Origin of the sequence: Sporosarcina sp. SAFN-015, assembly GCF_051966875.1 — a bacterium.
Taxonomy (GTDB): Bacteria; Bacillota; Bacilli; order Bacillales_A; family Planococcaceae; genus Sporosarcina.
The window spans coordinates 1-113,728 of the sequence record NZ_JBQCKP010000008.1 but is presented as its reverse complement, the minus strand read 5'-3'; the positions used below and the strand labels follow the sequence as shown (position 1 = coordinate 113,728).

Below are 113,728 nucleotides of genomic sequence, written 5' to 3'. Positions count from 1 at the left end.
TACTTTTTCTTTACACTAATCATTTATTAGCCCCTTTTCCCTTTTTATACTACACCCCACAAATATTTTAAACTATTTTGACTACTAAAACAAATTGTCCCCAAAAGAAAAAGCATTCTCCACTATGAAGAAATGCTTTTCAAGGTTTGTATTAAATAAACGATGCAATGAAGATAACGATGATCGCTAAAGGGGCGATAAAGCGGACGAGAAACTTCCAAGCATGATTCAATCTACTATTCATTCGCAGCTCATCATCTGTTTCAGCAGTAGATAACACATGTCCGGCGAAAATGGAAATAAGCAGCGCCCCTATTGGAAGTCCGAACCGGCTCGTGAGGATATCTGCAAAATCAAAAAAAGTTCCTCCGGGCAGCTTCACATCTGATAATACACCAAATGATAAAGCACTTGGAATTCCGACGATGAAAATCAATACCCCAAATACCCATGCCGCCTTTCTTCTACGTTCCAGCTTCTTTTGAATTCCCGTCGAGACGACAATTTCCAACATCGAGATAGAAGATGTCAACGTCGCGAACAACATTAAAATAAAGAATAAAATCAAGAAGAATCCGCCAAATGGAATTTCATTGAAAATGGCAGGCAAGACGACAAAAATTAATCCTGGTCCTTCAGCTGGCGATTGCCCTAATGCAAATACCGCCGGAAAAATGACGATTCCCGCGAGTAGCGAGATGAAAATATTTAAGATCGATACATTGAAAGCGGATTGTCCAAGACGCTCCTCTTTCGGCAAATAAGATGCGTACGTCATCATCGCAGTGACCCCGACGCTTAACGAAAAGAATGCCTGTCCAAGTGCTAGCAATAATGTCTTTCCTGTCAAATACGACCAATCCGGCACAAATAGGAACCGGACTCCTTCCATTGCCCCGTCGAGCGTCAACGAACGTATCGCCAAGACGATGAAGAAAATGAATAGTAAAGGCATCATCCAGCGGCTCGCAAGCTCAATTCCGCCTCGGATCCCACTTTGCACGATCCAGATCGTCAAAATCATGAACACTGCTTGAGCAATGAGCACTTCTCCTGGATTCGCGATAATAGTATTAAATAGTCCTGCATAATCAGATACTTCAAGTCGGAAAAATAACGCCCTTGCTAGATAGGATAGAATCCATCCTCCAACGACGCTATAAAATGATAAAAGAATGAAGGAACTGAGCAATCCCATCCATCCAATCAAAAACCATGGTTTTCCGGGAGCCAATTTTTTCAAAGATGTGACGGCATCATGCTGTCCCCTTCTTCCGATTACAAATTCAGCTAACAGAATAGGCAATCCGATTGCCAATGTGCAAATGATGAATAGCAAGAAGAAAACACTACCGCCGTTTGTGCCAGCCATATATGGAAATTTCCAAATGGCACCAAGTCCGATTGCACTTCCGGCAGCAGCCAATACAAATCCAATTTTAGATGTCCATTGCTCACGTTGTTTCATATAATCACTCACTTTTCAAAATTTCTCCGATGAACATTGTATTAGTATAACGTAGAATGGATGGAATCCATACTATCTTATTATTGCGCATTCTTTACGCTTGTTTATTGTTTTAAGATGTCGTCAAAGGGAATTATGTACTCAACAAGGAGGTTTTACAATGGAACTCTTAAAAATAAACGGTAAGATCGACAAGAAGCGGCTAGCTGTCGGCATTCTAATACCGATAATCGGCGGATCTGTAACGGGATGGTTGGCGAATCGAAATGCCCAAGAAAAATACAACAAGCTCAAAAAACCCCCTTTCTCCCCACCCCCTTCAACATTTCCGATTGCCTGGACAACCCTTTATAGCTTAATGGGACTCGCAAAGTATCGTGTGGAGAAAAAAAGAGAGTATGGGTATGGAAATTCAAGCGCAATTCCCATTTATGAATTGCAACTCGGTCTCAATTATTTATGGTCTTTCTTATACTTCCGATGGGGACTGAGAGGAACAGCTCTTGTTGAAATGACCATTTTACTTGCAGCTATCGCTCTGACGACCTATGAGTTTTACCAAGTTGACCGGACGGCAGGATCGTTAATGATTCCCTATATCGGTTGGGTCGCTTTCGCTTTGTCCCTTAATTTTTCGACGTGGAAATTGAATAAGTAATGATAAAGAAAACCCTTGCCTGAAAATGGCAAGGGCTCTTCATTCATAATTGAATATCTTGGGGTTCTTCTCCCTTTTTATTCATTAAACGCATGGAATCTGGGGTGATTTTCAGGATGACGAAGTTAGGATCATCAGGTCCTTTAAAATAGGGTTTCATATGTTCATTCCAAACTTTCTCCTTCAAACCTTCTTCATCCGAAATCGTGACAGTTCCCATAATTTCAAGATACGCATCCCCAAAACCTTCTCCATCATACCCAATCAAAATATGCGTATTCGGATTCTCCTCTAGTTCCTCAACTTTGTCGGTCTCTTTAGAAGTTGCGGTGTAAAGCGTGAGATTCTCAGAGAAAAATGTCATATACCTGCTGAAGGGCTTGCCCTGTTGGACAGTCGCCATCGTTCCGACATAGCTTTCATCCAGGATTTTGCGAGCTGTTTCTTTTGCATCCATTTCAATCACTCCTTATTCAATATCTCCCCTTACTGTTCCTTTATTAAATGGAGACTAAACATTGAACAGTCGTCTGAAGAGAAGAAATGAATGAACTTCCTGCAAAGTCTTATATGATTTCATTTAAGAATAAAACCATAAAATCCTCGTCGAAATAATCTTTGCCGATTTTCAATGCTCTTTTCTCTGTTCCGTACGCTTCAAACCCTAAAGAGGAATACAATCTGATGGCAGACGAATTCGAGCTCACGACTGTCAGATGAATCTGCTCTATTCCTTTAAAAGTTCTCGCCTTATTGATTGCTTCATTCATAAGCTTCTTTGCAATGCCATTCCCACGCATACTAGGTGTCACGTACATCGCTACGATAGTTGCACGGTGTCTAAGTTTCAACGTTTTCTCCGTCAATAATGTAATGACACCGATCAGTTTCGATTCTTCGAAAGCACCAAATGTAAAGGATTTATCTCCTTGAAACCTATCCTTATATTTGTCGGCAGTTTGCTTTTTCTCCTCTTCATAGCTTGAAGAAAACGCCTCGGGATTCGTTTGCAAAGCTTCTAATCGTATTTGAAAATAAGCTTCAGCATCTTGTGGTGATAATTTTTTTATCTCCATTTATATCCTCCTTACTACATTGAATAACTATATTCATTTTACCTTTCAATTCAATTTTCCTGCAATCAACAACTAGTAACGTATAATAGATATACATAAGAATGTTTTCTAAAGGATGTGTCTATATGTCGAAGGAGCTTTTCATCACAACTGATTTGCAAAGGGAATGGATGGATAAATTAAGCAAGCTTGCACAAAAAATTCGAAGCTCGGCAGAACAGACAGACCGCCTTGCTCAATTCCCAAAAGAAAATATCCAATCGCTTGTTGAATTGGGTTATACAACACTTGCACTTCCGAAAGAATATGGAGGTGACGGAATCACTGTTACGGATATGATATTGATGCAGGAGACGATTGCGTCCTACGATGGGGCAACTGGATTATCCATCGGCTGGCATCAAGGCGTCGTAGGCGATCTTTATGCAAATGAACTGTGGGAAAAGAACAATTTGGACCGGTTTGCAAAGGAAGTTTTGAACGGTGCTCTAGTGAATCGCGCGGCGAGTGAAGCTCAAACAGGCAGCCCAACACGCGGCGGCCGGCCGCAAACAACTGCGGTCAAAAAAGAGGGGCATTGGGTCATTAACGGACAGAAAAACTTCACATCGATGTCGCCGGTCCTAACGCATTCTCTCGTGTCTGCATGGGTGGAAGAACAGGAAGGCATCGGATTCTTTCTCGTTAATCAAACAAGTGAAGGCGTATCAATCAAGGAGACTTGGAATACGGTCGGCATGCGTGGGACGGAAAGCCATGATTTAGTTTTAAATAATGTCATTGTAAGTGAGGAAGATTTCGTAGAGTTTAGTAAAGGTCGCCGCGGGGATAAATTGAACGGCTGGCTCCTTCATATTCCGGCATGTTATCTAGGAATTGCACAAGCTGCAAGAGATTATGCAGTGAAGTTTGCTGTCGAGTATAGTCCGAACAGTATCCAAGGGACGATTTCGGATTTGCCGAATGTGCAAAGTCATATTGGTCATATCGATTTGGAATTAATGAAAGCACGCCATTTTTTATATAGCGTCGCAGCCGCTTACGATAATAAGGAACGGCGAACGGCGATGAATCAAGAATTAGGCGCTGCCAAGCATGTCGTGACTAATGCAGCCATTCATGTTGTCGATCAAGCAATGCGCATCGTTGGCGCGAAAAGCTTGCAGGTGTCCAATCCGCTGCAACGATACTACCGGGATGTCCGAGCAGGGTTGCACAATCCGCCTATGGATGATATGGTCATTTCAAAAATAGCTCTATCCGCAATCGAGGCTATGAAAAAATGATCAAACGACTTGTCATAACAGGCTATAAAGCACATGAATTAGGCATCTTCAACGATAAGCATCCGGGCATCGGCATTATCAAAAAGGCGTTGGAAGACCGATTGACTCCCCTACTCGATATCGGTCTCGAATGGGTGATCATCAGCGGGCAGCCGGGAGTAGAAACATGGTCCGCGGAAACCGTCATTGATCTGCAAGACATGTATCCCGATTTAAAATTCGCCGTCATTACCCCTTTTCAAGAACAAGAGAAAAACTGGAACGAGGCGAAGAAAGAGGCATACGACTTCATATTAGCGCATGCAGATTATACGGTCAGTTTAACGAAACGTCCGTATGAAGCCCCTTGGCAATTCATCGAGCGTGATAAGTTTTTATTGCGAAATTCGGATGGGATTTTGATCGTGTATGATGAGGAAAATGAAGGCTCTCCGAAATTCATGAAGAAAATGGCGTTGAAATTTGCGGAGACAAGCGATTATGAAGTACTGACGATTTCAGCGGACGATTTGCAGCTCGTTGCTGAAGATTTGCAGAGGCAGGATTGGGATTGACAGGAATATGATCACTTATCAGGTTTTATGATCACTTACGCTAATTTATGAGCGCATATTGGCTCTCTCCATTTTAAAAGCTGTCCGCCAGCCTAACAACTGCTGGTGGACAGCTTTTCCAAATTACTTCTGATGCTTCTCCAAAAACTCCAACATCAAACTGTATACCTTAATTTCATTTTCCTTCTTCGAGAATCCATGCCCTTCATCATTCAACACAAGATATTCGACATCGCGACCGAGCTCATTCAACTTTGCGACAATCTGGTCGGATTCCTCTTTCACGACGCGTGGATCCTTTGCACCTTGGATGACAAGCATCGGTTTCACCATTCCGTCGAGATACGTGACTGGCGAATCTTTAATGAAGCGTTCTTTATCCCGCTCAGGGTCGCCTAACCATCTATCCATTATCGGCTTCCAATGTGGTGGAACGGAATTGACGAATGTAAATAAGTCGGATACTCCAAAGATGTCGACGACTGCTTTAAAATACTCTGAATGTCGGCCGTGTAGCAGTAAAGCCATATAGCCGCCATAGCTTCCTCCTACGAGAAATAGTCGATCCCTGTCGGAGATACCATTTTCAAACAACCAATCGATGCCCGCCAAGCAGTCGAGGCGAGGACCTTCTCCCCAATCCTGTTCAACCATTTTCGTAAATTCCGAGCCATAGCCTGTGCTTCCACGGAAGTTTGGTGCAAAAATATTATAACCTCTGTTCAAGAAGCATTGAAACATTGAACGAAACATTTTCCGTTCGGATGACTGGGGACCGCCATGCGGCCAGAAGATTGTGTAGCCATTTGCATTCTCTTCTTTCGCTTTGAATAAAAGAGCTTCAATTTCCAAACCGTCAAACGAAGTATAGGAAATGACACCCGGTTCGACCATGTCTTCCTCGCTGACACCGAGCACTCTATTTTCAGTAAGTCTTGTCCACTTGTTTTCATCTACAGATTTATAAATATTAGGAGGAACTGTTGCGCTTCTCCCTAAAATATACACATTTCCAGATTTTGCGACACGGAATTGATCAATTACATCGACCGGCAAGGAGCACTCTTCCAATCCTTCACCGTTTACATTCATACGATAATACTTATCCGCCACTCCTTTGATTGTAAGGAAATGGATGACGCCTGTTTCCTTATTCCATTTGATTGTAGTGACACTTTCTCCTTCCACTTCCAATACTTTTGAAAAGGATTTTGTCTTCAAATCGAATTTCGCTATATATGCATGATCACTCTCATAATCCGTTATAAAATGAATCGTGTTGTCATCGGTGAACACAGGTTCATAGGCGACATGCACTTTATTCGGATCCGGCGTTAAGTGGAATGTTTCTTCCCCGATATTCACGAAACTGACGACGTAGGTATTTGCAAAAGCCTGTGAGTAGACGAAAGCGGTTTCATCATCCGAAACTGCTGCGAGCTCCGTCGTTGATGTCTCGCCAATATGCAACAGCGTATCGACACCTGTTTCCAAGTTATGCATATGCGAATTTAGAAACATCGGATTATCGACAGATGTCACATAATAGATCCGTTTGCCATCATCGCTTAAATGACTGAAATAATACTTCTGATCCGCTTCGCCTGTAATTAATGATTGCGGCAATCCTCCTTCAAACGGAATAGCATAGATTTGATAATTTTCATCGCCATCATTATCATATCCCGCCAATACATACCGATTATCAGAATCGAACTTGATGAAATTGCACGATTCATCTTGATGCGCAAATAAGTAAGGTGATGTGCCAGGTAAATCCATCGCCCATAAATTCATCTTACCGTTAAGATTCGAGTTGAAAATAAGCTTCGTTTCATCGTTGTTCACTGCAAAATTAGTGATTGTGTATGTTCGGAAAAATTGCTCCACAGTCGGTTTTGCGAAAGGTATCATACTTATCCTCCTAGGCTACTTTTCTATTCAAAGTACAGTATATCATTTCTATACTTATGAAAGAATCAAACTTTACTAGTTTCTGAGAATATTTACACAGATGTTGTTTTCATTCAAATTCGCTTCTACTCTAGCATACGCTGTCATAGTGGGGGTGATATGGATGGAAAATGAAACGCAACAAACAAATGGGATGGCAATCAGCTCACTTGTTTTAGGGATCTTAGGAGTCGTATTAAATCTGATTCCTCTTCTACCTTATCTTTTGGGGATCTTAGCTATCGTCTTCGGTGTTACAGGGAAGAAAATTCAAAGTGGAAAAGGAATGGCGATAGCTGGCATTATTTTAGGTGTCATCACATTGGCAATGAAACTTCTCTTTTGGATATTCATTATCCTTCTGGGAGGTTCGGGCTATTAAGTGAATACAAATATGCCGCCCCGGCGAAATATTCGGAGCGGCTATATTTCATGACTTTTCCAATTGATTTTCCACCATGTCACCAATAAATGGGAGCTTATAGTAATTGTTATGATAAGCTTGATACATCATGAAAATCATCAGAGCAAAAGCAAGTGGGCTTAAAAGCAGGCTTGCAATTGCACCGATTATTGGAATGAAGCCCAATATGATACTAATCAAAAGTAAAGCGATCGCCAAGAATACAGATTGAAACGCGTGGAAACGGATAAAACGGTTATCTTTTTCCATGAATAGAAAAATAAGACCGATGATGAAGATATAACATAGCATCCCTCCAACATTCTCTGTTAATCCGATTGACGTTTTGTGTCCTTCAGCTTTAGGATCATTAGCCTTTGCTAGCTCTCCTTCATTCGTTACTTGCTTTTCTTTTTCATTTTCTTGCAATTAACAGCAACCCCCTTTCTTCCCTAGTATATTGAATTGTTGTAAGAATGATGCCTCCTTAAGTCTATTAGGACGTAAAGGGGTGAAAGAAACAAAAAAAGTCCGTCTGCAAAATGCAAACAGACAGGTCGTCAATTTAGTTCGGGTCGGATTGGTTGGACTTACCTCTCACATTACTTATATACGTCGTAGTGAGCTGGTAGCTTTTGTCGATTTTATCTGCAATGAAATGTGATCGTTCGAATAGAACCGATTTCAAGAAATCCAACTGTCTCATCATTTTATCTAGCAGTCCTTCCTGCTGTTCAATTCTTTCCACAATCCCGGTTTGAGTTTTCTTCTGTTCTTCCAGTGAAATGGAGAATTGATCCTGCTTCATGATTTGTTCATCCATTTTGTTAAGGAGTTTCTCTTGGTCGGCATCAAATTTATTTAATCGTTCCGCTATTTCATTGTTTGATTGGTTTAGCATGTTGATTTGTTCAACAAGTTCTTCATTCATCCTTCTCTTATTGTAGAGGATTTTTTGCAGCTCAATATGTTTTCGATCTAAACGTTCCAATGTTTCAATCGCTTCTTGTTCAAACTGTCGATGTTGTGATTGATAATCCAGTATTTTTTCAAAACGCATACCCGTTGTTTTCCATCGGTCAGACTGGACTCTTCTCTGTCTTTGAAGTTCCTTTTCCATATCGCTATATTTTTCATTCATCATATCGAATGCATTCTTTTGCTCTTTCATAGCTTCTGACAATGAATCGGTTCGATAGACGGCTTGGTTTCTTTCAGAAATAATATTGCCACTAAAGAGATTTGTATGGTTCTTCTTATTAAAAAACAATCCCATAAGTCAACCTCCCATCAATCGTTTTCTCTATGATATGACGGGGAGTATATATCTGTACAAAATGTGAAAACCGTCCCTTGGATAGAGACGGTTTTGATAATAAATTTATTTCTCAAAAACTTGATGAAGTACTTTTTTCGATTCAACATTATTCAAGTTTTTATAAATACAGTTATTCGGTTTCGTCCGAAGAGTTTTGGCAAATGAATTTGCAAGCTCCGCTTCACCGACTACGTATAATTCCTTCCAGTTTCGTTCTTTCCTCATTTTCTCAACAGTTACTCCTAATTCTTTATAAAAACGTTCTAGATTTTCGCGTAAACGATCATCAAGTCCGTCACTTTGGCCACCACCTGAGCCACGTTGCAACGAGGAACGGACGCTTTGTTGTTCTTTCCATACTTCCAGGCCTGAATCAAATGCATAATTCATCTCGTCATTGACAAAACCCATCGCAGTGTCCAAAATTCGAACATCTCCGAAACTTGTCAATACGATGCCCGCTTCTGGATACGCTTTCAACATATACTCCATTTCCTCGATTACCGGATGGTCCTCCCAATGGAAACTCGTCTTCACTTGTACTTGCACATAGTGGACGGACCACAATTCAGGATCTTCAGACGCAAAAATAACGACCCCTTTATTCAAGTCGTTTTGATGATCTTCGATTTCCTTTGTTACTTTTTCTTTCAGTTTCTTATACGCTTTAATTTCTTTTTCATCTTGGGAAGCTACCAAATACTCGTCGAGGCGCTTCAAACCGTTTTTTAAGTGGATTTTCCAAGCGCCATTCTGCTGTTCTGGATCTGCAGGGTTCGTATTCAAATAAACACTCAACACACAACGGGAATTACATTCGAATTCCTTTAGTTTTTTCAGTTCTTCACTAAGTGACATATATCCCGAACCTCCTCATAGTATGCTTCTTTTAAGCATACCCTATCCATTTCAATCTAAAACGGAAGATTCGGCAATAAGTCAATTTGGTTTAATCCAGTTTCACCCTCATAACCTGACCGGTTACCGCATCCACTTTCACTTCATATTTGACACCTTGAGATGTACGGATTTCGACTTCGTATAATAAAGTTCCGTCATCAAATTCCAATTCAGCCTTAACAACCTCTCCAGGAACACGTTGCAAGGCAATATCAATTGCTTGTTCCATTGAAATTTTCCGGTACCTTGGATTTTGCCAATGGCCATCCCAGTAATTATTATTCATGTTATTCAATCTCATTTAGCCCCCAAATCAAATTAGACATTCATACTCATCTTATTCAAGGAATAGTGAAATGTGCCCCACTCGGCATAAAACAACGCCAGAAAGCCATAGTAAGTACGATAGCAATTTGAAAGGAGCGATCATTTTGGGAAGAGATAACCACAATAATAAAACAGGCGGAAACAACACAAATTCTTTGCCGCAAACACCAAAAAACCAGAAGATCAAACCCGGCAATATGCAGGAGGAAATCGCAAAAGAATTTGCAGAGCTGCGAAAGGCAAAAAAGAAGAAAAAATTATGATGCTCATTACAGTATGCCCCTGCACTTGACTGTTGTAGGGGTGTTTTTAAGTTTTGCTCAAATTTGAGGTTGTTATGGCACAATCCAGTGGAATTATGCTCGATAAATGACGATAACTTTGTGAAATTGATCGATAACACCGGTGAACTGACCGATAACTTTGCTCTATCGACCGATAATTCCTATGTATCGGTCGATAACGATGTGAAAATGACCGATATGTTTCTTAGTATTTCCTCAGACTTTGCAATCCCTTGACTATTTCAAGAAATTACGTATAATCTAATGGAATAAAATAAGTAAAAATGTTTTCTAGGGTTCCGCAACAAGTTGTTGGCCTGGTCCGAGAGAAAACTCGCAGCTTAGCTGTGTCACGGAAGGATAAAAGCCTGGGAGAAACTGTCTATCAGTTGTCTCTCAGGCTTTTTTTATTTTAGGCAAAATAATTCCGGAGGTGTATTGAAGATGAATAAAGAATGGATCAAAGTAGTTGTCGCATCTTTCTTTGAAGTTTTGTGGGTGATCGGCTTAAAGCACGCGAATGACTTTTGGACTTGGGCAGGTACGGCTGTCGCAATTTTTATTAGCTTCTATTTAATGATCATGGCGGGACGGAAGCTCCCCGTTGGAACGGTATATGCCGTTTTTGTTGGTCTCGGGACAGCAGGGACTGTCTTATCCGAAATTCTAATTTTCGGGGAGCCATTTAAAGTGGAAAAAGTACTGTTAATCTTATTTCTATTAGCGGGAGTTGTTGGATTAAAACTAGTTACTTCAGACAATGTTCAGGAAGGAGATGAATCATAATGGCATGGATTGCTTTAATCGTGGCTGGCTTATGTGAAATGCTTGGTGTTGTCTTGATCAATAAATTGCATAAGGATCGTAATTGGCAGTCATTAGTTTTATTAATAGCTAGTTTTGGAGCAAGCTTTATCTTTCTGGCCTATTCGATGAGAACACTTCCTATGGGTACTGCATACGCAATATGGACAGGAATTGGTGCCTCTGGCGGAGCAATTTTAGGAATGGTACTATTTAAAGAATCAAAAGACTGGAAGCGTCTTGTTTTTATTGGCATGGTTTTAGGAGCAGCCATTGGTCTGAAACTTGTATCTTAGAGCTTATAAACAATCAAAGCCTAATTCCTTAGTCTATTGAAGAAATTGGGCTTTGATTATATAGCTTATTCATTTTGAACAACATCACTTGGAATGCTTCCTTGTTGCGAAATATCAACCGTCCAACCAATCATTGTCGTACTGTCTCTTACTTTGCACTCTTCAATTTTATTCAGAAGTAAAGAGAAGGCGGCTTCAACTTGGTTAACGTCCAAAATTTCCACTATGTCTACCGGATTAGAAAAGGGTTCTCCTGGACATTCAAGCAAACCATCTGTCGCCATGAAGATATGATTGATCCCTTTCCTTAATTCCCGGATTCCAGACGTGAAGCATGGAACAGCTTTCTCAAATGTATTCACTTGCCCAATCCATTCATAGAACTGCCTTTGATTTAACTGAAATTGACCTAGGGCAGTAAAATCGGGGTGGAAAACGTAAGCTACGCAATCTCCGATGGATAACCACCAAAGATAGTTATCCTTACGAATACAGATGAGACAAGCAGTCTCTCCTCTGACCTTCTTGCATTGACCAAGAAATTTGTCACTTTGAAAGATGGCAAGAAGCTTTTCTTGCACGTTGTGAAATCCCGGCATGGATAGTAGTTCCCTAAGTTCATACTCGTACTCTTTGAGCGTTTGTATGATCAGTTCAGCACTCTCAGCACTATAGTGAGCATCTAAAATCGCAGCGAATTCCCACACCTCACCTATCCAAACTATACAGCCATCTTCGTTTTTATATTGTCCCGCGGAAGAATTTCCTCCGAATAATCCAATCGCTACACGACCAATCGAGTGAACATATTTCTTGTCTATATAATCCTTTTCACTTCCAACCCATGAAAACTTATTGCTCATTGTTTGTCTCCATAAACGAACGCACCCGCTCACACAATTCGATTATTTCTCTATTCCCCCCTATTGGTGCTTCTGACCAATCACGAACAGACATCGGTCCACAATATTTTTCGGGAGTGCCCGGATAGCGCGGGACAATATGCATATGCAAATGTGGAACGGCATTTCCAGAAACAAGAGAGTAAATATGCTCCGCCCCTTCAGTAACCATTAAGGCCTTGCTCACTCTTGCCATTATTCGTCCAAAAGCAGCCGCTTCTTCTCCATTCATATCTCCAAGTGTTGGCACATGCCTTTTCAAATCAATCATCAAATGCCCCAAATAACTGGGTTGTCCATTATTATCTATATGTCCTACGTAAACAACATTATCTTCATAAATTGTGATACCAGCCGTCTGTATTTCTCCAAGGTGTTTCTTGCAAATAAAACAATCCATTTTCCCATCCCATCTCACCAACAAGGTATTTTACTGCTAGTCGATCTCACTACAAGGTTTCAACAAGATCCAATTCCTCTTCAATGCTATTCATTACACTGAATGCACCGACGGATTTATTAGAACAGACGACGAGACTGACATCTGTTTTTGGATAATAAGCTGAATGGAAACTGACGCCTGGGTCATATCCCATGACGTGATACTTAATGGCAATGTCGTTATTCTTCTCAATCCATACGCCATATCCATAATAATCGCCATCCTCTTCTTTGGCATGAGAAGTAAGCAATTGTTCAGTTAGTTCTTTCGAAAACAATTGATAGTTTAGTAAAGCGTTCCATAATTTCGCCATATCCTTTGCAGTTACAAACGCCCCACCATCAGAACCGCCTTGGACGGGTATTGAATACGCATTCGTCTTCCATGTACCATCTTCGTTGTCAATATAGCCAATTGCTGTTTTTCCGGGTAGTGAATCAAGTGCAAAATAACCGGAATCAGCCATATATGCCTTTTCAAAAACCCTTTGTTGAACATATTCTTTAAATGGAAGCCCGCTAGCTTTTTCAACAATTAAACCAAGAAGAATAAAACCTGCATTATTATAATGGAAACGTTCGCCAGGACTAAATTTCATATGTCCATTTTGAAATAGCGGCAAGAAATCTTCTAGAGAGCGTAAATGATACATAGGATTCTCAATCCATAAATCTTCGAAGTCATCCATTTCTTCCTCGTCAAAATAATCAGGTACACCTGAAGTGTGAGTGAGAAGATGATGAATCGTAATATTTTTATCGAAATTTGGGAAGTCAAATGAAAGAAACTCTGTCATCTTCGTATCAAAAGATATCTTCCCTTCCTCCACAAGCTGACAAATCGCGATTGCCGTAAATAGCTTGCAGCCTGAAGCAATTCCATATCGCGTTCCCACTTCGTTTTTTATATGATCCGCACGATTTGCATAACCGAAACTAGCGTCCACATAGGTTTTCTCTTTATCCCTAACAAAAACGGTGCCCCAAAATTGTATATCATTTTGTATCTGTTCGATTCGTTTCATTACACTATTTTTCATTTTATAATCTCCAAGCTTGTTGATTTCCAATAGATTTTGTTAGCTCCTGTTATAGCTATATACATGAGCTGATGTCCAACCCTTCAGATTCTATTACAATTGCTTTCATTCCTCTAAATGTTGTCGTTTCATGTCCTTCCCCTTTTTCCCATAAGACGACATTTCCTGCTGTAATCCTTGCCTTTGCATCCTCACCTGCTCGGACCCAGCCTTCTCCTTCTATTACGATCAGCATTTGCGGAACTGCCGCTACGTGATAACCTACTATTCCATTTTCCCCCAATTCCATCAGTCCTACATGAGAGGGCTGATTGGTCATTAATAGTTTTCTCATAATAAAGCTTGAATCGTATTGCGTAATGTTCTTTCCTATAACATTATTCAGATGTATAATTCTCAACTTGCGCCCCCCTTTGGACACGGAGAAATTCCGTAACAATCGGCAAATCTGGAGAGCTAATGTTGCTAGGCAGATCGTTGAATGAAAAGAATTGTAAAGACAACACTTCATTTTTCTCCGCAATTAATTCACCCTCAAAATTTTCACAAATAAATGTGGCTACTACGTTATACACTTCATCACCATGTGGATAACGATAATAAAGTTCCTTTCCAGAATAGACGTTGAATAAAGACAGTTCGTTTGCAGTTAAATTCGTTTCCTCATAGAGTTCCCGCTTTGCAACATCTTCCAAGGTTTCACCAAGTTCCATAGATCCACCAGGCAGTCCCCAGCAATTATTGTCTGTTCTTAGCTGAAGGAGAAGTTGATTTTCTTCATTTGTCACTATTACATTCGCTCCAACCATAATGATTGGCCGCGTACCAATCAGTTTTCTTAATTCACTAATATACCCCATGAAACACCCCTTATTTTTATCATTCTCTTTTAAATGTAGGACTCAATTCACTCCACACATCAAATCGATTTCCGTCGACATCTGAAAACACAAAATTGATTCCTGCATGCCCTCGGTTCTCAATCTCTCCCACCTGCACTTCACGTTCCTTTAAACTTTCACGAAGCAACTTTAAAGCCTCTTTCCCATCGACTTCAAAAGTTAGTGAAAAGCGCTCATTCCCATAAGCGTCTATAAAGTTGGTAGTCTCTTTTTCTTTCGATTTAACGAGAAAGAAACTTTGATCGGCCAAATCCAAAATTGCCTTGTCTTCGTCCTTATAATTCAATTGTGCATCCAATTTTTCAACATACCATTTAGCAGCTAGGTCAACATTAGATACAGGAATATACGTAGTACCAACCCTTAGTAATCTATTATTCATATGCTCCACCTTCCTTTTCACATCAACTAATTCAAATCGTTCGCAGACAAGCAGTAAATCTTCACTGAACTCCAACCCAACTTTGCCAAGCTCCCGCTTGAAATAACGTTCATGGATCTCTTTCCAATTCCGATAAGATCCATCACCTTCTGCCAAAGCAAACTCTTCCGTCACTTCATTCATCGGTATAATGGATACATCCACCGTTTTAATGATTGCAACCGGCTCTTCCAAACTATTTAGAATGATACTGTACTCCTCAACTACCGGGACTGGTTGATTTTCCAATTCATATAATACAAGCGCCGAACAAGTCGCCGTCTTCCGTCCGTCGATGACCGCCTGAGCCAGCTCATCTACAGCTTCGCCAAACATCCATGCACTGACAATTGTAGGACGTTCTTTATCTCCCCAAAATTGATTCCAATATTCCTTTGCAGCCTGATTCATTAGTTCTCCTCCCCATTTTCAGCAACTTTTTTCACTCGCTTTACAAAATCGACAACGACTTTGTCAGTGGCAAATAGTAAAAATAAATTTACGAACCATTTCAGCGGTTTATTTGTAGTCGTATAAATAAATCTAGTTCTTCCTTCATCAATCTTATCAAGTTCATAACCAGCTGTTATCTCGAACATACCACTGAGTGTAAACCCGACTTTCATCTTTTTTTCATTCGGAGAATTCAAATAGTCGAGTGTTTCAACCTCATACTCCATGACTCGCTTGCCTTCTCTATATTTCTGTAAATATATACTTCCCACCATTCCTTCTTTAATGGTAATGGGCTCATTTGAGACGACTTGCGGCATGATCTTTTGCATGTTCTCTAAAGTTCCATCTAAATACTTCCAAACTTGTTCAATTGGTGCATCAATCTCAATTTCCTTTGTCCACTGCTTCACTAATAATTCCCCTATTCTCGGATACTATTTAACCGTACTTAAAGTCCTATAATGTACTATGTTCGTAGCGGTGAAATCAATTGCACGTATGAGTTGTCATTTTTCGGACAAATGACGGCTGGCTTCATCATTCCACCAAAACTGATTGTCACTTGTTCTTCCTGTATCCCTTTTAATGCTTCTAATAAAAAACGCCCATCAAAAGTCATATCCATAGCAGGATTACCATTCACCTTACTTATTCTTTGGTGTTCTTCGATCGTTCCAATTCCTACAGAGTTTGTTGTAATTTTTAAAATGCTATTGTCAATCACTGCCAAGTGAACATTGTTATGCTTCCATTCTTCGGAGAAAACGCAAGCCCGGTCAATCCCCGATATTAATTCTTTCGTATCCATCGTAATTTCCGTCACAAAACCCTCCGGAATTAATGATCCTGTGTTTGGATAATTCCCTTCAATTAATACGGAATACAGGTTTGTATTCTCTGTGGAAAATACGATCATATTAGGCCCAATCGATATTTGTACTGTAGCAAAGCTGGATTCTTTCAATAGTAGAAGTTCGGTTAAGCTTTTATTTGGAACAACGATAGAATGGGATGCTTCAGTAAAATTGATTTCTATCTCTTTTCGCGATAAACGGTGGGAGTCAGTTGCAATACAAGTAAGTTTATTGTTGCCAAACTCCATCTTCACACCTGTCAACACTGGCTTAGCGTCACTTTTAGAAACTGCAAATATCGTTTGCTTGATCACTTCTTTTAATGAATTGAAATTGAGCTTAACGGAATGAAGAATTTCGATCTTCGGCAATTGCGGATAATCCGCTGCATGTAAACCATTCATTCTCGTTACAATATCACCAGATTTGATAAGGACAGACTGCAAATTGTCAGATGAAATCTCAATGTCATCAGGCAATTTTTTTAGGAGATTCATAAAATGCTTTGACAATACAACAACACTGCCGGTTTCATGAACCTCAACGACTGTTTCCTCATTTATTTGTATAGGGATTGTCTTTTCAATGAATAACTCTGAATTACCGCCAGTTAGAACGATTCCTTCACGGTTTGCTTCAATTTTAATCCCAGAAAGGATTGGTAGCAGACTTTTAGTTGAGCATATTTTATATAATTCCGAAACGATTGCTGTAAATAATGTGTTCTTTATAATAAATTTCATGGATATATTCCCCTTAGTACTATTTCAGTTATCAATCTCAACTTTATGCCATACCGACTTCCAATTCTTCTTGCTAATGCGTTGATAATAATATTTCATTCGCTCTTCTGTTTCCCTGAAGTAAGGCGTAGGTCTTATGTGGAAGCTGACGGCGTCTTCTATTCCATGCGGAGCAGTCAACACTACCTTTCCGTCTTCCAGTTTCACGCCTAATGCAGTAGCTGTTTCAGGAAATTTGGCTATTGCTTCAGTGGATGACGAATAGGGAAGATCATTGTTCACAGTATGCATTCTAGCTTGATTTTTTACAGACCAAGGAATTGCAGGCAAATGTCGCTTTAATATATTTTCATAATTTTTTTCAATTTCTTCATCTATGTTGGATGGATCAAAATAAATCACATCGATATCCGGTAAAGGTGTTCTTTCATTAAACTCATGTAGCACATCCCAAATTTTTGATCGTACGAAACCCGCGCATACCCACCAATCAGGCAAATTCAAAGACTGTGCACTCCGTAAAATATCCATCATCCACTTATCTTCAGAAACCAAGCGGATGACATCCTCCTCATCATAAATCATAATACGACTGCCTTTTTTTCGATCCTTACATGAATCAATTCATGCTTTACTTTAAATCCAGCAGCTAGATAAAGTCTTATAGCTTTCTCATTTCCATTATCAACACATAAAGAAATTTCTTTAATATCCTCATAAGCGAACAATTTGTCCAACGCAAAAGTTAACAGCTTTTTGCCAATCCCTTGTCTGCGAAATCGATCCGAAACAGCAATGTATTCGATCGAGCCTTCACCATGTTGAGGATCAGCTTCGATATAGACATAACCAGTCAATTGTTCATCACTTGCAGTGATAAACAATTGATTTTCTTCACTTAGTCGTCCGAAAATTGTTTGTGCACTGAAATAAGTTGATGGAAAAGCTTGTTCATGCAATTCTACAAAGTCATCTTTATAAGCAGAATTGTATTCTTTTACTCCTCCCTCAACGATTTTCTCCCATTCACTCTTCTTGGCAGCTAGAACTGTATGACGCCCTTGTGATTTCCCCCCATGTGAAATGGAGAATTGTTTTGCATATTCGTTTTCACAGTTGAGGAAAAAGTTATACCGATCCACTCGCGAGGCTGATAATGCAGTTACTTTCTCCCAAAGTTCATTAACAAGATCTGTATGAATAAGTTCATCATTCACAAAGGGTCCCCATACTTCTGCGCTTCTTTCTTCTAAAACGATGTCTAGTCCGATGGCACCTATAATTTCTTCTTTCTCATAAGCGACCATGAAGGAATTCGCCAAATCTAAGTCTGAAAAATCGCTTGTAAGCGTGTCGAATATCTCTTCTATTGCTTCTCCGCAATAGCCGATATGTTGGCTCGTCTCTGTATTCATTTTCGCAAGATAAGTGGCCAAATCTTTTGTCCTTCTTGGTGATTCTATTACGAAAGTCATCCTTTATTTCCTCATTTCATATAAGCATATAATGTTTCTGCAACTTCGTACTCAGCAAAATTATAGATTTGAAGCGAAAATGGACAAGTAGAATCCACTTCTTTTTCAATGAATGAGATGTTGTGTATTTTAGCATCTTCTAATTGTTTATATATCAATTTATCCAAATCACTGATTTGTGAAAGGTCATCAACACCTAGCCAACCCAATTCCCAACTTTTCTTATCAGTTTCATACATTAAACTAAAAGCATTAATTTCTATCCCGTCGACTAAGACATAGCTATGTTCTTCCAACAATCCATCCATTGCAGCATGCCTCCAGCTCTCAATCGGCAAATTCGCAACAGGGTTGTCGGTATGTGTTTCTGTATACGTTTTTTTACATAACTGAATAAAACTATTCATTATTGCTTCATTTGTTCGTATCTCGCTGATTGATAAAATTCGTTCATCCTGCACAGATTCACCTTTGGGCAATATAGGCCCGATATGTATTATCTCCGTTTTTCTAATCATCCTGAATTGATTTCGGGTTAATATATCTTTTACTTGATAAAATCTGTCGTCCAGCAAGAAAAATAAAGGCTGCTCATATTTATTTTCCAGCTCAGTAATCAATGATTGAAGTACCTGTTCATCGACTCCATCCAGGTTATAAGCAAGTTGGACATAAATACAATTTGGATGCCAAGAAGATTTATGTGTTGAAGCAGCGGCAAGTTTTTGAGCTGCAATTTGGACAGTAAATATATCTTTGTGCAATTTGGCGGAAATGCTACTGTGGAATCGTTCCTTCAAATCACGATTCTCCCAGAATACTTTGTCGATGAAATTGCTTAGTTTGCTTAATTCATCCTTATCACTTTTATCAAACTTCCTTATTATCAATCCAATACTCCTTCCCATCATCACTGCGATACATAAAACCATAGTCGATGAAAAAACGTCGAATGGTCGCAAAATCAGGATGAATTTCTTTGAGAATAGCGTTTATCTCTTTTTCCAAATACACTTTTCCAACTTCAAATCGCTTAATTATTTCTTGGGCAATGATATACTTCCTTTTGTCTTTGCTTGGAAACGTATCTAGCGGACCATCTAACCCTTTTCTAAAGTAACTTTTTAGCACTTTCTCTCTTTCTATTTCTGTAACTTGAAATTTTTCTACCATCTCTATCATTCCTTTGTATTTTTCATAGTGATCACTTAATATGTTCCTACACTCCTACCATGTCATGTCCAGCTTGTCCGCATAGAAAGTAATGGCTCTCCCATAAGATTTGATATCCGGATCGTTTGAAGTTTGCACTAGGCAAGTGAGGAGAATCTCCATCGCCTTTACGTGTTCTCCGACGTTATAGAGTGTCATAGCATAGAACGTTTTCAGAACATTGTTTTCTGGAAAGCGCGAAAGGCCGTTTTCAAAGACAGCCTGCGACTTTTGATAGCTTCCCAAAGTTCGGTATGTACTGCCGAGTCCAATAATTGCACCTAACGTATCTTCTTCGTTCAATCCTAATTGAAGAGCTTTTTCATAGTAGGGAACGGCTTGCACTTCCTTTCCCAAAACGTCAAAACTCCATGCACATTGGTAATTAATTTCGGCATTTTCCGGATCATTTTTTGCCAATTCCTTTAGAATTTCATTCGATTCAGTAAGTTTTCCTTCACTTCTCAATAAAATGGCTTTGTTAAGATTCACCTTCATTCATTCCCTTTCTTACCCTTCAAGCATTGCTAAATAAGGAATTTCCTCACCATCCACAACTGCAATAAGGACCGGAGTATTTGTTTCATATATAACAGTCCCGACAGGAAGCTTATTTGCATTTCCATCTCGGTATCCAAAAGCTTTCTTTTTCTGTTTTTTTATCTCTACTATTTGCTCACCTATTGTATAATCCAATTCAAGTACCCATTTAACTCCTTCAACATTTGAATAAACAATTCCTTCGCACATAAAAATATCGGCCTTGTCATTAGATAGAAAATCCTTCGGTGTTGGATTCCCCTTGTAGGCCTCTTGGATGCTGGAGCAACCAGCTAGACTAAGAAATACAAAAGTGGCTATGAGCAAAAGTCGTTTCAATGCTTAGCCCTCCAATGCTTTGCTTTTAGAAATATCATCGAAATGAACTTTTGATATTTCAAGAAGCGCGAAGCTGTTTTTGGCTATCATTGTTTTAATGCGATCAAACTCTGTCCACGCAAGTGCAAACTCATCGTCTGATATGATTCGACTGTTGTGCGCAGCTTCTAATTCGTCAATATCTTTCTCTATTATTTCCCCACTAGGCAGCACGATCAGATCTAAAAACAAATCATCCATCCATGGTCCATTTATTGAACAATAGCTATTCTCTCTGCAAATATCGATATACCATTGGACAATTTGACCGGTTGAATTAAACACCGTTGTCACAGAAAAATGCTTTCCATCGGGGAAATGCTGCAGCCAGCTATATCCCTTATCTGCGATGCAAACTGCCCTTCCCATATATGTTTTGTAAAGAGGCGCAGCTACATCATTCATTTCAAGCAGGGTTACATATCCTTTGAATTGTGGTGTGGAAATATATGTTTCTGCATACCCCCTATCCACTATCCGCTTCCAATCATATCGACTTCCGTATTTGCGTTTTAGCATCTCTGCTTCACTCTCCGTTCTGCATCGGCCTTGCGTTATAATTCTGAATCTCTTCTATTTCGAATAAATTCTATTGCTAAATGATAAGCAGTGACCGTAAACAACTGAGTGATTTCCTTGTTTCGAATCATTTCCTCCATGCTAGCAAAAGGTAAATGTTTTACTTCCAGAACTTCCGTCTCATCCAACTCTTGTTCATGTATACGTTTTGCACCAGTCATTAAAAAAGTGATTACTTTATTCGTTTGGGTGGCTGGATTGACCATGAACTCCCCTAAATGAATCAGCTTTTGCTCCGAAACATAGCCAGTTTCTTCACGTACTTCACGTCGAATCGCCTCTTCATACGATTCGCCTTTCTCTACTTTCCCTGCCGGAATTTCAAGATAATAATCGTTTCCTGGATGGCGATACTGCTCTACAAGAATGATTTCACCATCTTCCGTCAATACGATTGCGTTCACCCAGTCCGCATACTCATTTACGTAGTAATCTTCAATAACTGTTCCATCGGACATTTGACAAGTATCTCTCCTCAAATTGCCAAATGGTGATTTATACTTGTATTCACTGTTCAACAATTTCCATGTACCCAACTGCTTTCCCTCCATTACAGCCTATGTACTTTTTGATGTAAGACCCAATCTTCCAACACTTGATTGAATAAATCCGATTTAGCAACTGGAAAACCGTGTCCGATACTAGGGACGAATAAAAATTCAAAATGTTCGTTCGTCTCGACAATCTTCCGAACGGATTTTTTCACAAGCCCTTTCTCTTTTTCACCAGCAGTCACTAAAACACGGGCAGTGCTTTTCGAACAGTTTTCCGGAAGTGAGTACGCCATATTTTCTTTGAGAACATTAATTAGTGCGTCGGCATTCATTTTCAAGCTTTCTTCATAATATTTATTGAAATACGCGCCATCCATATATAGTTGTTTCGCTTGAGCTTTGGCGAATGTCTTATTTTTAATAAGTGGAAATGTCATCTTTATTGTCAGGGGAATGAAGGGGATCATGTACTTCATCGGAATGACTACCGCACTGTTGATGACTGCAGTTTTTATTAAATTTGGTGCCAGACTCACGATTTCCAAACAGATTTGAGCGCCAATTGAAAAACCGATAATATGTACGTCTTTCTCCTCTTTCTTCTGCTCAATCAACTCCATAATTTCTAGCGCATTTTCATGGATAGAGAAGGAGGTTTCATTATTCCTGTTCCCATGCCCTTGCAGTGTAGGAACTAAGCAATGATACTCACTGAAATACGTAATTTGCTTATCCCACATCCATCCGCCAACGCCGCCCCCGTGAATGAACACGAGGAGCGGTCCTTCTTTATTGCCAAATTCCATATAATCTTTATGCAACTTGATTCCCCCCTTAACTGAACCGTAAAATATGTGTCGTTTCAGAAGCAGAATCATCAAATGAAAAGCCGCCTGCGCGATAAAAAGCATCCGCCTTCGCTGAATCTGTTCGGACAGTAATTTCTTTGAAGTGCTGCTTAGCGTGTTCAATGATCGTTTGCAACAATAATGTCCCGACCCCTTCTCGTCTGACAGCTTCAAGTACATAAAACCTTCGCAAACGTCCTACATCAGCTTCTTGTGAAAACGGTGATTGATTGATGCCGCCGATCGCCACTACGGAATCTTCTTCATTTTTGACACAAAACAATACTTCGCCTGGCTTATTGAACGTATTGGTGCCATCCTCAAATTCATTCACAAGCCGTGTGACGAAGCGATAACCCTCCTGTTCACTTTCTTGTACGAGTTCTTCGATATCCAATTCCCGTAAATCGTTTACCTTCTCGACGATGTATTTCATTTGCTCTCCCCCTCAATTTAATGTCTATAATATACATTCAACAATGCATTTCAAAAAACCTGCCATTTCCTAATTTTCGAGAGAATTAAAAAAGCCAGTTCGTTGCGGAACGTGGCTACTGCTTAATATTCATATTGCACCCTCATTGTCGAGCGGACGCTAATTTGCCCGCCTTCGATCGGTGTTGATACACTTTCTGACATAGCTGCTTTGAAAAATGGAGTAGACTGACTACCATTTTCGACTTCAGTGACTCTTACAGGTTGTGGTGCAATTTGGAGTTGTAAAGTGTCGGCAATAGTTTGGGCTTTCATCTGAGCATTTTGTAAAGCCTTGACTATAGATTCCTGCTTATACCGATCAACATTTTCAACTGAGAATTGTATATTGGAAACCCGATTCGCTCCATGCTCTACCGCCGTATCGATTACTTCCCCTACTTGCTGAATATTAGTAAGTTTAACCGAGATGGAATTCGAAACTTCATATCCTTTAAATATTTGTTCCCCATTCACATAATCGTATCTCGGAAATATTGAGTAATTTACGGTTTGAATATTTTCTAGTTGAATGCCCAATTGATCTAATGCTTGAATGATGTTAGTCATGATTGCTGCGTTTTCCCGTTGAGCTTCGCTAAGTTGTTCACTCGTCGTGTTTACTTCCAATTGATTTACAGCTGTGTCTGGCAAGGCTAAAACCTCCCCTTGACCGACGACGGTAATCGATCGGGCACTTTGTCGGACTTGTTGTCGGATATATGGGTAATACACATTATCCCTCCTTGCTTTTTTATCATCATATGCCAGACCAGTTGTAATAATTATTATAGGAACTTCGCTTTGAGCACTTAAGATCAAATTAAAAGGGCGTCACAGAAAGTTGTTTAGACTTTCTGGACACCCCCTCTGTGACTTATAAAATCTTACTAAAAAAAGCCTTTGTTCTCTCGTTCTTCGGATTTGAAAAGATTTCATCAGGCGTCCCTTCCTCTACTAATAACCCTTGGTCCAGGAACAATACCCGATCTCCCATTTCCTTCGCAAACCCCATTTCATGAGTAACAACGACCATCGTCATGCCTTCCATGGCCAACTGTTTCATGACATCCAATACTTCCTTCACCATTTCCGGATCCAATGCAGACGTCGGTTCATCAAATAACATGACTTTCGGCTTCATTGCAAGCGCTCTTGCGATAGCAACCCTTTGCATTTGTCCACCGGATAGTTGTTCAGGGTAAGCATTCGCCTTATCGGACAGACCTACTTTCTCAAGAAGCTGCATTGCCAATGCTTTTGCGTCTTGTTCATTCATTTTCCGAATTTTAATAGGTGAAATTGTAATATTATCAATGACTCGCATATGAGGAAACAGGTTGAATTGCTGGAAGACCATTCCAACTTCCCGCCGAATATCATTAATATTCGTTTTGGAATCATTAATTTTCACGCCATCTATAAACACTTCGCCCGCAGTAATTTCTTCAAGGAGGTTGAGGCATCTTAAAAATGTACTTTTCCCCGATCCACTCGGACCAATTACACAGATGACCTCCTTCTCCTTTATGTCGTAATCAATACCCTTTAGCACATCTAATTTTCCGAACGATTTGTGCAAATTTCTTACTTTTATCATCGCAATCCCCCTCCCGGTTCCGAACGTCGCATTGAAAAAACAGACCTTCTTGAGGACGGGACATAACTATTGCTGAACCTTTTTTCGATATAATTAATAAGCTTCCCACAGATAAATGTCAAAATGAGATAAAGGACGGCGACCGTTAAATATGGCTCCCAAAATCTTGAATATGCACCCGCGACCACTTTCCCAGCATACAGTAGATCGCTCGCAGCAATGACTGTGACGAGCGAAGAATCCTTCAACAATGCAATCAATTCATTGCCGAGCGGTGGAATCATCCGTCTGAATGCTTGCGGAAGGATGATCAATTTCATGGCAGTTTTATGCGGCATCCCGAGAGAACGCGCAGCTTCCATCTGTCCTTTATCGAGCGATTGAATTCCAGCACGGATAATTTCTGCGTTATAGGCGGCACTGTTGAGCATAAGTGCTAGCGATCCCGATACAAAAAATCCTAATGAATGCCCAAACATACTAGGGATCAATGCGGTATGAATCAATAATATTTGCACGAGTAATGGAGTTCCTCGAAAAAAATCTACATACATTTTCGCAGGAATATGGATCCACTTCCGCTTCGATAGTTTGCCCATTCCAACGATCAGCCCTAATATGAATCCTCCTATATATCCTACCGCTGTCAATCCGAGGGTTACCCAAATCCCACGAATAAACAGTTCCCGATAGCTCCATATATTTTCAAACATTTCAATTCGTAAACCTAAAAACTCCATGAACATCACCTCCAAGATGTGTATAGATGTTGCTTATAAAGATCACTCCACATCAAAGCCGGTGATTTCTTTCAACTTTCCATTTTCCTTAATCTTTTCTATTCCTTCATTTAACATATCTAGTACTTCCTGATTCCCTTTCTTCACCATCAACCCATAATATTCTTTTTCAAAACTGTCATCTTCAATTGTCTTCACTTTCACATTAGGGTTATTTGCTTTGTAATCAATGATTACTGCGTTATCACCAACAGAAGCATCCGCATTACCGTTGATCATTTCAGTAATAGCAAGAGGCATTGTCTCTGCGGCTACAATTTTCGAGTTTGTCTTCCCTAATAAATCAGCTACAACAATATGTCCTGTCGTATTGATTTGGACAGAAACACGCTTATCAGCCAAATCTTCGAATGACTCGACATCCGAATCTTCAGGTACAAGAATCAATTGATTCGCTATAAAATAAGGATCGGAGAAATCATATGATTGCTCCCTCTCCGGAGTAATTGTAATTGAAGAAACTGCGAAATCAACTTCCCCATTATCGACCGCCGGGAATAACGGCTCCCAACCATAATTTTTATATTCCACTTCGAAACCTGCAGCTTCCGCGATTGCATTTACGATATCAATATCAATACCAATAATATTCCCCTTTTCATCCATATACTCCATTGGCGCATATGTCGCGTCCGTGCCGACAATCAATTTTCGTTTTCCGCTTGTCTCATCGCCGCCAGATCCGCTCGTTTTTGTAGAACCTGTTCCGCATCCGATTAGAACAATGGATGTGCACACCAATGCGATGCCAACCAAGAAACGTTTTACTGATTTCTCCATTTGGACTCCCCCTTATTTTCTACTAATTTACAGAATTGATTGATACTTTAATTGATTATATACGAAAACGCTTTCATTCACAACTGAATATTTTCAATTAACAGTCAAGGGCGAAACTTCAATTATTCAAAACAAAAAACTGCTCCGTCGACAACGGAGCAGTTTTTATTAAAAGATCGGCAACGTAACAGCTACCATCAGTAAAAATAAAATAGCTATATAATTGACAGAGTAGATGAACATAACATATGCCCATCTGTCATCGTTTTTCGTAAAGAATCCACGAATGGAGACAATCAAGAATCCAATATTCAATATCGTAGCAAGAACGATGAATAGCATTCCGAGTGATCCTAAGTAAAATGGCAACGGAAGCAAACATGCGATGTAGACGAACATTTGGCGCTTTGTCACCTTGAAACCATGAACGACCGGCAACATCGCTACATTGGCCGCCTTGTATTCATCGTACTTCCTCATCGCGATTGCAAATGTATGCGGCATCTGCCAAATGAATAAAATGATAAAAAGCATGATTGGAACGATATGCCATGTTGGTGCAATTGCAGCCCAGCCGATCATCGGGGTTACCGCACCTGAAACACTTCCGATAACCGTATTCAATGTATATTTACGTTTCGTCCACATTGTGTACATGATGACATATGTGAACCAACCGATGAATGCGTAAATCGCTGCCTCCATCGTTGTAAATAACAGCATGATCATCCCTAATGCCGAAAGGGAAATACCGATCCCTAATACAGTCTTTAAAGGAATGTTACCAGTTACAGTCGGACGCTTTTGAGTCCTTTTCATAACCGTATCGATATCTACGTCGTACCAGTTATTCAGGACGAGCGCCCCACCCATCAGGATTGTGCTCCCAATAATCGTCAGCCAAAACAGTTTGCTGTTCGCAAATAAGGAGCCACCAGTAAAATGAAGGGCAAGCCAAAAGCCGACAAACACGGGCAATGCATTGGCAAGCAAAACCGGTCCCTTGAAAAGCGATTTCAAATCCGCTATCAACGTTCCTGAATTTTGATCTATGGTTGTGCTATTTTCAGTAAAAGTTATATCCATATCTTTCGTCATATCTATATACGCTCCTCAGAGGTATTTTGGCAAAGTTTCATCCCTTCCATCATATCATTTCATCCGTGATAATTTAAAGATTTACGGATTTTTCTTTAGAAATCCATTGGTTTCCCTTTAAGTTTGACACAATTTATTCAAAACTGAACTGGAAAATAAAAAATGGCTTCGGATTTACGAAGCCATTACACCTATAAATAACAGAAAAATGAATATGAAAATATACATTAATATAATAAGTGCAAAGATTCCACCCATCACAATCAAGTACGCCTTTGCAAATGTATTTCGCGGATCCTGCTTATCTGCTGCCCAAATAATGAGCATGACGAAGCCGACTATCGGCAAACAGACAAGGATTAATGTTAATATCCAATCTTTCAACGACATCTGTTTCTCAGTCTTCATATTTGTCACTCCCAAGCCATTTCTAATAAAGGTTACATTCTATCCTACCATAGTATATGTGACCAGATTGCAAGTTATATTAGATATAATGGAGAAACAGCTGATACACTTCAACCCGCCGTTTGATTCATTTCCCAGTCTGTTCAATCAAAGGTTCAAAATTAACTCTTGAAACTTTTGATACACGCACTTTCTGCCCTTCTTTCAACTGCACTTGACTTTGAGAGCCTGTCAATTCTCCCCCCAGCAATTCAAATAGTTGAGGGTCTTTTCCTTCTTCCAAAATCTGTACAAAGCCATACCCATAGGGGATGCTAATTGAATAGTTACCCGGCTTAATGTCCAACCCGACATCCCAAATTCCAGCTGTCAGCTCGGTGGAAAGCTCGGTCTTTACGGGTTGAATCGTTACTGTGTTATAGCCGCCGTCAAAAAAGATGGTGAACGTTGAATCGATGTCGGCAGTTAAGCTAGACACTCCAGCTTTGTCCCCTACGATTTCCCGTAAGAGCAAGTTGTCATCTTCGTCATATATATATATATTCCCAGATGGGTGACCCATCAATGCGTATCTTCCTGGCTCGATCGTCAGCTTTGCCCCTTTTTTTGTCGGCATCGGTCCATAAATTCTTTTTGCCTCTTTGTTGCTTCGATCTACGGTCGTGAAAATGGCCGAATGAACTGTTCCGATGATTTCATCTTTTGTCTCTCCGCTAATTTCGTAGTTGTCTGCATATGCGGTTATTCTATCTGATCTCGTTCCTTGTAAGTTGTGGCAACCGGATAAGATCAACGTACAAACGAACAATCCTGCTAATATCCTTTTCATCTTTTCTCAGCCTTTCAACTTGATTGTATTGGTGCTGTTTCTACTTTCCGAATATGCAATAGCTTATTTCTTCCATATAGGATAGCGATGACAAGTATATTCAATACTACAAGCCAACTGTACGCATGCTTGAAATCAAGTTTTTCAATCCCGTATTCCATCGCTGCATCGCCGCTCAGCACTTCGCTAATATCAATGAACTTTATTGGATATAGCCAATTCGTCTCTACTCCTGCAACTAATAGAAGTTGCGGAGAAAACAATATAAATAAGATAATGACAATTGCCGCGTACAAGTTTTTTGTTACAAGATTAAGTAGTAGGAAGGTGAACAAAAGTAATAGGGCAATTAATCCGAACGCCACTAACATGTAAAACAAATAGCGCAGCATAGATACTGCAATATAATTAGCGTCCTGATAAATAAGGATTGGAGTCCTAAAATCTCCCCACCCCGCTTTTCTCGCTACATAATAGCCCCCTATCAATATACTTGCACTAAGGAAGAACATGATTTGGACGAAATGGACGCTTACTTTACTAAATGCTTTTTGCATGGACGTAATTGGAAACCCTTGCATTACGGAAGGATGATGTTGATCATTTACAAGCATGCTGCTTCCTGCAAATAATACGAGCAAGCAAAACATGATTCCGCTAATAATGCTCAATGCAGCCGGTATGTAATTACTAGCTTTAAAAGAATTCTGGATGAGGGGAAGTTCATGCTCTTTGTGATAATGGAAAAGCGCATTTTCTTTTAGTATTTCATCAACTGGAACAATATACTCACGCTGAATTCCTTTGTTGCCTCGTCGATGCAACTCTAGACGCAATTCATTTAACTGAAGTCCTGCATCAAAAAACTTTTGAAAGTTAGGTCCCGCACTAAAAAAACCACGAGAAATTCCCTGTTCTTCATTTCGTAAGTAAAGCCTTTGCATATTAATCAGTGAAGATTGTTCAATCAGATTCTCACGAATTTCTTTTCCTTCTTCTGTTTGCCAAACAGAACCCGGAAATTTATCTAAAATCTTAGGAAAGTTCTCTGCTTCCTCATTCTTCTCTTCCCTTATGTCTATTAAATCCAATTGACTATAATGTGAATAATAAAGCGGGAAAAACAGGACTAGGGCAAGACCTAACAACCAATTTTTCTTATTTAGTACTAATAATCTTAATTCGAATAATAAATACTTCCAGAACATAATTGGATCTTTCCTCCTTCCCATTTTTTAGTTTGCCAAATAAAAATGGCGTTTATTAATGAAAAGTGAAACGATATACAAGACAATTTCAATGATGACGTACGTAATGACTAGGACGAGGATTCCTTTTGTATAAGTAATCGTTTCCGTGTTCAATAGAAAATTCTTTTCCCCATCGATAATTTTTCCAAAATCAAAATATGTTTGTGGAAACAGGCTAATATCCTTACCAAACAATTCTTTTGTATAACGTGATACATAAAGGCGTTCAGAGAACAAGATCAAACTGCTGATGAATAGAACAATCCATTCATTTTTAAAAAGCAAGCTTAAAACAACATTCAACCGTACGAATAGGATGACTAATAGCGGAAGGACAACGAGTGTCTTCCCTAAATAGGCTGCCAAGGAAATGACACTATAGTCTTCGGCTGTAAACGTTTTTTGCTGAATCATGATGGGAATTGACAAATCGAAATGACCGAACCCGAACTGAATCGTCATAATGAGTACACCGACAGTGATCACGCTACAAATGAATACAATTGAATAAAGAAATGCTGACAATGATTTCAAATTCAATTGACGATACCAAGATAATGGCAGGCCTTGGAGGACGGTTTGATGTTTTCTGTCCCTTGATAAAATGTCACTGCTCACATAAATTACGCAAAATATAAGGAAGTAAACCCCATAGTTTTGTAGAAAATTTTGCAATGTTTGCAACCCTGTTTTTTCATACATCAACCCAAATGTGATAGGGTGATCCTTTTTAAGATAATCCTCATATTTCATCATCGTTTGCAGATAAGCATGCTCTCGATCTTTGCTAGGAAATGGCGCGGTCTGGAATAAAAACCGATCTTCCATATACTCGTCCGGATTGCCTTGCAAATAGATTGTCCTTAGTTTGAGCAAGCGCTCATAGTTTCGATCTTCAAAAGACTGCAGCATACCGGAAAACAAATCGTAATTATAGTCATTTGTCGCATAAACAGGTGAACCTACCTGACGATCATAGGAATAGCTATGCCAAGGGTAAACAAGGCCGGTATTACCGATACTCTTCCATAGTTTTTGCTGGTCTTCCAAGTACGCTAAATAAGCTTCCGTTTCCTTTTGATTAAACGCTTCCTTCGTATCCGCAAACGGCCATAATAGTAAACAATAGCTAAATAATAAAACCGTGATGAAAAAAACAAATGGAATCGTACGTCTGCTTTTTGCTGAAATTAAAAATTCATGCTTTAAATAATATCGATTCATCCCAGCTTCCCCTTTAATTTATCGTTATTTTTATTTATTTCAAAATAATATATTATATTTCACTATATACATATTATTGTAATATTTCAATAGCATGTGGCTATTAGAAATCTTATAGCCAGTAAGCAAGTCTGACGTAGTAGATTGCTTAATCTCTTTTAACTGGATTTTATATACGTTCGTATATATGAACAGATTACCGGCTATGTTAGAAATAGTTGAAGCGAAAGGATGAATGGTCGGATATGAAGAAGTGGATTTCTTTCTTTATCTTCTGTTGTTTCATGATATTGAGTGGATGTAGTAACCAAAATCTTGTTCCGAAATCCGAAGCGAGCAATGTTGTCGATACATATGGCATCACTTCATTTTCCGTAACGATTGATACAAATGAAATGCAAGAGGCATTGAATGCAAGCTTTACGGAGAAAAAGGAAAGATCAGAGGCGGAATATACGAATCAGAAAGAAGAGATAACGCTACATGGTAAAAAGGCTTTGAAAAAAATAATGGAAGCGTTCGAAAAAATGGAACCTGACCCAGAAGCCGAGGAAACGGAATTAATAAAAAATGCCGCAGAAGCATTTGGATTTAAAGAGTATAAGATGATTCGGTTGGAAGTAAAATTCAAAGGATATGACAGTAAAGAAATCATGTTCTCCAAATAACGATGGATATCGAATTCCGACCGGATTTCGATATCTTTTTTATATTGCGGCTAGATATCCATAAAAAAGGGTAAAGCATACGTAAGTTACTCAGATTCATTGACGTTTTCAAGGAGGCAATTTATATGGAATGGAAAGGTAGAAGAGGCAGCAGCAATGTGGAAGATCGGAGAGGTATGGGAGGAAAAACGCTCGTTGGCGGAGGTATTGGCGGCATTGTCATGCTCCTCATCGTCATGTTTCTCGGTGGAGATCCGAGTGATATGCTCTCCAATCTGACAGCGTCTCCTGGAAATACAGAATACGTAGAGACAGAACAGGATAAAGAATTAGCTGAATTCGTTTCAGTCGTTTTAGCGGATACTGAAGATGTTTGGACAGAAGTTTTCGAGAAGGAAGGAATGGAATATCGTGAACCGATTCTCGTACTTTATTCGGGAAGTGTCCAATCAGCATGCGGGATGGCTGGCTCAGCGGTCGGTCCGTTTTATTGTCCCGCCGACGAAAAATTATATATCGATTTAGGTTTTTACGATGAATTGCAAACACAGTTCAAGGCACCCGGCGATTTCGCGATGGCATATGTCATTGCGCACGAAGTCGGCCACCACGTTCAAAAACTATTGGGTATTAGCGACGAAATGGCGAGAATACGAAGCCAAGTGAGTGAAGAGGAATATAATAAATACTCTGTACGACTCGAATTGCAAGCTGATTACCTTGCAGGAGTATGGGCGCACCATGCGCAAGGAATGGGTGTCTTGGAAGAAGGCGACTTGGATGAAGCGCTGAACGCAGCTAGTGCAGTCGGTGATGATACGATTCAGAAAAGGGCACGCGGGTATGTCGTACCTGAAAGTTTCACTCACGGCACTTCCAAACAACGTAAGAGTTGGTTTTATAGGGGCTTTGAAGCAGGGAATCTTGAAGAAGGAGATACATTTGGCGCTGGGAATCTTTGATCGTAGAACCGAGAGTGAAATAATGGAGCCCTTGTGCGATTTATTGAGCCCTTATTGAAATAATGGAGCCCTTGTGTGATTTATTGAGCCCTTGTTGAAATAATGGAGCCCTTGTAAAACAAAACAGGTAGAAGGAGAGAATGCTTTTGAAGTGCACTCCCCTTCCACCTGTTTTATATTTTATACAATACTTGATACTTTCTTCGATTGGCTGTCCAACTCGGATGCTGATGAAGCGATGGCTAAAAAATCTTCCATTGCCACTTCAATCCTCTGCTGGCATCGATCCACGTTTTCTTGAGCCAAGGTTGTCCCTTTGGAAATGTTTTTAATTTCCGTCGTAATTGCTTCGACTCCTTCACGTACTTCCACAATTGATTTTTCAACATTCGCGGATAATTTACGTACCTCTTTTGCGACGACGTCAAATCCCCTTCCATGCTCGCCTGCACGCGCCGCTTCAATTGCCGCGTTCAAAGCGAGCAAATTCGTCTGAGCCGCAATTTCTCTAATTGTTTTCACGATATGCTGGATGCTTTCGGCATGCAATTGCAGATTACCCAGCGTATTCGTATTCTCATGAGAAATTGCCGCGATATCTTCGATGATCACTAACAATTCCTTGCTTCGTTCCATTCCAATATCGGCACGTTCGGTTAATCCTTCCGCCATCTGCCTCAACTCTTCAACAACAGAGGTAATGGAATTTTGCCGTTTCGTAATATTCGAAGCAACTTTAGAAATGCTAATGACCTTTCTTCCATCGTGACTGAAAACCGGCATATAGGTCGCTTCCAACCATACTTTTTCGCCGTTTTTATCTTTCATTTCAATTTTCCCATGTTGGCTGATGCCCCGCAGAAGCTCTCGCCAAAACTTGTCATACTCAACACTTTTCACATATTCATCAAAACAAATGTCGTCATGACGAATTCCGATCATTTCATCTTTCGTATATCCCATTGCATTCGCAAAAATGTCATTCACATAAGCAATTTTATGATCCAAATCATATCGGATAATCGCAAGATTCTTCTCAAGAGCTTTCACGACATGATCATCCGTTACTTGTTCAATTACCTGTTTCACCATTTCATTCCCCTCCTACTTCCTTCATACGAACTGACTTTTCACTATTGTCCGGAATATCTGAACCTACTACTATTTAACCATAGTCGGGGATGAAGTGGAATACCTTGGATATTGTTATAATTCCATTTTTTCTCATAGAATGATAAGTAGGTAACTAGGAGGTGAAGTTTTGGAACATTCATTTCAGAAACAAGCTTTGAATGAACTGCAATTCTGGCTTCAAATTTTAGGCGATCATAGCCGCTTTATCCACGACTCGCTAGCTCCCGGCCAAACTAAATTTATCAACACCGCCTCAGCATTCATAGATCTTTTCGATACATTATTGAATCGTTCAAAACAATCAATGAACGAAACTGAATTGGTGTCCTTGGCCGGTCTCGCCAAAACGGAAAGCGAAGCAATACGAGAATTGAAGCTGACGATTATAAAGGAACAATTAGTCGGCAACATTAAAATTTCCCTAACTCCTTCATTCATCAATCATATGGTCAATGAAGTAGATGAAGCGATTCGGGTTCTCTCGTACTTGGAAAAAGGAGAATCCCCTTCCATAGTCCACCCGCTTCACCATGACTTAATATGGCTGCTCGATGCTGCAGGTCATGCCGGTGCAATTGACGCAAATATGGACCGTGTTGAAAAGCAGCTGAAGAAAAAAAGCAGAAAGTTCATGAAAGATTGGGAAGCATTTTATTTGAAGGCTGTAGAAATGACCGGATTTTTGCGTACAAACGTAGCAAGATTTCCTGCCTTGGAAAAATTCCATAACGACGTCCACCTCGAGATGACCATCTTCAAAACATTCTTAGATGAACTCGAAGAAATGGGATTAAAAAAAGAGAATTTAGGAGCGCTCACTCCATTGATGGCCGACCATATGGCGCGCGAGGAGTGTTACTATTTATTGAAACTGGCAGAGACAGCCGGCACTCCTGATCCTAATTGCGATCCGGCAAAGGAACGAGTGCAAGGGTAATAGATTTCTATGAACCTACTACGACTGCATTGCTAATATTCGCTAGTGCCGTTAAAATGCTGGACCCTGTAATATGGCTCGTCTTCGGATTATCCGGAGACGGGTTGTTTTTGATTGTCATCTCAAATTCGCCGAAAGCTCCCTTTGCTGCCACATGATGAATATTTTGTGTGACGGCAGGATCGGCAATGATTCGTACACGAGTTTCTTCAACGCCAATGCCCGCAAGCGACAAGACGATTGCGACATTCGCATTTTTAGGGAATTGTTCAATCGCGTCACGGGCTGGTCCTTCAAACAACATTTGCTCCGCAGTAATCTTTTCCGCGGTTAATGAATGGGCAGGCTTTCTAGTAGTTAGTGTGACAGAATCGAGCCCGCCTGCTAGTTTAGCTGCCTTCAGAACATCCAATCCACCAATTGCCCCCGATGGCAAATAGATGCGGTTCCCACTATTTTGCGCAGCCTGTTTTAGTAGATTGCCAAAGTCGGGATCGGCGAACGCTCCAATGCTGATGATCATCAGATCTTTCTTAGCGATGGCATCAAGTGCATATTTTTTTACAGCTTCAATGTTCGAGCATTCGACTACGATATCGATATCAGTTTGCAAGAAGGAATCCAGGTCAAAGAATGCCTGACATCCGTATGTATCGGCGAACGCAGGAAGCTCAACTCTAGCTTTCTCTCGTTCATCCAGAATAGCGATGATTTTGATGTTGGGTAGAAGTTGCTCTTTGTTTATTTTTTGAAGGAGATAAGTGCCTAGGTTTCCTTTTCCGATTATGCCTATTTTGATTTGGATCAGTCCTTTCGCTTTTATGGTTAGTATACAGTAAAACCCCTTGGCTTTGGCCAAGGGGTTAAGTAAATAATTCTATTATCTTGCAATAGTGATGTTTGCTGGTACTGCTAGTTTATTTCCAGCAGCATCTTTAATTGTAAGCGTATTTAGAGCTTTCAACTCTAAAACTTTTTCTAGATCAGCGTTGGAAAGGTTGTCTTCTAGTGTGAATGTTACAGTTGTAACACCATTCTCATTTGCAGGAGTTGTTACTGCTGTTTTAGATGCAACAGTAGCTCCGCCAATTAGAAGTTCAAAATCACCAGTTCCTGAAGTAGTCGTAACAGCTTCGCTGAATGTTAAAGTCACTTGGTTTGTTCCTACTAGTGTAGCAGACGTTACTGTTGGAGCTACATTTTCTTTAACAGATACAGTATTTGTAAAGAATGGCTCCATTACTTTAGTTGAACCAAGTGCTTTCACGTTTGCAATGTTGATGTTGCGAGTTCCTGTGAAGTTATTTGAATCTTGCTTCAATGTAAGAACTGCAACTTGCTTACCATTTGCAACAGGATTTAACTTAACTGATTCAACGACTGCACCATCAATTTGATAATTAGCAACAGTCGTCGCAGATGCTCCGTCTACCGCTTTGTCAAATGTGACATATACTTTATTGTTATCATCTGCATCTTGGACAACAGATTCTACACCAACGACTGCATCGCTTGCAGGAGTGTTGTCTTTACCACGAGTAAACGTTACTTTAGCTGTGTCAGCAGTTACGCCTGATTCGCTAGCAACATTTGCAAATGTCAAATCAAGTGTGTATGCTGCGCCTTCAACGTCAAACGTAGTACCAAGGAAAGTATCTAGCTCAACGCGAACGACTTTCTTATTTGAAGCGTCTTTGTAGCTAATTGCCGTAGCAGATAGATCATTAGCAGCAACCGGTGTAGTTACATAGTTTTTAACATATGAACCAACTCCGTCTACCGTAGGAGAATTGCCAAGCTCAACATTCTTATCAAATGTAATTTCAAGATATTCTTTACCGTTTGTTTCATCTGCAACAACTGTGCTGGATGCAACTTTTGGAGCGTTAATATCTTTTACAAAGCTAACAACTCTGCTAACCGAATCACCAGCTTCACCGCTAAGATCTACAAAACCGTTGATAACAACAGTTTTCGCTTCGTCAAGAACAGCAGAAGAAGTTACATTATAAACAGTTGGATCGTTCGCATCTTTTTCAACTTTCGATGCTGCTGTACCGCCGATTGTTACAGTCGGAGCTGTTTGTAATTCCTCAGTGAATTTGATTGCGAAAGATTTAGCGCCAGTTTGAGTAACAGATGTTACAGCTGGTTTCACTCCATCTTTGTCACCTTTTTGGAATGTAACAGTTGTAGGATTTGGTGAGATTAAGTTTCCAGCTTGGTCTTGAGTACCAATGAATGTAGCAATCACATCTTGGTTAGCAGCAACGTCTGAACCTAGAGTGAAAGTTACTTCTTTAGCTCCTGCTTTAAAGTTGTTTGTAACACCTTTTGCAGAACTTGCAACCGCTGAACCATTTGCTAGTTTATAGCTAACATCTCCAAGTGATTTAAGAGGTTCAGAGAAAGTTACTTTGAACGTACTAGCAGAAACTCTTTCAGTATTTACAACTGTTGGAGCAGTTTTATCTGCCGCAATTGTAACCATTTCTTCATATTTAACGATTTGTTTACCGTTGTATGATTTCAAACCGTCAATGACGACATCATAACGTTTAGAGAGAACGTTTTTTGCAGTAATAGTCAATGTTTTACCGTCATTCGACAATTCGCCAGTAAGAGCTCCAGGAGCAACTCCGTCAAGAGAAGTTAACTTAACTGCGTTCGCTTTAAACGTTCCGCCTTTACCATCTTCAAACAAAGTTGCTTTGTCAACTGGGAGGTTGAACTTAACTTCAACTTGTGTAGCGTTAATTCCTTCAACGGAAGCAACTTCGAGGTTTGTCGGCTCTGCTACAACTACTGTAAGTACTAAATCCTCAGCGCTGTTTCCTGCTTCGTCAATTGCGCTGTATGTCACTTTGTATGTTCCATAATTTTTTGTATCGATGGCAGTTAGTCTTTCGCCAGCTTCGTTTGTAATAACAGAAGTGACTTCGATTTTTTCGTCAACGTTGTCAGTTGCAGTTACAACTGGAAGTGTGAATTCTGCACCGTATGCAACGTTAAGAGTTTTTTCGCCAGTGTATACTAGTTTTGGTGCTTCAGTGTCAGCTACTTCTTCTACGTTTACGTTAGAAGTTTTGTAGAGGAATGAAGCGAATTGACCGCGTGTTGTTGTGTTTTTAGGGTTGAATTGCGGTGCAACCGGGTTTGTAATATCGAAGTAGTCTAGTACGTCGATGTATGGACGAGCTTCCGCTTTTGCTTTCGCTAGGTCTGTTACATCTTTGTTGAATTCTTTTTCTTTTACGAGAGTTACTAAATCTGTTTTATGGATAGCGTCATATGCTCTTACAAGAACGATCGCCATGTTTTCACGAGTGATGTCAAGTCCTGCACCGAGTGTGCCATCCGCATAACCGTTAAATACGCCATTGTCTTTTACCAACGCAGCATATTTTAGGAGTTCGTCATTTGATTTAGATGTAAGATCTTTGAAACGTGGGTTTGTCTTGTAATCTGCTGGAACTTCATAGTCTAGTGATACTAGCCATTTACCCATCATTTTTACAACATCAGAACGAGTCAATGTTTTATTCGGTTGGAATGTACCGTCGGGATATCCGCTAATAACTCCTGCTTCTACTAGTGCTTTAATAGCTGGTTCGTGCGTATTCCCTTTCACGTCGGAAAACTCTGCTGCACTAGCTACTGGTGCTACTGCTGTTGCTACCAATGCTGCTGAAGCCGCACCGATCATGAAATTACGATATTTTTTTGGTTGGTTGTTACCCATAAATAAATTTCCTCCTCTGAGATGTACTAATAAGTTGAGAGCAATGCATCCCATATACGTATACCCTCGTCAATCATTATTAATCATATTTTATAAAATTGATAGAGGTATTAACTGGTTATAGTTCCAGTCTACCACTCTATTTCATAATTTAAATAGAAAATAACCGTCTGATTTTTTACGCAAGAAAGCTATAATCCCACAGCTTCAAGTATTCCCTATGACATCTCACATATTATTTTTCCTTTTCTTTTTTATTCCCCTTTTTCAAAAACATTTGATAGATCGGTTTTAATGATTTTGGTGTGAGTTCTATATCATTTTCATGTGCATATTTGATGGCATGTCCTAAAGCGATCGTCATTCCGCCAGCTACACTTGCGCCTGCCACCATGCCTGCACCGGGAACTATCTTTACAAGTTGCCTGAAAACCGTCTTTCCAATATTCCCTACAATTGTCGCGATAATTAATTCTTTCGCGTTATCCTTCGAAATCGGTTTTCCATATAAGGTTGAGAGTTTTAACATAAGACTGACTTGTAAGGCAGTCAAAGGAACGAAATCGGAACCTGGAATCGGAACGGCACCAATTGTCGCTGCGGATGCACCTGCCGCGAGGATCCATCTATTAGCGATTGCAGATTTATCGGCCATGTTTGCCGCCATTAATATATCTTTTTTTTTCGTTTCTAATAATGAAAGCACTTCTTTTTGCAGCAAATCGATATTTTCACCTGTCCTTGAAGAAATCGGCGTGACTGGATATTCGTAACCTGTATGATCCTGCACGTATTTTACGAGGCTTGGAATATCTTCGGCTGCGTCAATTTTATTTAATACTAGAATAAGATCTTTATTCACTTTGGCGATTCTCTTCAGTGATTTCAGCTCAGTTTCCGATAAAACTGTTCCTGCTGCATTTAAAAAGAATAAAATCAAATCTGCCTGTTTATAAAATTTCATCGTTTCATTTGAGTGTTCGCTGTAAATATCATCCAGACCTGGAGTATCGACGAAGATGATTTTATCTTTATATGAAAACTTCTTAATCTCCTGTGTTTCTCCGGGCTTTGCCCCAACCTGTGCCACTTCGTTGCCCATGAGGCGATTAATCGTCGATGATTTGCCAGCGTTCACATCACCGATCATGGCGATTAGAATTTCGCTTTCCAATTGTTCGTTAATTTCGGATGACTTCTCTTCGAAAATCTTGTCAAAGTCCTCATCTGACATCCATTGTCGACTCATTTGGATCACCTTCCTCTTTCATTTAGTAATGATCTCTTCCTATTCATACGGATAGTACTGCAATTAGATTCAATTTCTTATTCATACCCTGTCTGAGATAAAATTAAAAAGCAAAAGAAAAAACCTGCATGTTTTCCATACAGGTTTTAGCATAACGCGTATTATGCTTTTTTCATCATTTTCTTAATCAGGCGGATTTGTCCTCTATGATTCAGTTCGTCTTCGAAGACGTGGAACCATTTGAAAAAGTTGTTGGCAGGCAAGTCATACCAAAATGGTTCTTGTTCGAACAGCCAAGCATCCGGTAGAGACTTGAATTTCTCAATTGTTTCTTTTCTTGTTTCTTCTAATTGATGTAAGTAATAATCAATGGCATGTCCTTTTATCGTTTCCCGAGCATGATCTCCCAAATCTAACCCAGGGTTAAGCCTATCGATATCTTCTTCTGTAAAATCCCGGTTTTCGAATGTTGCTATTTGATAAGCTTTTTCTACTGAAACAAAATGAGCTAAAAGCATGCCAATTGAGTTGCCGTCATCTGCATATAAAAAATCCAATTCATCTACCGACAGATCTTTCACTTCATCAATAGTAGTCGCTCTCGTATAGTCCATCATCGAAACTAGCTTGCCGAATTCTGCGCTTAATCCTTCTTTTTTATCAATAATAAACAACGTTTCCTTATTCATTATGTCTTTCCCCCTTATCTAGTAATTCCTTAAACCATTTCGCACATTGGTATGTGTTTTCCCAATCTGGATCCTTGTCCTCTATTCCCCAGCATGCATACAAAGTTGACATGGAGACTGCTGCTCTCAAAAGCTTTTCGCGATCTAATTGCAATAGTTCACTTATAAGATCGACACGCAACTTCAGCAAAGCTTCAGGATCTGGCTTTGTGAAAAGATGATTAATCATGAATGAAACAACATCTAAATACGGACTTCCAGCAACCCCTTTCGGATCAATTGCAAGCCAGCCTCTATCAGTTGAAAATAATATGTTCTCGTGATGCAAGTCCCCATGCAGCAGCTCGCTTTTCATTGAGATTTGCTGTATTTCATGCAAGTAGCCTGCCGCCATCTCGACCCATTCGTTTGGTAATGGACCATCGTTAGCGTCGTAGTTGCTTTTATATTTTGCAAATGCAGTCGCCCAGCTTAAGACTGTTGGAAAATCGCCTTCAACAGGTAACGGTCGACGGATTTGTTTCCAAACATGGCAAAAGTTTTGAATGACACCTTCTTCATCCGTTTCTGTGCATAGCATCGTTCCGGGCTGAAGCTTTTCGAGCAACATAGCTCCTTGTTCCGCATCAGCTTTTACTAGTTTGGCACACCCTTCTCCGTTGTAGAGCTGCAATGTCCGTATTTCGTTTTCAAAATCGAAGCCCGCCAATCCCATCTTCAATATGTATTGGTCATTGTTTTGATCTATTACGTGAATGACGTAGTTATAAGAAAGGTTCGTGACAGGTTCCTGTAGATTCAGTCCCCAGCTGCTTGCAATATTCGTCACCCTAGATTCCAATGTTTGTAGCCAGTCTCGCCCAGCTGTACCGAAGCAGTTTGTGATTTTTTCTTTAAATGAAATAGGTATGTCCATATGAGTTCCCCTTACAATAATTTTGCCATATAGTATTCGTCGACATACTGACCATTCACGAACAATGAATCCTTTTTGACCCCTTCTTTAATAAAACCCGCCTTTTCATAAAGCACTATTGCAGCAGTATTATTTGACATCACGGTCAATTCAACACGATGAAGTTTGTTCTGAATTGACCAATCGTTTAATGACTTGAAAAGAGCCTTGCCAACTCCTTGCCCACGAAAGGCCTCTGAAATACCAATGACTATATATGCAGAATGCTTATTTCGATTAGCAGTCCCAGCTATCACCATCATATAACCAACCAATGACTCGTCTATTTCCGCAACGAGTATCGTCGATGCATCGGCCCCAAGCGACTCGATACGCTTCTTAAGTTGTTCTGCGGATAACTTCCTTTCACCTGCTTCGTAGAGCATCGTTTGCGATGTTCTCTCCACTTCTCCTATAAGTTGAGATAATTGATTTGCATCATTGATTTGAACTTGTCTAATTATCATTTGAAATACACACCTACACTTTGCTCAATAATAGGTTCAAAATCGCCTTATACACTTCCGGCTGCTTACTATGGATCAAGTCTCCAGCAAACGGCATAGTCGCTACATGTATATTTCATCCACCAATTGTTTCAATTTTGTCCCAGTAATATGCAATCTCCTTAAACTCCTCTCCTCCTATATCAATCCATGTTGTGTCTATAGGAATCCCACCAAGTGATTCGTAAAATGCTTTAGATGGATTGTTTTCTAGAACCCAAACAAGCATGGAGTTAAAGCCTTGCTCTTTCAAGTTTCCCGCAATTTTACGCGTCAATTTTTTACCTATTCCCAAACCTTGTACGTCTTTCAAAAGATAAATTGCGTAAAGTTCTCCATCCGCTTCATATTTACCTGTCCGTTCCTTGCCCCCTGTTGCGAAACCGACAATCTTGCCATTTTCATCTTCAGCAACATATAGCGCATTATGCCTAATGCCTCTGCTCCAATTCTCTGCACGCTGTTCGTACGACAATTGCTGAAGATAACTGTTTGGAACAATATCCTTATAAGTTGTCCTCCAACTGTCCACGTGAACACGGGCAATGCCTTCCGCATCGTCTAGTACGGCTTCTCTTATTTTCATCTTCATCACCTCTTACACTATTATTCTCAGTTTACAGTAAATAGTGAAATAATAGAATTGATTTCAGAAAAGAAATGGAAAGTCAGCTTTTTTCTTGCCCGTTGAACAATTATTGTTCATTTCCTGAGAGATATCGATCATTTCCCATAAGTTATCGATCAATCCAGCAAACTTATCGATCATTTCCCAAATTTTATCGTTCATTTCCCAGGTTTTATTGTCATTTCGTGACCTTCGACCTAACAAAATCTCACAAAAAAAGCGCCACATTGCCAAATCAATGCGGCGGCAGTATTATGCAAATCTTCTATGAACCTTTTTTCCATCATATGAAAACACGACTTGTTTATTATCCACATATGTCTCTAAATGCACGATGCGTCCCCATAACTGATGAATATAAGGGAGGACGTTTTCCAAATACGGCACATCCAACTCCGTCTCTTCAAATTTATGCACTAAGTAAAGCTCACCATTTCGGATGTAATCTCCGTCATGGACAACAATATAAGGGAATCCCCCATTCACACGCTGCGCGATGAGACGGTCTTGTACACTACGATATTCCTTATCCGAAATTTTATAATGGCTTCCTTTTTTCTCGAATATATATAAATCCTCTTTTTGAACGAGCTCCTTCGTCAAATAATTTCGGATGAAGGAAATGTCGGAGTCCATCTCTCTTACTTCAAACATCTTCTCTCTACCGGACCTAGGCATGATTCCGGACTCGAGCATCTCTGCTGTCGGGTCGTCATATCGTCGCTCAATGTCCTCAAATATCTTCAACCCTAAATAGTATGGATTGATGGACGTTCTGGAAGGTTGGATTACGTTTGCGTTTAACTTCGCAAACTCGATCGTTTCATCCGTTGTCAAATCCATTTCCCTTAAAATTCGCTGATGCCAATACGTTGCCCATCCTTCATTCATAATCTTCGTTTCCATCTGCGGCCAAAAATATAGCATTTCCTCACGAATCATCGTTAAAATATCTCTTTGCCATTCTTCCAGTTCACGACTATTCTCCAATATGAAAAGCAATAAATCCTTTTCTGGAGTCGGAGGCGCCTTTTTTCGTTTCACTTCTGTCGGAGGCTTCAATTTCTTATGATCCATTTCCCATAAGTCATCGTATGCTGTCTTCCGGATAACCGGAGCGTTATCTTCCTGCTCCACTTCTTCAACTCCGTGACGCCACCTCACTAAGGAAGGATCGATATGTTCTTGGATGGCAAGCACCGCATCCAGAAAACGTTCAACTTCATCGTTTCCATAAATCATCTCATAATCAGCAATCCGTTCAGCGGTTGCTGTCATGCTTTCGACCATGTCCCGCCTCGTATTTGCGAAGCGGGCGTTATTTTTAAAGAAGTCACAGTGGGCAAGAACATGTGCGATGATCAGCTTGTTTTGAATCAACGTATTGCTTTCTAGCAAAAACGCATAACAAGGATTGGAATTAATAACGAGCTCATATATTTGGCTCAGTCCTAAATCATATTGGAGCTTCATTTTATGAAACTGTTTTCCGAAGCTCCAATGCGAAAATCGTGTGGGCATTCCGTACGCGCCGAATGTATAAATGATATCTGCTGGACAGATTTCATATCGCATCGGATAGAAATCCAATCCAAACCCTTTGGCAATTTCCGTAATTTCTTCTACAGCATATTGAAGGGCCTTGTGCTGCGTCATACGGATCCCTCCAAGCTTTTATGGAAAAACTTTTTCAATGCGTAATAGACATCTTTGTTTTCTTTTAGCACATAATGACGGAATTTCGGATTTTCGATTTTTTGATACGTATTCATAAGAGTGGAATATCGGCTATGCGCATTTACTTCACCGTAGCCGAACATATTTGAAACTTCCATAAGCTCTTCTACTAAAGACATGCATTTCCCATTATCAGACGACATATTTTCCCCATCTGAGAAATGGAACGGATAAATATTATAACGGGATGGACTGTATTTTTTTGTAATGAGTTCAAGCGCTTTTTCATAAGCGGTTGAGCAAATTGTACCCCCGCTTTCACCCTTTGAGAAAAAGTCGGTTTCCGATACAACTTTTGCAATCGTATGATGAGCTATGAATTCAATATCTACTTTTTCATATTTCGTCCGCAAAAACTTCGTCATCCAAAAATAAAAACTTCTTGCCATATATTTCTCAAAAGTGCCCATTGAAGCGCTCGTATCCATCATCATGAGCACGACAGCTTTCGATTGCGGCTTGACGACTTCATCCCACGTTTTAAAACGCAAATCATCATTATAGATCGGCATGATTTCGGCGTTTCCTTCCATTGCATTTCTCTTGAACGCAGCAATGATCGTCCGCTTTTTATCAATATTTCCAATGAGCCCTTTTTTCCGAATGTCATTAAACTGAATATCCTCTTCAATAATTTCTGCTTGTTCCCTTTTTTCAAGATCCGGTAATTCCAGCTCTTTGAATAAAGTATCCTCTATTTCTGCAATCGATACTTCCGCTTCATAATAATCCTGACCCGGCTTATCGCCCGCCTGCTTCCCTTTTCCAGCGCTTTGACTGCCGTCGCTCGCAACGATATCTCCTACTTGACTATCTCCGCCGCCTTGGCCGACATGCTTCGATTTATTGTGGTTGTATCGAATTTTATATTCATCCAATGATCGTATTGGTATTTTTATGACGTCCTTGCCATCTGACATAACAATACTTTCTTCACTGATCAATTCAGGCAAATTATTGTGGATCGCTTTTTTCACTTTATCCAAATGTCGTTTCTGATCCTGATATCCTTTTCGGTGAAGCGACCAGTTTTCCTGGGAGACGACAAAAGATTCGCTCTGCTCTTCATGCATTTCTATTCACCTACTCCAGTCCACTCATTTTTTTATTATATGCAACGACTGGCGGGTATTGATATGGGTGGATTCGATTACCTGTTCAACAAACTGCCGACGTACCGTAACAACTCATTTGCCGAAATAGAATTATAGCCATATTCATCTATGAGCCTTGCGACAACTTCATTGACTTTTTTCAGATGCGTTTCGTCAGGCGTCGTCGATGAAGTAGTAATTTTAACTACATCCTTTAAGTCGGCGAATAGCTTCTTCTGAATTGCCTCACGCAGCCGCTCATGGGATTTGTAATCGAATCGTTTGCCCTTCCTTGCATATGCAGAAATTCGAATAAGAATTTCTTCGCGGAAAGCTCTTTTCGCATTTTCCGAAATACCGATTTGCTCTTCAATGGAGCGCATAAGCTTTTCGTCCGGATTCATCTCTTCACCAGTGAGAGGGTCTTTCAACTTATGCTTATTGCAAAAGGCTTCAACATTATCTAAATAATTGTCCATTAATGTCCTGGCAGATTCTTCATACGAATAGACAAACGCCTTTTGCACTTCTTTCTTCGCAATTTCATCAAATTCCTTACGTGCAATCGAAATATAGTTCAAATACTCTTCTTTATCTTCCTTAGAAATGGATGCATGCTGATCAAGACCTTCCTTCAATGATCGCAGCACATCGAGTGCATTGATTGCATCAACTTCTTTACGGATGATAGCTGAAGAGATCCGATTGATGACGTATCGTGGATCAATGCCGTCCATACCTTCGTTTGGAAATTCCTTTTTCAACTCTTCCAAATCGGCTGAATTGAAGCCTTCCACATTTTCACCATCATATAACCGCATCTTTTTCACAATATCGATTCCTTGCTTTTTCGATATTTTTAAACGTGTCAATACGGAGAAGATAGCTGCAACTCTAAGAGCATGAGGAGCTATATGAATATGGGCCATATCGCTTTCCCGTATCATTTTTTCATATATTTTTTCTTCTTGGCTCACTTTCAAGTTATAAGGGATCGGCATGACTATGATCCTTGAATGTAGGGCCTCATTCTTTTTATTGGAAATGAATGCACGATATTCTGTTTCATTCGTATGTGCAACGATCAATTCATCCGCACTAATTAAGGCAAATCTTCCTGCTTTGAAATTCCCTTCTTGCGTCAACGATAAAAGATGCCATAAGAACTTTTCATCGAGCTTCAGCATTTCCTGGAATTCCATCATTCCTCGGTTCGCCTTGTTCAGCTCGCCGTCGAATCGATAAGCGCGTGGATCAGATTCAGAGCCATATTCGGCAATTGTCGAAAAGTCGATGCTTCCGGTCAGATCCGCAATATCTTGGGATTTCGGATCTGATGGTGTAAATGTTCCAATGCCGACCCGTTTGTCTTCTGAAAAGAAAATCCTTTCAATGAGCACATCCTCAATCCGTCCATCATACTCTTTTTCAAGACGCATTGTATTTAATGGGGATAAGCTTCCTTCAATTCGAATGCCGAATTCTTTGTAGAAATCATCTCGTAAATAATCCGGGATTAAATGCAATGGATCTTCATGCATCGGGCATCCTTTAATCGCATAAACCGCACCTTCATCCGTCTTTGAATATTGTTCTAATCCACGCTTCAACAATGTGACAATTGTCGATTTCCCTCCGCTGACGGGACCCATAAGCAATAATATCCGTTTTCGTACGTCGAGTCGTTTCGCTGCTGGATGAAAGTATTCATTGACAAGCCGCTCGATTGTATCTTCGAGTCCATAAATTTCATTTTCAAAAAAGCGGAATTTTGTATAGCCATTTTCTTTCGTCTCTCCGTGGCTTTTGATCATCTCATATACTCTCGAATGTGCCGTCTGCGCTACTTCTTGACGTTCTTTTAAGATGTCTAAGTATTCGGCGAAGGTACCTTCCCACTTCAACTTGCTTTCTTCTTCACGCAAATGTTCCAACTTGCGCAAAATATCCATTCGTTTCCCTCCATTCAGGGCCTGGTTTCAATCATTGTATGCAAGGAGGCTCTGTAAAATGAGGCTTATAAAAACACAAGCTGTGGTCATTAAAAAGAAAAACCAGCAGAGGAACAAAAAAAGTTCCTCTGCCAGTTTCTTTTAACGAGTAAATGACAACCACAGATCAGTTTTCTGGATATGTTTTTTTAAGAAATATGACTGATTGTTCGATGAGCTCTTGTAGAACTTCGATGTCGACATCGTCCACTTTATTAATGTACACGCACGCTTTTCCTGATGTATGCTTTCCGAATTTGGAAAGGAGTTCTTCACGCTCGGTATCACCCGGAGCGAAATAGAGGCTGATTTTCGCTTTGCGGGGTGAAAAACCGACTAACGGAGCATCCCCCTCGTGACCCGTCTTATAAACATAATGATAAGAGCCGAAACCTATGATGCTCGGTCCCCACATTTTTGCTTCATAACCGGTCGTTTCTGTGAAAATGTCCAGTAACCGATAAGCATCCTCTCTTTTTTTAGGGTTTTCGACGGCTTCGATGAATTCAATAACATTGGCGTCTGTTTCCTTCGTTTTTTGTTCGTACATTTTTCATCCCCCTTCCATGAATCTGAATGATGCAATTACTTGATATTACGGTGAAGTTATACTAACGTTAAAAGCACGATAACTCCTTTATTTACCTACTACTATAGAGGTTGTTATAACGTAGTGCAAAGCGGAAATAATTTATCTTGACTCGGAAGTTTTTTACTCTATAATTAAAATGATTTTCTATACAAACGCGGAGGGTGGCAGTTGCTGCCTGAAGTCTAGACGATAACGAAAAAGGAGGGATATTCAGGTTGGAAAATAAGCTGAAGTTATACGGCTTTAACAACCTCACCAAAACACTTAGCTTTAACATCTATGATGTGAGCTATGCAAAAAGTGAGCGGGAGCAAAAAGACTATATTGCCTATATCGATGAGCAGTACAATTCTGAACGATTGACAAACATTCTTTACCATGTAACTGAAATCATCGGAGCCCATGTGTTGAACGTGAGCAAGCAGGATTATGATCCGCAAGGTGCAAGTGTCACTATCCTTATAACGGAAGAGACGCTGCCAGTCGCGTTGATCGATGAATCTTGCAATCGGGGGGCAATCGACATTTTGAAAACCCGGGATTCGGTTGTAGGTCATTTGGACAAAAGCCATGTAACCGTCCATACGTATCCTGAATATCACCCGGATAATTCGATCGCCACATTCCGTGTCGATATTGAAGTATCTACATGTGGTGAGATTTCCCCTTTGAACGCTTTAGATTATCTTATTGGCAGCTTCGATTCGGATATTATTACGACTGATTACCGTGTACGCGGGTTTACTCGGGATGATAGAGGGAAGAAGTTATTTATGGACCATAAGATGACGTCGATCCAGGATTATATTGATGAAGAGACGTTGCAAAAGTATGATGCCATCGATGTCAATGTATATCAATCCAATATCTTTCATACAAAACTGCTGATTAAAGACATCAATTTACAAAATTACCTTTTCAATACGGATGTATATGAAATTCCTCCGAAAGAAAGGTTATACATTACAAACAATTTACGTAAAGAGATGATTGAAATTTTTAGCGGTTCCAATATATACGAAGAGTGAGAGGACGGTGTTGAACATTCTTTCACAGCAGAAAGCCCCGATTATGGAGGCTCTAAACAAATATAAGAAGATGCGGGTCGTTCCTTTTGATGTCCCCGGCCATAAACGTGGCAGAGGAAACGAGGAACTGACCGCTTTTTTAGGTGAGAATTGCATGACGGTGGACGTCAATTCAATGAAACCGTTAGATAATCTGATCCACCCTGTTTCTGTCATACGGGAAGCCGAGGAACTTGCGGCTGAAGCTTTTGGGGCAAAGCATGCCTTTTTCATGGTGAATGGGACAACTTCAGCTGTTCAAGCGATGGTGATGACAGCTTGTAAAGCTGGCGAAAAAATCATCATGCCCCGCAATGTGCATCGGAGTGCCATCAATGCTCTTATTCTAAGCGGAGCTATCCCTGTCTATGTCAATCCAGGCGTAAACAACGAACTCGGAATTCCATTAGGCATGTCCGTGGAGGAAGTTAAGAGAACAATCCTTGAGCATCCCGATGCGAAGGCGATTTTGATCAACAACCCTACTTATTACGGTATCTGCTCCAATATGCAAGCAATTACAGATCTTGCCCATCGCCACGGTATGCTTGTCCTTGTCGACGAAGCACATGGAACGCACTTTTATTTCAGTGACGATTTACCTGCTTCTGCAATGTCTGTTGGTGCTGATATGGCTTCTGTCAGCATGCATAAATCTGGTGGTTCATTGACACAAAGCTCATTGCTTTTAATAAATAACGATGTTAGTGAAGGATATACGAGACAGATCATTAATTTAACACAAACGACAAGCGGATCGTATTTACTCCTCTCCTCCTTAGACATCTCACGGAAAAACCTCGCCTTAAATGGTAAGGAAATCTTCCGGAAGGTCAGGGAGATGGCACAGTATACCCGAAATGAGATTAACAAGATCGGCGGCTACTATGCTTTCTCGGAGGAATTGAAAAATGGCGATACCATTTTCGATTTCGATACGACCAAGCTTTCCGTTCATACTCTTGAGATAGGATTGGCTGGAGTCGAGGTGTATGACATTCTTCGTGACGAATATGACATCCAAATCGAGTTCGGAGACATCGGCAACATTCTGGCGTACATATCAGTCGGAGACCGCCGTTTAGATCTCGAACGGCTCGTCTCGGCGCTGGCTGAGATTAAAAGGCGCTATAGTCAAGATAAAAGTGGATTGTTTGATCATGAATATATTAATCCACAAGTCGTTTATACACCTCAAAAAGCGTTCTATGCACCGAAGGAAACTCTTCCGATTAATGAAAGCGCCGGCCGTATTGCAAGCGAATTTGTCATGGCATATCCACCAGGCATACCAATTTTGGCGCCTGGCGAAATGATCACTACGGAAATTTTGCAGTACATCCAGTATTGCAAAGATAAAGGAAGCTTCATGACAGGTACGGAAGATAGTAAAATCGAGCATATTAATGTTTTGAAGGAGTCTGAGCAATGAACTTATGGTTTAAGGAAAATCATTCGCAGAACGTCCAATTTTCAATGAGAGTCAATGAGCATCTATATACAGGGAAAAGTGAATATCAGAAAATCGATATTCTCGAAACAGCAGAGTTCGGTCGTGTTCTCACGTTAGACGGATATGTCATGGTCACCGAAAAGGATGAATTCATTTATCACGACATGATCACACACGTACCAATGGCGACGAATCCTAATATTAAAAAAGTGCTTGTCATCGGTGCCGGTGATGGTGGTACAATCCGTGAGCTGACAAAATATGATTCGATTGAGCATATTGATATGGTTGAAATCGATGAAATGGTCGTTGACGTATGTCGGGAATACCTTCCGCAAACAGCAAGTAAACTCGATGACCCACGCGTACATCTTCATTTCGAGGACGGACTGAAATTTGTCCGTTCCCGCAATGATGAATACGATCTGATCATCGTCGACTCGACGGATCCATTCGGGCCGGGAGAAGGCCTATTTACTAGGGAGTTTTACGGCAATTGCTATAAGGCGTTAAATGAGGATGGCATTCTTGTCAATCAACATGAAAGCCCTTTTTATGAGGAAGACGCACTTGGGATGCAGCGTGCGCATAAACGGATTATCGGATTCTTCCCGGTGTGCAAAGTATACCAATTGCACATTCCAACCTACCCCTCAGGCCATTGGTTGTTCGGTTTCGCATCGAAAAAATATGATCCAATTAAAGATTTGGACGCAGATGCTTGGAATCAGCTCGGGTTGCAAACGAAGTATTATAACACCGACATCCACGTCGGTTCATTCGCATTACCGAACTACGTAAAGGAGCAATTGGAAGATGTTGAATAAAAATATCGAAACATTCATCGGATGTGACAATGAATATGACGAATCAGGCATCGTCGTTTTCGGCGCTCCTTTCGACTCGACGACGTCATTTCGTCCAGGCACAAGATTCGCAAGCAAAGTGATGCGCGGAGAATCATTCGGAATCGAGACGTATAGTCCATATCAAGATAAAGATTTAGAAGACTTCCCCGTTTATGACGGAGGAGACCTCGAGCTGAGCTTCGGGAACACTGAAAGAGCTCTGGGACAAATCGAGGAGTATACTAGCAAAATCGTGAAGGACGGCAAAATCCCTTGCATGATCGGCGGAGAGCATTTAGTGACACTTGGATCAGTCCGAGCTGTTGCTGCTCAATATCCCGATTTGCATATTATTCAATTCGATGCGCACGCAGATTTGCGTGACCATTACCTCGATGAGAAGCTATCGCACGCGACTGTCATTCATCGTGTATGGGATATCCTAGGAGACGATCGGATTTTCCAATTCGGCATCCGTTCTGGAGATCGTAGCGAGTTCCACTGGGGTAAAGACCGTGTATTCACGAATAAATTTAATTTTAATGGACTAGAAGAAGTCGTTGAAAGATTACAAGGGAAACCGGTTTATTTGACGATTGATCTAGATGTATTAGATCCATCCGTCTTCCCTGGCACGGGAACACCTGAAGCTGGCGGCGTCAGTTTCATGGAATTATTGCAAGCGATTTTGACAGTGAGCGGCCTCAATATAGTTGGCTGCGATGTTAATGAACTGTCTCCGATCTACGATCAAAGCGGAGTTTCAACAGCAGTCGCTTGTAAAGTGCTTCGTGAACTTTTATTAGCTATTCATGAATAAAAGCGGAGGGCGCTTGCTCAGCTGCGACAGGCATAAGGCGAAGATACGGAGTGGTGGTCTTTACCACGAAGTAGCTTTGACTTATGACCCGAGCGAAGCGAACAGCGAAGGGTTCGATTCGCCGTATTTCTGCGACTTTTGCAGAAATTAAGGCAGCTTCCTAGCGCCCGGAGCTAGATACAAAAATATTATTGGGTGGTGTTTTGATTGGGTAAAGCGTTAATCATTGGAGCAGGTGGAGTAGCAAGTGTTGTTGTCCATAAATGTGTACAAGTACCTGATGTGTTTGAAGAAATTTGCATCGCAAGCCGGACAAAATCGAAGTGTGATGCATTGAAAGAAAAGCTTGACGGCGGTCGCACGAAAATCCAAACAGCGCAAGTCGATGCAGATAATGTCGATGAGCTAGTTGAACTGATCAATAGCTTCAAGCCGGACATCGTCATTAACGTCGCATTGCCGTACCAAGACTTGACGATCATGGACGCATGCCTTGCTACAGGCGTACACTATTTGGATACAGCAAACTACGAGCCTCTCGATACGGCGAAATTCGAATATAAATGGCAATGGGCATATCGTGAAAAATTCGAAGAAGCCGGTTTGACTGCAATTCTTGGCTGCGGCTTCGACCCAGGCGTAACGGGCGTCTTCTCTGCCTATGCACAAAAACATTATTTCGACGAAATCCATACGATCGATATTGTGGATGCAAATGCTGGTGACCATGGCTATCCATTCGCAACGAACTTCAACCCGGAAATCAACATCCGTGAAATCACGGCTAACGGCCGTTATTGGGAAAACGGTGAGTTCATCGAAACTCCTCCACTTTCCGAAAAACGCGTATATGACTTGCCTGAAATCGGACCAAAAGACGTCTACCTACTCTACCACGAAGAGTTGGAGTCCCTTGCACAAAACATTAAAGGTATCAAGAAAATCCGTTTCTGGATGACGTTCTCGGAAAAATATTTAACGCATTTGAAAGTGCTAGAAAACGTCGGTATGACTTCGATCGAGCCGATCAATTTCGAAGGACAAGAAATCGTTCCATTGCAATTCCTGAAAGCTGTTCTTCCTGACCCTGCTTCTCTAGGGCCTCGTACAAAAGGAAAAACAAATATCGGTTGTATTTTCCAAGGCGTGAAAGATGGCGAAGAAAAGACATATTACGTCTATAACGTATCCGATCACCAAGAGTGCTACCGCGAAGTCGGTTCGCAAGCAATCTCCTACACGACAGGAGTGCCAGCGATGATCGGCGCGATGCTCTTACTAAAAGATGAGTGGAAAAAACCTGGCGTGTATAACGTCGAAGAGTTCAATCCGGATCCATTCATGGAAGCATTGAACGAATACGGTCTGCCTTGGCAGGAAGATTTCAACCCAGAGCTGATCGATTGATAGGAGGCACGCAACAAATGAAATTGAATTTCGATCCACATGCAGTCCCCTCCCCTTCTTATGTAGTTGACGAAGGGCTGTTGATCAAAAACTTAGAATTGCTGAAATCGGTTATAGACCGGACAGGCTGTAAAATTCTTTTAGCCCAAAAAGGTTTTTCAATGTTCTCTGTCTATCCGCTCATCGGACAATATTTGAATGGGGTAACATCAAGCGGTCTATTGGAAGCGAAATTAGGATATGAAGAGATGGGGAAAGAAGTGCATACGTACTCTCCTGCTTATTCAGAAGCAGACTTTGAAGAAATCCTCTCTTATTCCGATCATCTTGTTTTCAACACGTTCGATCAATGGAGACGTTTTAGGGATAGAGTGAAAAACTACCCGAAACATATTGAATGCGGTATTCGGATCAATCCTGAGTACTCTGAGATTGAAGTCGATATGTATAACCCGTGCTTTACTTTTTCACGATTCGGCGTAACACTTGAGAACTTCGAACCGGACGAATTGGAAGGCATCAGCGGCTTACATTTCCATACAATGTGCGAACAGAACTCCGACACGCTTGCTAGGACAATTAAAGTTGTCGATGAAAAGTTCGGCAAGTATTTGAAAGATATGAAGTGGATCAATTTTGGCGGCGGACATCATATTACACGGCCCGATTATGATATCGAAACACTAATCGAGTCCATTATGTTCATGAAGGAAAAGTATGGTTTGGAAGTGTATTTGGAGCCAGGTGAAGCGATTGCGCTGAACACAGGATTCCTCGTATCAACTGTGCTTGATACGATGCATAACGGCATGCCGATTGCCGTTTTAGACACCTCAGCTTCTTGCCATATGCCTGACGTTTTGGAAATGCCGTACCGTCCTGAAATCGTCGGTGCAGGGTTGCCTAACGAGAAAGCAATAACGTATCGATTTGGTGGGCCGACATGCCTAGCGGGTGATGTCATCGGCGATTACTCATTCGATAAGCCACTAACGGCTGGCGATAAGCTAGTCTTCTGTGATATGGCTCATTATTCGATGGTGAAAAACAATACGTTCAACGGAATGGAATTGCCTGCAATCGTGTTGAATACTGTAGCGGACGGTCCGAAAGTAATTAAGGAATTCGGCTATGAGGACTTTAAAGAGCGATTGTCATAAGAATAAAGAGCTGCCTACTCTATAAGAATGAGTAGGCGGCTCTTTTAACTTTTATCGTTCTAAGGAAGCACTATCTTGTCCCTCTTACTCATACAACTAGTATCATAGGTACCATGCAAAAAAATTCTGATGATACTAGTTGCTTTACCTTTAAGGTGCACCGGTGAGTTTGCTAATATCAGTAGAACCAAAGATGACTAACAGCAATAAAACAATTAGAATGACTACGTTAATGAATGAACTTCCCGAAAAACCTGTCGTGTTGTCCGCCGTGTTGCCCGTCGAGTTTTCTGTCGTGTTTCCTATCGTGCTATTGCTCAAGTAACGACGTACCATCCTTATCTCCCCTGTCCTTTATTCATACGACTTTGAATCCCTTCAAAAATTTCATCGATTGTAATATCCCCATTTTCATTTAAGAAATCAGCCATTTTATTACCATTCTTCGACTCTTCCTGGAATGCTCCGAGTAAATTCACCGTAATTGTCGGACTATTACGGTAAAGTATGACAGAATCTACTTTTAGCTTGCCCAAAACTAGAAGTGATGCTGCAATGATCTCCAAATCTTTCCCTTTTAACAGGTCGTTTAGAGTATACGATGAATTGATCTTGTCATTATTATTCTTTCTATACAATTCAACCACTTCCTTTTGAGGGTGCGTGACTTGGTCGTCATACTCCATTGTATGAGCTGCTAGTTAGAGAAGTGTGTACAATTATTGGTTGCCTTGTTTATCATCATATAAAAAGCCCGAAACACCGCTTATTGCAAGCAGGTTTCGGGTTTTTTCACTATCATTGCAGATTATTCAGCACTTCAAGTATATCTTCTGATACATATGTTTTATTGCCGCCAATCAGCTCGGGTGCAACCGAGAATTGTTGTAGGCTCTTATTGTAACCGTACATTTTCTCTCCACGAGTAATTGTAAAAGATACATTTCCTTTTGTTAGTAGCGCTCCATTCGTTTTCGGCTGCGATAGAACGAAATAGCCGAGCTCTTCCGCAACTTTGCGTAATGGAATCATTTTCACGCCATCCTTCATGTAATGGTCGTTTTCGATTATTTCTAAAACAGATGCCGGCATTTCAGATGTTTCTGGAGTTTCCTCCACTTCTTCACCTGTTCCTTCTTCAGTCAATGGATCAAGGGCAATGATTTTAGTCGGAGGCGTTTGTGGCGGTAAACTTTTCGTTGTGATCGAGTAAAATACGACTAATTCTTTGTCTTTTAGATCAGCCATTCCAATCTTTTCGCCTTGCTGATTCAAAAGCGTCGTTTCTTCTCCAATATTCAGCTTCAATTCCTTGTCCAAGCTGAGGAAGTCATCATCGAATTTACCGACTTTAACGCTGCCCGGTTTTTGTTCATCCATTACGAAGAAAAGTTCCGGTGTAATTTGTGCTGGATAAATCAAGATCATCGGCTTGTTTTTATCGTAGTATGCTTCTACTTTCAAGTTCTTTTTCAAGTCGGCCGGTTGAATTTCTTCTGTAGTAGCGCTATTGAATAGAAGCGTCTTGTCTTGGATTCGAAAAATCGTGATAAGCCCTTCTTCATTTTCGACAGTTACCATTACATCATTATCTGTGTTTTCGATGTTGGTAATAACTCCAGTCGCTCTCACGAAATCCGTAGAATCTTTCACTTCTTCACTTTCCATCTGAATCACTTCCTCATTCGCCTGGACTGCAAAAGGTGCCCATGCGCTTCCTGCCAATAATGCGGTTAATGCCACTGCTCCAATTTTTTTCATGTTCTCTCTCTCCTCAATTCGAGTATTCAATGAATCAGACGGACAACATTGGTAAAAGTTACATTAATTTTTGCAGGGTCACTTTTTCATTTCTCCCGGCCTTCATTCCACATATAAAGAAAAACAGTGAACCAATAAGTAGAATGAGCATCGGAATATTCCAAGAAGAGGTTACGTCGTGAAGAAGTCCAAATAGCACCGGACCCGTGGCTGCTAGCAAGTAGCCCGATGATTGTGCCATGCCCGATAACTCTGCGGCTTCTATATGCGTTTCTGTCCGCAATGTGAAAAACATCATCGCCAACCCGAACGATGCCCCGCCTGCAATACCAATACAAATCATCCATAAAGGAACTAACGAAAGTTCTCCGACGTAAACACCGCCGTATCCAATCAAGTATAATACCGAAGTGCCGATGACGAGCATCCGCTGATCTTTCATTCTTCCTGCTACTATTGGAATGATGAATGTCATCGGCAATTGTGCGACTTGTAAAAGGGAAAGCATCCATCCTGCTTTCTCGACTGTTATTCCATTAGAAACGAGTATTTCGGGCAGCCATGCCGATGTACAATAAAACAACAGCGACTGGACACCCATGAAAAACGTAACTGCCCAAGCAAGCGGAGAACGCCATAAGAAAGGAGGCTTCTCCGCTGACGTTTTTTCAATTCTTGGTTGCACGAGTAGTTTGTTTTTCAGCTGCGGCAACCATAGTATGACTGCCAACATTGACAAGGCAGCCCAAACACCTAATGCGCCTTGCCAACCAAAATTAGTTTTTATGACAATTGGTGCGCTAATTCCCGAGGCGGTCGTCGCTGAAATATTCATAGCGACCGAATAGATCCCTGTCATTAAACCAATATGTAATGGAAAACTTAATTTTAATAAAGCGGGTAATAAAACATTGCCGAACGCGATTGCGACACCGATCAGGAAGGTCCCGACTACTAAAAAAAGAATTGAACCTGCCGAGCGGATTACAATCCCAACTGTCAGCAGACAAAGAGCGGTGAAAAGAGTCAACTCCATGCCAAATCGTTTTGATAGTTTCGGTACAAACGGAGATATAAAAGCGAACGCCAACAGCGGGATTGTCGTCAAGAAGCCCGCCAGCACATTTGAAATTCCTAAACTTTCACGTATTGGGCCGATAATCGGTCCAACGGAAGTCAAAGGTGAGCGTAAGGTTGATGCAATAAAAATAATGCCGATAATTAATAACCATGTTTTTTTCTGAAAGCTAAGCTTCTTTGAGTATCTATGATTTGCCTCTAACTTCAACGAATCGCCTCCTTTAAATTCCATTCAATGAGCATACCATAATGAGCGTGCTTTCTAAAGATATGACGTAGAGTTTTGCGCGAGTTCAGCCTACTTATGATCACCTCAGGACTATTGACCATATTTAATTCCATACATAGATACTACAAAAAACGAATCTCCCTAGTTTTGAGAGATTCGTTTTTGCACTATATAGTCGTTGGCACGAGCAAAATATCTGTCAATATGGCAACCGCTTGATCGATTTCCTCTTCGGTCACAGTTAATGGCGGCAGCATACGGATTACGTTGGAACCGGCTTGAACGACAAGCAATCCTGCTTCTTCCGCTTGGCGAATGAAAGGCGCGACGTCTCCTTTGCAATCAATCCCAATGAGCATTCCTTTGCCACGGATATCATACTGTTCCGGTGGCAAAATCTCACTCAGATTCCGTATCAAAACATCAGATTTTTCACGGACATTCTTCAAGAACTCTTCCTCGAAAACATGTTCTACGACAGTTTGTGCAACAGCAACAGCGAGAGGATTTCCGCCGAAAGTTGTGCCGTGCGACCCTGGCCCAAATGAATCGTACAAAGCGGATGTGCCGAGCATCGCCCCGATCGGGAAGCCCCCGCCCAATCCTTTAGCAAGTGTCAAAATATCCGGTTTCAATCCCGTCTGCTCATAAGCAAAACGAGTGCCGGTCCGTCCGATTCCAGTTTGTACTTCATCGATAATACATAAGATTCCTTTCGACTCGCAAATGTCTGAAATGATCGAGGCAAATTCAGGCGTGACTGCGTGAATGCCCCCTTCGCCTTGGATCACTTCCAGCATTATCGCTGCCACATCATCATCGATTGCAGCTTCCAGCATCACAAAATCATTGAATGGAACTGTCTTGAATGTTTCGAGCATCGGTCCGAAACCTTGCTTTATTTTATCCTGTCCAGTTGCAGCCATCGCTCCGAAAGTGCGACCGTGAAAAGATTGTTCAAAAGTGATAATCGTCGTCTTGCCTGTATGCTTCCTCGCAAGTTTGATGGCTGCCTCATTTGCTTCAGCTCCGCTGTTGCAAAAGAAACTATGAGAGAAATGCGTGTCTTTCATAAGAGCCGACGCGAGCTTTTCCTGTTCCGGACTTTCGAATAAATTCGATATATGCCAAAGTTTTTCGCTTTGAGCTTGAATCGCATGGACGATAGCAGGATGCGCATGACCTAAACTGACGACAGCTATGCCGCTCGTAAAATCGAGATATTTTTTACCATTCTCATCCTCTACAACCGTCCCGTCACCTTTTACGAGGTGCACCGGTCGACGTGCATAATTGTTGAATAAAGTACTCAACTGAAAACCTCCTCAAATCCAATCGTCGTGCCGACCAAATGCTGATTGACGATTTGGACGGAAGGAACCCCTGCATCTAGGCAATCCATTGCGGCATGCACTTTCGGGATCATTCCGCCATATATATCCCCTACATCAATCCAATCCGCTATTTCAGCCGGAGAGACAGCTGTTTGAATTTCACTTCCAATCTTTATTCCCGGTGTGTCTGTTACAAAGATAAGACTTTTTGCACGCATAGCAAGTGCGACCTTGCTTGCGACCGTATCTGCATTAATATTGAGCGGCTTTCCACATTCCGTCGCACCGATACAAGAAATGACAGGAACGATTCCAGATGCCAGTAATTTCTCAAGCAATCTATCATTCACTTTCTGGATATTCCCGACAAATCCGTAACGTTTTTCATCCAACAAAGAACATGTCAGCAGCTTGCCGTCGAATCCACTCAATCCGATTGCATCAATGTCTGCACAATTCAACTGATGAACTAAAAAGGGATTCACTTCGCCGATCAATACATCTTTTACGATAGAGATCGACTTATCACAAGTGATCCGTATGCCATTGTCAATGATGGACTCAATAGCATTTTTCTTTAACTTATCGTTGATAGAAGGCCCGCCGCCATGAACGATGATAATTTCATAGCCTTCATTACGCATTTCGTGGAGCTTCTTATAAAATCCGCTTTGCAACCCTTCGAGCATGCTTCCACCAAGCTTTATGACAATCCGCTTATGATCGGTAGGAAGCATTGATTTGGACGTAATCATATGTCAAATCGCACCCCCATGCTATTCCGTTGCCGCTTCCTTTATTCAACCCGACGAATATTTTCACTTCCGGTTGTTTTAAATAAAGAAGCAAATCTTCTTCCGAGAAATTGACCGGTTCACCATCTGTTACAACTGTCGTGTCACCAATTTTAATCGTAATTCCTAATGGATCGACTGATGCTCCGCTATAGCCTACTGCCGCAATAACCCTTCCCCAGTTCGCGTCACAGCCGAATACTGCAGTTTTAACTAGGGGAGAGCCGACGACTGTTTTGGCGATTTTTCTCGCTTCCGCATCCGATATAGCTCCATCGACTTCCACTTCGATAAGCTTCGTTGCCCCTTCCCCATCCTTTGCAATCATTTTTGCAAGGTCTTGAGCGACCGCATGCAATGTTTGAATGAATGAATCCCATTCTGGATGCGCTGGAGTTAATGGTTGATTTCCCGCCAAACCGTTAGCCAGTACAAGAACCATATCGTTCGTGGAAGTGTCTCCATCTACAGTAATCGAATTGAACGTGACATCTGTAACGGACTTCAAAGCTTCCTGCAAATGAACGGAGTCGATTTTGGCATCTGTCGTTATGAAGCCGAGCATCGTTGCCATATTCGGTTCGATCATCCCGGACCCTTTCGCTGTTCCCGCAATCGTAATTTCCTTGCCATCCACTTCCATGCGATAGGCTGTGTTTTTCATGACGGTATCTGTCGTCAAAATCGCTTGTGAAAACTGGATAGAACCTTCTAAAGTGCTTGTAGGTTGTAGCTGCTTAATCCCTGCCAGCAAAGGTTCCATATTTAATTTCTCTCCGATGACACCTGTTGACGCCACACCGACCAAGTTTGCAGCGATACCTAATTGTTCTGCCGTCTTCTCTTGCATCGTTAGCGCATCGATCATGCCTTGCTTCCCAGTGCATGCATTCGCGTTGCCAGAATTGATAATGACTGCTTGCATTTGTCCGGTTTGCTGCACAACTTCCTTCGAGACTACAAGAGGGGCCGCTTGTATGGCGTTCGTCGTGAAAACACCCGCCACACTTGCAGGCACTTCACTAAGCAATACCGCCAAATCGTGTTTCTTATGCTTCAGTCCGCAGTGGATGCCGACCGCTTTGAATCCTTTCGGTGTCGCGATATTCTTTCCTGAAACGCGTTTCATCTGTTGAACTGCTACCGCCATACCAATTCCTCCTCTTTAAATAAATAATGGAACTTGCGTCAAACCTGTCGTTTCATCCAAACCAAATTGGACGTTCATATTTTGAACCGCCTGCCCGGCAGCCCCTTTCACTAAATTATCAATGACTGACACAATGGTTGCCCGATTTGTTCGCGGATCGACTTTCACGTGAATATCGCAGTAGTTTGAACCGGCAACTTGCTTCGTGCAAAACTTGCTCGATTCACTTATGACTCTTACAAATGGCCGTCCTGCGTATGATTCCTTTAAACAACCTACGAGCTGCTCTTTTGTGACGCCTGAGTTTACTGGCGCATAACTTGTCGCCATGATGCCCCTCGTCATCGGAATGAGATGTGTTGTAAACGTCACATGAATTTTCTGAGCACCGAATTGGGCTATCCCCTGTTCAATTTCAGGAATATGCTGATGTTCGTGAATCTTGTAAATGGAGAAGTTCTCATTCGTCTCACTAAAATGCGTCATCGGGCCTGGTGTGTTCCCTGCTCCTGACACACCACTTTTCGCATCAATGATTAGTGATGATGCATCAATCAACTTTTCTTTAATTAACGGCAATAAAGACAAGAGTACTGCAGTCGGATAGCAGCCGGGATTTGCAATAAGCTGTGCTTTACTGATTTCTTCTGTATTCCATTCCGTCAAACCGTATGCGCTTTGCTCGACCGCTTCGACCGGTGCAGCTGCTTTCTTATACCATCGCTCGTATTCAACAGTATCTTTCAATCGAAAATCTCCGGACAAGTCAATCAACTTCGGACTACTGGCAATGAGCGGCGGCAGCAATTTACTTGTCACTCCAGCTGGTGTGCTTGCAAATAACACATCGTAGCCGGTCAACTGTTCATGATCGATTTTTAATAAAGGCTGATCATACAGATTTTTTGTATGCGGAAACTTGTTGGAAAACAAAGTCCCTTCCTCGGATGATGTGAATAAATCGAGTTGTTCGACTTCCGGATGATTATGCAATAATCGTATCAATTCAAGACCGCCATAGCCGGAAGCACCGATGATTCCTACCTTCATGTCCCCACCCCTTTAATCGTTAAAATTAGTATACGTATGCATAAATATAAAGTCAACTGTATTATTATAAATTTATCCGCAATTATTAATTCCTATTTTAGAATTGGAGTTTTGAATTAGAGGAGAGTATGCTATACTATCGTTATTATCAGGTACTAATATTAGGTGATAGTTTTCTACCGATTGAGGAGGTTACTATGGAAGATTTATTAAAGTTAAAAGGGAAGAATATTGTCGTAATGGGTGTGGCAAACGAGCGAAGCATTGCATGGGGCGTCGCGAAGTCCCTATTTGAAGTGGGAGCAAATGTCATTTTCACGTATCGCAAAGAACGTTCACTTGCCAAGCTCGAAAAAGCGTTGGATAGCAATGGACTTGAACCGAAAATGATTGTTCAGTGTGATGTGAATGAAGATGAAAGCATTCAACATGCATTCACACAGATTGGCGAAACACTTGGAACAATCCACGGAATTGTTCACTCAATCGCTTTTGCGCATGCTGAAGATCTGAAAAATGATTTTGTGGAAACGACTAGAAGCGGCTATGCATTTGCACAAGATTCCAGCTCCTATTCATTGGTGGCGACCGCTAGGGAAGCACGTCGCTATATGACGGAAGGTGGCTCGATCATTACGATGAGCTATTTAGGTGCTGAACGAGTGCTCGACGGTTATAATGTGATGGGAGTTGCGAAGGCTGCGCTTGAAGCGTCCGTCCGCTACTTAGCAAATGATTTAGGAAAGGATGCTATACGCGTCAATGCGATTTCAGCAGGCGCTGTCCGTACGCTTTCCGCGAAAGGCGTTCCTTCCTTCAACACGATTTTGGGGCAAATCGAAGAAAAAGCTCCGTTGAAACGCAATATTACGAATGAGGAAGTCGCGAAGATGTCGATTGCGATGTTAAGCGATCTTTCTAGCGGTGTGACCGGCGAAATAATTTACGTCGATGGTGGCTACAATATAATGGGATGAAAAAAGGAGCTTAACGGCTCCTTTTTTTAGTGGGAACAATCGAATTTAATGAGTCATTAGTCCCGAAATGACTATAAGCTCTCGGAAATGACCGATATCTTTATGGAAATGACCGATAACTGGCCGGAAATAATCGTTAAACTTGTGAACTTGATCGATAAGCAGAGACGAAACATTCCCCCCTTCCCATCGTCTTACTAATGAGGTGAAATCTTATGAAAACAAAGCCAATTTACGTCGAAATCGAAATTGATTCAACTATAGAAGAAGTTTGGGATGCCTCTCAAAATCCGGACTTGCATTCACAATGGGATTTACGTTTTTCGTCCATCACTTATTTGCCGAAAAAAGGTGATGAGCCACAAATGTTTACATACAAACGAAGCGTCACTCCTTTTCTTACCGTCGAAGGCTGGGGAAAAAGTACGGGGACATTTAACAAAGGAGATGGCACACGGTCTTCCTCCTTGCATTTCGGAACTAACCAATGGTTCTCACCAATCAAAGAAGGGAAAGGTTATTGGAAATACGAGCAACAGCAAAAAAAGACAAAATTCCTGACGCAGTATGATTATGACGCGAATTTCGGATCGCTTGGAAAAGTGTTTGATGCATTCGTTTTTCGGCCGATGATTGGCTGGGGAACCGCTCTCAGTTTTGATGTGATGAAAAGATGGATAGAAAAAGGAGAAGCTCCCCGCTCCCAATACTTCCGTTTTTTTACGACATATGGTCTCTCCGTACTATTTGCATTAATTTGGATCTATCACGGGCTTATTCCTAAAATTATCGGGAAGCATCCCGAAGAAATACGGATGCTGGCGAATACGTTTCCATTTGATCCATCACAACTGACTTTATTACTAATTGGCATAGGTGTCGCTGAATTGCTATTTGGGGTTTTTTGGCTTGTTTATAAGAGAAAAAAGCATTTATTCGCATTGCAGCTCGTCGTCTTTCCTTTGCTCACGATTGCGGCAATCATTGCAGTACCTGAAGCAGCAATGCACCCTTTCAACCCGGTGACGTTCAATTTGTCGCTGTTTGCCCTATCACTCATTGGGTATTTTAGTAGCGATGATACTCCGACTGCAAAAAGCTGTAAAAGAAAGAGGTGAATACGTTGTCCATTTATAAAAAAGTTCTAGGCAATGACTTTAATAAACTGCATCCCATGCTGCAACAGCGTTATGATTTTGCAGGTGGACGTTCATTTGAAGCAACAGGCACGATGATAGAAATCAAAGGAGGACCGAAATGGCTCTATCCCCTATTTCGGCTCGGCGTCAATTGGAAGCTGCTCTTCCCCGAGCGCGGTAAGAACATTCCTTTCTCAATTAAGAATAGAGCGCTGATTGGGGCTAATGGTGATAGTCAAATTCATTGGGAACGCATCTTTTACTTCGGCATGAAAAAACGCTATTTCAATGCGCTAATGAGCTTGGACGAAACCCGTCTTGTCATAAAAGATTATCTTGGTGAGCCTCCTCTCGTCTATTCCGATTTGGCTTTCGACGTATCTGATGAAGGAGCGATAACAATTCATTCTTTGAATCAACGACTTGTTCTTGGGAAAATAGAAGTGCCATTGCCTAAACTATTTCAAGGGCTTGCAACGGTGACGGAATGCTTCGATGAAATGAATAACGTTTTTCGCATCGCAGTAATTGTACGGAATCCACTAATCGGTCATCTGTTTTCCTATGAAGGGGCGTTTGTTCAAAATGCGTAAATACGTAATTTTTCATTTTCTACTGTTCATCGTCATTGCTGTTTTCAGCAAAAATCCGTGGCCGTTTTTACTGCTAACAATTGCACAAATCGTCTATGTGCCAGTAGCTCTTCGTTTTATCATGAAGCGCGGAGATTGGTTTTCGAAGTACTATTTTCATGTCGCGATTCCTGCATATGCTTCAGTTGCTATGATCCTGATCTTTTCACCCGAATGGGCTGCACTTCCGGCACTTATCTATTTTGCGTTCACTACGATTATTGCATTATACGGATTATCCCGGTTCCTCCGCCGCGGATTTACAAACATCGAAGAGTTTTCAATTGATCTCGGGTTAATGTACATTGCACTTGGTGGCGGTTGGTATTTTGCTTATGTGGCGGATATTGATACGGGCTTCACTCCTTTACTGACGTGGCTGACTGGCATTCATTTTCATTACTCCGCATTCCTATTGCCTATTTTCATAGGATTTCTTGGGAGATTACATAAGCCGCGATCCTTTTCGTTTTATAGCATTCTTTTATTAGCCGCTCCAATGGTTGTAGCAATCGGCATTACATTTTCAAGGTGGATTGAGCTATTTTCCGTACTTCTTTACATCGTCGGGTTAGCTGGAATGATTGTGATTGCTTGGCGAACTGACTATCCAAAACGAACGCAGAAGTGGCTTGTCGTCACTTCATTTACATCTCTCGGTCTGACGATTATGTTCTCGCTCTTTTACGTACTCGGGAATGGATTTGGCCTTACTTCCATCACAATAGAATTCATGCTCCGTTTCCATGGCGTCTTGAATTGCGTCATTTTTGCACTGTTCGGCATCGTCGGATGGCTGTTATCCGTTCCCTCACCCACTTTTCGGCAGCCAAACTTCCCGGTCAGTCGGATAAAAGGAAAACAAAGAGTTGAACAGCTTGGCGCATCTGGAAAGTATAGAGGCCTTGTAGATGATATGAAATTATATGAAGTTAGCAAAGTTTCTCCTCGTATAATGGATTTTTACGAAAACACGATTGATTACCAACTTTTTGCTACTGTTCATTGGAAAAGATGGTTCTTGCCATTTGCATTCATTTATTCATTCATGAGCAGGAAAACAGAGCAGATCAACTTGCCGATTCATCGTAGAGAGGTGGAGATGACAGGAGACATTATTACTCTTTCACCTAATTCGGATGGCAGACATGCTGTCCGTGCATGGATTAGGAAGGTCGACAATACCTATGCATTCATCGCCCTTTATTCTCACCATAGGGCTTCCACTGGTAAGGAGTTCATGAACATTGCATTGCCGCTCCCTTTTTCCACGATGACAGGGGTATTGGAACTACATGAAATCGGGGATGCTTTGCAGTTAACGAGCAGAAGAACCGATACGGCTTCAGATGCTGGAATCTACTTGACTTCAAAGTTTGGAAAGTATTTTAGACTGCCGCTGGAGGAAAACTTTGTCGTGCGGGAAGCTGAGGACGGGTCGATGACCGCGAAGCATGAGATGTGGATTTTTTCGATACCGTTTTTGACGATAGAATATAGAATTCATAAGGCATGAAAAAAGCCAGAGGAAATTCCTCTGGCTTGGCTCTCGCAGCATATTAGCTTACTCGCCCACTTCCTTCATTAACCCCTTATTCCCTTTCGTTAAAATGTTTTCGTAGTCGATATAATCGTAAATATCATCAGCTATTAGATCGCTGAATACGGAGAGTTCCTGAACTGTTAGATCCTCGATCGCCTTCTTTTCCGTTTCGCAATAAATGATGATTTTCCCGACTATTTCATGTGCGTCGCGGAATGGCGTGCCTTTTGCTACTAAGTAATCGGCAACTTCGGTTGCATTAAGGAAGCCACCTTTGATGGCTGCTTTCATATTGTCTGCATTCACTTGCAATGTGTCGATCATCTTGGACATGATTTCCATGCAATCAAGGACCGTATCAAGTGCATCGAAAAATTGCTCTTTATCCTCCTGCATGTCTTTATTATACGTTAGCGGCAAACCTTTCAATGTCGTTAACAAAGCAAAGAGAGAGCCATATACTCTACCGGTTTTGCCGCGAATCAACTCCGCTGCATCGGGATTCTTCTTCTGCGGCATAATGCTGCTTCCCGTAGAATATGCATCTGCCATCGTAATGAACTTGAATTCCTGGCTGCTCCATAAAATAAACTCTTCGCTTAAACGGCTCAAATGCATCATGATGATGGAGAAGTCGGACATAAGCTCTAGCATATAATCTCTGTCGCTTACACCGTCCAAGAAATTATTGACCGGTTTCGAAAACCCTAATACCGACGTCGTAATGTCCCGATCAATTGCATGTGTCGTTCCAGCAAGCGCACCGCATCCTAATGGATTTTCATCGAGCAGCTCAAGCGCGTTGCCAACTCTTTTCTTGTCACGTTTAAACATTTGCTCATACGCTCCTAAATGATGGCTAAACGTAACGACTTGCGCGCGTTGTAAATGTGTATATCCTGGCATGATGACGTTATTTGCAGCAGCTTTAGCGTGCAACGAATCAATCAGCGTCTGAAGGCCGTCCATCACTTCAACCGCTTTATTCTTTGCATAGAGGCGCATATCGACCGCCACTTGGTCATTCCGGCTGCGTGCAGTATGAAGCTTCTTCCCCGTTTCCCCGATTCTTTCTGTCAAATGCATCTCTACGAAGGAATGGATATCCTCATAATTACCTTCGACAACGAGTTGACCATTCTCGATGTCATTTAAAATGGATTCCAATCCTTCAATGAGCAATTCCCCTTCCTCTGGCGTCAATAAATCACAATGGACGAGCATCGTGACATGTGCCAAACTTCCAGCGATATCTTCTTTGTACAATCTATGATCGACAGGCAACGATGTATTGAACTGCTCCATTATTTCATCTGCACGACTCGTAAAACGTCCACCCCAAAGTTTCATATATAATCAACCTCTCGTATGTATTTTTATTCATTTTATTGTATTATAATAAACCAACTTAACAAATGCAATGAAATTCGCCATTTCCTTGCTCCCTACTTACTGGAGTGCTATGATTGATACATTGACGAAAAAAGAGTGATGACCATGATAGAACTCAATAATAAACGCAATAATAAATTATATTCCCATGAATCCCTGACAACAATATGTCAGGGGTTTTTGTTTCCCCGGGGAAAATCATTTTGGAGGCATAGTAAATGACAACTAATCAAAACCATTCCATCGCGTCTGTTTTTGCAATTTGGATCAGCTTGATGAGCAATATTGTGTTGACTGTTTTAAAAATTCTCGTTGGCGTCCTGTTCAACAGTCCCGTGTTGCTTGCGGACGGCTTCCATAACGCTGGGGACGTTGTTGCATCTGCAGCTGCCCTTACGTCCATGCGGTTTCCCAAAGGCCTGCTGATGATGACCATCCATACGGTCATGGAAAAGCGGAGGTTATTGGATCAGGCATCGTTGCGATTATTTTAGGAATTGCCGCCATTTATATTGGGTATGAAGCTGTTAAAACATTTTTTGAGGAACCAGCTAAAGCAAGTGTGATTGCATTAATCACCGCAATCATCTCCCTTGTTTGGAAGCAGGCACTTTATATATACACGATGCGCGTCGGAAAAAAAGTGAATAGTAAAGGATTAATTGCAACGGCGTACGACCATTTGGCGGATGTCTATGCTTCCCTAGCCGCTGTCGTCGGTATCGGCTTGGCATTGATTGGCGATGCCTATCAGATCCCCCTGTTGTCGTACGGAGATCCATTTGCAGGTGTGATCGTCTCCGTGCTTGTCCTCAGACTTGCATATGAAATCGGGATAGAAGCGATGGATATACTAATGGAAAAGAACGTGTCGGAAGACCGTCTTCAGGAATTTGCAGCGTTAATCCTAACCATACCTGAAGTGAAACGAATCGACCGATTGCGCGCACGTGAGCATGGTCATTATGTCCTCGTCGACTTGCGAATCGGCATTTCTGGAAATTTGACAATCCAAGAAGGCCATGATGTCTCAAGTAAAATCCGGAATTTGATCATCAATGAACACGCCGATGTGGATGAAGTGCTCATCCATTTGAATCCCTGGTATCCGGGTGAATAGAAAGTGTGCTAAGAAGTAAGGTATACTGTTGAATGAAAAGGAGTGTCTACCATGTTGAAAGATAAAATTGCGCAACTAGTCGCTGAGAACGGGCCATTGTTCCCGTTTGAAAAAGAATACGCTGTGAAACAAGGATTGATTGATGACAACGCTGAGTTTGAAAATAAAGAATGGATTTTCCCAGTCATAGAGAGATGCCTAAAAGAGACAGAAGAGGTCATCAAAGAGGAATCGGATTCATTTATGAATAAACCTGTCTCCTATTTCTCCAAAAATGCCGAAGAGTTTTTGTATGTTGAATCAAATGCTTTTGAAACGATTGGGGTTGATGGAATCGCTTTTGAGATGGATGATGTTTTCGAGACATCGACTGTCCTTTTCGGATTGAAAGTACAGAAAAAATGGGGTTCTTTCCTGAAGGATTATTTAGAGGCGAATGTCGGTTCAAAAACCTATAGTGCCATGTTTTCAGACCAGGACGGACTATGGGATATCAATATACCGCTTGATCAATTAGACGGCTTCGATAAAGAAATGTCAATAAAAGATGCTATGGATCTCGCCTACCGTTTCATTTTCAAGTTGCTAGCAGCAATCGAGGCAGCAAATTGAAGCATGCATTCGAAACGGAAACCCGGGAATTCATTTACACATATGTAAGGCAAGTAGACGAGCATGATCTTTGCCGATTGGAAATGAGAGCGTTCTTCGGCTTTGACAGTCCGATGAACGTCATTACAAGTAAAGTGAAGATTGACCCGAGCAGGAGCCCTTTCATGAAGGAGCGTCTCGAAATCCTGTTCTCCGAAAACGATTTGGAAGAAATAATAAAGCAAGCATCTGAATTCGTCAGCCATAAAACATTCAAGGTGACGTGCTTGAACTCGATTGCCCTTGACTCTACTGCCAAGCTACGTCAACCGGAAAGGCGCAGCATTGAGCGGGAAATTGGAGAAGTAATTCAAGGGGAAGCAGAACTGCTGGAGCCGGAAGTGAACTTTGGAATTGTTTTCCTTGGAGGAGACTGGCATTTCGGCATTTTGCAGGAGAGCGAGCCGATTTGGCGATTTCATATGCAAAAGCCCCATATGTATTCCACTGCTTTAAGCACCCGTGTCGCAAGAGCTGTTGCTAATATTGCTGTCCCCCATCCTGAAGGCATTAAGGCGATCGATCCGTGCTGCGGAATTGGAACCGTTTTGGTGGAAGCGCGGTCCATGGGTATTGACATGGTCGGTAGAGATATCAACCCTCTCGTCTGTCTTGGCTCGAGAAAGAACCTCGCCCATTTCGGATTGGAGGGGGAAGTCGTAAAAGGCCCTATTTCCGAAGTGACAGATACATATGATGCAGCGATTATTGATATGCCCTACAATCTGTTTACACATATTACCGCTGAAGGACAACTGGACATTCTAAAGAATGCTAGACGGATAACGAAGCGACTCGTCGTCGTCACGATTGAACCGATGGATCATATGATTACGGAGGCAGGCTTTACGATTGTTGACCGCTGTGTAGCGAAAAAGGGGACGTTCGAACGGCAAGTCGTTGTTTGTGAATGAATGAGGAGTATTCATGTAAACAAAGGGGTGGGGTGATTGAGAAGATTTGCGAGTGTCATGTTTCTTAGTTGTTTAATGATTCTTGCTGGATGCAGCTCTATTTCTAAGTACGATGATGAAGATGTTGCTGCTGTTGTAAGAGGGGAAGAAATCACAGTCGGTGAGCTGCGGTTTTTGTATGAGGATGATAAAGTTTTAGAGAATCTTGATGGGATGATCAAAGCGACATTAGCCGTTCAAGAGGCGAAGAGATTGGGTCTTGATGTCTCTAAAAAACTACAGGAAATCCAGGAGACAAAAAATTCAGTTCTTGAGCTTTACCCTCCAAAGGAAGACGTGAGCGAAAAGGCAAAAGACATGCGTCAATTTGCAGAATCACAGGCTAAAAAGTTAAACATGGATTCCGATGAGTTCATCGTTAAACATTATGAAATCATGAGTGAAATGAGCGCCTATATGATTGCTTACATTGAAGAGAAGCTTGGGCAGCCATTTGAATCTGTCGCAGTTGATGAGGCTGAAGGATTCGACAAAATAGCAAATGAGTTGTTGAATAAGTTAGTGGAAGATCATAAGGATGAGATTGAGAAATTTATAAAATAGGCATTTAGAAAAGCTGTATAAAGGACAAAACATATTTAAACGATAATATGTTTTGTCCTTTTATTAATTGGCCAATAAGCCCTCACACTATCACATTTATTTCCTCTTACTTATAGGAATTAAGATATCAAAATGAGGATTATTAAAATCGCGGTCATTTGGATATCTTTCGTGTTTTATCGGTAGTCTATCGTAATATTCCACATTGGGCTCAGTATAAGGCTCGTAATCGCTTGCCTGAAGCCAATGATAGATATTATCGTAAGTTTGACCAATGTTTTGATCTTTTTGATGATGTATCGTCAAGTAGATCATTTTCGGCACAGTTATTTCTACCATACCCTCGGGAAGCTGTTGTTCTTCGGTAACCTCATATACAGAATAGTGTACAAACCCATCCGGTCTAAGATGATATGACAGTCCTAATTGCATTTTGGGATTGATTGCATGATTTAACTCCCCTACTCGATTACTCATGCTTGTAATAAGTTCTTTCAAAGTACTAACTTCTGTGTATGGACCTTCCCACTTTAGTCCGATTCCTCGATATTCGGGTATCTCAACTATTTCATAACTAGAGTTTTTCATTATAATTCCCCTTTGTATTTTATCCATATAATGATCCATTTTGATTTCCCTTTTGTTGAGTTATGTTATGCGATTTATTTCCTCACCCACTCATGTTCTAAAATGCTGTATAAAAGAGAATCACGCCAACCATCTTTCAGTAATAAATCCTCACGCATCCTACCTTCCTTTATCATTCCTACCTTTTCTAAGACCTTTGATGATCCTATATTCCTTGGATCACAAGTCGCGTAAATACGATGTAAATTAAAATTATTAAAACCGTATTCAATTAACAGATTCGCTACTTCTGTCGCAAATCCCTTCCTCCAGTATTGAGGATTTACTATGTATGCTATTTCTCCGACGTTATTGCTAAAATCTCTAATATTCATCTCACCTGCACCAATCATTTCTCCACATTCCATTACAATTACTGCAAAGACAAACCGGCTCCTCGGTTCTTTTTTTGCATCTATTAGAACTTGCTTCACAAAATCCTTAGATTCTTGCTCGGAATTTGGCCCCCAAGGCTGATATTGACAAACGTTTTCTTGCGAGGCATATTTGTGAACATCTATCCAATCTATTTCTTCCATTTCCCGAAGAATAACTCTTTCGCTTTTTAGGTAGTTGATCATATACGATCCCCCATTCGTTCTTCTAATAAATAGCAGTTGTTTATGATGACTTCTATGAATTTATAATTATGATTATTGGCTTTCATACCAATTCAACGCCCTGTGTTCCAATTCCTTTACGAATGGCTTTTTTGCTTTGCTGTAAAAAGCTGTGTCATCATATTGCTTAGCTAACTCTTCTTTCAAATATGTATATCGCTCTACTTCTTCGGGATGAGTTCTTAAGTAATCTCTCATAACTAGATGTCTTTGAATGTGTGGGTTATCCTTCTGATAAACATGAATATGATGGGTTCTGTTTTCCCCGCCTTTACGAAATAACCGCCGACCTTGAATTCCCCATTCGCCTGCAACATCATATCCATGTGAATGCATCTTTTCATTAAACGTATCGATTTTATTGATGTCATTTACGAGACACATCATATCAATGACGGGTTTTGCCTTCATGCCAGGAACTGAGGTACTCCCGAAATGTTCAAATTTGATGATTTCCTCCCCGAATAGACCTCTTAAGAAAAGAGCTTCATCATTGAACATTTGAACCCAATTTTCATCATACTCCGACAGCCTGATCTTCAAATAAATTCCTCCTGAATTTAATCGGTTCCAAACCCTATTTCACATGTTCGACTTTACATATCCAAAAAACGATAATTCACCGTTTTCGTTCTCCACAATACTGTATGGATGGACTTGATCAAAATATTTTCGGACAAATCTCCCTTCACCTACTGGATAGATTTCAATATGGAGATTGCCGGAGAATCTCGTAAAGTATAATTTGCCGTTAATGAATTCTATTTCAATTTTATCTATCAAGTATGTCCCGCAATATTTTTTCAGCTGACTTTCATTGAGTGGAATCTCTTTATGAATTACCGGAACATCTACTTCAACATGATGCATAATATCGGAAATTGCATTACCCAGTCTGTACTGATTTATCGCCTCATTATTGGAAAGAATAATGATACATAGATCTTCATCGAAAAAATTTTGCATATAAGTACTGATTCCTAGATGATCCCCTCCATGGGAATACTTGTCTGTGCCGTAAACACGTTGATGCTCGAGTCCATAGCAATAATTATTTTTGTTCACACCAAAAAACCTAGAATAAACTTTCTCGGACAATAACTTCCGATCCCGCAAACACGTATACCATTTGTACAAATCATTGCAGTTCGAAACGATGGCACCTGCACCGATACTATATTTCTCATTATAATACGGACTTTTTATTGTTGTATCAAAATCTTTTACATAATTACTTGATCTGTTTTTAATCGGTTTGCAACCATCATCAACATTGCTGCTCATCAGATGTAAAGGGAGGAATATGTGGTTTCTTAGAAAATCTTCATATTTTTCGCCTGAAACATTTTCTATAATCCACGCAAGCAAATTATAGTTCGAGTTATTGTAATCATATTCCGTTCCCGCATCTATCGTAGGCTTTTTATTAATATACCTTTGGAAGAATTCGTTTCGTGAATAATCCGTTCTATTGTAACCAGCAAAGAAGTCATTATTGAAGTTTGTGAAGTTAAACAAACCAGAAGTATGTGATAATAAGTGATGGACAGTGATCGATTCGTCAATTTGCATTTCAGCAGGGAGGTATAATTGTGCAGGTTTATCGATATCTAGCACTTTCTTATCATAAAGTAGCATAATCGCAAAGGCGGTAAACTGTTTTGACAAGGAAGCGATAGAGAAGCACGAATCGATTTCATTTTTTATTCCAAACTCGATACTCGCATAGCCGTATGCATTTTCAAAAAGCACTTCCCCTTTTTGAGTCACTTGAATAACTCCGTAAAAATCCCACAACTTTAGGTATTCGTTAATATATGCCTCTAGTTTTAATTGTTGTGCTTCCATAAGTTCACACTTCCTTACCACTAAAATTCCACATAAAAAGGTTGAATACTATTATCAAGACAGTACTCAATTCTTTGCCTGAAATTCCCTAGAGTTACCATCTCTAAAGCTTGCTCTATAGAAAAAAATCCAACTTCTAAACTTTCCGGAGAAGTTGTTAATTTGCCTCCAATTGGCTTAGCTAAAAACAACGTATTACAGATTGATTTGTTTACATTTTGAAATATTCCACAAAACTTGAGGACTTCAATTTCAATACCGGACTCCTCTCTAGTTTCCCTAATTGCGGCATCTTTCAAAGACTCGCCTTCCTCAACGATTCCACCTGGCATTTCCCAACCTCTCATCGGTCCTTTAATTAACAGGATTTCCTTTTGGTCATTGAGTACAATAGTTGCAGCTGATACAAAATGTTTAGGTGGTGTGTAAACTTGTGTAGTATTTTGGCCCAAAGATATTGCCCCCTCTATTATGTTATTTGAGTTTCTATATATTTTTTAAAATAATATATCTTATAATCACCCGTATCAGAGGAAAACTTCAGTACATTTCCATCAGTAGGTATCCCTTTGAAATAGGCGCCAATACAACCGGTAGTACATCTATGACCGGCTACAAGAATATTCCGTTCATCATTTCCATACTGTTTTTCAAGTTCTTTCATAAAATCAAACACCCTTCTAACAAATTCTGCTGGTTCTTCAACCCCTTTATAAATTGAGGAATCTGGTAATGATCCAACCATCTTTACTTCGCTGATATGTAACCCGTCAGCTTCTCCTAAATCAAATACGTCCAATCGATCATCCACAACAGCTTGTAGCTCGGTAATAATTTCCGCAGTTTGTACAGCTCTTTCTTGTGGGGAAGAAAAAACAAAATCAAACTTTACTTTTTGTAATATCTCTTTTAATGCTTCAGCTTGTTGTACTCCATGCTCGTTTAGCGGCACACCCATTCTCCCCTGCATTTTTCGGTCTTTATTCCAATCTGTTTGTCCATGCCTTACTACATAGATCATGGAAAACTCCCCTTTAATATGTTTTCTTTTCTAACCTAGCACCGAATTATTCCGTTCAATCCTCATCCTAAAATGGTTCATAATCCTGATCTGCTCTTCTGTTAACTTTTCTTTATTCCAGTACATATGCAGTGAACTACCCACCACTTAACGCTTAGCGTTTGAACTGGGGGCTTCTCGACTTATCGCTGCTTTTACTAGCCAACGAAAACTGACCGAGCTAACCCTCTTGTTCCAAGAGTTCTGTTTCATCAGGACAAATCCAATATCAACCGTCCCTCGTTCTTGATGTTGATAGCGGCATTCCAATCCCGATCGATAACGAATCCGCAATCGCAATTGAACGTCCGTTCGGAAAGGTGTAAGGCAGCATGCATATGACCACAGGCCGAACAGGTCTTGGAGGAGGGGAACCATTTGTCAATCTTGATGAGTTGCTTGCCTTGTTCATCCAATTTATAACGCAAGAATGTCGTGAACATCCCCCATCCGTTGTCGGCAACGCTTTTGCCGAATCGGAAGGCCTTCGACATCCCCTTCATATCAAGATTTTCGATGACGACACAATCATATCTGTTTGCTAATTTTCTTGACTCTTGATGAAGGAAGTTCTTTCGTTGGTTTGCCACTCTTTCGTGGAGTTTGGCGACTTTGATTCGCTGCTTTTTCCAGCGGGAGGAGCCATTCATCATGTTGGACATTTTTCTTTGTTCCTTTGCCAGTTTTCCTTCTGCCTGTCGATAGAACCGTGGATAATAGGCTTTCTTACCCTCTTCGCTTTCGACAAAAAGTCCATCCATGGCAAAATCCAATCCGACGACATGGTTGATTTCTTTTTTGACCGGATTGTGTTCGTATTCTGTGAGTATGGAAACATGGTATTTTCCAGTGGCTGAACGGGAAACGGTGCATGACTTGATGACATGATGGGATGGGATTTCGCGATGCTGTTTCATTCTAAGGGGTGTGAGTTTCGGTAGTTTGATATGACCAGCAAGAATCTTGATGTTTCCGGTGACCATGTTTGTCGTGTAGGACTGTTTAGACTTACGATTCTTGAATTTCGGATACTTCGTCTTGCCTAAGAAGAAATTGGAGAATGCCCTTTGCAGATTCAACTGGGCGTTGGCGAGTGCCAGGCTGTCAACCTCCTTGAGCCACTCAAATTCTTTCTTGTATTTGGCGGGAGTAGGAAACTTCTGCTTCCTCAGTAATGCCTTGTTGTCTTTGTATTTTTCATAGGTTTCCTTGCGTTCCGCCAGCATTTTATTGTAGACAAATCGGACACAGCCGAATGTCCTGACCAAAAAGTCTTCCTGCTCCTTTGTCGGAAAGATTCGAAATTTGTATGCTTTATTTGCCACTCCAATCACCTCATTTCAGAGTAATAGGAATACTTGTTCCTATTATATCAATGAAAAGCGGTGTTGGCTATTGCCAACCGAAATTCATCTCCCTCTTACCGTTGGGTTTCACCCTTCACACGCTTGAAGAGGGAGAACTCTTTCGGAATTTCATTAAAAAACAGATATTTTCTTATACTCTTGTTATCTTACACTATATTGCCAATTTGAAATCAAATGTTATAACAAACATTATATAGGAAGGCAGTGTCCTGGGAGTAAAAGCGGTAGGGTGACGTACTTTGGGCGCAGGATGGCTTGCTTGGACGTGAGTCGAACTGCTTTGGACTCGTAACGGCCTACTTTGGGCGTTGGCCACTATCCGAGTCAAAAAAAGCAGTCCAGACGATTCTCTGGACAGCTCCCTTTTCGTTATTTTATTTTGAGATTTCAACAGTGTAGTCTGCTAACAAACGTGCACCATAGCCTGTTGCTGATTTAGCATAATAGCCTGATGCGCTTGACTTGCTCATCATACCCGCCATGTCAACATGAAGCCATTTGCTGTTTTCTGGTACGAAGCGACGTAGGAACAGTCCTGCAGTGATGGAGCCCGCAAAGTTCAATGAACTGATATTGTTCATGTCTGCGTAATCACTTGCCAATGACTTGTCATAAGCTTCTACTAACGGCATCGGCCAGACGTAATCACCGTTTCTGTCTCCCACTTTTTTCATGACGAAAGATAATTCTTCATCCCCAAAGACACCGCCAATTTCAGAACCTAATGCATTTACGATCGCACCAGTAAGTGTTGCGATGTCAACGATGTATTCCACATTTAATTCTCCTGCGCGGATAAGTGCATCCGCCAAGATGAGGCGTCCTTCTGCGTCTGTATTGCCTACTTGAACTGTTTTTCCGTTTTTATAACGTATCACTTCGCCAGGGAATACGGAATTTGCATCCGGTGTATTTTCTACCATTGGAATTAAAGCAACGACATTCACTTTCGCCTGTGAATCAACGAGAAGCTGCATTGCTCCTGCAACTGCTGCAGAACCTCCCATGTCCATACGCATGCTGCTTAAATCTTTTCCGCTTTTCAGGCTGATTCCGCCTGTATCGAATGTAACGCCTTTTCCGACGAGCGCAACAAGCGGTTTGGACGCATCTCCCTCATAACGAATCTCAACAAATGATGGATTGTATTTACTGCCACGGTTTACAGTCAAGAGACCGTTCATTTCCATCTCTTTAAGCTGCTCTTTGCCGTGTACTGTTATTTCAACGTCTTTCCCTTCAAACTTTTGCTTCAATACTTCCGGATACGTTTCAGGATTCAAGACATCTGACAATTCATTCATCAAGTCACGAGAGAAAGCAGTTGCTGCTGCACGGATTTTACCCGATTGAACAGCTGCTTGCGCGTCATTTCCATCGATTTCAAGCTCAGTACTGAATCGCTCTGCTTCAGATTTATATGATAGGAATTGGTAGGAACCGAGATCCCATCCTTCTGCAAATGCAGTTGTGACTTCCACTTTGTCCAAGCCGACAAACACATTTCCTAGTACGTCTTCCTTTACAATCGCCTTGTCCACTTTTTGTCCTGCCAATTCACGCGCAATGTCACCTGCTGTCGAACGAACTTTTTCCATGTTTGCCTTTTCAGCTTCCTTTATGACGACATAGTGTGTGTCATCGATTAAGACCGAGCAATGAGTTGCTTTTTGCTGCGCGACGAAATTTTTTCGTGCTTCGTTTCCGCTAATCAATTCATCTTTTGCGAAAATGAGTTTTACTTCTGTCATTTCCATTCCCCCTACGGCTATTTATTTCGATTACAGAAATAGTTTACCATAAGTCAGCTATTTTAAAAGAATTATCTTTTTTCGGATATGACTAAGAAGAACGTCGCAACAGGACCGAATAATAAAGATAATAAAAACCAATTCAGTCCGCTTCTATTTTTCCCTTGCGCGATTCCTGCGTTGATTAACGCTAGTGTACCCCATCCTACAAAATAGCTTCCTTCCATACTATTTCCCCCTCACTTAGATGTCTGTTTTTCCTGCCTGTTCTTTGAGAAAACCAGCCGCTTCCTGTACATCGTTCGTGCAGTAGAGCGTCTTACTCGCGTCCATTACGACCCGATCTTCCGCGTCAATATAATCTGCAAGCGGAATCGTATTAAAAAACTTTTTCCATTTATGCTTTTGCTCAAGCAGTTTAATTTCCTTCTCAACATCCTCATTGATAATTTCATTTATCATAAAAACCGTTTCATTCATGTCCACTTTTGGAAAACGCTTTGAAAGGATATTCAATTGATCTTCATCCCAGCTAGCCTGCACTAAAGAAGACGTAGATCCAACATTCTCAGCTACATCCATCAATTCATCCGTCCACGTTTCATATTGGGCATCGTCAAGTTCTTGGACCGATATGATGCCAACGTTGAAATAGATTCTATTCGCTTCTTCCGCTTTCGATTTTTTTCTGCCAAACATACAAAACACCTCCGTACTTGCTACCTTCTATACGTCTCATCACAAGAAAAGTTTCGGTGTAAATATTTTCTACAGTACCTTGCAATGAATAATACCATGTGTTATATTGTTCCTAATCAGTATGTTTGATAAGTCAGTAGTGTTCAATAAACAGTACTGGAAAGGAGAATGATCCATGAATATCCAATTTAAAAAAGGCGTATTGAATCTATGTGTCCTCGTGCTTTTAGACAAACAGGATCGCTACGGCTATGAGTTGGTACAGAAAATATCCGACCAGATTTCGATTTCTGAAGGCTCTGTCTATCCGTTGCTTCGCCGCCTGACGAAAGAAGGTTATTTTACGACATACCTTCAGGAATCGACGGAAGGGCCTCCCCGTAAATATTACAAATTGACGGAGGCTGGGCGAGAGTATTTGCATGAACAATTGGATGAATGGCGCAGTTTTACGGATGGGGTTAATACATTGATCGAGGAGGGCGTTCGCCATGACTGAAAACCAATTTATCAACGAGCTTGAAAACGCTTTGAAACGTTTGCCTACTGATGAAAGAAACGATATTCTCCAAGATATCCGCGAATATTTCTCGGATGGCCGCGAGGATGGGAAAGCGGAAGAAGAAATTGCAGCTTCTCTTGGTTCACCTGCAAAAATTGCGGCTGAACTATTGGAAGCGTACCCATTCAAAGAGACAGCCGAGATGAGTGTGAGCCCGACAAGCGAAGTGATTACACTACAAGATAATAGTTTTACAAAAGTGGATATCGACGTACAGCATGGAGCACTCACCGTCTTCCCTTCCGATACGACTGAAACGAGAGTCGAATTGACGGGGTCTAGAGAAAAACTGGAGTTAACGGCTGAAGTTCTCGGAGATACTCTAAGAATCAAACTGAAAAACAAAGCACACTGGTTATTCTTGTTCAATTTCAATACGAAAGGTGTGGCATTGAACGTGTTTATTCCAAAGAAATTGTATCAATCCATTTCCATGAAATCGGATAATGGACGGATCAACGCCGAAAAATTGATTGGGAAACAAATCGAGTGCCGCACTGATAACGGACGTATCGAATTGGCTGAACTTGCAGCAACTTCTCTTGAAGCAGAGACGGATAACGGCCGGATTGAAATTTCGAAAGTGCAGTCAGACCGCCTGAAAGCAAAAACGGATAATGGTCGGGTGACGCTTAGAAATATCGAAGCTGATACGATTCATGCTGAATCGGATAATGGTCGCATTGAGTTCGACGAAGTTGAAGGCGAGCTGACGGCAATTACGGACAACGGCCGAATCATTCTTGCCGGGGAACATTTGGATCGCAACATCGATTTCCAAACGGATAATGGAAGCATCGAAATTACAACGACACACAAAGCGTCCAACGCGACGATCTTGGCAAAAACCGGACACGGGCGAATTGATGTTTACGGCGAGCGGAATTCACGCAGTCGCTTCGGAGCGGAATTGCATCAAATTCGATTGAAATCTGATAATGGAAGAATTACAGTAAAATGATTCCTTAGTCCCTTTTTGGTGATAACTGAACAGATTCAATAGATAACTACACACATTCGATAGATAACTATTCCAAAAACAAAGAGGGCGAAACTTCGCCCTCTTTAACTGTTTATAGAGTTCTGATAATCACTATCATTGTTTTTAAAGTTCTCGGCACCAACCCGTTTTTTAATTTCCTCTTCACTTAATGGCGGTGGAAGTTGATCTGCGGGAATAATCTCTTCCTCTTTGTACACTTGGTTCCTTTCAACCGCTGCGTTCCTAGCATTAATTGCACGTCCATAACTTTCAGACTCTTCTATCGTCATATTTCCTTCCTCTTCCATTTTCATTCGTGCCCCGCTCCTTTTTCCATTTTTATATTTACTTACCCTTCTTGAATGAAATGAAAACGATTGAATATGATATAGTGAGGCATCAATCCATGTATAGTATGATTATAGAAATTCGCTTTCATACTTTAATTGAAAAGAGGTCTTGCCATGGTTATGGTTTTTGTGGATGCAGATGGCTGTCCGGTCGTCAATGAAACGATTTCAATTGCAAAGCAATTCAAACTGCCTTGTACGCTTATTTGCGATACAGCTCATGAAATGCATCGGGAAGGTGCGGAGACGATTATCGTTTCCAAAGGTGCAGATGCTGTCGATTTTGTTCTAGTTAATAAAGTTCAAAAAGGTGATATTGTCGTCACCCAAGATTATGGATTAGCCGCCATGGTGTTGGCGAAGCAAGGCCATCCGATCGATCAGAACGGCAGACTGTATACAAATGAAAACATTGACCAGCTTTTATTCGCAAGGCATACTGCACAGAAAATCAGAATGGCGGGAGGACGACTCCGGGGTCCGAAAAAACGATCAAAAGAAAACAATGAAAGATTTAAAGAGAAATTTCGAGAGCTATGCAAATTACTCCTATCACCAACCGATTAAGGCCCGCTCTTTTGTCGGGCTTTCATATTCGATTCTCCTCATTCATAAACTATTGTAATTTCTTCTACCATTCTTCATCCAACTTTCAACGATGTTTAGTAACTGACTGCTAAGGTAACAGAATGATAAACATATCGGAGGTCTTTCCATGCCAAAAATTCTTTCCGTCAGCACCGTATTGCCCCCTCACGAGGTGAAGCAAGCGGAAGCAGTTGCATTGACCCGCTCACTTTTCAGCCGGAAATTCAAAGATATTGAACGGCTTTTGAACGTATTCCAAAACGGTGATATTGAAAAGCGGGATGTTTGCATGCCACTTGAGTGGTATGGCCAAGCACATGATTTTAAAGAGCGGAACGACTTATACATTAAGCATGCCATCGATTTAGGCGTGCAAGCTGTACAAGCCTGCCTGCAACAATCAAGTACGTTGACTAATGAAGTCTCCCCTTCAGAAATTGATGCCATTTTCTTCATTTCAAGCACTGGTATCGCTACGCCAAGTATAGAAGCTCGCATTATGAATAGGCTTCCTTTCCGTGATGACTTGAAACGGATTCCGATATGGGGGCTAGGCTGTGCAGGAGGGGCTGCCGGCGTGAGCCGAGCTTTCGAATATTGCAAAGCATTCCCGAAGGCAAATGTGTTAGTGCTCTCCATCGAACTTTGCAGCTTAACGTTTCAAAAAGACGATTATTCGAAAAGTAATCTTGTTGGGGTATCATTGTTTTCCGATGGAGTCGCTTGTGCACTAATATCAGGTGATCAATCCGAAATTGCTGTCAACATCCCTGTCCCTTCCATCATCGGCACAACGTCAAAATGGATGCCTGACTCCGAGGACGTCATGGGATGGGATATTCAAAACAATGGGCTATACGTCATTTTTTCGAAAAGCATTCCATCGATCATCACTAATTGGCTCGGGCCGTTCGTACATGAATTCCTTGGTTCTTACAATCTTCTAAAAGATGATATAAATCATTTCGTAGCACATCCTGGAGGCAAAAAAGTATTGACGGCGTATGAGGATTCATTGGGTTTCGATAGTTCAATGACTGATATTTCGAGGGATGTGTTACGAAATCACGGTAATATGTCTTCCCCTACAGTCCTTTATGTACTTAAGCGATTCATGGAAACGGAACCATCCGCGGGCGATTATGGATTGATGGCCGCTCTTGGCCCAGGTTTTTGCGGTGAATTGCTATTGTTGAAATGGGAATGAGGTGCCTGAATTGATATTCAGTATTGTCCTAACCATTGTCATTTTGCAGCGAATCATCGAATTGTTCATCGCTAAGCGCAACGAAAAATGGATGAAAAGCGAAGGTGCTTTTGAAGCAGGCACATCCCATTATCCATTTATGGTCGCGATGCATGTATTCTTTTTTATTGTGCTCATTGCGGAAGTTACATTCCTCCACCGCCAGCTTTCGTCTTTATGGCCCATCTGGTTAGGAATCTTTTTAGCTGCTCAATTTTTGAGGATATGGTGCCTCACTTCGTTGGGAAAATATTGGAACACAAAAATCATCGTCCTCCCAAATGCGCAGGTCGTCCGGAAAGGACCGTACAAGTGGATCCGTCATCCGAATTATATTATCGTCGCAACAGAATTGCTTGTCCTTCCGTTATTATTTAATGCTTTATTTACAGCTATCATCTTTTCACTTCTTAATATTTGGATGATGTCTGTCCGCATACCCGCAGAGGAACAAGCACTTCGGAAAGCGACGAACTATACGGAAGAATTTCAGTTGAATAAATGACAAAACACCGGGAAGTCTCCCGGTGTTTTGTTTTTCAAGTCGTACGCGTCAATGTTTTCCCCATATACCCGAAAAGAATCGTCAAAATCGGCGATAGCAGGCAGAAGAAAGCGAAAAACATATAGTCGATTGTGGAAACGCCCAACACGTCAGAAATGAAAATACCGCATACACTCCATGGAACGAGCGGATTCACAACCGTTCCTGCATCTTCCATCACTCGACTCAAGTTTTTATTCGCCAAGCCAACTTTTTCGTACTGTGTTTGAAACGCCTGCCCTGTCAATAAAATTGATAAATATTGTTCGCCAATCAAAACGTTTATGCCGATGGCTGTCATTGCCGAAGCCGTAATGACAGAAGAAACTTTCTTCAAAAGCATTTCGACCTGTGCCAACAAACTTTGGACAATCCCTAACGTAAATAACAATCCTCCCATGCTCAGAGCCAATAGCACTAAAGCTACTGTGAACATCATGCTCTCCATTCCGCCACGTGTGAGCAATGCATCTACATCCGCCACACCCGTCGTGGAAACAAATCCGCTAAACAATATGCCGAGCACTTGCGAAAATCCAATGCTTTGATGGAGGAATGAAAGAGCAACCGCCACAGCTGAACTGATCGCCAGAGTAAGAAAGGCAGGCACTTTCGCAATCGTCAATACAAATAAAGCAACAAGTGGAATGACCGTATACCAATGGATCATCCCTGTTTCCAGCAATGTTTCTTGAAAAAGCGCAATCTTGTCGAACTCTCCTGTCGTGACGGATGGCGATAATACTCCAAACAAAAGTAAGGATAAGAAAAATGCAGGAATCGTCGTCCACCCCATATTGCGGATATGCTCGAAAAGATCGACTCCTACAATCGAAGACGCAAGATTCGTCGTATCGGACAACGGCGACATTTTATCCCCGAAAAACGCTCCCGAAACAATAGCACCCGCCGCAATTGGCAGCGAAAGTTCAAGAATGCTAGCCATTCCGATGAATGCCACACCGACCGTTGCAACCGTTGTAAGGGAGCTTCCTACCGAGACGCCGACAATCGCGGTGACGACGAAGACAATCGCAAAAAAGAATGTAGGTGTGATTAAGTGAAATCCTGCGTAAATCAACGTAGGAATCGTCCCGCTCATCATCCAGCTGCTTATGAGGATGCCGATGAAGAAAAAGAGGAAGACCGCTCCCATGCCGGCTCCAGCGCCTTCCACCAATCCTCTTTCAAGTTTCTTAAAAGGGATCCTTTTCAACAGGCCATATCCAATCAATAAAAGAATCGAAAATAGAATCGGCAAATGAGGAACGGAATCGAATGTAATTATACTGACACTGATCATCGCCACGATGCCGAAAACAAGTAGGGCAGATTCCCAAAATGCTGGCGAATGGATCGCTTTTATTTGAAACATATCATGAACTCCTCCTTAGATCTATACTAAACAGAAAGAACCCCTTCCATCCCTTGGATAAGGGACGAAGGAGTTCTCCGCGATACCACCCTGATTGACGACAGGCAATCCTGCCGTCCACTTCATTTTCATCGGAGAAAAGCTGTCGGTGTACTTCATGCCTGCTGCTGCCTGAACTTGCACTATCCATTCAGTCTCTTTTTGCTGCCCGCAACAGGATTACTATGTCGACTCTCCGAATATTATTCGTTTCAAACTGTTGAATGATTATGTTTGTATATTACCAGCCCTGACGGATAAGTCAACAGTCCTTCAGTCCGATTTTCAAATTCAACAAGAAAAATTGCCATCCCTGTCGCATAAACAGGTATGGCAACTTAATAATCCTATTCTTCCCAGCCGTACACTTTCCGGTTCCAGTGGCGATGTGCAGCTACAGCATTGATAAAGTTGTCTGCAAATGCACCATCATTCTCGTTCACAATGATGCCAGGCCCCGCTTCTGCGTCAGACACCTCAAAAAATATTTTTCCAGTAGACGCGATGCCAATCGGCTTGTAATGCTTATATGATTCATTGATGAAATCGACAATATCCATTGTGAATTTCTTCATATTGTCCGCCTCTCCGCCAACTACATAAATTGCATCGTATAACGTCGGATGGACAGTTAAAAACGTTTCATCGATTTCAACCGCCAAATCATTTTCACCATAACGGACACCGAACTTATCTCCAACGAGGTCTACGCTCATCCCCGCGTTTAAGCACGAAGAAACTAACGTTTCTACCTCATCTCCATCGAATCCGCTTCCAATCAAGATTGCCACTTTACGCGTTTCTGGAAGCATAGCTGTTGTCAGTTGACTTAAAGCAGGCGATGACTCTGTGATAGGCGATTCTTCGACATCTGTTGGAAATTCAGCCCCAACAGCTTCAGCCAACGCCGTTGCCAACCCGACATCCACATTGGCAAACATATCAACGATTTGCTGTCTGACACTCCTACTTTTCACCTTGCCGACTTCGAAGCTGAAGGCATCGACAATGTGCTTTTTCTCCGGAATCGACATACTGTTCCAGAAAAGCTTCGCCTGTGAGAAATGGTCGGCGAATGACTCACTGCGTGCCTGTATTTTTCGGCCTTCGACTTTTTCTTGATAATGAACATATCCGCCTTCCTCTTCCGATGAAACGGTAGGCGTATTGTCCGCCAATGAATTTTTATGGTAGCTCACTTGGCCGACATTGATCGTCTGCCTGCCGTACCCGTCGCGCTGGTTATTATGGAATGGACAAACAGGACGATTGATCGGGAGTTCGTGGAAATTCGGTCCTCCCAATCTGATCAGTTGTGTATCCGTATACGAAAATAATCGCCCTTGCAATAATGGGTCGTTCGTGAAGTCGATGCCCGGCACGACATTGCCAGGATGAAACGCGACTTGCTCGGTTTCCGCGAACACATTATCCACATTCCGGTTCAATGTCATCTTGCCGATGATTTTGACGGGCACTTGCTCTTCTGGCCATATCTTCGTCGGGTCTAAAATATCGAAGTCGAACATGAATTCATCTTTTTCTTCGATAAGCTGAACGCCCAATTCAAACTCGACGAAATCTCCTCTTTCAATCGCTTCCCATAAGTCTCTCCGATGGAAGTCGGGATCTTTACCGTTGATCTTTTGGGCTTCATCCCAAACTAAAGAATGTACCCCGAGTTTCGGCTTCCAGTGGAACTTCACGAAATGAGCATTTCCTTCGTCATTGACGAATCGGAACGTATGCACTCCGAAGCCTTCCATCATCCTGAAGCTTCTTGGGATCGTTCGGTCGGACATATGCCACATGATCATATGTGCCGATTCCTGATTGTTTGCAACGAAATCCCAAAATGTGTCGTGAGCCGAAGCGGCTTGCGGCATTTCATTATGCGGCTCTGGTTTGACTGCGTGAACTAAATCTGGGAACTTAATGGCGTCTTGGATGAAAAACACGGGGATGTTATTTCCAACGAGGTCATAATTCCCTTCTTCCGTATAAAACTTCACGGCGAATCCACGGACGTCCCGCACCGTTTCACCGGATCCACGGCTACCTGCAACGGTCGAAAACCGTGTAAAAACGGGAGTCTTCGAACCTGGTTCCTGTAAGAAAGCTGCTTTCGTATATTTTTTCATCGACTCATATAATTCGAACTCCCCATGGGCTGCGTACCCTCTAGCATGGACGACCCGCTCGGGAATCCGCTCATGGTCGAAATGAGTCATCTTCTCACGGAAATGGAAGTCTTCCATAAGAGTTGGTCCCCGGTATCCGGCTTTTAATGAATGCTCATCTTCCGAGATTTTCAACCCTTGATTCGTCGTCATCTTCTTCCCTTTGTCGAGTGATCGATATTGTTCCAATTGTTTATCTTTGCTGTTGGCATCTACGGAATGGTTTCTATCCATTTCATTTCCTCCATTCGGTTTTAGTAGTCTCCTACTCTATTCCCGTCAAGAGATTCTCCAAACAAACAGCAAATTACCATAATTGACCGATGATAAATCCAAGATATGCTAAAAAGGCTCCTAATCCGAGGGTCAGAACACTATAGAGAATCGACTTTTTCCGTTGATTTCTCTTCCACAACTGAATTAGCTCCTTCATAAGCGTAGAAAAAGTCGTAAGAGCGCCCATCAAACCCGATGCAAGAAAGACTGCCCATAGCAACGGTAACTCGAATCCCAATATAAGACCGATTAGGAAAGAGCCTGTCAAATTGACGATCAGCGTCCCGATGGGAAACCCTTCCTCTTTATTCATCTTTGCGGAAATGAAAAATCTGAGGATGGCTCCGACAAATCCACCTGCTCCAATAACGACTGCTTCAACTACCGTCATGCTTTCACCATCCTGCGACCAATCATAAAGCCGAATAGACCTATGGCAAGCCCCCCGATAACACTTACCGCCATATAAAGTACAGCTAGCATCAATTGCCCATCTTGCATAAGGCTCACCGTTTCCATGCTGAAGGCGGAAAACGTAGTAAATGAACCGAGGAATCCTGTTGTCACCGCCATTTGAATCTGTTTATCTGCCGTGATCCTTTGAAGGGCGCCTGCACTGAGAAGACAAAGGATAAATGTTCCGATCAAATTGACAGTTAATGTCGACATCGGAAAATCTGATACATCTTTAAACAACCTCCCGATCCCTACCCGGCAAATTGCTCCGATCGCCCCAGCAATTCCGATATATAGGGCTTGCTTCATAGATCCACCCTCTTCAAGAGACGACGTAATAAAATCGTTTCAAGCAACAGCTGCTTTTCATTCTGCCCGAATTGGATTTGTATATTCTCTTCCCCAATTCCATTGATGACCCCTCTTCCGAATACACGGTGTACGACGTGCATACCGACGGATAATTCTGTCCTGTTAGCAATTCCATCAGGATCCGGCAATGTCGACAAATCAGCCTTCTGCAATTTTTCAGTGTTTCTCTTTTCAGGCTTCATTAAAATCGCCCGAACTTCATTCAAAAATCTTGAATCGTCTTTGGGCTTCCCATTCGCCTCTCGATAAGACAGCAACTCTAATCGTTCTTTTGCCCTTGTCATGCCTACATAAAATAGTCGTCTTGCTTCCTCAAGCAACATCGGGTCAGTTTCGTCTTCTTCGGATGGGATGATTCCTTTTACCAAATCAATCATGAACACACGCCTAAATTCCAATCCTTTGGCGCTATGAAAAGTCGATAACGTCAATGCATTTGCGGGTGGATTGAATTTCGCCTGTTGCACCGCCTGCTCCAATTCCTTCAAGCGATTCGCAAAATCAACCATTGTGCGCACTTGGGACGCGATTCCTTCAAGCGTATCAAGAATGCCAAGAAGCTGATCGATCCGATAACCGAATTTTGCCGCCCGACTTTTCAAAGCTTCCTCATATTCAAGTTCATATCGGATCATCCGGATTACTTGGGCTGGCCGCATATCGGGAATTTTTTTATAAACCTCAATGCAAGCATCCAATTTTTCGATTTGACTGCCTTTCAACTGAACCGATTGGATGAAAGATTCAAATACATTTCCGGATGTCGCTTTATTCATGAACCGGGATAACATATCGCGTGAAATGAAGAGATTCATTTTCATAGCAATTTTTGAGAAAACATCCTTCCTTTCTACATTAAAGCTGAGCCGCATAAAATTCAAAATATCTTCTACTACCCAATGGGAAAAGAATTTATCATCTGCGTCTTTCATGTAGAAAGGGATTCCCCTTCGATGAAGTTCGTTGACATACATTGTCGAGGAAGCATTATTTCTAAATAAAACAGCGACTTCTTCCAAGTTTTGCTCATCCAATAATTCATATGTAACATATTCCAATAGCCGTTTTGGGTCTTCGAATTGCTTCATGACAATCGGTCCCGCTCCTTCATTGTCTGTCCGCATCTCTTTCTTGTACCTTTGCTTATTGCGTGTAATGAATGTAGCTGCAGTTTCTACAATTTCTTTGGACGAACGGTAATTCTGCTCCATTCTAAGCAATTTTGCATCTGGGTACACTTGCTTGAAGTTCAGTAAGTAAGCGGGATCTGCTCCGCGCCACGTATAGATTGATTGATCATCATCCGCTACGACACAAAGATTGCCATGATGTGCAACAAGATGCTCGACAATCCGGTGTTGAACAAGAGAAGTGTCCTGGCTTTCGTCTGTCAAAACGTAGTCATACCGCGAGCGGAATTTTTCAGCAAGTTGTTCATCGACTCGTAACGCCTGTTCCGCAATGGACAGCATATCATCAAAATCGAGCAGAAGATGCCCTTGCGTTTTCGATTTAATTTGCTCATAGCCAAGCGCAATTGTACCTGCCTTGTCGAATGGAGCTTGAACTTGTTCCCATTCGTTGAAAGGAATCATCCTGTTTTTCAGAAAACTGATAAATGTCGACAGGGATGTCAATTCATCTTCTGTTCCTTCTTCCCGAACAGTTTCTTTATACAGACGTTTCAGCAACGACATTTTAGTGAGAGGCTGTTTCTGATTCCCTCCACCTTCAATCAATTCAAATGTAACTCCCGTCTTTTGCAAATAGGTTCGGGTAATTGTAAATGCGAGGCTATGAATCGTCGAAAAATCGACTGGAGAATGCTGTGGGAAAAAACGTTTAAAACGTTCTGTCATATCGCGTGCTGATGCTCGACTGAATGTAATTGCTTTTATGCGTTTCGGATTCGCATTCTTCTCTTCAATCAAATAGCCGATCCGCATAATCATCGTTGTCGTTTTCCCCGACCCGGGACATGCTAATAAGAGCAATGGACCTTCCGTTTGCTTAACGGCTTTTTTCTGGACGTCGTTCAATTGTATATGTAGTTCATTCTTTTTCCTTATAAAAAAATCAGTCATTGCATTGGTACTCCTTCTTCTTACGATGTTCTTAATTTACCATACGAACGCACATTTTGTAGACTTTATGGTCGCGAAAAAAACAACCTCTGCAATTTACGCAGAGGTTGTCGATTAAAAGCCGCCTGACTCGAGCCTATCGTTTTGAATGTCCACTTTTTTCTTCTTGCTGCCTTGATACGCTGTGGAGGCTACTTCGTTCGTATGCCGCTGTTCGTCGGTATACTCGGTTCCCGCAAGTTGAGCCCTGTTCGTATTGTCTTTAGTGCTGCTCTCATTGTTTTTATGTTCTTTAGACAATTCAATCGCTCCTTCTTTGGTAGTCTGTATAGGAATACCCTTTTAAAGGAGAGTTAATCCCAGTTATTTAGGGACGCCGATTGAATGTAAGGGATAAAACCTGAAACCGACCTTTCCAACGACCGAGGCTTCATCGATACAACCGATTGCTCGGCTATCCGTACTGTTCCTCCGATTATCGCCCAACACGAAAAGCTGTCCTTCAGGCACTGTAACTTCAAAGTCCTCTGTCAATTTTTGATCTTTGAAAAGTTGTTCCTTATTTGCTTGGATATAGTCCTCTTCATACTCTTTCCCGTTAATGAAAAGCCTGTCATCTTTCATGACAACTGTATCCCCCGGCAAGCCGATCACCCGTTTAATATAATCTTCTGTCGAACCGGGCGCATGGAAAACTACTAAGTCAAAATGATCAAGTTTATGGATTTTTGAAATGATGACTCGGTTTTCCGATTCGAATGTCGGTTCCATGGATTGACCGGAAACGATGACTGGTGAGAATAGGAAGTGCCTAATGACAAACACGAGAACGAATGCAACTGCAATCGCTTTAATCCATGAGAAGATTTCAGAAGTTGTTTCTTTTTTCATATGGAAGCCCCCGATCTTACAATTTATATAGTATATAGTATAGCCTAGTCAACGTATGAATGGTTCACATTCAGAGAACTTGCTGTAAATGCGCAGTGCAATTGAACAGATGGCAATGGTTTTCTTCATCGTTCAGCTCGACAATTGTCACTGATGTATTATCAAGATTTTCTTCATAGACAGTTTCAGTTACAAGCTCATTCAACATCCGCTTAATGAAGCTCCCATGGCTGACGACTAACACATTTTTACCGGGATGCTTCTTTTTGATTTCATCAATTGATTCCAACCCCCGGGAAATGATGGACTCTTGTGATTCAAATCCCATGTCGAGTTGTCTCCAATCTACCCCCCACTTCTCGATACGCTCCGCTTCAGTCGTACCTTCTACCAAACCTCCGCCGATTTCACGCAATCTTGCATCTTCGACAAGTTCTACACCAGGTATTTTCGCAGCAATAATTTCTGCTGTCTTCTTTGCCCTTAGGAGATGACTCGTATAAATGACATCCCACTCCCCAGTAGACAACCTGTCCGCTACACGCTCCGCCATTTCAATCCCTTCTTCATCCAACGGGACATCTGAACTGCCTTGCGCTCTACCTTCCTTATTCCATGCTGTCACACCATGCCTGACAAACCCGATAATCGTCAAATTGACCATTCCCCCTTACAGTTTTTACTTTAAACAATATAGCCGAGCGAACGAAGTACGTTGTTCATGAATGATTCAATGTACAAATACACTTCCTCCCGCTCTGGTTCTTGATAAAGGTCATGATAAAGCCTTTTCCATTCCTTATAATGAAATTCGGAAAGATTTTGGCTCAACAACCATCTTTTCGCAAATGAAACATCGGTAATTTTATCATGTTCTCCTGTCTGAATAAGAACTGGCGTGTCAAAAATGCTTTCTTCATGACTTGTGACGGATTTCATCGTCGCAAGCAACTCGCGATACCAAGATGCGACGACTACAGAACTATAGTCCCTATCATTCTGAAATTCTATGTACATATCGTAATTACGCGTCAGTAATTCAATTGTAATGTCATGGTTCAATTTCATAGAACTTGAAAGTTTCGTCAGTACTCCTGAAAACTTGGATGGCTGATGTTTAATGGAGAGCCAAGGGGAACTGAAAATGAAGCCCGCGCATTCCAGCTTCTCGCGTTGCAGAATATGCATGACAATCGTTGCGCCAAGTCCGTGTCCAAGCACGAATAAAGGCAAATTATCCTGCAATGCAATATCAATCAATTTTTTTACATGCTCCACATATGACTCAAACGGTTCGTCATGGATCCGCCTCCCACTTTCAGAACCGTGTCCGGGCAAATCGGTTGTGACGACATGGAAACCCCCGTTTCGAAGCTTTTGGATGAGCCACGCATAGCGCCGATGATGTTCGTAAGCATTATGGACAATCGCAATCACTGCTTTTGGTTGTCCTTCCGCCTCCCATTTCCACACGGCACTCACCTCCCCTATCTGTAGATGTTTTATGTTACGATAAATTATACATGATTTTTAGAAAAGGAGAGACGTTCATGATTTATCCTTACAACGGAAAAACCCCACAAATTGATCCAACCGTCTACGTTGCGGATTATGCAACGATTACTGGCGATGTAACGATCGGGGCAAACAGTTCCATTTGGTTCAATACGGTCATCCGAGGAGATGTCGCCCCGACGATTATCGGTGAGCGAGTGAGCATCCAAGATTTAAGCTGCCTACACCAAAGTCCAGGAAAAACATTGCTGATTGAAGATGAGGTTACAGTTGGCCATAAGGCGATTTTACATAGTTGTATTGTTCGTAAAGGTGCACTCATCGGCATGGGAGCCATCATTTTGGACGGAGCTGAAATCGGCGAGGGAGCATTCATCGGTGCAGGCAGCCTCGTACCACCAGGCAAGAAAATACCGCCTGGTTGCCTAGCTCTTGGCTCACCAGCGAAAGTCGTCCGTGAATTGAATGATGAAGATCGAGCAGAGATGGAACGTGTTTTGAATAGCTATGTTGAAAAAGGCAAGATTTATAAAGAGATGCAAATATAAACTAGGTGCTGTCCAATTGGGCAGCATCTTTATTTATTTAATCCCATTGATCATCACTTTTTATCACTATTTATAACGCTATAATTTTCGTTAGGTTCCTCCTTTTAAATTATGACGCTTCGTGAAATTAATGAGCCTTTACGAAATTCTTTGATTCCCTGTTCTATTGGCTAAATAAAAAATCAGCAGTACTCATCAATTATTCGATGAAGTGCTGCTGATATTCTTTCAAATATTAAACAGTCAAGCCAGCCTTTGCGATCAAATCTTCCGCTTTGTCTGTCTGCTCCCAAGGGAGTTCAACGTCAGTACGTCCGAAATGGCCGTATGCCGCTGTCTGTTTGTAAATCGGACGGCGAAGGTCGAGCATTTTAATAATGCCGGCAGGACGTAAATCGAATAGTTCACGTACGATTTCCACTAGCTTACTTTCCTCGACTTTTCCTGTTCCGAACGTATCGATTGAAATGGAAACTGGTTTTGCAACACCGATCGCATAAGCCAATTGAACTTCACAACGATCCGCAAGTCCCGCAGCAACGATATTTTTCGCAACATAGCGCGCAGCATATGAAGCAGAACGGTCCACCTTTGTCGCATCTTTTCCGGAGAATGCACCGCCACCATGACGCGCATAGCCACCATATGTGTCAACGATGATCTTCCGGCCAGTCAAACCGGCATCCCCTTGTGGTCCGCCGATGACGAAACGGCCGGATGGGTTGATGAAGTATTTTGTTTCTTCATCTAATAATTCTGCTGATACGACTGGATAGATGACATGTTCTTTAATATCACGTTGAATTTGCTCTAAAGTGATATCAGGATGATGTTGAGTAGAGATTACGATTGTGTCAATCCGAACCGGGTTATTATCCTCATCATACTCAACTGTTACTTGCGTTTTACCGTCTGGTCGCAAATAATCAAGCGTATCGTCTTTTCTCACTTGCGCAAGTCTGCGTGAAAGTTTATGCGATAAGCTGATCGGCATCGGCATAAGCTCAGGTGTTTCATTGCAAGCATAACCGAACATTAGCCCTTGGTCTCCCGCTCCGATCGCTTCGAGCTCTTCATCCGTCATTGTCCCTTCACGTGCTTCAAGTGCTTGATCGACACTTGCCGCGATGTCAGGAGATTGTTCATCGATGGACGTCAATACAGATGACGTCTCCCAGTCGAATCCGAACTTAGCGCGTGTATAGCCAATTTCCTTCACTGTATCCCGTACGACTTTCGGGATGTCAACATAAGTTGTTGTCGTAATTTCTCCGATGACTAAAACGAGTCCTGTTGTAATTGTCGTCTCACAGGCTACACGTGCATTCGGATCTTCCTCTAAGATGGCATCCAAAATGGCGTCAGAAATCTGATCGCACATTTTATCCGGATGGCCTTCAGTTACCGATTCTGAAGTGAACAATCGGCGATTTGTCATTGTAATTTCCTCCTTAAAAGCTTGCAAATATTGATACGGTACTCTAATTGTCCCAGTAAGTTCAGCGCCTAGAGAGTCGACGTCAACATACACAAGGATTAAGGGCTTGATTCATTCAATAAAAAAGCCCTTCGCTCACGTAAATATACATGAGGAAAGGCATAATTTCAAAAGCAGCACCTTTCACTCTTATCGTCCAAGGAATTCACCTTGCTCCAGGTTTGGCACCTTCTCGCGGCCAATAAGGTCCACGCAGGTTGCCGGGCTTCATAGGGCCTGTCCCTCCGCCAGCTCGGGATAAGAGTATCCGTTCAATAAATAATCCTACGAAAAAGTTTGTACTTTGTCAAACATTTTATGCATATATACTTGAGTTTTGAATTAGTATAGATTATTATTCTAAATGTGTTATACTATTTACGAAATGTGATGAAACCCACCAACTGGGATTACATGCAAAGGACGGTACTTAAAATGATTTCAGCTAAAATTGAAAACGGATTACACGAGTTACTTTCAGGCAACAACGTAAACATACAGCCTTCAGTGGCAGAACTGGTTGAAAAAGCAACTTCCCGTGGAGAAGCGAAACTTTCTGCAGATGGCGCACTTACTGCAGAGACAGGAAAGTATACTGGCCGTTCTCCTGAGGATAAGTATATTGTCGAAGAGGAATCTTCAAAAGACAAAATCGACTGGGGCAAAGTGAACCGCCCGATTTCATCTGAAATCTTTGATTCATTATATAAGAAAGTCTTAAACCATTTAAAAGCTAAGGAAGAGCTATTCGTATTCAAAGGATTTGCAGGAGCGGATAAAGCGTCCCAGCTGTCTATCCAAGTCATCAATGAATTCGCATGGCAAAACTTGTTCGTCAACAATCTTTTCATTCGCCCTACTGAGGAAGAATTGAAAACGCATGAAGCTCAATTCACGGTTATCGCTGCTCCGACATTCAAAGCAGATCCGGCAGTAGACGGAACGAAATCCGAAACCTTCATCATTGTATCACTTGAGAAGCGTATTGTGTTAATTGGAGGTACGGAATATGCGGGAGAAATGAAAAAATCGATTTTCTCCGTTATGAACTACTTGCTGCCTGAGCACGGCATACTATCCATGCACTGCTCTGCAAACGTTGGCGAAGAAGGAGATGTCGCTTTATTCTTCGGTCTTTCTGGAACAGGAAAAACGACGCTTTCAGCAGATGCTAACCGTAAACTAATTGGTGATGATGAGCACGGCTGGTCCGAAAACGGAGTCTTCAACATCGAAGGCGGCTGCTATGCGAAAACGATCAATCTCTCAAAAGAGAAGGAACCAGAAATTTACGGAGCGATCCGTTTCGGTTCAGTATTGGAAAACGTCGTCTTGGATGAAAAGACTCGCAAGCCCGATTACGACGATAATTCATTGACTGAAAATACGCGTGCAGCATACCCGATCCATAATATCGAAAACATCGTGATGCCATCGGTTGCAGGACATCCGAAAGCAATTGTCTTCTTAACAGCGGATGCATTCGGCGTATTGCCTCCAATCTCCAAATTGACGAAGGAACAAGCGATGTATCACTTCCTAAGCGGTTTCACTTCGAAGCTAGCAGGAACTGAGCGCGGCGTCACTTCACCGGAAGCGACATTCTCTACATGCTTTGGTGCCCCTTTTCTCCCATTGCCTGCAACGGTCTACGCAGAAATGCTAGGGAAGAAAATCGACGAGCACGATGCACAAGTCTTCCTTGTCAACACGGGTTGGACTGGTGGAGTTTACGGTGTAGGACATCGTATGTCTTTGAAACATACACGTACAATGGTCCGTGCAGCAATCGCTGGCGAATTGAACGATGTGGAATACGAAGAGAATGCAATTTTCGGTCTTGCTATGCCTAAAGCAATTGACGGCGTACCGACTGAAGTATTGAACCCTCGTAACGCTTGGAGCGATCCGACAGCTTACGATCAAAAAGCGAAAGAGTTGGCAGATCTTTTCCGTGAGAACTTCAAGAAATTCGGTCATGTTTCTGAAGAAATCACTCAAAAAGGCGGACCAGTCGCTTAATACAAAGACAGTGAAGATCCAGGCGCTATGTTGCGCCTGGATCTTTTTTTATATAGCTTTTTAATACGTTTAACGACACTTTTCTAGGGTACTTTTATTGTATCTGACTAATTCTTCGGTCACGTAAAATAATGGAGTGGATATCTTGAAAGATAAATTAATGAGCATGCTTGGCGAGCGTAAAAATGAAATGATTGAAATCCGCCGCCACTTGCACGAATACCCCGAGCTGTCATTTAAAGAAGAAAAAACAGCTCAGTATATAGCAGACTTTTACAAAGGCAAAGATGTCGAAATTCAAACGAACGTTGGAAATGGATTCGGAATTATCGTTACAATTACAGGAGGAAAACCAGGCAAAACAATTGGATTGCGTGCAGATTTTGATGCTTTGCCAATCGTTGAAGAAACACCAGTGCCTTTCAAATCGAAAAATGAAGGGATCATGCATGCTTGTGGACATGATGGACATACAGCCTATATGCTAATATTGGCGGATTGTTTAATTCAACTGAAATCGGAAGTAGCCGGGACGATAAAAATTATTCATCAACATGCTGAAGAAGTCCCACCAGGCGGTGCAAAAAGCATTATCGAATCAGGATTGCTGGATGATCTGGATGAAGTGTACGGCATTCACCTATTGCCAATTGCTCCAGTTGGAATGGTCGGCTTCAACAAAGGCTATGCTTTCAATGGACGGGCATATATGAAACTAAAAATACAAGGCAGAGGCGGACACGGTTCCTCCCCTCATTTGGCGAATGACGCCATTGTTGCCGGAGCTCACTTCGTTACTGCCATTCAAACAATCATTAGCCGTAGACTTAGTCCTTTCGATATTGGGGTCATTACAATTGGATCGTTTGATGGAGCGGGTACATTTAATGTTATTAAAGACAGTGTAGTGCTTGAAGGCGATATTCGTTATATGACGGTTGAAACGCAAGAAACGATCGAACGGGAACTCAAACGTCTCGCCAAAGGAATTGAGGCGGAGTTCGATGTACAATGTGACCTAACATATACACCTGATTATCCGCCATTATATAATAATCCTGAACTTACAGAAAAAGTCGCTATCACTTTGATAAATGCAAATGTGAAAGAAATAACAGAGGTAAAAGAAGTGCCACCAATGGCGCCGTCCGAGGATTTTGCATACTATGCCGAAAGATTCCCGGCTTGTTTCTTTTATATTGGTTGTACTCCTAAGGGCGTTGACAAACCATATTTCAATCATCATCCAAAATTCGATATAGACGAAGACGCACTTCTCGTTGCTGCTAAAGCCGTTGGACAAGTAGTTTGTAGCATTCAAGGTGAATAAAACATAAAAAAACAACCATCATGGTTGTTTTTTTATGTTTTATTCATTTCCCTGCTGTCTCATCCAATCACATAAATCCCTGACGATTTGTGCATTATGAGCTGACGGAAAGTAATGGGTATACTCAGGGAAGTACCAAGTATCGTACTGTTTATCTTTCTCACGTAAAGCATCTTCGAGCAAGATTGCCTGTTCAAATGAAACATTATCATCCTTCATTCCGTGGATGATCAAAACAGGGGCATTGATTTCATCCACCTTGAATAACGCAGTCCGTTCCCGGTATGCATCAGGCATACTATTCGGCGTGCCGCCAATGACCCGCTTCATCATACGGCGCATATCTTCCCGTTCATTATATGTAAAGATTACATCCGAGACACCGGCCCATGTTACAACTGATGTGATGTCCTCCCGTAAAATCGCTGTCCAGAGTGCCATAATGCCGCCACGGGAGAATGCATAAAGATGGATACGTTCCTTGTTCAACTTCGGACTTTGCTTTATGACTTCAACAGCGTTGACCGCGTCCTGACGATCGTCCCCGGCAAACTCGTCTCGCCCTTCCCCACCTCTGTTTCCTCGGTAATATGGAGCAAAGACGACAAAACCTTGTGAAGCGAACTGTGCAATTCTGGCAGGTCGGACCATTCCGACATGCTGAATGCCCCCGCGCAAGTAAATGATCCCTTCATAGTTGCCACCGTTAATCGGTTCAGCAAGCAACCCTTTCACTTTAAGCCCATCCGACCAATACGTTATTTCTTCTAGATAGATTTGTGGATTTGGGGATGGATATTCTCTTCTGTGCAAAATTGCCCCATTAGGAAACATATGAATCCACCCACTTTCGAATTTCAACCATCCCAGCATCTTTCATATGAAAACTCAATTCATCGCAGTTTGACAATTGTTCATCCGTCATCCAAAATGCACCTTCTGTCTCAAACAGCTGGGGGTTTTCTTCAATGCTGAATACTTTCCCTGTGAACACTGCCTTGCAAAATGTTACATTGCTCATTACGACATATTCAGCAAACTTGACGAGATCTGTAATTGTCACACCAGTTTCTTCTATCGTTTCTCGTATTGCAGCTTCAGTAAGTGTTTCCCCTTCTTCCGCCTTGCCTCCAGGAAATTCTATTCCGCGAACGGAGTGGCGTGTCACGAGCCATTTCCCTTCATGTTTCAATACAACGAGCACATGCCTCGCTTCCATGCCAAAACGATTTTCACCGAAAGTCAGCTCAACATGCGCCCCTTGTAAATCTTTAAATATCGTTGCTATATGAGTCACGTCCTTTCACAATCAATTGGATGATTGAACAGGAGCAGATGGAATCTTTGGTGTTCCCTTCGTAAAATACGGCAGCTGTTCAATGAATTTCTTCGTTTCATCATCGCTAAATTCATGAACCAATGCATAGAGCATCATCGTCCTTCGATCAACATCATGATTATCCCGGTCATAATGATATGGGACATACGGCAAATGTGATCGTAGGAAATTCCGAAATTCTAATCGGTCCATTTGGCTAAACAATTGATGAAAAACTGGAACAAGTTCCCTACTCATCTCCACTTCGTATTCCCATGGAGACGCATGCTTATGTGAATAAACTTGTTGATTCGCAATCGAGACGTACATTCTGACTTTATCGTTTTCCATATGAGCACCCACTTTTTTGTCGTAGTATGGCTCATATCAGATATTCGATTCAATGCGTTCAGATGGAATTCACTTCTTCATTTGCTACACGTTCGACAGCACTCGCTACATTAGCATGTACGGCTGGATCTAATGGATGTGGAACAAGATCACCTGGTTTTGTACTATCCAGAATTGCTAATGCTGCAGCAATTAGCATCGGATATGTAATATCTTTCGCGTGAGCATTTAAAGCACCTCTGAAAATTCCAGGGAACCCAAGAATATTGTTCACTTGTCTGCCATCCGCGGCAAAAGCGGCTCCAGCTCGTAAAGCAACTTCAGGATCAATTTCCGCATTTGGATTGGACAGTGCCAAAACGATTTGCCCTTTACGGACCATCTCAGGCTTAATTAACCCTTGCACGCCAGTCGTTGCAATTACGATATCACAAGTTTGCATAATCTCATCAACAGAATTCAAAGCAGTACCGCCATGTTGCTTCAGTCTATCAATCGCTTCGGGATTAGGATCAACACCACGCATTTCCTTCACGCCATATGCCATTAGCATCCTGCTAATGGCGAGCCCTGCAGCCCCTAATCCAATTTGACCGACAATGGATTGCGATAGTTCCACACCTGATTGCCTGCATGCTGAAAGAACGGAAGCGAGTGTGACGACTGCGGTTCCATGTTGGTCGTCATGCATGACAGGGATTTGAAGCTCAGCTTTCAATCTCTCTTCGATTTCAAAGCAATGAGGCGAACCGATATCCTCCAATAGAATTCCGCCGAAGCTTTGGTGAATATGCTTGACGGTTTCCACGATTCTCTCAGGATCGCTCGTATCAAGCAATATTGGAATTCCGCTAATGCCAGCGAATTGATCGAACAAGACCGCCTTTCCTTCCATGACAGGCATACCGGCGACAGGACCGATATTGCCGAGCCCTAAAATTGCTGTTCCGTCCGTTACGATCGCAACCGTGTTAGAAATGCCTGTAAAATAATCTGCTTGCACCGGATCATTTTGTATCACTTTACAAACATTGGCGACTCCCGGCGTGTAAATTCGTCGAAGGTCTCCTAATGAACGGACTTCCACGCGGCTCTTCATAGCAATCTTACCGCCCTCATGCGCATGCAAAACATCATCCGTTACCGCATGCACATGAATGCCTTCTCCGATTGCATTAATAGCAGTAACAATTTTCTCCAATTGCTCCTCACTCGTACACTGGATGGAAACGTCCCTTATTGTCGATAACGTTCCTACTTTTATTGTTTGGATATCCCCAATATCGCCTTCTAAAACACCGATAGCTGTTGCGACTTTTGCAAAATTCCCCGGTTTGGATGGTGTTTCAATAATTAAATTTCTTATAAATTGGATTTGTGTCATGATGTCGCCTCCTATATGATCCTCTCACTTCTCGTACCCCATTTTACACATATTGAGTAGCTGCAACAAAAATAAAGCACGAATTTCCTAGATTGCAAGGAAATTCGCGCTCTTTACTTCAAGCCTTTACATCGACAGCCGAACCTTTATAAGGATGGACCGCCGGTTGATCCTGCATACTTTGCAGCATGTCTGTCACTGCAGTTGCATTCACCGATAAAGCTTTATTCATGACACTCAATTGAACTGTAGATTGCAAACTTCTCAATTGGCTTGCCATGATGGAGTTCATGTTCATAAACCATTCCTCCTTTACAATGCTACTATCGGTGAAAAAATCGATTATTCAAGAATGCATGCTCATTTATTCTCTTCTCCAAGAAAAGCATTTAACATCCATTGATGCTTCTCAATGCTTTGATACGTTGCATTTAATATGTCCTCTGTCATATCGTCACCGATTTCCGCCGCATATTCCATTCCTTTTTTCAAGGATTTCATAATTTTATCAAAATCATCAGCGATTGTTTTCACCATATCCTCGGCTTGTTCATCGCCTTTCGCCTCTTTTACGACAGACTGCTCCAAATGCTCCTTTAACGTAGCAGTTGGAGTTCCACCAAGAGTCAACACTCGTTCGGCGATTTCATCCATATGTGCAGTCGCTTCGTTATAAAGCTCCTCAAATTTTGCATGCAACGTAAAAAATTGTTTCCCTTTTACATACCAATGATAATTATGCAGCTTGGCATACATGACTGACCAAGTAGATACTTGTACATTCAGTTCTTCCATTAATTCTTTAGACATAAAAAAACCCCTCTTCAAATTTATATTTACAGAGCATCTCCCTGTTAATTTACCACTGGAACAAATAAAATAAACATACATGAGAAAGCAAGGTGTTCACCATTGAAAACAATATTAATCGGTATTATTAAGACATATCAAAAAATCATTTCTCCACTTACTCCGCCATCATGCCGTTTCTATCCTACTTGCTCGCATTACGGTGTAGAAGCGCTTCAGAAACACGGCGCTTTGAAAGGTTCATGGCTGACGATTCAACGGATATTGAAATGCCATCCTTTCCATGAAGGCGGCTTTGATCCGGTACCGGAAAAACTCGAAAAGAAAAAATAAATTGATGACCGGCAATTGCCGGTTTTTTTCTTTTCAGTTGCGGAAACTATTGTTAACGTGTATTATAAGGAAGTGTTTAAATCGTAATCATTACTATTAATACAGTGGAGGATTTATTTATGAAGAAAAGAGCACTCATTCTTCTGGCACTCATCATGACTTTGCTCATTGGTGCATGCGGGACTAAGAATGTAAAAGACAATACTGGAACAGCCAACGAAGGGAAATTATCTGTCTATACGACAGTATATCCCTTACAATATTTTACCGAGCGGATCGGCGGGGAGTTAGTCGATGTGAAATCAATCTATCCTGCAGGAGCGGATGAGCATTCATTTGATCCGACACAAAAAGATATGATTGCGCTATCGGATGCGGATCTGTTCTTTTATATCGGTCTAGGACTTGAAGGATTTGTGGAAAGCGCTCAAAAGACGTTACAGAATGAACATGTTGAATTAGTGGCAACTGCAGAGTCCATATCAGAGGATCAACTTGAAGAAGGACATCATGAGGACGAGGAAGAAGGGCATGAGGAACATGGACATGAACATGGCCAATTCGATCCTCACGTTTGGATTTCACCAGTCCTTAGCATCGAACTAGCTTCTTCCATTAAAGAATCGCTCATTGCAAAAAAGCCCGATGAGAAAGAAACGTTCGAAAAGAATTTCGATCTGCTCGAAAACGACTTGATCGAGTTGGATGAGCGGTTCAAGGAAATGGCCGCCAAGGCCGAAACGAAAACGTATTTTGTCTCACATGCCGCATTTGGGTATATTGCGAACGAATATGGATTGAAACAAGTAGCAATCGCTGGATTGAATTCGCAAAGTGAGCCTTCACAAAAGCAGCTTGCACAAATTGTCGAGCAAGCTAAGGAAGAAAATGTACAATATATTTTATTCGAACAGAATGTTTCATCGAAGTTAACAGAAGTCGTCAGGAAGGAAATCGGCGCGGAATCATTAATGCTTCATAATTTAGGTGTGCTCACACAAGACGATATAAACAATGACGAATCATACTTCACATTGATGGAACGGAACTTGCATGTTTTTGAGCAAGCACTACAAGCCAATAAATAAAAAAGTGGAGAGGGGGTTAAAACCCCTCTCTACTTTTTATGTATTCCAGTAGCCGCCCACTCTTTCAGTTTACGACGGAGAAGTTTATTGGATGCATTCCGTGGCAGTTCATCTACTAAATGGAATGCTTTCGGAATCTTATATCGAGCAAGCTGTTGTACACAATAATCTTCCAAATCGGTCACTGATACATTTTTGTAACCGACGATGAAAGCGACTGGCACACTGCCCCATTCAGGGTGATCCTGTCCACAAACGCCCGCCTCTTTAACGTGTGGATGTGAAATAAGGACGTTTTCGATTTCTGCAGGATAAATATTTTCTCCTCCGGAAATAATCAAATCGGACCGTCTATCGACGATGAATAAATAGCCATCCTCATCGATATAACCAATATCCCCTGTCGGCAGCCAACCGTCCTCTAACGGATCTCTTTCCGAAGCATGGCCGATATAGCCTAGCGTCACATGTGGGCCCTTTATGAGCACCTCACCAAAATCTCCTGGCTGTTCTGCATCTCTAATCTTAATCCGATTGAAAAATAAAGGTTTGCCTGCGGATCCGGACTTCTGCAAAGCGTCTTCTGAGGAAAGTGTTGCGGTTTGTGAACTTGTTTCGGTCATCCCGTACGTCTGCAAAACAGGCAACTGATAATTTGCGGCTCTTCGCAAGTAATCATCCGGTACCGGACCTCCACCTGCCAACATCGTCTTGAAGGATGGATGAGCAACTGATCCTTTTGTCTCAAATTCTTCGAGGATCCTGTGCAATCCTGTTGCCACAACAGAAATTCTTGTCGCAGTTCCATTTTCTATTTCATCCACAATCGAAATTGCATCAAATTTTTCATAAAGCCGTACACCCATCCCATAAATGACAGATCGAGCAAGAATCGAGAAACCGCTAATATGGAATAATGGCATCGTGCAAAGCCAAATGTCATCATCCGCTAATCCTAAATTCAAGACGGAAGACAAAGCGCTCGATGTATGATTGCCAGCTGTTTGTCGGACACCTTTCGGAAAACCTGTCGTCCCTGACGTATACATAATTGTAATCGTCCGTGACGGTTCCCATATTTCAGTAACCGTGAAACTTTCTTTACCACTTGATTCTATTGCGGAAAATGTCAGCTTGGAAGTGTTTATCTCTTTGATACGATCAAGAAATTCATCATCGACAATTAAAACTGACGCGTCACAATCATTCAATTGCCAAGAAATCTCTTTCGATGATAGCCTGCTGTTCAACATGACAATTTCCAGACCTGCTAAAAGACATCCGTGAATGACAAACACCATATTCGGCGTCGAACGACCCAACAAAGCAATTCGATCACCTTCATTCAACCCATTCCATCTTAACTTCTGTGCAATTTCTGATGCCTCTTCCAATAGTTGCCGAAATGTCCATTGCTCTTCTCCAAATGAAAGGGCCATGCGATTCGGCGTTATATATGCTCTTTGAAGCAACCAATTAGGAATCATACACTCACCTTCCGTCGAATAGAAAAGCTGCCTCGTAAAAAAGGCAGCCTTAGATAATTTGGTATTTATGACAATATTAAGGGAATCGTGGGAATTGACCGAAGTCAGGCTTGCGCTTCTCTTTGAACGCATCGCGTCCCTCTTTCGCCTCATCTGTTGTGTAATAAAGCAAAGTAGCATCTCCGGCCATTTGTTGTAGACCAGCAAGTCCGTCTGTATCGGCATTCATTGCTGCTTTAATGAAACGGAGCGCAGTCGGGCTCATTGAAAGCATCTCCTCACACCATTGGACCGTTTCGTCTTCCAATTGCTCATAAGGGACAACAGTGTTTACAAGACCCATGTCCAAGGCTTGTTGTGCATCGTATTGGCGGCATAGATACCAAATTTCTCTTGCTTTCTTATGGCCGATAATACGTGCCAAGTAACCTGAACCATATCCTGCATCAAATGAACCGACTTTCGGTCCTGTTTGACCAAATCGAGCGTTGTCTGCTGCAATTGTCAAATCGCATACGACATGCAATACATGACCACCACCGATTGCATAGCCTGCAACCATCGCGACGACAGGTTTCGGAATGACGCGGATCAATCTTTGCAAGTCAAGGACGTTCAAACGAGGAATTTCGTCATCCCCTACATATCCTCCATGACCGCGTACCGATTGGTCGCCTCCTGAGCAGAATGCTTTCTCGCCTTCACCTGTTAGTATGATAACACCGATACTTTCGTCATCACGCGCACGAGAAAACGCATCAATCATCTCCATTACAGTTTTAGGACGGAATGCATTGCGTACTTCCGGACGGTTAATTGTCACTTTTGCAATGCCGTTGTACTTTTCGTATTTAATATCTTCATATGTACGGATTGTTTCCCATTGACGAGTCATTTTTTTCCTCCTCCAATTGTTATAGATCCATCAAATACTCCATAATCATTGTAGCAAACAATCGTGGTTTTTCCACGTGAATTGCATGACCCGCGCCAGAAACGACTATATGCCGCCATGTAGGAGAAAGGTTGCTCATTTCCCGGGCAATTGCTACAAATTTCGCATCGAGCTCCCCCGTTATAAGAAAAACAGGATTTGATATCGAATTAAGGGCTTCCCAATAGGAATTCTGACTGCCCGTTCCTATACCTAACAGACTGTTTGCAAGCCCAATGGTATTTTGCTGCAGTCTTTCTCTTCTGACTTCCTGCCTTTTCTCTGCAGGAAGACTTTTTTGCGATTCAAAAAGGGGGATATTCTCCCATTTTTCGACAAAAGAAGCAATGCCTTCGTCAATAATCTTACTAGCCAACAATTTGTCTGCTGTTTTTCGCTCCATCCTGTCATGTTCTTTCAAAAGACCTGGGGATGAGCTTTCTAGAATCAATGCTTTAACACGGTTTGGATAATGGATCGTATATGCTAGTGCAATACGACCACCCATTGAGTAACCTACCAAGTAAAAAGAATCTAATTTTAAATACTCAAAAAGCGCTTCCAGATCTTCAACCTGTTCCTCCATCGAATAGCGCTCCGCATTGTCGGGAACAGTTGTTTTCCCGTGTCCTGTCAAGTCAATGGCAATTGTCCGATATGATCCTTTAAGTTCATTTCGAACTTCTGTCCAAGTAGCAGAACTTCCTGTAAACCCATGTAGGAAAACGATGGCGGGCAAATGACGATCGCCCTCCATCTTCACATGTATTGAAAGTCCACGCACTGGAATTTGAAGATTATTCATCTCCATCCAGCCCCTTTGTAATACCTGCCCAGTACGAGCGATGAGCTTTTACATTCAACGGTCGGCTCGTGAACACTTCGATGATACGGACATCCTTCGTCTTTACTTTTTGAAGTTCAGCTTTGAACTCTTCTGCAGTACTAACTGCGGCGTATTGGGCGTCATACATGGCACCGATATGTTCGAACGTTAATCCTGTCGGTGTTCCAAACAGCTCCTCGAAATGGTTTTCCACAGTCGATTGGGGAAGATATGAAAAAATTCCACCACCGTCATTATTCACTATGACAATCGTCAAATTCGTTTTATGGAATCGCGAGACGATTAATCCATTGACGTCATGTAAAAAGGATAAATCGCCAATGAGCAAGTATGTCGGTCTGTTTCGTGCCGCTTCGATGCCGAATGCCGTAGATATGACACCATCTATACCGTTTGTTCCTCTATTGGAAAATATCGTAACGTCTTTCTCTGTCTTATAGAAAAATGTGTCTACATCACGGATCGGCATGCTGCTTCCGCTGATCAGATCACTTCCATCCGGAAGCATATCGAATAAAGTTTTCGCGATAATCCCTTCATCACCAACTAAGCCTTCATAACGCCGAGTCTCTGTTTCCACAAACATATCGGCCGAAGACCACATGTCAGTATAGGAAGTCGCTTCTTGCTGTTCTGCAACTTCATACACGGACGCAGGCGAGGATTGCAGGTGATGCGTGACAACGCCTAGTGAATCCCTGAACTCCGGTGACTCATCCAAGGCCATAAACACTTCCGGCCGACTTTTTTTCAAAAATAACATTAGTGGTTTCGATACAGGCTGCGCTCCGAAACGGATCACTGTATCTGGTACTGCATTCATTTTGAATTTCTCACTTTTTAAGATCGCATCATAATGAGCGATGCATAGCGATTTACATTCCTCAGGCACTTCCGAACGCAAGTTGGATAAAGGATCACATAGTACAGGCCATTGCAGCCGTTTTGCAAAATCCCAGAATGCATCTTTATCGAATCCAACCGGCAATTCCCCTGCAATGATCATTCCACTTTTCGCATTTGAAAAGAGATTCGAAAGCGCTTGTTTTTGATTAACCGATAATTCAATCTCGCCGTGAATACTTTCAACAAAAGTCGCTGCACGTGCTTTCCTATCAAAATCGATTAGCAAAGGCTCACGAAGTGGAATGTTCAGATGGATAGGTCCCATCGGTTTGGTCAAAGCAACGGACACGGCACGATTGACATGCCTTTCCAAAAACCGATCAATTTCCTCATTATCTTCTGCTAATGGAAGATCCACACTGAATTTCACATGCTTCCCGTACATATTCAATTGATCGATTGCCTGTGGCGCACCTACACCTCTCAATTCATGTGGGCGGTCAGCCGTCAGGACAATTAATGGAATGCGGGCATAGTATGCTTCAGTGATTGCAGGATGATAGTTAGATGCCGCTGTTCCCGATGTACATAAAAGAACAACCGGTCTGCCTGATGCTTTCGCTAAACCTAGCGCAAAATACGCTGCTGACCTTTCATCGACTTGCATATATGTCTGCAGATTGTCTGATGAAGCAAATGCATAGGCAAGAGGCGTTGAACGAGATCCTGGGCTTATGACCGCCTCCTTGACACCTGCCTGCAGCAACGTATCAGTCATTCGCAATACATGGTCTGTCAAAACCTGTCTTTCATCCATTCAACTTTCCTCCAAGCGCCCGCAAGACCGGTCTCAATTTTACCCAAGTTTCATCATATTCCAATTCAGGAACAGAATCTGCAACAATTCCTCCTCCAGCATATAAATACGCTTTGTCCTCATTAATAAGTGCTGAACGAATGGCGACTGCAAATTCTCCATTGCCTGCAGCATCGGTCCAACCGATAGGAGCAGCATAAAAACCACGATCCATCTCTTCTTCCTGCCGAATAATCTGCAAGGCGACATCTGTCGGAACTCCACCTAACGCAGGTGTTGGATGCAATGCATCTACAAAAGAGAATATATCGTTCTCCTGTCCAAGTGTTCCTTCAACAGGTGTATAGAGATGTTGAATATCTCTTATTTTCATCAGCTTCGGTGTTTTAGGAATGAGTACTTCACTACAATATCTATCAAAAATATTGGAGATCATGCTCACGACGTGCTGATGCTCTTCTCGGTTCTTCCGATCGCCTAATAGCTCATCACCAAGCGACTTATCTTCTTGAGCTGATTTCCCGCGCCGAATCGATCCGGCAACACATGCCGAGTACGCTTTCCCATTCTTAATTTCGATGAGACGTTCAGGTGTTGCACCAAAAAAGAGCGACTTCCCTTTTTGAAGCCCGAAGTGATAACTCTCTTGCTGTTCGTTTGTAATTGCGTGCAATACGTTGACGCTATTGACATCTTGTTCAAATTCAAGCTCAAGTGCCCGGGCAATGACGACTTTGTCCGCCCTTCCTTTACGAATCAAATCAGTAGCATTTTCCACCGCGCTCATATATTGCTCTTTCCCTCGTTCTGTTGTAGCAACGATCCTATTGTGATTCGTAAAATCAAACTCCTCCACCTGTGCATTATGGATCAGTTTATCGCGCTCGTCCCGGAGCCTTTCAAAATCCAACGCGGCTTCTTTTTGATCCGTAATCATATTGATGGAGATCATCGTTTTGCCATCCTCGATCTTCAATTGAAAGGACGGAACGACGAAATAACCGGACGGGAATTCATTCCACTCCGATTCGATCCTGTTTTTCTCGTCAAATGAAAATCCCCCGAAAAGAACAGGATCGATATCCTTTTCTTCTTTTATTAAAATGGAGCAAAGCTGTTTCCATTGCTCCGATATGTCTTTAAAGCGGCCATCGGTTTTTCCGTTCGCCAACGTATAGGCATGTCCTATCCCGACAAGTGTTAATGTCTTGTCCGCATTTTGCCAATAAAATCGTTTGTCTTTGTATTGAGAAGCACCCGCTTCAAAAAAAGACAAAGGCGATATCCTTCCCACTTCGACAGTTTCCGTGAAGAAGCGTGTACTTGGAGAAATCACCACTTTTTGCATTTCACGTACATCCGTCATCTTGTGACCCATCGTTTTCTCTCCTTCATCTTCAATCCTCGTCTTGCCAATTGAACTACTTACTTTTTTTGTAGAAGAATGAGTTCCTTAGTTCCATTATATCGGAATTTCTTCAATCTCGCATAGATAATGCAAACAAGGATACCTCTTTGTGACGTTTTGGAGTACAATGGATAACGGAAACATAAGGATAGGAGAGAATACATTGCAACATACTATTAAAGCTGATTCCGGATGGCGAATATGGTGGCAGCTTACTAGACCGCATACTTTGACTGCTGCTTTCGCTCCGGTTTTCCTAGGGACAATGATTGCTTTAACTCACGGAAAACTTCATTTTCCTTTATTTCTAGCTATGCTCATTGCCAGTCTTTTCATTCAAATGGCAACCAATATGTTCAATGAGTATTATGATTTCAAACGTGGTTTGGACAATGAAAATTCGGTTGGAATTGGTGGCACGATCGTTCGGAATGGCGTCAAACCTAAAACAGTTTTGAACATTGCACTTGCATTGTACGCAGTATCCGTTTTAATCGGAATTTATATATGTATGGAGACGTCTTGGACACTTGCCCTTGTGGGAGCCGTTTCAATGCTTATCGGTTACTTGTACACCGGTGGTCCGCTCCCGATCGCTTACACGCCTTTTGGAGAGCTTGTATCCGGTGTTGTAATGGGAATGCTGCTAATCTTAATCGCCTTCTATATTCAGACCGGTGAAGTGACAGCAGATGCTGTGCTCATTTCCATACCAAGTATGCTTCTCGTCGCTGCCATAATGATGTCCAATAACATCCGCGATCTAGAGGGTGATAAGGAAGGCGGCAGGAAGACATTAGCTATACTTGTAGGAAGATCCAAAGCAATATCAATCCTCGCCTCATTTTTTATCGTGTCGTATAGCTGGATTATCATACTCATCGTTTTAGGATATGTAACACCGTGGGCATTGCTCGTTTTTCTAAGCGTTCGAAAACCGATGAAAGCTATTGCTACTTTTCGCGCTTACCAACTTCCTCTGGAAGTAATGCCAGCAATGAAGAATACAGCTGTCACAAATACGTTATTTGGTTTGTTATTAGGAATCAGCATCCTAATCGGCCATATCCTATAAGTACACCTATGGACTTGCCAATTTGGCGGGTCCATTTTTTCTGTATTTGTATTCCATGTTTAGTTCATCGCTTCAAAAGGAATTAAGAAGATACAAAGCTTTCATTGCTATGAACTGATTGGACACCGACCATACTAATACAACTAATATAAAAGGATGTGCTGAACATGTTAACAGCTGAACAGAAATCAATGCTGAAGAAAAGCTTATTAGAAATGAAATCACAATTACAAAAAACGGAAAGTGAAACGGATATTAGAGACTCTGCAAGAGAAGAAATAGGGGAATTATCAACGTACGACAACCATCCAGGAGATATGGGCACTGAGTTATTTGAAAGACAAAAGGATCTGGCCCTACACGTCCATGCAGGCGATGAATCCGATAAAGTGGAGCATGCTTTAACCGCCCTCACTAACGGAACATATGGATATTGTGAAGTGTGTAAAGCTGAAATACCGTACGAAAGGCTAGAAGTACTTCCTTACACGACATACTGCATAGATCATACACCGGAACGAGATATCCCGAACGATCGACCATCGGAAGAGGACGTATTAATAATGGCCAACCCTAATACGTTCGCAGACAGAAGAGAAACCGCTCATAGGGAACACAATGAAAGAGACAGTGAAGACAGCTTTCAGGAAATTGCTAAATTCGGTACATCCGAAACACCTTCTGATTTTACAGGCGACCATGATGATTATAATACCCTTTATGACAATGAACTGATGGATGGTGCAACCGAAGAGATAGAAGAGTTCGTCAGTACCGATATCACTGGGGAAGCAAGAGGCTTTGTCCGGTCAGAGATGTCTGAAGAATATGAAGGGGAATTAGACGAGGAAGGAATGGAATCACCTCTCGGAGATATTCCGTATCATCAAAGAGACAGCTACACCGGAGATAAATAAGATAACAAAACTGCTGCAGATATCAACTTTCTGCAGCAGTTTTGCGTTGGTATGCCCCACCCTTCCATAATCTTGCTCAAAAAATTTTGAATGGGTTTATAACAATAGAAAAACAGGTGATGAAAAATGAAATGTTTTTCATCACCTGTTTAAGTGTGGACTTCGTAAACAGTCCATCTGTATGACCCCTACGGGATTCGAACCCGTGTTACCGCCGTGAAAGGGCGGTGTCTTAACCGCTTGACCAAGGGGCCAATTATTATGGCGGAGAAGGAGGGATTCGAACCCTCGCGCCGCTTTCGCGACCTACGCCCTTAGCAGGGGCGCCTCTTGAGCCACTTGAGTACTTCCCCGTATAAAGTTGGCTCCGCAGGTAGGACTCGAACCTACGACCGATCGGTTAACAGCCGATTGCTCTACCACTGAGCTACTGCGGAATATGATGGGCCTAAGTGGACTCGAACCACCGACCTCACGCTTATCAGGCGTGCGCTCTAACCAGCTGAGCTATAGGCCCATGGAGCGGGTGAAGGGAATCGAACCCTCATCATCAGCTTGGAAGGCTGAGGTTTTACCACTAAACTACACCCGCAAGGAATGGTGGCTCAGGACGGAATCGAACCGCCGACACAAGGATTTTCAGTCCTTTGCTCTACCGACTGAGCTACTGAGCCACATTGACTTGGAAAACTGATAGTTTCTATAAGAGTCACTTAGAAATCTACAATCATCAAATCGTAAATACTATGTAATGAAATAAATGGCGGTCCCGACCGGGATCGAACCGGCGATCTCCTGCGTGACAGGCAGGCATGTTAACCGCTACACCACGGGACCATTTGGTTGCGGGGGCAGGATTTGAACCTGCGACCTTCGGGTTATGAGCCCGACGAGCTGCCACTGCTCCACCCCGCGATAATGTTAGTTGTAGGAGTTTTAAATCCTACGCATATTGCTGTGTTTTGGGACTTAGCTGTAATTTCCTTTTAGGAAATTACACAAATCTCATTCTGCGTGATGAGATTTGCTCCACCCCGCGATAATGTTAGTTGTAGGAATTTAACACTCCTACATATTTGGTTTTCCAAGGAGCCACTATTGTACTTTTGAAATAAATGGCGGAGGAAGAGGGATTCGAACCCCCGCGGGCTTTAACACCCCTGTCGGTTTTCAAGACCGATCCCTTCAGCCAGGCTTGGGTATTCCTCCGTGATGACTATTCAAATAGTGGTGGACCTTGCAGGACTCGAACCTGCGACCGGACGGTTATGAGCCGTCTGCTCTAACCAACTGAGCTAAAGGTCCTTTAGGATGGCGGCAGAGGGGATCGAACCCCCGACCTTACGGGTATGAACCGTACGCTCTAGCCAGCTGAGCTACGCCGCCAGGAAAAGTATTAATATAATGGTGGAGCCTAGCGGGATCGAACCGCTGACCTCCTGCGTGCAAGGCAGGCGCTCTCCCAGCTGAGCTAAGGCCCCATTGTAAGAAGTGGTCGGGAAGACAGGATTCGAACCTGCGACCCCTTGGTCCCAAACCAAGTGCTCTACCAAGCTGAGCTACTTCCCGTTTTACAAGAATGAATGGCGCGCCCGGAAGAATTCGAATCCACAACCTTCTGATCCGTAGTCAGACGCTCTATCCAATTGAGCTACGGGCGCATTATAATAAATGTTTGGTGCCGAGAACCGGAATCGAACCGGTACGGTAGTCACCTACCGCAGGATTTTAAGTCCTGTGCGTCTGCCAGTTCCGCCACCCCGGCAAATCATTTGGAGCGGAAGACGGGATTCGAACCCGCGACCCCGACCTTGGCAAGGTCGTATTCTACCACTGAACTACTTCCGCATTGAAGTGCGGGTGAAGGGAGTCGAACCCCCACGCCTTACGGCACTAGATCCTAAGTCTAGCGTGTCTGCCAGTTCCACCACACCCGCATATTCATATCAAGACAGAGAGTCAAGAAATGGTGAGCCATGCAGGATTCGAACCTGCGACCCTCTGATTAAAAGTCAGATGCTCTACCGACTGAGCTAATGGCTCATAAAAATGGTGCCGGCGATAGGAGTCGAACCCACGACCTACTGATTACAAGTCAGTTGCTCTACCAACTGAGCTACACCGGCGAATCATATTTTTAAAGTATTATGGTGGAGGATGACGGGTTCGAACCGCCGACCCCCTGCTTGTAAGGCAGGTGCTCTCCCAGCTGAGCTAATCC

126 protein-coding genes, 19 tRNA genes, 3 pseudogenes and 2 riboswitches (1 of these 150 cut by a window edge) are annotated in these 113,728 nt (G+C 41.8%); of the genes and pseudogenes, 37 read left to right on the top strand and 111 right to left on the bottom strand.

Annotated elements, in window-relative coordinates; translation table 11 throughout:
- Both ACTHPA_RS14460 and ACTHPA_RS14455 read right to left on the bottom strand, forming a co-directional pair.
- Positions 1–23 carry the beginning of a S9 family peptidase gene (locus ACTHPA_RS14460; protein WP_440501165.1) on the bottom strand. The gene continues 1,783 nt to the left of window position 1, outside the view, so only the first 23 of its 1,806 coding nucleotides appear in the window; the start codon lies at positions 21–23; the stop codon falls past the left edge of the window.
- A gap of 128 nt (positions 24–151) precedes the next feature.
- On the bottom strand, positions 152–1,468 hold the full coding sequence (locus tag ACTHPA_RS14455; protein ID WP_440501164.1) for a sodium-dependent transporter: 1,317 nt from the start codon (positions 1,466–1,468) through the stop codon (positions 152–154).
- 160 nt (positions 1,469–1,628) lie between these two features.
- On the opposite strand from ACTHPA_RS14455, the gene ACTHPA_RS14450 reads away from it, so the two are divergent.
- Entirely contained in the window at positions 1,629–2,126 is a 498-nt protein-coding gene (locus tag ACTHPA_RS14450) for a TspO/MBR family protein (protein WP_440501162.1), read from the top strand.
- A 43-nt stretch (positions 2,127–2,169) separates the two neighbouring features.
- On the opposite strand, the gene ACTHPA_RS14445 is transcribed toward ACTHPA_RS14450, so the two are convergent.
- Positions 2,170–2,583 carry a pyridoxamine 5'-phosphate oxidase family protein gene (locus ACTHPA_RS14445; protein WP_440501161.1) on the bottom strand — a complete coding sequence of 138 codons (414 nt, stop codon included), beginning with the start codon at positions 2,581–2,583 and terminating at the stop codon, positions 2,170–2,172.
- A gap of 109 nt (positions 2,584–2,692) precedes the next feature.
- Positions 2,693–3,202, bottom strand: coding sequence for an N-acetyltransferase family protein (locus ACTHPA_RS14440; RefSeq protein WP_440501160.1), 510 nt, complete (start codon positions 3,200–3,202; stop codon positions 2,693–2,695).
- Between the two features lie 125 nt (positions 3,203–3,327).
- On the opposite strand from ACTHPA_RS14440, the gene ACTHPA_RS14435 reads away from it, so the two are divergent.
- Together ACTHPA_RS14435 and ACTHPA_RS14430 are read left to right on the top strand one after the other, a co-directional pair.
- A complete protein-coding gene (locus ACTHPA_RS14435) occupies positions 3,328–4,488 on the top strand; it encodes an acyl-CoA dehydrogenase family protein (protein ID WP_440501159.1) in 1,161 nt (386 codons plus the stop codon).
- Positions 4,485–5,042, top strand: a complete 558-nt coding sequence (locus tag ACTHPA_RS14430) for an SLOG family protein (protein WP_440501158.1) — start codon at positions 4,485–4,487, stop codon at positions 5,040–5,042. The genes ACTHPA_RS14435 and ACTHPA_RS14430 overlap by 4 nt, the downstream gene beginning before the upstream one ends.
- 123 nt (positions 5,043–5,165) lie before the next feature.
- Here ACTHPA_RS14430 and ACTHPA_RS14425 read toward each other — a convergent pair whose 3' ends face one another.
- On the bottom strand, positions 5,166–6,956 hold the full coding sequence (locus tag ACTHPA_RS14425) for a S9 family peptidase (protein ID WP_440501157.1): 1,791 nt from the start codon (positions 6,954–6,956) through the stop codon (positions 5,166–5,168).
- Between the two features lie 163 nt (positions 6,957–7,119).
- Between ACTHPA_RS14425 and ACTHPA_RS14420 the strand changes: the two genes are divergently transcribed.
- Positions 7,120–7,377, top strand: coding sequence for a DUF4190 domain-containing protein (locus ACTHPA_RS14420; protein WP_440501156.1), 258 nt, complete (start codon positions 7,120–7,122; stop codon positions 7,375–7,377).
- A 48-nt stretch (positions 7,378–7,425) separates the two neighbouring features.
- On the opposite strand, the gene ACTHPA_RS14415 is transcribed toward ACTHPA_RS14420, so the two are convergent.
- The 4 genes from ACTHPA_RS14415 to ACTHPA_RS14400 form a co-directional block, all read right to left on the bottom strand.
- Entirely contained in the window at positions 7,426–7,827 is a 402-nt protein-coding gene (locus ACTHPA_RS14415; protein ID WP_440501155.1) for a DUF4870 domain-containing protein, read from the bottom strand.
- A gap of 136 nt (positions 7,828–7,963) precedes the next feature.
- The gene (locus tag ACTHPA_RS14410) at positions 7,964–8,674 is read right to left on the bottom strand and encodes a hypothetical protein (protein WP_440501153.1); all 711 of its coding nucleotides are present in this window, start codon (positions 8,672–8,674) and stop codon (positions 7,964–7,966) included.
- 105 nt (positions 8,675–8,779) lie between these two features.
- Complete coding sequence (locus ACTHPA_RS14405) at positions 8,780–9,574, bottom strand: VLRF1 family aeRF1-type release factor (protein ID WP_440501152.1); 795 nt, start codon at positions 9,572–9,574, stop codon at positions 8,780–8,782.
- Between the two features lie 91 nt (positions 9,575–9,665).
- On the bottom strand, positions 9,666–9,902 hold the full coding sequence (locus tag ACTHPA_RS14400; RefSeq protein WP_440501257.1) for a PepSY domain-containing protein: 237 nt from the start codon (positions 9,900–9,902) through the stop codon (positions 9,666–9,668).
- Between the two features lie 127 nt (positions 9,903–10,029).
- Between ACTHPA_RS14400 and ACTHPA_RS14395 the strand changes: the two genes are divergently transcribed.
- From ACTHPA_RS14395 to ACTHPA_RS14380, 4 genes are all read left to right on the top strand, one after another.
- Positions 10,030–10,206: a YfhD family protein gene (locus ACTHPA_RS14395; protein ID WP_440501151.1), complete on the top strand. Its 177-nt coding sequence runs from the start codon at positions 10,030–10,032 to the stop codon at positions 10,204–10,206.
- Between the two features lie 120 nt (positions 10,207–10,326).
- Positions 10,327–10,464: a hypothetical protein gene (locus ACTHPA_RS14390; protein ID WP_440501149.1), complete on the top strand. Its 138-nt coding sequence runs from the start codon at positions 10,327–10,329 to the stop codon at positions 10,462–10,464.
- A 43-nt stretch (positions 10,465–10,507) separates the two neighbouring features.
- Positions 10,508–10,604: riboswitch (guanidine-I (ykkC/yxkD leader) on the top strand.
- A gap of 67 nt (positions 10,605–10,671) precedes the next feature.
- Positions 10,672–11,013: a DMT family transporter gene (locus ACTHPA_RS14385; RefSeq protein WP_440501148.1), complete on the top strand. Its 342-nt coding sequence runs from the start codon at positions 10,672–10,674 to the stop codon at positions 11,011–11,013.
- Positions 11,013–11,327, top strand: coding sequence for a DMT family transporter (locus ACTHPA_RS14380; RefSeq protein ID WP_440501147.1), 315 nt, complete (start codon positions 11,013–11,015; stop codon positions 11,325–11,327). Before ACTHPA_RS14385 ends, ACTHPA_RS14380 begins: the two co-directional genes overlap by 1 nt.
- A 65-nt stretch (positions 11,328–11,392) precedes the next feature.
- Here the strand turns inward: ACTHPA_RS14380 and ACTHPA_RS14375 are convergent, their stop codons facing one another.
- The 28 genes and pseudogenes from ACTHPA_RS14375 to ACTHPA_RS14240 all read right to left on the bottom strand — a co-directional run bounded on the left by ACTHPA_RS14375 (position 11,393) and on the right by ACTHPA_RS14240 (position 31,075).
- Complete coding sequence (locus ACTHPA_RS14375) at positions 11,393–12,190, bottom strand: protein phosphatase 2C domain-containing protein (protein WP_440501145.1); 798 nt, start codon at positions 12,188–12,190, stop codon at positions 11,393–11,395.
- On the bottom strand, positions 12,180–12,629 hold the full coding sequence (locus ACTHPA_RS14370; protein ID WP_440501144.1) for an HIT family protein: 450 nt from the start codon (positions 12,627–12,629) through the stop codon (positions 12,180–12,182). Before ACTHPA_RS14370 ends, ACTHPA_RS14375 begins: the two co-directional genes overlap by 11 nt.
- Before the next feature lie 49 nt (positions 12,630–12,678).
- Positions 12,679–13,710 (bottom strand): serine hydrolase domain-containing protein, encoded by a 1,032-nt coding sequence (locus ACTHPA_RS14365; RefSeq protein WP_440501142.1) that lies wholly within the window; start codon positions 13,708–13,710, stop codon positions 12,679–12,681.
- 55 nt (positions 13,711–13,765) lie between these two features.
- Positions 13,766–14,110 (bottom strand): cupin, encoded by a 345-nt coding sequence (locus tag ACTHPA_RS14360; RefSeq protein WP_440501141.1) that lies wholly within the window; start codon positions 14,108–14,110, stop codon positions 13,766–13,768.
- On the bottom strand, positions 14,088–14,570 hold the full coding sequence (locus ACTHPA_RS14355; RefSeq protein ID WP_440501140.1) for an NUDIX hydrolase: 483 nt from the start codon (positions 14,568–14,570) through the stop codon (positions 14,088–14,090). The genes ACTHPA_RS14360 and ACTHPA_RS14355 overlap by 23 nt, the downstream gene beginning before the upstream one ends.
- Positions 14,571–14,589: 19 nt before the next feature.
- The gene (locus tag ACTHPA_RS14350) at positions 14,590–14,994 is read right to left on the bottom strand and encodes a VOC family protein (protein WP_440501256.1); all 405 of its coding nucleotides are present in this window, start codon (positions 14,992–14,994) and stop codon (positions 14,590–14,592) included.
- 3 nt (positions 14,995–14,997) lie between these two features.
- Positions 14,998–15,444 (bottom strand): annotated as a pseudogene (locus tag ACTHPA_RS14345) (ASCH domain-containing protein); the annotation flags it as partial.
- Entirely contained in the window at positions 15,444–15,899 is a 456-nt protein-coding gene (locus tag ACTHPA_RS14340; protein WP_440501139.1) for an SRPBCC family protein, read from the bottom strand. The gene ACTHPA_RS14340 and the pseudogene ACTHPA_RS14345, both read right to left, overlap by 1 nt.
- A gap of 56 nt (positions 15,900–15,955) precedes the next feature.
- Positions 15,956–17,086, bottom strand: coding sequence for a DNA polymerase III subunit beta (dnaN, locus tag ACTHPA_RS14335; RefSeq protein WP_440501137.1), 1,131 nt, complete (start codon positions 17,084–17,086; stop codon positions 15,956–15,958).
- Positions 17,087–17,110: 24 nt separating this feature from the next.
- Complete coding sequence (locus tag ACTHPA_RS14330) at positions 17,111–17,671, bottom strand: nucleotidyltransferase family protein (RefSeq protein WP_440501135.1); 561 nt, start codon at positions 17,669–17,671, stop codon at positions 17,111–17,113.
- A complete protein-coding gene (locus tag ACTHPA_RS14325; RefSeq protein ID WP_440501133.1) occupies positions 17,668–18,561 on the bottom strand; it encodes a GNAT family N-acetyltransferase in 894 nt (297 codons plus the stop codon). Before ACTHPA_RS14325 ends, ACTHPA_RS14330 begins: the two co-directional genes overlap by 4 nt.
- Before the next feature lie 11 nt (positions 18,562–18,572).
- Positions 18,573–19,451, bottom strand: a complete 879-nt coding sequence (locus tag ACTHPA_RS14320) for a hypothetical protein (protein ID WP_440501131.1) — start codon at positions 19,449–19,451, stop codon at positions 18,573–18,575.
- Complete coding sequence (locus tag ACTHPA_RS14315) at positions 19,432–19,734, bottom strand: DUF2087 domain-containing protein (RefSeq protein WP_440501129.1); 303 nt, start codon at positions 19,732–19,734, stop codon at positions 19,432–19,434. Before ACTHPA_RS14315 ends, ACTHPA_RS14320 begins: the two co-directional genes overlap by 20 nt.
- A 54-nt stretch (positions 19,735–19,788) precedes the next feature.
- On the bottom strand, positions 19,789–20,271 hold the full coding sequence (locus ACTHPA_RS14310) for a tetratricopeptide repeat protein (protein ID WP_440501127.1): 483 nt from the start codon (positions 20,269–20,271) through the stop codon (positions 19,789–19,791).
- Positions 20,272–20,283: 12 nt separating this feature from the next.
- Positions 20,284–20,652, bottom strand: coding sequence for a hypothetical protein (locus ACTHPA_RS14305; RefSeq protein WP_440501126.1), 369 nt, complete (start codon positions 20,650–20,652; stop codon positions 20,284–20,286).
- A 3-nt stretch (positions 20,653–20,655) separates the two neighbouring features.
- Positions 20,656–21,210 (bottom strand): DUF402 domain-containing protein, encoded by a 555-nt coding sequence (locus ACTHPA_RS14300; RefSeq protein ID WP_440501124.1) that lies wholly within the window; start codon positions 21,208–21,210, stop codon positions 20,656–20,658.
- Between the two features lie 35 nt (positions 21,211–21,245).
- Positions 21,246–21,806, bottom strand: coding sequence for an NUDIX hydrolase (locus tag ACTHPA_RS14295; protein WP_440501123.1), 561 nt, complete (start codon positions 21,804–21,806; stop codon positions 21,246–21,248).
- Positions 21,807–21,820: 14 nt separating this feature from the next.
- A complete protein-coding gene (locus ACTHPA_RS14290) occupies positions 21,821–22,585 on the bottom strand; it encodes an alpha/beta fold hydrolase (RefSeq protein WP_440501122.1) in 765 nt (254 codons plus the stop codon).
- A gap of 13 nt (positions 22,586–22,598) precedes the next feature.
- Positions 22,599–23,048 carry a GNAT family N-acetyltransferase gene (locus tag ACTHPA_RS14285; protein WP_440501120.1) on the bottom strand — a complete coding sequence of 150 codons (450 nt, stop codon included), beginning with the start codon at positions 23,046–23,048 and terminating at the stop codon, positions 22,599–22,601.
- A gap of 122 nt (positions 23,049–23,170) precedes the next feature.
- A complete protein-coding gene (locus ACTHPA_RS14280) occupies positions 23,171–23,821 on the bottom strand; it encodes an SIMPL domain-containing protein (RefSeq protein ID WP_440501119.1) in 651 nt (216 codons plus the stop codon).
- A 142-nt stretch (positions 23,822–23,963) separates the two neighbouring features.
- Complete coding sequence (locus ACTHPA_RS14275) at positions 23,964–24,686, bottom strand: amino acid ABC transporter ATP-binding protein (protein WP_440501118.1); 723 nt, start codon at positions 24,684–24,686, stop codon at positions 23,964–23,966.
- On the bottom strand, positions 24,683–25,426 hold the full coding sequence (locus ACTHPA_RS14270; RefSeq protein ID WP_440501117.1) for an amino acid ABC transporter permease: 744 nt from the start codon (positions 25,424–25,426) through the stop codon (positions 24,683–24,685). The genes ACTHPA_RS14275 and ACTHPA_RS14270 overlap by 4 nt, the downstream gene beginning before the upstream one ends.
- 42 nt (positions 25,427–25,468) lie before the next feature.
- Positions 25,469–26,266, bottom strand: coding sequence for a basic amino acid ABC transporter substrate-binding protein (locus ACTHPA_RS14265; RefSeq protein WP_440501116.1), 798 nt, complete (start codon positions 26,264–26,266; stop codon positions 25,469–25,471).
- 168 nt (positions 26,267–26,434) lie between these two features.
- A complete protein-coding gene (gene cyoE, locus ACTHPA_RS14260; protein WP_440501115.1) occupies positions 26,435–27,364 on the bottom strand; it encodes a heme o synthase in 930 nt (309 codons plus the stop codon).
- 174 nt (positions 27,365–27,538) lie between these two features.
- Entirely contained in the window at positions 27,539–27,772 is a 234-nt protein-coding gene (locus ACTHPA_RS14255) for a hypothetical protein (protein ID WP_440501113.1), read from the bottom strand.
- A 127-nt stretch (positions 27,773–27,899) separates the two neighbouring features.
- Entirely contained in the window at positions 27,900–28,601 is a 702-nt protein-coding gene (locus tag ACTHPA_RS14250; protein WP_440501111.1) for a hypothetical protein, read from the bottom strand.
- Between the two features lie 14 nt (positions 28,602–28,615).
- On the bottom strand, positions 28,616–29,809 hold the full coding sequence (locus tag ACTHPA_RS14245; RefSeq protein WP_440501110.1) for a hypothetical protein: 1,194 nt from the start codon (positions 29,807–29,809) through the stop codon (positions 28,616–28,618).
- A 27-nt stretch (positions 29,810–29,836) separates the two neighbouring features.
- On the bottom strand, positions 29,837–31,075 hold the full coding sequence (locus ACTHPA_RS14240) for a hypothetical protein (RefSeq protein WP_440501108.1): 1,239 nt from the start codon (positions 31,073–31,075) through the stop codon (positions 29,837–29,839).
- 245 nt (positions 31,076–31,320) lie between these two features.
- On the opposite strand from ACTHPA_RS14240, the gene ACTHPA_RS14235 reads away from it, so the two are divergent.
- Together ACTHPA_RS14235 and ypfJ are read left to right on the top strand one after the other, a co-directional pair.
- Positions 31,321–31,743 (top strand): YusW family protein, encoded by a 423-nt coding sequence (locus ACTHPA_RS14235; RefSeq protein WP_440501107.1) that lies wholly within the window; start codon positions 31,321–31,323, stop codon positions 31,741–31,743.
- A 125-nt stretch (positions 31,744–31,868) separates the two neighbouring features.
- The gene (gene ypfJ / locus ACTHPA_RS14230) at positions 31,869–32,705 is read left to right on the top strand and encodes a KPN_02809 family neutral zinc metallopeptidase (protein ID WP_440501105.1); all 837 of its coding nucleotides are present in this window, start codon (positions 31,869–31,871) and stop codon (positions 32,703–32,705) included.
- A 180-nt stretch (positions 32,706–32,885) separates the two neighbouring features.
- Here ypfJ and ACTHPA_RS14225 read toward each other — a convergent pair whose 3' ends face one another.
- Positions 32,886–33,797 (bottom strand): methyl-accepting chemotaxis protein, encoded by a 912-nt coding sequence (locus ACTHPA_RS14225; protein ID WP_440501104.1) that lies wholly within the window; start codon positions 33,795–33,797, stop codon positions 32,886–32,888.
- Between the two features lie 169 nt (positions 33,798–33,966).
- Between ACTHPA_RS14225 and ACTHPA_RS14220 the strand changes: the two genes are divergently transcribed.
- Positions 33,967–34,776, top strand: coding sequence for a DUF2935 domain-containing protein (locus ACTHPA_RS14220; RefSeq protein WP_440501103.1), 810 nt, complete (start codon positions 33,967–33,969; stop codon positions 34,774–34,776).
- 7 nt (positions 34,777–34,783) lie between these two features.
- Here ACTHPA_RS14220 and nadX read toward each other — a convergent pair whose 3' ends face one another.
- From nadX to ACTHPA_RS14160, 12 genes are all read right to left on the bottom strand, one after another.
- Positions 34,784–35,635 carry an aspartate dehydrogenase gene (gene nadX / locus ACTHPA_RS14215; protein ID WP_440501102.1) on the bottom strand — a complete coding sequence of 284 codons (852 nt, stop codon included), beginning with the start codon at positions 35,633–35,635 and terminating at the stop codon, positions 34,784–34,786.
- A 21-nt stretch (positions 35,636–35,656) separates the two neighbouring features.
- Complete coding sequence (locus ACTHPA_RS14210) at positions 35,657–38,518, bottom strand: S-layer homology domain-containing protein (RefSeq protein WP_440501100.1); 2,862 nt, start codon at positions 38,516–38,518, stop codon at positions 35,657–35,659.
- A gap of 235 nt (positions 38,519–38,753) precedes the next feature.
- A complete protein-coding gene (locus tag ACTHPA_RS14205; protein ID WP_440501099.1) occupies positions 38,754–39,767 on the bottom strand; it encodes a YcjF family protein in 1,014 nt (337 codons plus the stop codon).
- Between the two features lie 161 nt (positions 39,768–39,928).
- Complete coding sequence (locus ACTHPA_RS14200) at positions 39,929–40,456, bottom strand: mycothiol transferase (protein ID WP_440501097.1); 528 nt, start codon at positions 40,454–40,456, stop codon at positions 39,929–39,931.
- A complete protein-coding gene (locus tag ACTHPA_RS14195; RefSeq protein WP_440501096.1) occupies positions 40,449–41,372 on the bottom strand; it encodes an aminoglycoside phosphotransferase family protein in 924 nt (307 codons plus the stop codon). The genes ACTHPA_RS14200 and ACTHPA_RS14195 overlap by 8 nt, the downstream gene beginning before the upstream one ends.
- A gap of 11 nt (positions 41,373–41,383) precedes the next feature.
- Positions 41,384–41,878, bottom strand: a complete 495-nt coding sequence (locus tag ACTHPA_RS14190; RefSeq protein ID WP_440501094.1) for an N-acetyltransferase family protein — start codon at positions 41,876–41,878, stop codon at positions 41,384–41,386.
- Positions 41,879–41,993: 115 nt separating this feature from the next.
- A complete protein-coding gene (locus tag ACTHPA_RS14185) occupies positions 41,994–42,503 on the bottom strand; it encodes an N-acetyltransferase family protein (RefSeq protein ID WP_440501092.1) in 510 nt (169 codons plus the stop codon).
- Between the two features lie 63 nt (positions 42,504–42,566).
- On the bottom strand, positions 42,567–42,707 hold the full coding sequence (locus ACTHPA_RS14180) for a hypothetical protein (protein WP_440501091.1): 141 nt from the start codon (positions 42,705–42,707) through the stop codon (positions 42,567–42,569).
- Between the two features lie 90 nt (positions 42,708–42,797).
- Positions 42,798–44,201: a SpoVR family protein gene (locus tag ACTHPA_RS14175; protein ID WP_440501090.1), complete on the bottom strand. Its 1,404-nt coding sequence runs from the start codon at positions 44,199–44,201 to the stop codon at positions 42,798–42,800.
- The gene (gene yhbH / locus ACTHPA_RS14170; protein WP_440501088.1) at positions 44,198–45,355 is read right to left on the bottom strand and encodes a sporulation protein YhbH; all 1,158 of its coding nucleotides are present in this window, start codon (positions 45,353–45,355) and stop codon (positions 44,198–44,200) included. Before yhbH ends, ACTHPA_RS14175 begins: the two co-directional genes overlap by 4 nt.
- A gap of 77 nt (positions 45,356–45,432) precedes the next feature.
- Positions 45,433–47,328 carry a PrkA family serine protein kinase gene (locus tag ACTHPA_RS14165; protein ID WP_440501087.1) on the bottom strand — a complete coding sequence of 632 codons (1,896 nt, stop codon included), beginning with the start codon at positions 47,326–47,328 and terminating at the stop codon, positions 45,433–45,435.
- Between the two features lie 166 nt (positions 47,329–47,494).
- Positions 47,495–47,917 carry a DUF1801 domain-containing protein gene (locus ACTHPA_RS14160; RefSeq protein WP_440501085.1) on the bottom strand — a complete coding sequence of 141 codons (423 nt, stop codon included), beginning with the start codon at positions 47,915–47,917 and terminating at the stop codon, positions 47,495–47,497.
- A gap of 257 nt (positions 47,918–48,174) precedes the next feature.
- On the opposite strand from ACTHPA_RS14160, the gene speD reads away from it, so the two are divergent.
- The 6 genes from speD to nspC all read left to right on the top strand — a co-directional run bounded on the left by speD (position 48,175) and on the right by nspC (position 54,714).
- Positions 48,175–48,987 carry an adenosylmethionine decarboxylase gene (gene speD / locus ACTHPA_RS14155; RefSeq protein WP_440501083.1) on the top strand — a complete coding sequence of 271 codons (813 nt, stop codon included), beginning with the start codon at positions 48,175–48,177 and terminating at the stop codon, positions 48,985–48,987.
- A 43-nt stretch (positions 48,988–49,030) separates the two neighbouring features.
- Entirely contained in the window at positions 49,031–50,458 is a 1,428-nt protein-coding gene (locus ACTHPA_RS14150; protein WP_440501255.1) for an aminotransferase class I/II-fold pyridoxal phosphate-dependent enzyme, read from the top strand.
- Positions 50,455–51,306: a polyamine aminopropyltransferase gene (speE, locus tag ACTHPA_RS14145; protein ID WP_440501082.1), complete on the top strand. Its 852-nt coding sequence runs from the start codon at positions 50,455–50,457 to the stop codon at positions 51,304–51,306. Before ACTHPA_RS14150 ends, speE begins: the two co-directional genes overlap by 4 nt.
- Positions 51,296–52,147, top strand: coding sequence for an agmatinase (gene speB, locus ACTHPA_RS14140; RefSeq protein ID WP_440501080.1), 852 nt, complete (start codon positions 51,296–51,298; stop codon positions 52,145–52,147). The genes speE and speB overlap by 11 nt, the downstream gene beginning before the upstream one ends.
- A gap of 207 nt (positions 52,148–52,354) precedes the next feature.
- The gene (locus ACTHPA_RS14135; protein ID WP_440501078.1) at positions 52,355–53,554 is read left to right on the top strand and encodes a saccharopine dehydrogenase family protein; all 1,200 of its coding nucleotides are present in this window, start codon (positions 52,355–52,357) and stop codon (positions 53,552–53,554) included.
- A gap of 17 nt (positions 53,555–53,571) precedes the next feature.
- Positions 53,572–54,714, top strand: coding sequence for a carboxynorspermidine decarboxylase (nspC, locus tag ACTHPA_RS14130; protein WP_440501077.1), 1,143 nt, complete (start codon positions 53,572–53,574; stop codon positions 54,712–54,714).
- Between the two features lie 150 nt (positions 54,715–54,864).
- Here the strand turns inward: nspC and ACTHPA_RS14125 are convergent, their stop codons facing one another.
- From ACTHPA_RS14125 to argC, 8 genes are all read right to left on the bottom strand, one after another.
- Complete coding sequence (locus ACTHPA_RS14125; protein ID WP_440501075.1) at positions 54,865–55,050, bottom strand: hypothetical protein; 186 nt, start codon at positions 55,048–55,050, stop codon at positions 54,865–54,867.
- A 2-nt stretch (positions 55,051–55,052) separates the two neighbouring features.
- Positions 55,053–55,352: a hypothetical protein gene (locus tag ACTHPA_RS14120; RefSeq protein ID WP_440501074.1), complete on the bottom strand. Its 300-nt coding sequence runs from the start codon at positions 55,350–55,352 to the stop codon at positions 55,053–55,055.
- A gap of 160 nt (positions 55,353–55,512) precedes the next feature.
- Positions 55,513–56,475, bottom strand: coding sequence for a stalk domain-containing protein (locus ACTHPA_RS14115; protein WP_440501072.1), 963 nt, complete (start codon positions 56,473–56,475; stop codon positions 55,513–55,515).
- A gap of 58 nt (positions 56,476–56,533) precedes the next feature.
- Positions 56,534–57,763, bottom strand: coding sequence for a CynX/NimT family MFS transporter (locus tag ACTHPA_RS14110; protein ID WP_440501070.1), 1,230 nt, complete (start codon positions 57,761–57,763; stop codon positions 56,534–56,536).
- A 188-nt stretch (positions 57,764–57,951) separates the two neighbouring features.
- Positions 57,952–59,097 (bottom strand): acetylornithine transaminase, encoded by a 1,146-nt coding sequence (locus ACTHPA_RS14105; protein ID WP_440501069.1) that lies wholly within the window; start codon positions 59,095–59,097, stop codon positions 57,952–57,954.
- Entirely contained in the window at positions 59,094–59,873 is a 780-nt protein-coding gene (gene argB, locus ACTHPA_RS14100) for an acetylglutamate kinase (protein ID WP_440501068.1), read from the bottom strand. Before argB ends, ACTHPA_RS14105 begins: the two co-directional genes overlap by 4 nt.
- Complete coding sequence (argJ, locus tag ACTHPA_RS14095) at positions 59,836–61,062, bottom strand: bifunctional ornithine acetyltransferase/N-acetylglutamate synthase (RefSeq protein ID WP_440501067.1); 1,227 nt, start codon at positions 61,060–61,062, stop codon at positions 59,836–59,838. The genes argB and argJ overlap by 38 nt, the downstream gene beginning before the upstream one ends.
- A gap of 15 nt (positions 61,063–61,077) precedes the next feature.
- A complete protein-coding gene (gene argC / locus ACTHPA_RS14090) occupies positions 61,078–62,112 on the bottom strand; it encodes an N-acetyl-gamma-glutamyl-phosphate reductase (RefSeq protein WP_440501065.1) in 1,035 nt (344 codons plus the stop codon).
- Positions 62,113–62,309: 197 nt separating this feature from the next.
- On the opposite strand from argC, the gene ACTHPA_RS14085 reads away from it, so the two are divergent.
- The 4 genes from ACTHPA_RS14085 to ACTHPA_RS14070 all read left to right on the top strand — a co-directional run bounded on the left by ACTHPA_RS14085 (position 62,310) and on the right by ACTHPA_RS14070 (position 66,376).
- Positions 62,310–63,089 carry an enoyl-ACP reductase FabI gene (locus ACTHPA_RS14085; protein WP_440501063.1) on the top strand — a complete coding sequence of 260 codons (780 nt, stop codon included), beginning with the start codon at positions 62,310–62,312 and terminating at the stop codon, positions 63,087–63,089.
- A gap of 215 nt (positions 63,090–63,304) precedes the next feature.
- Positions 63,305–64,207: a DoxX-like family protein gene (locus tag ACTHPA_RS14080; RefSeq protein WP_440501062.1), complete on the top strand. Its 903-nt coding sequence runs from the start codon at positions 63,305–63,307 to the stop codon at positions 64,205–64,207.
- Between the two features lie 5 nt (positions 64,208–64,212).
- Positions 64,213–64,821, top strand: coding sequence for a DUF4166 domain-containing protein (locus ACTHPA_RS14075; protein ID WP_440501061.1), 609 nt, complete (start codon positions 64,213–64,215; stop codon positions 64,819–64,821).
- On the top strand, positions 64,814–66,376 hold the full coding sequence (locus ACTHPA_RS14070) for a YndJ family protein (RefSeq protein ID WP_440501059.1): 1,563 nt from the start codon (positions 64,814–64,816) through the stop codon (positions 66,374–66,376). The genes ACTHPA_RS14075 and ACTHPA_RS14070 overlap by 8 nt, the downstream gene beginning before the upstream one ends.
- Positions 66,377–66,424: 48 nt before the next feature.
- Here ACTHPA_RS14070 and argH read toward each other — a convergent pair whose 3' ends face one another.
- Entirely contained in the window at positions 66,425–67,753 is a 1,329-nt protein-coding gene (argH, locus tag ACTHPA_RS14065) for an argininosuccinate lyase (RefSeq protein ID WP_440501057.1), read from the bottom strand.
- Between the two features lie 260 nt (positions 67,754–68,013).
- Here argH and ACTHPA_RS14060 point away from each other — a divergent pair.
- From ACTHPA_RS14060 to ACTHPA_RS14045, 4 genes and pseudogenes are all read left to right on the top strand, one after another.
- Positions 68,014–68,915: pseudogene (locus ACTHPA_RS14060) on the top strand (cation diffusion facilitator family transporter).
- A gap of 51 nt (positions 68,916–68,966) precedes the next feature.
- Entirely contained in the window at positions 68,967–69,527 is a 561-nt protein-coding gene (locus ACTHPA_RS14055; protein WP_440501056.1) for a branched-chain amino acid aminotransferase, read from the top strand.
- Positions 69,524–70,480 carry an RNA methyltransferase gene (locus tag ACTHPA_RS14050; RefSeq protein WP_440501055.1) on the top strand — a complete coding sequence of 319 codons (957 nt, stop codon included), beginning with the start codon at positions 69,524–69,526 and terminating at the stop codon, positions 70,478–70,480. The genes ACTHPA_RS14055 and ACTHPA_RS14050 overlap by 4 nt, the downstream gene beginning before the upstream one ends.
- Before the next feature lie 36 nt (positions 70,481–70,516).
- Entirely contained in the window at positions 70,517–71,083 is a 567-nt protein-coding gene (locus ACTHPA_RS14045) for a hypothetical protein (RefSeq protein WP_440501054.1), read from the top strand.
- Between the two features lie 96 nt (positions 71,084–71,179).
- On the opposite strand, the gene ACTHPA_RS14040 is transcribed toward ACTHPA_RS14045, so the two are convergent.
- The 11 genes and pseudogenes from ACTHPA_RS14040 to ACTHPA_RS13990 form a co-directional block, all read right to left on the bottom strand.
- Positions 71,180–71,671: a GyrI-like domain-containing protein gene (locus ACTHPA_RS14040; protein WP_440501053.1), complete on the bottom strand. Its 492-nt coding sequence runs from the start codon at positions 71,669–71,671 to the stop codon at positions 71,180–71,182.
- Positions 71,672–71,745: 74 nt separating this feature from the next.
- On the bottom strand, positions 71,746–72,291 hold the full coding sequence (locus ACTHPA_RS14035) for a GNAT family N-acetyltransferase (protein ID WP_440501051.1): 546 nt from the start codon (positions 72,289–72,291) through the stop codon (positions 71,746–71,748).
- 72 nt (positions 72,292–72,363) lie between these two features.
- Positions 72,364–72,873 (bottom strand): GrpB family protein, encoded by a 510-nt coding sequence (locus tag ACTHPA_RS14030; protein ID WP_440501050.1) that lies wholly within the window; start codon positions 72,871–72,873, stop codon positions 72,364–72,366.
- A gap of 39 nt (positions 72,874–72,912) precedes the next feature.
- Positions 72,913–74,178: a serine hydrolase domain-containing protein gene (locus ACTHPA_RS14025; RefSeq protein ID WP_440501049.1), complete on the bottom strand. Its 1,266-nt coding sequence runs from the start codon at positions 74,176–74,178 to the stop codon at positions 72,913–72,915.
- A 20-nt stretch (positions 74,179–74,198) separates the two neighbouring features.
- Positions 74,199–74,630, bottom strand: a complete 432-nt coding sequence (locus ACTHPA_RS14020; protein ID WP_440501048.1) for an NUDIX hydrolase — start codon at positions 74,628–74,630, stop codon at positions 74,199–74,201.
- Between the two features lie 17 nt (positions 74,631–74,647).
- Positions 74,648–75,199: a histidine phosphatase family protein gene (locus ACTHPA_RS14015; protein ID WP_440501047.1), complete on the bottom strand. Its 552-nt coding sequence runs from the start codon at positions 75,197–75,199 to the stop codon at positions 74,648–74,650.
- 30 nt (positions 75,200–75,229) lie between these two features.
- A pseudogene (locus ACTHPA_RS14010) lies at positions 75,230–75,337 on the bottom strand (protein kinase); the annotation flags it as partial.
- A 113-nt stretch (positions 75,338–75,450) separates the two neighbouring features.
- Positions 75,451–76,569, bottom strand: coding sequence for an RNA-guided endonuclease TnpB family protein (locus ACTHPA_RS14005; RefSeq protein ID WP_440501253.1), 1,119 nt, complete (start codon positions 76,567–76,569; stop codon positions 75,451–75,453).
- A gap of 410 nt (positions 76,570–76,979) precedes the next feature.
- Entirely contained in the window at positions 76,980–78,356 is a 1,377-nt protein-coding gene (locus tag ACTHPA_RS14000; RefSeq protein ID WP_440501046.1) for a leucyl aminopeptidase family protein, read from the bottom strand.
- Positions 78,357–78,427: 71 nt separating this feature from the next.
- A complete protein-coding gene (locus ACTHPA_RS13995; protein WP_440501045.1) occupies positions 78,428–78,583 on the bottom strand; it encodes a hypothetical protein in 156 nt (51 codons plus the stop codon).
- A gap of 16 nt (positions 78,584–78,599) precedes the next feature.
- A complete protein-coding gene (locus ACTHPA_RS13990; RefSeq protein ID WP_440501044.1) occupies positions 78,600–79,055 on the bottom strand; it encodes a hypothetical protein in 456 nt (151 codons plus the stop codon).
- Between the two features lie 175 nt (positions 79,056–79,230).
- Here ACTHPA_RS13990 and ACTHPA_RS13985 point away from each other — a divergent pair, with 175 nt between their 5' ends.
- Entirely contained in the window at positions 79,231–79,554 is a 324-nt protein-coding gene (locus tag ACTHPA_RS13985; protein ID WP_440501043.1) for a PadR family transcriptional regulator, read from the top strand.
- Positions 79,547–80,578, top strand: a complete 1,032-nt coding sequence (locus ACTHPA_RS13980; protein ID WP_440501042.1) for a DUF4097 family beta strand repeat-containing protein — start codon at positions 79,547–79,549, stop codon at positions 80,576–80,578. Before ACTHPA_RS13985 ends, ACTHPA_RS13980 begins: the two co-directional genes overlap by 8 nt.
- A gap of 104 nt (positions 80,579–80,682) precedes the next feature.
- Here the strand turns inward: ACTHPA_RS13980 and ACTHPA_RS13975 are convergent, their stop codons facing one another.
- On the bottom strand, positions 80,683–80,913 hold the full coding sequence (locus ACTHPA_RS13975) for a hypothetical protein (RefSeq protein WP_440501041.1): 231 nt from the start codon (positions 80,911–80,913) through the stop codon (positions 80,683–80,685).
- Between the two features lie 150 nt (positions 80,914–81,063).
- On the opposite strand from ACTHPA_RS13975, the gene ACTHPA_RS13970 reads away from it, so the two are divergent.
- The 3 genes from ACTHPA_RS13970 to ACTHPA_RS13960 all read left to right on the top strand — a co-directional run bounded on the left by ACTHPA_RS13970 (position 81,064) and on the right by ACTHPA_RS13960 (position 83,288).
- A complete protein-coding gene (locus ACTHPA_RS13970) occupies positions 81,064–81,516 on the top strand; it encodes a YaiI/YqxD family protein (RefSeq protein ID WP_440501040.1) in 453 nt (150 codons plus the stop codon).
- A 148-nt stretch (positions 81,517–81,664) separates the two neighbouring features.
- Positions 81,665–82,744 (top strand): type III polyketide synthase, encoded by a 1,080-nt coding sequence (locus ACTHPA_RS13965; RefSeq protein WP_440501039.1) that lies wholly within the window; start codon positions 81,665–81,667, stop codon positions 82,742–82,744.
- Between the two features lie 10 nt (positions 82,745–82,754).
- On the top strand, positions 82,755–83,288 hold the full coding sequence (locus ACTHPA_RS13960) for an isoprenylcysteine carboxyl methyltransferase family protein (RefSeq protein WP_440501038.1): 534 nt from the start codon (positions 82,755–82,757) through the stop codon (positions 83,286–83,288).
- Positions 83,289–83,322: 34 nt separating this feature from the next.
- Here ACTHPA_RS13960 and nhaC read toward each other — a convergent pair whose 3' ends face one another.
- The 9 genes from nhaC to ACTHPA_RS13915 all read right to left on the bottom strand — a co-directional run bounded on the left by nhaC (position 83,323) and on the right by ACTHPA_RS13915 (position 92,473).
- Positions 83,323–84,702 carry a Na+/H+ antiporter NhaC gene (nhaC, locus tag ACTHPA_RS13955; RefSeq protein ID WP_440501037.1) on the bottom strand — a complete coding sequence of 460 codons (1,380 nt, stop codon included), beginning with the start codon at positions 84,700–84,702 and terminating at the stop codon, positions 83,323–83,325.
- 386 nt (positions 84,703–85,088) lie between these two features.
- Entirely contained in the window at positions 85,089–87,155 is a 2,067-nt protein-coding gene (locus ACTHPA_RS13950) for a catalase (RefSeq protein ID WP_440501036.1), read from the bottom strand.
- A gap of 73 nt (positions 87,156–87,228) precedes the next feature.
- Positions 87,229–87,588 (bottom strand): fluoride efflux transporter CrcB, encoded by a 360-nt coding sequence (crcB, locus tag ACTHPA_RS13945; protein ID WP_440501034.1) that lies wholly within the window; start codon positions 87,586–87,588, stop codon positions 87,229–87,231.
- On the bottom strand, positions 87,585–87,962 hold the full coding sequence (gene crcB / locus ACTHPA_RS13940; RefSeq protein WP_440501032.1) for a fluoride efflux transporter CrcB: 378 nt from the start codon (positions 87,960–87,962) through the stop codon (positions 87,585–87,587). The genes crcB (ACTHPA_RS13945) and crcB (ACTHPA_RS13940) overlap by 4 nt, the downstream gene beginning before the upstream one ends.
- Positions 87,959–90,109: an ATP-dependent helicase gene (locus ACTHPA_RS13935; RefSeq protein WP_440501030.1), complete on the bottom strand. Its 2,151-nt coding sequence runs from the start codon at positions 90,107–90,109 to the stop codon at positions 87,959–87,961. Before ACTHPA_RS13935 ends, crcB (ACTHPA_RS13940) begins: the two co-directional genes overlap by 4 nt.
- A gap of 114 nt (positions 90,110–90,223) precedes the next feature.
- Positions 90,224–90,409: a hypothetical protein gene (locus tag ACTHPA_RS13930; RefSeq protein WP_440501028.1), complete on the bottom strand. Its 186-nt coding sequence runs from the start codon at positions 90,407–90,409 to the stop codon at positions 90,224–90,226.
- A gap of 63 nt (positions 90,410–90,472) precedes the next feature.
- Positions 90,473–91,000 (bottom strand): signal peptidase I, encoded by a 528-nt coding sequence (gene lepB / locus ACTHPA_RS13925; protein WP_440501026.1) that lies wholly within the window; start codon positions 90,998–91,000, stop codon positions 90,473–90,475.
- A 70-nt stretch (positions 91,001–91,070) separates the two neighbouring features.
- Positions 91,071–91,664, bottom strand: a complete 594-nt coding sequence (locus tag ACTHPA_RS13920) for a histidine phosphatase family protein (RefSeq protein WP_440501025.1) — start codon at positions 91,662–91,664, stop codon at positions 91,071–91,073.
- Between the two features lie 20 nt (positions 91,665–91,684).
- Complete coding sequence (locus tag ACTHPA_RS13915; RefSeq protein ID WP_440501024.1) at positions 91,685–92,473, bottom strand: alpha/beta fold hydrolase; 789 nt, start codon at positions 92,471–92,473, stop codon at positions 91,685–91,687.
- 77 nt (positions 92,474–92,550) lie between these two features.
- On the opposite strand from ACTHPA_RS13915, the gene ACTHPA_RS13910 reads away from it, so the two are divergent.
- Complete coding sequence (locus ACTHPA_RS13910) at positions 92,551–93,063, top strand: gamma carbonic anhydrase (protein WP_440501022.1); 513 nt, start codon at positions 92,551–92,553, stop codon at positions 93,061–93,063.
- 235 nt (positions 93,064–93,298) lie between these two features.
- Here ACTHPA_RS13910 and metK read toward each other — a convergent pair whose 3' ends face one another.
- The gene (gene metK, locus ACTHPA_RS13905; RefSeq protein ID WP_440501020.1) at positions 93,299–94,501 is read right to left on the bottom strand and encodes a methionine adenosyltransferase; all 1,203 of its coding nucleotides are present in this window, start codon (positions 94,499–94,501) and stop codon (positions 93,299–93,301) included.
- 186 nt (positions 94,502–94,687) lie between these two features.
- Positions 94,688–94,805, bottom strand: a riboswitch (SAM riboswitch).
- A 170-nt stretch (positions 94,806–94,975) separates the two neighbouring features.
- On the opposite strand from metK, the gene pckA reads away from it, so the two are divergent.
- Positions 94,976–96,562, top strand: coding sequence for a phosphoenolpyruvate carboxykinase (ATP) (gene pckA / locus ACTHPA_RS13900; RefSeq protein WP_440501019.1), 1,587 nt, complete (start codon positions 94,976–94,978; stop codon positions 96,560–96,562).
- A 145-nt stretch (positions 96,563–96,707) separates the two neighbouring features.
- A complete protein-coding gene (locus ACTHPA_RS13895) occupies positions 96,708–97,892 on the top strand; it encodes an amidohydrolase (protein WP_440501017.1) in 1,185 nt (394 codons plus the stop codon).
- 39 nt (positions 97,893–97,931) lie between these two features.
- Here the strand turns inward: ACTHPA_RS13895 and ACTHPA_RS13890 are convergent, their stop codons facing one another.
- The 6 genes from ACTHPA_RS13890 to ACTHPA_RS13865 form a co-directional block, all read right to left on the bottom strand.
- Complete coding sequence (locus ACTHPA_RS13890) at positions 97,932–98,726, bottom strand: alpha/beta hydrolase family protein (RefSeq protein ID WP_440501015.1); 795 nt, start codon at positions 98,724–98,726, stop codon at positions 97,932–97,934.
- Positions 98,716–99,189, bottom strand: coding sequence for an NUDIX hydrolase (locus ACTHPA_RS13885; RefSeq protein ID WP_440501014.1), 474 nt, complete (start codon positions 99,187–99,189; stop codon positions 98,716–98,718). The genes ACTHPA_RS13890 and ACTHPA_RS13885 overlap by 11 nt, the downstream gene beginning before the upstream one ends.
- Positions 99,190–99,201: 12 nt before the next feature.
- Positions 99,202–99,561 (bottom strand): transposase, encoded by a 360-nt coding sequence (locus tag ACTHPA_RS13880; RefSeq protein ID WP_440501013.1) that lies wholly within the window; start codon positions 99,559–99,561, stop codon positions 99,202–99,204.
- 58 nt (positions 99,562–99,619) lie between these two features.
- Complete coding sequence (locus ACTHPA_RS13875; RefSeq protein ID WP_440501012.1) at positions 99,620–100,945, bottom strand: NAD-dependent malic enzyme; 1,326 nt, start codon at positions 100,943–100,945, stop codon at positions 99,620–99,622.
- A 118-nt stretch (positions 100,946–101,063) separates the two neighbouring features.
- Entirely contained in the window at positions 101,064–101,243 is a 180-nt protein-coding gene (locus ACTHPA_RS13870; protein ID WP_440501011.1) for a putative motility protein, read from the bottom strand.
- A 62-nt stretch (positions 101,244–101,305) separates the two neighbouring features.
- Positions 101,306–101,755, bottom strand: coding sequence for a Dps family protein (locus ACTHPA_RS13865; protein ID WP_440501009.1), 450 nt, complete (start codon positions 101,753–101,755; stop codon positions 101,306–101,308).
- A 102-nt stretch (positions 101,756–101,857) separates the two neighbouring features.
- On the opposite strand from ACTHPA_RS13865, the gene yidD reads away from it, so the two are divergent.
- Both yidD and ACTHPA_RS13855 read left to right on the top strand, forming a co-directional pair.
- A complete protein-coding gene (gene yidD / locus ACTHPA_RS13860) occupies positions 101,858–102,088 on the top strand; it encodes a membrane protein insertion efficiency factor YidD (RefSeq protein ID WP_440501008.1) in 231 nt (76 codons plus the stop codon).
- Positions 102,089–102,207: 119 nt separating this feature from the next.
- Complete coding sequence (locus tag ACTHPA_RS13855; RefSeq protein WP_440501006.1) at positions 102,208–103,176, top strand: metal ABC transporter solute-binding protein, Zn/Mn family; 969 nt, start codon at positions 102,208–102,210, stop codon at positions 103,174–103,176.
- Between the two features lie 29 nt (positions 103,177–103,205).
- On the opposite strand, the gene ACTHPA_RS13850 is transcribed toward ACTHPA_RS13855, so the two are convergent.
- The 5 genes from ACTHPA_RS13850 to ACTHPA_RS13830 all read right to left on the bottom strand — a co-directional run bounded on the left by ACTHPA_RS13850 (position 103,206) and on the right by ACTHPA_RS13830 (position 109,485).
- On the bottom strand, positions 103,206–104,663 hold the full coding sequence (locus ACTHPA_RS13850; protein WP_440501005.1) for an o-succinylbenzoate--CoA ligase: 1,458 nt from the start codon (positions 104,661–104,663) through the stop codon (positions 103,206–103,208).
- Positions 104,664–104,739: 76 nt separating this feature from the next.
- On the bottom strand, positions 104,740–105,558 hold the full coding sequence (gene menB / locus ACTHPA_RS13845; RefSeq protein ID WP_440501003.1) for a 1,4-dihydroxy-2-naphthoyl-CoA synthase: 819 nt from the start codon (positions 105,556–105,558) through the stop codon (positions 104,740–104,742).
- 19 nt (positions 105,559–105,577) lie between these two features.
- Positions 105,578–106,402 (bottom strand): 2-succinyl-6-hydroxy-2,4-cyclohexadiene-1-carboxylate synthase, encoded by an 825-nt coding sequence (gene menH, locus ACTHPA_RS13840; RefSeq protein WP_440501001.1) that lies wholly within the window; start codon positions 106,400–106,402, stop codon positions 105,578–105,580.
- Positions 106,395–108,107, bottom strand: coding sequence for a 2-succinyl-5-enolpyruvyl-6-hydroxy-3-cyclohexene-1-carboxylic-acid synthase (gene menD / locus ACTHPA_RS13835; protein ID WP_440501000.1), 1,713 nt, complete (start codon positions 108,105–108,107; stop codon positions 106,395–106,397). Before menD ends, menH begins: the two co-directional genes overlap by 8 nt.
- Complete coding sequence (locus tag ACTHPA_RS13830; protein ID WP_440500999.1) at positions 108,100–109,485, bottom strand: isochorismate synthase; 1,386 nt, start codon at positions 109,483–109,485, stop codon at positions 108,100–108,102. The genes menD and ACTHPA_RS13830 overlap by 8 nt, the downstream gene beginning before the upstream one ends.
- Before the next feature lie 193 nt (positions 109,486–109,678).
- Here ACTHPA_RS13830 and ACTHPA_RS13825 point away from each other — a divergent pair, with 193 nt between their 5' ends.
- Both ACTHPA_RS13825 and ACTHPA_RS13820 read left to right on the top strand, forming a co-directional pair.
- Positions 109,679–110,590, top strand: coding sequence for a 1,4-dihydroxy-2-naphthoate polyprenyltransferase (locus ACTHPA_RS13825; protein ID WP_440500997.1), 912 nt, complete (start codon positions 109,679–109,681; stop codon positions 110,588–110,590).
- A 167-nt stretch (positions 110,591–110,757) separates the two neighbouring features.
- Positions 110,758–111,507: a TraR/DksA C4-type zinc finger protein gene (locus ACTHPA_RS13820; RefSeq protein WP_440500995.1), complete on the top strand. Its 750-nt coding sequence runs from the start codon at positions 110,758–110,760 to the stop codon at positions 111,505–111,507.
- 182 nt (positions 111,508–111,689) lie between these two features.
- Here the strand turns inward: ACTHPA_RS13820 and ACTHPA_RS13815 are convergent.
- From ACTHPA_RS13815 to ACTHPA_RS13725, 19 genes are all read right to left on the bottom strand, one after another.
- A tRNA-Glu gene (locus ACTHPA_RS13815) sits at positions 111,690–111,761 on the bottom strand.
- Between the two features lie 8 nt (positions 111,762–111,769).
- Positions 111,770–111,860: transfer RNA gene (locus ACTHPA_RS13810), tRNA-Ser, on the bottom strand.
- A 9-nt stretch (positions 111,861–111,869) separates the two neighbouring features.
- Positions 111,870–111,944 (bottom strand) — tRNA-Asn (locus tag ACTHPA_RS13805).
- Between the two features lie 6 nt (positions 111,945–111,950).
- Positions 111,951–112,024: transfer RNA gene (locus tag ACTHPA_RS13800), tRNA-Ile, on the bottom strand.
- Between the two features lies 1 nt (position 112,025).
- Positions 112,026–112,099, bottom strand: a tRNA-Gly gene (locus ACTHPA_RS13795).
- A 6-nt stretch (positions 112,100–112,105) separates the two neighbouring features.
- Positions 112,106–112,181: transfer RNA gene (locus ACTHPA_RS13790), tRNA-Phe, on the bottom strand.
- Between the two features lie 87 nt (positions 112,182–112,268).
- A tRNA-Asp gene (locus tag ACTHPA_RS13785) sits at positions 112,269–112,344 on the bottom strand.
- 3 nt (positions 112,345–112,347) lie between these two features.
- Positions 112,348–112,422, bottom strand: a tRNA-Met gene (locus ACTHPA_RS13780).
- A 201-nt stretch (positions 112,423–112,623) separates the two neighbouring features.
- Positions 112,624–112,716 (bottom strand) — tRNA-Ser (locus ACTHPA_RS13775).
- 19 nt (positions 112,717–112,735) lie between these two features.
- A tRNA-Ile gene (locus tag ACTHPA_RS13770) sits at positions 112,736–112,812 on the bottom strand.
- Between the two features lie 7 nt (positions 112,813–112,819).
- Positions 112,820–112,893 (bottom strand) — tRNA-Met (locus ACTHPA_RS13765).
- 19 nt (positions 112,894–112,912) lie between these two features.
- A tRNA-Ala gene (locus ACTHPA_RS13760) sits at positions 112,913–112,988 on the bottom strand.
- A gap of 11 nt (positions 112,989–112,999) precedes the next feature.
- Positions 113,000–113,076 (bottom strand) — tRNA-Pro (locus tag ACTHPA_RS13755).
- A gap of 15 nt (positions 113,077–113,091) precedes the next feature.
- A tRNA-Arg gene (locus tag ACTHPA_RS13750) sits at positions 113,092–113,168 on the bottom strand.
- A gap of 15 nt (positions 113,169–113,183) precedes the next feature.
- Positions 113,184–113,272: transfer RNA gene (locus tag ACTHPA_RS13745), tRNA-Leu, on the bottom strand.
- A gap of 8 nt (positions 113,273–113,280) precedes the next feature.
- Positions 113,281–113,355: transfer RNA gene (locus tag ACTHPA_RS13740), tRNA-Gly, on the bottom strand.
- 7 nt (positions 113,356–113,362) lie between these two features.
- Positions 113,363–113,444: transfer RNA gene (locus ACTHPA_RS13735), tRNA-Leu, on the bottom strand.
- Between the two features lie 30 nt (positions 113,445–113,474).
- Positions 113,475–113,550: transfer RNA gene (locus ACTHPA_RS13730), tRNA-Lys, on the bottom strand.
- 7 nt (positions 113,551–113,557) lie between these two features.
- A tRNA-Thr gene (locus tag ACTHPA_RS13725) sits at positions 113,558–113,633 on the bottom strand.
- Positions 113,634–113,728 lie beyond the last annotated feature (95 nt).

What these genes read in the sequence shown, in the direction of transcription:
- ACTHPA_RS14025 (WP_440501049.1), bottom strand. Translation starts at nt 74,178, where the DNA reads ATGGAAGCACAACAATTAAAACTAGAGGCATATATTAACGAATACCTA.
- pckA (WP_440501019.1), top strand. Translation starts at nt 94,976, where the DNA reads ATGATTTCAGCTAAAATTGAAAACGGATTACACGAGTTACTTTCAGGC.
- ACTHPA_RS14285 (WP_440501120.1), bottom strand. Translation starts at nt 23,048, where the DNA reads ATGAAATACATCGTCGAGAAGGTAAACGATTTACGGGAATTGGATATC.
- menD (WP_440501000.1), bottom strand. Translation starts at nt 108,107, where the DNA reads ATGGATGAAAGACAGGTTTTGACAGACCATGTATTGCGAATGACTGAT.
- ACTHPA_RS13830 (WP_440500999.1), bottom strand. Translation starts at nt 109,485, where the DNA reads ATGGGTCACAAGATGACGGATGTACGTGAAATGCAAAAAGTGGTGATT.
- ACTHPA_RS13850 (WP_440501005.1), bottom strand. Translation starts at nt 104,663, where the DNA reads ATGATTCCTAATTGGTTGCTTCAAAGAGCATATATAACGCCGAATCGC.
- ACTHPA_RS14055 (WP_440501056.1), top strand. Translation starts at nt 68,967, where the DNA reads ATGTTGAAAGATAAAATTGCGCAACTAGTCGCTGAGAACGGGCCATTG.
- ACTHPA_RS14455 (WP_440501164.1), bottom strand. Translation starts at nt 1,468, where the DNA reads ATGAAACAACGTGAGCAATGGACATCTAAAATTGGATTTGTATTGGCT.
- ACTHPA_RS13855 (WP_440501006.1), top strand. Translation starts at nt 102,208, where the DNA reads ATGAAGAAAAGAGCACTCATTCTTCTGGCACTCATCATGACTTTGCTC.
- ACTHPA_RS14125 (WP_440501075.1), bottom strand. Translation starts at nt 55,050, where the DNA reads ATGGTACGTCGTTACTTGAGCAATAGCACGATAGGAAACACGACAGAA.
- ACTHPA_RS14035 (WP_440501051.1), bottom strand. Translation starts at nt 72,291, where the DNA reads ATGATCAACTACCTAAAAAGCGAAAGAGTTATTCTTCGGGAAATGGAA.
- ACTHPA_RS14370 (WP_440501144.1), bottom strand. Translation starts at nt 12,629, where the DNA reads ATGGATTGTTTTATTTGCAAGAAACACCTTGGAGAAATACAGACGGCT.
- ACTHPA_RS14410 (WP_440501153.1), bottom strand. Translation starts at nt 8,674, where the DNA reads ATGGGATTGTTTTTTAATAAGAAGAACCATACAAATCTCTTTAGTGGC.
- speB (WP_440501080.1), top strand. Translation starts at nt 51,296, where the DNA reads ATGTTGAATAAAAATATCGAAACATTCATCGGATGTGACAATGAATAT.
- ACTHPA_RS14160 (WP_440501085.1), bottom strand. Translation starts at nt 47,917, where the DNA reads ATGTACGAACAAAAAACGAAGGAAACAGACGCCAATGTTATTGAATTC.
- ACTHPA_RS14165 (WP_440501087.1), bottom strand. Translation starts at nt 47,328, where the DNA reads ATGGATATTTTGCGCAAGTTGGAACATTTGCGTGAAGAAGAAAGCAAG.
- ACTHPA_RS13965 (WP_440501039.1), top strand. Translation starts at nt 81,665, where the DNA reads ATGCCAAAAATTCTTTCCGTCAGCACCGTATTGCCCCCTCACGAGGTG.
- ACTHPA_RS14115 (WP_440501072.1), bottom strand. Translation starts at nt 56,475, where the DNA reads ATGAAAAAAATTGGAGCAGTGGCATTAACCGCATTATTGGCAGGAAGC.
- argH (WP_440501057.1), bottom strand. Translation starts at nt 67,753, where the DNA reads ATGAAACTTTGGGGTGGACGTTTTACGAGTCGTGCAGATGAAATAATG.
- ACTHPA_RS13935 (WP_440501030.1), bottom strand. Translation starts at nt 90,109, where the DNA reads ATGACTGATTTTTTTATAAGGAAAAAGAATGAACTACATATACAATTG.
- nspC (WP_440501077.1), top strand. Translation starts at nt 53,572, where the DNA reads ATGAAATTGAATTTCGATCCACATGCAGTCCCCTCCCCTTCTTATGTA.
- ACTHPA_RS14195 (WP_440501096.1), bottom strand. Translation starts at nt 41,372, where the DNA reads ATGGACATACCTATTTCATTTAAAGAAAAAATCACAAACTGCTTCGGT.
- ACTHPA_RS14265 (WP_440501116.1), bottom strand. Translation starts at nt 26,266, where the DNA reads ATGGAGAAATCAGTAAAACGTTTCTTGGTTGGCATCGCATTGGTGTGC.
- ACTHPA_RS13880 (WP_440501013.1), bottom strand. Translation starts at nt 99,561, where the DNA reads ATGGAAAACGATAAAGTCAGAATGTACGTCTCGATTGCGAATCAACAA.
- ACTHPA_RS13985 (WP_440501043.1), top strand. Translation starts at nt 79,231, where the DNA reads ATGAATATCCAATTTAAAAAAGGCGTATTGAATCTATGTGTCCTCGTG.
- ACTHPA_RS14190 (WP_440501094.1), bottom strand. Translation starts at nt 41,878, where the DNA reads ATGATAATTAGACAAGTTCAAATCAATGATGCAAATCAATTATCTCAA.
- ACTHPA_RS13890 (WP_440501015.1), bottom strand. Translation starts at nt 98,726, where the DNA reads ATGTTTCCTAATGGGGCAATTTTGCACAGAAGAGAATATCCATCCCCA.
- ACTHPA_RS14270 (WP_440501117.1), bottom strand. Translation starts at nt 25,426, where the DNA reads ATGGAGTTTTTAGGTTTACGAATTGAAATGTTTGAAAATATATGGAGC.
- ACTHPA_RS14375 (WP_440501145.1), bottom strand. Translation starts at nt 12,190, where the DNA reads ATGAGCAATAAGTTTTCATGGGTTGGAAGTGAAAAGGATTATATAGAC.
- ACTHPA_RS14040 (WP_440501053.1), bottom strand. Translation starts at nt 71,671, where the DNA reads ATGAAAAACTCTAGTTATGAAATAGTTGAGATACCCGAATATCGAGGA.
- argJ (WP_440501067.1), bottom strand. Translation starts at nt 61,062, where the DNA reads ATGGCGGTAGCAGTTCAACAGATGAAACGCGTTTCAGGAAAGAATATC.
- ACTHPA_RS14255 (WP_440501113.1), bottom strand. Translation starts at nt 27,772, where the DNA reads ATGAAGACTGAGAAACAGATGTCGTTGAAAGATTGGATATTAACATTA.
- metK (WP_440501020.1), bottom strand. Translation starts at nt 94,501, where the DNA reads ATGACAAATCGCCGATTGTTCACTTCAGAATCGGTAACTGAAGGCCAT.
- ACTHPA_RS14315 (WP_440501129.1), bottom strand. Translation starts at nt 19,734, where the DNA reads ATGGTAGAAAAATTTCAAGTTACAGAAATAGAAAGAGAGAAAGTGCTA.
- ACTHPA_RS14365 (WP_440501142.1), bottom strand. Translation starts at nt 13,710, where the DNA reads ATGAAAAATAGTGTAATGAAACGAATCGAACAGATACAAAATGATATA.
- ACTHPA_RS13995 (WP_440501045.1), bottom strand. Translation starts at nt 78,583, where the DNA reads ATGGAAGGAAGCTATTTTGTAGGATGGGGTACACTAGCGTTAATCAAC.
- ACTHPA_RS14000 (WP_440501046.1), bottom strand. Translation starts at nt 78,356, where the DNA reads ATGACAGAAGTAAAACTCATTTTCGCAAAAGATGAATTGATTAGCGGA.
- ACTHPA_RS13865 (WP_440501009.1), bottom strand. Translation starts at nt 101,755, where the DNA reads ATGTCTAAAGAATTAATGGAAGAACTGAATGTACAAGTATCTACTTGG.
- dnaN (WP_440501137.1), bottom strand. Translation starts at nt 17,086, where the DNA reads ATGAAATTTATTATAAAGAACACATTATTTACAGCAATCGTTTCGGAA.
- ACTHPA_RS13920 (WP_440501025.1), bottom strand. Translation starts at nt 91,664, where the DNA reads ATGGTCAATTTGACGATTATCGGGTTTGTCAGGCATGGTGTGACAGCA.
- lepB (WP_440501026.1), bottom strand. Translation starts at nt 91,000, where the DNA reads ATGAAAAAAGAAACAACTTCTGAAATCTTCTCATGGATTAAAGCGATT.
- ACTHPA_RS13875 (WP_440501012.1), bottom strand. Translation starts at nt 100,945, where the DNA reads ATGACACAAATCCAATTTATAAGAAATTTAATTATTGAAACACCATCC.
- ACTHPA_RS14435 (WP_440501159.1), top strand. Translation starts at nt 3,328, where the DNA reads ATGTCGAAGGAGCTTTTCATCACAACTGATTTGCAAAGGGAATGGATG.
- crcB (WP_440501032.1), bottom strand. Translation starts at nt 87,962, where the DNA reads ATGAAGCAAGCCCTATATATCGGAATTGCTGGGGCGATCGGAGCAATT.
- ACTHPA_RS14150 (WP_440501255.1), top strand. Translation starts at nt 49,031, where the DNA reads ATGGAGGCTCTAAACAAATATAAGAAGATGCGGGTCGTTCCTTTTGAT.
- argB (WP_440501068.1), bottom strand. Translation starts at nt 59,873, where the DNA reads ATGATTACGTCCAAATCAATGCTTCCTACCGATCATAAGCGGATTGTC.
- ACTHPA_RS14450 (WP_440501162.1), top strand. Translation starts at nt 1,629, where the DNA reads ATGGAACTCTTAAAAATAAACGGTAAGATCGACAAGAAGCGGCTAGCT.
- yhbH (WP_440501088.1), bottom strand. Translation starts at nt 45,355, where the DNA reads ATGCATGAAGAGCAGAGCGAATCTTTTGTCGTCTCCCAGGAAAACTGG.
- ACTHPA_RS13820 (WP_440500995.1), top strand. Translation starts at nt 110,758, where the DNA reads ATGTTAACAGCTGAACAGAAATCAATGCTGAAGAAAAGCTTATTAGAA.
- ACTHPA_RS14245 (WP_440501110.1), bottom strand. Translation starts at nt 29,809, where the DNA reads ATGTTCTGGAAGTATTTATTATTCGAATTAAGATTATTAGTACTAAAT.
- ypfJ (WP_440501105.1), top strand. Translation starts at nt 31,869, where the DNA reads ATGGAATGGAAAGGTAGAAGAGGCAGCAGCAATGTGGAAGATCGGAGA.
- ACTHPA_RS14355 (WP_440501140.1), bottom strand. Translation starts at nt 14,570, where the DNA reads ATGGGGTATATTAGTGAATTAAGAAAACTGATTGGTACGCGGCCAATC.
- ACTHPA_RS14200 (WP_440501097.1), bottom strand. Translation starts at nt 40,456, where the DNA reads ATGAATAAGGAAACGTTGTTTATTATTGATAAAAAAGAAGGATTAAGC.
- ACTHPA_RS13970 (WP_440501040.1), top strand. Translation starts at nt 81,064, where the DNA reads ATGGTTATGGTTTTTGTGGATGCAGATGGCTGTCCGGTCGTCAATGAA.
- crcB (WP_440501034.1), bottom strand. Translation starts at nt 87,588, where the DNA reads ATGACGGTAGTTGAAGCAGTCGTTATTGGAGCAGGTGGATTTGTCGGA.
- ACTHPA_RS14310 (WP_440501127.1), bottom strand. Translation starts at nt 20,271, where the DNA reads ATGAAGGTGAATCTTAACAAAGCCATTTTATTGAGAAGTGAAGGAAAA.
- ACTHPA_RS14225 (WP_440501104.1), bottom strand. Translation starts at nt 33,797, where the DNA reads ATGGTGAAACAGGTAATTGAACAAGTAACGGATGATCATGTCGTGAAA.
- ACTHPA_RS14385 (WP_440501148.1), top strand. Translation starts at nt 10,672, where the DNA reads ATGAATAAAGAATGGATCAAAGTAGTTGTCGCATCTTTCTTTGAAGTT.
- ACTHPA_RS14015 (WP_440501047.1), bottom strand. Translation starts at nt 75,199, where the DNA reads ATGATCTATGTAGTAAGGCATGGACAAACAGATTGGAATAAAGACCGA.
- cyoE (WP_440501115.1), bottom strand. Translation starts at nt 27,364, where the DNA reads ATGACGAAAGATATGGATATAACTTTTACTGAAAATAGCACAACCATA.
- ACTHPA_RS14205 (WP_440501099.1), bottom strand. Translation starts at nt 39,767, where the DNA reads ATGAGTCGACAATGGATGTCAGATGAGGACTTTGACAAGATTTTCGAA.
- ACTHPA_RS14445 (WP_440501161.1), bottom strand. Translation starts at nt 2,583, where the DNA reads ATGGATGCAAAAGAAACAGCTCGCAAAATCCTGGATGAAAGCTATGTC.
- ACTHPA_RS13980 (WP_440501042.1), top strand. Translation starts at nt 79,547, where the DNA reads ATGACTGAAAACCAATTTATCAACGAGCTTGAAAACGCTTTGAAACGT.
- ACTHPA_RS14070 (WP_440501059.1), top strand. Translation starts at nt 64,814, where the DNA reads ATGCGTAAATACGTAATTTTTCATTTTCTACTGTTCATCGTCATTGCT.
- speE (WP_440501082.1), top strand. Translation starts at nt 50,455, where the DNA reads ATGAACTTATGGTTTAAGGAAAATCATTCGCAGAACGTCCAATTTTCA.
- ACTHPA_RS14380 (WP_440501147.1), top strand. Translation starts at nt 11,013, where the DNA reads ATGGCATGGATTGCTTTAATCGTGGCTGGCTTATGTGAAATGCTTGGT.
- ACTHPA_RS13950 (WP_440501036.1), bottom strand. Translation starts at nt 87,155, where the DNA reads ATGGATAGAAACCATTCCGTAGATGCCAACAGCAAAGATAAACAATTG.
- ACTHPA_RS14405 (WP_440501152.1), bottom strand. Translation starts at nt 9,574, where the DNA reads ATGTCACTTAGTGAAGAACTGAAAAAACTAAAGGAATTCGAATGTAAT.
- ACTHPA_RS14080 (WP_440501062.1), top strand. Translation starts at nt 63,305, where the DNA reads ATGAAAACAAAGCCAATTTACGTCGAAATCGAAATTGATTCAACTATA.
- ACTHPA_RS14085 (WP_440501063.1), top strand. Translation starts at nt 62,310, where the DNA reads ATGGAAGATTTATTAAAGTTAAAAGGGAAGAATATTGTCGTAATGGGT.
- ACTHPA_RS13975 (WP_440501041.1), bottom strand. Translation starts at nt 80,913, where the DNA reads ATGAAAATGGAAGAGGAAGGAAATATGACGATAGAAGAGTCTGAAAGT.
- ACTHPA_RS14350 (WP_440501256.1), bottom strand. Translation starts at nt 14,994, where the DNA reads ATGAATAATAGATTACTAAGGGTTGGTACTACGTATATTCCTGTATCT.
- ACTHPA_RS14400 (WP_440501257.1), bottom strand. Translation starts at nt 9,902, where the DNA reads ATGAATAATAATTACTGGGATGGCCATTGGCAAAATCCAAGGTACCGG.
- ACTHPA_RS14240 (WP_440501108.1), bottom strand. Translation starts at nt 31,075, where the DNA reads ATGAATCGATATTATTTAAAGCATGAATTTTTAATTTCAGCAAAAAGC.
- ACTHPA_RS14180 (WP_440501091.1), bottom strand. Translation starts at nt 42,707, where the DNA reads ATGAACGATAAAATTTGGGAAATGATCGATAAGTTTGCTGGATTGATC.
- ACTHPA_RS14175 (WP_440501090.1), bottom strand. Translation starts at nt 44,201, where the DNA reads ATGACGCAGCACAAGGCCCTTCAATATGCTGTAGAAGAAATTACGGAA.
- ACTHPA_RS14420 (WP_440501156.1), top strand. Translation starts at nt 7,120, where the DNA reads ATGGAAAATGAAACGCAACAAACAAATGGGATGGCAATCAGCTCACTT.
- ACTHPA_RS14330 (WP_440501135.1), bottom strand. Translation starts at nt 17,671, where the DNA reads ATGATTTATGATGAGGAGGATGTCATCCGCTTGGTTTCTGAAGATAAG.
- ACTHPA_RS14425 (WP_440501157.1), bottom strand. Translation starts at nt 6,956, where the DNA reads ATGATACCTTTCGCAAAACCGACTGTGGAGCAATTTTTCCGAACATAC.
- ACTHPA_RS14185 (WP_440501092.1), bottom strand. Translation starts at nt 42,503, where the DNA reads ATGAAAATAAGAGAAGCCGTACTAGACGATGCGGAAGGCATTGCCCGT.
- menB (WP_440501003.1), bottom strand. Translation starts at nt 105,558, where the DNA reads ATGACTCGTCAATGGGAAACAATCCGTACATATGAAGATATTAAATAC.
- ACTHPA_RS13990 (WP_440501044.1), bottom strand. Translation starts at nt 79,055, where the DNA reads ATGTTTGGCAGAAAAAAATCGAAAGCGGAAGAAGCGAATAGAATCTAT.
- ACTHPA_RS14300 (WP_440501124.1), bottom strand. Translation starts at nt 21,210, where the DNA reads ATGCTAAAACGCAAATACGGAAGTCGATATGATTGGAAGCGGATAGTG.
- ACTHPA_RS14440 (WP_440501160.1), bottom strand. Translation starts at nt 3,202, where the DNA reads ATGGAGATAAAAAAATTATCACCACAAGATGCTGAAGCTTATTTTCAA.
- ACTHPA_RS14430 (WP_440501158.1), top strand. Translation starts at nt 4,485, where the DNA reads ATGATCAAACGACTTGTCATAACAGGCTATAAAGCACATGAATTAGGC.
- ACTHPA_RS14235 (WP_440501107.1), top strand. Translation starts at nt 31,321, where the DNA reads ATGAAGAAGTGGATTTCTTTCTTTATCTTCTGTTGTTTCATGATATTG.
- ACTHPA_RS13870 (WP_440501011.1), bottom strand. Translation starts at nt 101,243, where the DNA reads ATGAACATGAACTCCATCATGGCAAGCCAATTGAGAAGTTTGCAATCT.
- ACTHPA_RS14250 (WP_440501111.1), bottom strand. Translation starts at nt 28,601, where the DNA reads ATGAAAAGGATATTAGCAGGATTGTTCGTTTGTACGTTGATCTTATCC.
- argC (WP_440501065.1), bottom strand. Translation starts at nt 62,112, where the DNA reads ATGAAGGTAGGAATCATCGGTGCTTCCGGCTATGGCGGTCTTGAATTG.
- nhaC (WP_440501037.1), bottom strand. Translation starts at nt 84,702, where the DNA reads ATGTTTCAAATAAAAGCGATCCATTCGCCAGCATTTTGGGAATCTGCC.
- menH (WP_440501001.1), bottom strand. Translation starts at nt 106,402, where the DNA reads ATGAATAATCTTCAAATTCCAGTGCGTGGACTTTCAATACATGTGAAG.
- ACTHPA_RS14275 (WP_440501118.1), bottom strand. Translation starts at nt 24,686, where the DNA reads ATGATAAAAGTAAGAAATTTGCACAAATCGTTCGGAAAATTAGATGTG.
- ACTHPA_RS14210 (WP_440501100.1), bottom strand. Translation starts at nt 38,518, where the DNA reads ATGGGTAACAACCAACCAAAAAAATATCGTAATTTCATGATCGGTGCG.
- ACTHPA_RS13910 (WP_440501022.1), top strand. Translation starts at nt 92,551, where the DNA reads ATGATTTATCCTTACAACGGAAAAACCCCACAAATTGATCCAACCGTC.
- ACTHPA_RS14325 (WP_440501133.1), bottom strand. Translation starts at nt 18,561, where the DNA reads ATGACTTTCGTAATAGAATCACCAAGAAGGACAAAAGATTTGGCCACT.